At 47.0% G+C, this 89,965-nt stretch carries 86 protein-coding genes and 1 pseudogene; 47 read left to right on the top strand and 40 right to left on the bottom strand.

What is annotated here, in order from left to right; all coding sequences use genetic code 11:
- Positions 1-226: DUF4372 domain-containing protein (locus BM257_RS13055; RefSeq protein ID WP_143096864.1), on the bottom strand; the 226-nt coding region annotated here is incomplete at its 3' end.
- A 594-nt stretch (positions 227-820) separates the two neighbouring features.
- Between BM257_RS13055 and BM257_RS13060 the strand changes: the two genes are divergently transcribed.
- Positions 821-3,859 (top strand): SusC/RagA family TonB-linked outer membrane protein, encoded by a 3,039-nt coding sequence (locus BM257_RS13060; protein WP_369821330.1) that lies wholly within the window; start codon positions 821-823, stop codon positions 3,857-3,859.
- Positions 3,860-3,871: 12 nt separating this feature from the next.
- Complete coding sequence (locus BM257_RS13065; protein WP_092073579.1) at positions 3,872-5,842, top strand: RagB/SusD family nutrient uptake outer membrane protein; 1,971 nt, start codon at positions 3,872-3,874, stop codon at positions 5,840-5,842.
- 80 nt (positions 5,843-5,922) lie between these two features.
- Here the strand turns inward: BM257_RS13065 and BM257_RS13070 are convergent, their stop codons facing one another.
- From BM257_RS13070 to ruvB, 3 genes are read right to left on the bottom strand one after another with little or no spacing between them, the layout of a single operon-like run.
- Positions 5,923-6,888, bottom strand: a complete 966-nt coding sequence (locus tag BM257_RS13070) for a M28 family peptidase (RefSeq protein WP_255405841.1) — start codon at positions 6,886-6,888, stop codon at positions 5,923-5,925.
- A gap of 35 nt (positions 6,889-6,923) precedes the next feature.
- Positions 6,924-7,382 carry a pantetheine-phosphate adenylyltransferase gene (gene coaD / locus BM257_RS13075; RefSeq protein ID WP_092073585.1) on the bottom strand — a complete coding sequence of 153 codons (459 nt, stop codon included), beginning with the start codon at positions 7,380-7,382 and terminating at the stop codon, positions 6,924-6,926.
- A 31-nt stretch (positions 7,383-7,413) separates the two neighbouring features.
- Positions 7,414-8,448: a Holliday junction branch migration DNA helicase RuvB gene (gene ruvB / locus BM257_RS13080; RefSeq protein WP_092073754.1), complete on the bottom strand. Its 1,035-nt coding sequence runs from the start codon at positions 8,446-8,448 to the stop codon at positions 7,414-7,416.
- A gap of 111 nt (positions 8,449-8,559) precedes the next feature.
- Between ruvB and BM257_RS13085 the strand changes: the two genes are divergently transcribed.
- Positions 8,560-9,660, top strand: coding sequence for an SGNH/GDSL hydrolase family protein (locus tag BM257_RS13085; RefSeq protein WP_092073588.1), 1,101 nt, complete (start codon positions 8,560-8,562; stop codon positions 9,658-9,660).
- Here the strand turns inward: BM257_RS13085 and BM257_RS13090 are convergent.
- The 3 genes and pseudogenes from BM257_RS13090 to BM257_RS13100 all read right to left on the bottom strand — a co-directional run bounded on the left by BM257_RS13090 (position 9,657) and on the right by BM257_RS13100 (position 12,748).
- Positions 9,657-10,694, bottom strand: coding sequence for a threonine-phosphate decarboxylase (locus BM257_RS13090; RefSeq protein ID WP_092073591.1), 1,038 nt, complete (start codon positions 10,692-10,694; stop codon positions 9,657-9,659). The genes BM257_RS13085 and BM257_RS13090 overlap by 4 nt on opposite strands.
- A 5-nt stretch (positions 10,695-10,699) precedes the next feature.
- Positions 10,700-11,497 (bottom strand): annotated as a pseudogene (locus tag BM257_RS13095) (ABC transporter ATP-binding protein); the annotation flags it as partial.
- Positions 11,498-11,536: 39 nt separating this feature from the next.
- Positions 11,537-12,748, bottom strand: a complete 1,212-nt coding sequence (locus BM257_RS13100) for a M16 family metallopeptidase (protein ID WP_092073597.1) — start codon at positions 12,746-12,748, stop codon at positions 11,537-11,539.
- A gap of 87 nt (positions 12,749-12,835) precedes the next feature.
- Here BM257_RS13100 and BM257_RS13105 point away from each other — a divergent pair, with 87 nt between their 5' ends.
- Positions 12,836-13,798: a carbohydrate kinase family protein gene (locus BM257_RS13105; protein WP_092073600.1), complete on the top strand. Its 963-nt coding sequence runs from the start codon at positions 12,836-12,838 to the stop codon at positions 13,796-13,798.
- Positions 13,799-13,814: 16 nt separating this feature from the next.
- Entirely contained in the window at positions 13,815-15,011 is a 1,197-nt protein-coding gene (locus BM257_RS13110) for an FprA family A-type flavoprotein (protein WP_092073603.1), read from the top strand.
- Here the strand turns inward: BM257_RS13110 and BM257_RS13115 are convergent.
- Positions 14,989-15,795, bottom strand: coding sequence for a hypothetical protein (locus BM257_RS13115; RefSeq protein ID WP_143096865.1), 807 nt, complete (start codon positions 15,793-15,795; stop codon positions 14,989-14,991). The two genes, BM257_RS13110 and BM257_RS13115, sit on opposite strands and share 23 nt — an antisense overlap.
- 140 nt (positions 15,796-15,935) lie before the next feature.
- Between BM257_RS13115 and BM257_RS13120 the strand changes: the two genes are divergently transcribed.
- Positions 15,936-16,445: an RNA polymerase sigma factor gene (locus BM257_RS13120; protein ID WP_092073609.1), complete on the top strand. Its 510-nt coding sequence runs from the start codon at positions 15,936-15,938 to the stop codon at positions 16,443-16,445.
- Positions 16,446-16,459: 14 nt separating this feature from the next.
- On the top strand, positions 16,460-17,050 hold the full coding sequence (locus BM257_RS13125; RefSeq protein WP_143096866.1) for a hypothetical protein: 591 nt from the start codon (positions 16,460-16,462) through the stop codon (positions 17,048-17,050).
- A gap of 78 nt (positions 17,051-17,128) precedes the next feature.
- Here BM257_RS13125 and BM257_RS13130 read toward each other — a convergent pair whose 3' ends face one another.
- Positions 17,129-18,100 (bottom strand): bile acid:sodium symporter family protein, encoded by a 972-nt coding sequence (locus tag BM257_RS13130; protein ID WP_092073615.1) that lies wholly within the window; start codon positions 18,098-18,100, stop codon positions 17,129-17,131.
- Positions 18,101-18,116: 16 nt separating this feature from the next.
- Entirely contained in the window at positions 18,117-18,935 is an 819-nt protein-coding gene (gene murQ, locus BM257_RS13135; RefSeq protein ID WP_092073617.1) for an N-acetylmuramic acid 6-phosphate etherase, read from the bottom strand.
- A 139-nt stretch (positions 18,936-19,074) separates the two neighbouring features.
- Between murQ and BM257_RS13140 the strand changes: the two genes are divergently transcribed.
- Positions 19,075-20,004: a DMT family transporter gene (locus BM257_RS13140; protein ID WP_092073620.1), complete on the top strand. Its 930-nt coding sequence runs from the start codon at positions 19,075-19,077 to the stop codon at positions 20,002-20,004.
- 150 nt (positions 20,005-20,154) lie between these two features.
- Complete coding sequence (locus tag BM257_RS13145) at positions 20,155-22,194, top strand: sensor histidine kinase (protein ID WP_092073623.1); 2,040 nt, start codon at positions 20,155-20,157, stop codon at positions 22,192-22,194.
- Positions 22,195-22,222: 28 nt separating this feature from the next.
- Here the strand turns inward: BM257_RS13145 and BM257_RS13150 are convergent, their stop codons facing one another.
- Together BM257_RS13150 and BM257_RS13155 are read right to left on the bottom strand one after the other, a co-directional pair.
- Entirely contained in the window at positions 22,223-23,011 is a 789-nt protein-coding gene (locus BM257_RS13150; protein WP_092073626.1) for a Cof-type HAD-IIB family hydrolase, read from the bottom strand.
- 256 nt (positions 23,012-23,267) lie between these two features.
- Positions 23,268-23,759: a DUF1648 domain-containing protein gene (locus BM257_RS13155; protein ID WP_092073629.1), complete on the bottom strand. Its 492-nt coding sequence runs from the start codon at positions 23,757-23,759 to the stop codon at positions 23,268-23,270.
- Between the two features lie 105 nt (positions 23,760-23,864).
- On the opposite strand from BM257_RS13155, the gene msrA reads away from it, so the two are divergent.
- Entirely contained in the window at positions 23,865-24,374 is a 510-nt protein-coding gene (msrA, locus tag BM257_RS13160; RefSeq protein ID WP_092073632.1) for a peptide-methionine (S)-S-oxide reductase MsrA, read from the top strand.
- A gap of 143 nt (positions 24,375-24,517) precedes the next feature.
- Here msrA and BM257_RS13165 read toward each other — a convergent pair whose 3' ends face one another.
- The 7 genes from BM257_RS13165 to BM257_RS13190 form a co-directional block, all read right to left on the bottom strand.
- The gene (locus BM257_RS13165) at positions 24,518-25,276 is read right to left on the bottom strand and encodes a succinate dehydrogenase/fumarate reductase iron-sulfur subunit (protein ID WP_092073635.1); all 759 of its coding nucleotides are present in this window, start codon (positions 25,274-25,276) and stop codon (positions 24,518-24,520) included.
- Positions 25,277-25,282: 6 nt separating this feature from the next.
- On the bottom strand, positions 25,283-27,262 hold the full coding sequence (locus BM257_RS13170) for a fumarate reductase/succinate dehydrogenase flavoprotein subunit (RefSeq protein ID WP_092073638.1): 1,980 nt from the start codon (positions 27,260-27,262) through the stop codon (positions 25,283-25,285).
- Positions 27,263-27,292: 30 nt separating this feature from the next.
- Positions 27,293-27,982, bottom strand: a complete 690-nt coding sequence (locus tag BM257_RS13175; RefSeq protein ID WP_092073641.1) for a succinate dehydrogenase/fumarate reductase cytochrome b subunit — start codon at positions 27,980-27,982, stop codon at positions 27,293-27,295.
- A gap of 135 nt (positions 27,983-28,117) precedes the next feature.
- Positions 28,118-28,303, bottom strand: a complete 186-nt coding sequence (locus BM257_RS14630) for a hypothetical protein (RefSeq protein WP_143096867.1) — start codon at positions 28,301-28,303, stop codon at positions 28,118-28,120.
- Between the two features lie 46 nt (positions 28,304-28,349).
- Complete coding sequence (locus BM257_RS13180; RefSeq protein WP_092073643.1) at positions 28,350-29,387, bottom strand: glycoside hydrolase family 43 protein; 1,038 nt, start codon at positions 29,385-29,387, stop codon at positions 28,350-28,352.
- A gap of 27 nt (positions 29,388-29,414) precedes the next feature.
- Positions 29,415-30,614 carry an endo-1,4-beta-xylanase gene (locus tag BM257_RS13185; protein WP_092073645.1) on the bottom strand — a complete coding sequence of 400 codons (1,200 nt, stop codon included), beginning with the start codon at positions 30,612-30,614 and terminating at the stop codon, positions 29,415-29,417.
- Positions 30,615-30,645: 31 nt separating this feature from the next.
- Positions 30,646-32,142, bottom strand: a complete 1,497-nt coding sequence (locus tag BM257_RS13190; RefSeq protein WP_092073756.1) for an MFS transporter — start codon at positions 32,140-32,142, stop codon at positions 30,646-30,648.
- Positions 32,143-32,320: 178 nt separating this feature from the next.
- On the opposite strand from BM257_RS13190, the gene BM257_RS13195 reads away from it, so the two are divergent.
- Entirely contained in the window at positions 32,321-34,309 is a 1,989-nt protein-coding gene (locus tag BM257_RS13195) for a sialate O-acetylesterase (RefSeq protein ID WP_255405839.1), read from the top strand.
- Positions 34,310-34,361: 52 nt separating this feature from the next.
- On the opposite strand, the gene BM257_RS13200 is transcribed toward BM257_RS13195, so the two are convergent.
- The 3 genes from BM257_RS13200 to ychF all read right to left on the bottom strand — a co-directional run bounded on the left by BM257_RS13200 (position 34,362) and on the right by ychF (position 37,889).
- Entirely contained in the window at positions 34,362-35,786 is a 1,425-nt protein-coding gene (locus BM257_RS13200) for an MFS transporter (RefSeq protein ID WP_092073647.1), read from the bottom strand.
- Positions 35,787-35,943: 157 nt separating this feature from the next.
- Complete coding sequence (gene lgt, locus BM257_RS13205) at positions 35,944-36,771, bottom strand: prolipoprotein diacylglyceryl transferase (protein WP_092073649.1); 828 nt, start codon at positions 36,769-36,771, stop codon at positions 35,944-35,946.
- 17 nt (positions 36,772-36,788) lie between these two features.
- Positions 36,789-37,889: a redox-regulated ATPase YchF gene (ychF, locus tag BM257_RS13210; protein WP_092073651.1), complete on the bottom strand. Its 1,101-nt coding sequence runs from the start codon at positions 37,887-37,889 to the stop codon at positions 36,789-36,791.
- A 983-nt stretch (positions 37,890-38,872) separates the two neighbouring features.
- Here ychF and BM257_RS13215 point away from each other — a divergent pair.
- The 4 genes from BM257_RS13215 (at position 38,873) to BM257_RS13230 (ending at position 43,179) form a co-directional block, all read left to right on the top strand.
- Complete coding sequence (locus BM257_RS13215; protein WP_092073653.1) at positions 38,873-40,060, top strand: ATP-binding protein; 1,188 nt, start codon at positions 38,873-38,875, stop codon at positions 40,058-40,060.
- Positions 40,061-40,546: 486 nt separating this feature from the next.
- The gene (locus BM257_RS13220; protein ID WP_092073655.1) at positions 40,547-40,711 is read left to right on the top strand and encodes a helix-turn-helix domain-containing protein; all 165 of its coding nucleotides are present in this window, start codon (positions 40,547-40,549) and stop codon (positions 40,709-40,711) included.
- 14 nt (positions 40,712-40,725) lie between these two features.
- Positions 40,726-41,400: a hypothetical protein gene (locus BM257_RS13225; RefSeq protein ID WP_143096868.1), complete on the top strand. Its 675-nt coding sequence runs from the start codon at positions 40,726-40,728 to the stop codon at positions 41,398-41,400.
- Between the two features lie 162 nt (positions 41,401-41,562).
- Entirely contained in the window at positions 41,563-43,179 is a 1,617-nt protein-coding gene (locus BM257_RS13230) for a GIY-YIG nuclease family protein (protein WP_092073659.1), read from the top strand.
- A gap of 151 nt (positions 43,180-43,330) precedes the next feature.
- Here BM257_RS13230 and BM257_RS13235 read toward each other — a convergent pair whose 3' ends face one another.
- The 3 genes from BM257_RS13235 to BM257_RS13245 are packed head-to-tail and all read right to left on the bottom strand — an operon-like array spanning position 43,331 to position 45,018.
- On the bottom strand, positions 43,331-44,143 hold the full coding sequence (locus BM257_RS13235; protein ID WP_092073661.1) for an SDR family NAD(P)-dependent oxidoreductase: 813 nt from the start codon (positions 44,141-44,143) through the stop codon (positions 43,331-43,333).
- 30 nt (positions 44,144-44,173) lie between these two features.
- On the bottom strand, positions 44,174-44,659 hold the full coding sequence (locus tag BM257_RS13240) for a YjbQ family protein (protein ID WP_092073663.1): 486 nt from the start codon (positions 44,657-44,659) through the stop codon (positions 44,174-44,176).
- A 14-nt stretch (positions 44,660-44,673) separates the two neighbouring features.
- Entirely contained in the window at positions 44,674-45,018 is a 345-nt protein-coding gene (locus tag BM257_RS13245) for a winged helix-turn-helix transcriptional regulator (protein ID WP_092073665.1), read from the bottom strand.
- A gap of 220 nt (positions 45,019-45,238) precedes the next feature.
- Here BM257_RS13245 and BM257_RS13250 point away from each other — a divergent pair, with 220 nt between their 5' ends.
- Together BM257_RS13250 and BM257_RS13255 are read left to right on the top strand one after the other, a co-directional pair.
- The gene (locus BM257_RS13250; protein ID WP_092073667.1) at positions 45,239-45,694 is read left to right on the top strand and encodes a cupin domain-containing protein; all 456 of its coding nucleotides are present in this window, start codon (positions 45,239-45,241) and stop codon (positions 45,692-45,694) included.
- Positions 45,695-45,705: 11 nt separating this feature from the next.
- Complete coding sequence (locus tag BM257_RS13255; protein ID WP_092073760.1) at positions 45,706-46,155, top strand: pyridoxamine 5'-phosphate oxidase family protein; 450 nt, start codon at positions 45,706-45,708, stop codon at positions 46,153-46,155.
- A 51-nt stretch (positions 46,156-46,206) separates the two neighbouring features.
- Here BM257_RS13255 and BM257_RS13260 read toward each other — a convergent pair whose 3' ends face one another.
- Positions 46,207-46,641: a PPC domain-containing DNA-binding protein gene (locus BM257_RS13260; RefSeq protein WP_092073669.1), complete on the bottom strand. Its 435-nt coding sequence runs from the start codon at positions 46,639-46,641 to the stop codon at positions 46,207-46,209.
- An 88-nt stretch (positions 46,642-46,729) separates the two neighbouring features.
- Here BM257_RS13260 and BM257_RS13265 point away from each other — a divergent pair, with 88 nt between their 5' ends.
- Genes BM257_RS13265 through BM257_RS13280 form a run of 4 tightly spaced genes read left to right on the top strand, consistent with a single transcriptional unit; the run spans position 46,730 to position 47,982 of the window.
- Positions 46,730-46,939, top strand: coding sequence for a DUF4250 domain-containing protein (locus BM257_RS13265; protein ID WP_092073671.1), 210 nt, complete (start codon positions 46,730-46,732; stop codon positions 46,937-46,939).
- Positions 46,936-47,181 carry a hypothetical protein gene (locus BM257_RS13270; protein ID WP_092073673.1) on the top strand — a complete coding sequence of 82 codons (246 nt, stop codon included), beginning with the start codon at positions 46,936-46,938 and terminating at the stop codon, positions 47,179-47,181. Before BM257_RS13265 ends, BM257_RS13270 begins: the two co-directional genes overlap by 4 nt.
- Positions 47,182-47,186: 5 nt before the next feature.
- Positions 47,187-47,717 (top strand): hypothetical protein, encoded by a 531-nt coding sequence (locus BM257_RS13275; protein WP_092073762.1) that lies wholly within the window; start codon positions 47,187-47,189, stop codon positions 47,715-47,717.
- Position 47,718: 1 nt separating this feature from the next.
- Entirely contained in the window at positions 47,719-47,982 is a 264-nt protein-coding gene (locus BM257_RS13280; RefSeq protein WP_092073675.1) for a GlsB/YeaQ/YmgE family stress response membrane protein, read from the top strand.
- A 47-nt stretch (positions 47,983-48,029) separates the two neighbouring features.
- Here the strand turns inward: BM257_RS13280 and BM257_RS13285 are convergent, their stop codons facing one another.
- Positions 48,030-48,734 (bottom strand): porin family protein, encoded by a 705-nt coding sequence (locus tag BM257_RS13285; protein ID WP_177216129.1) that lies wholly within the window; start codon positions 48,732-48,734, stop codon positions 48,030-48,032.
- A 1,042-nt stretch (positions 48,735-49,776) separates the two neighbouring features.
- Here BM257_RS13285 and BM257_RS13290 point away from each other — a divergent pair.
- Genes BM257_RS13290 through BM257_RS13300 form a run of 3 tightly spaced genes read left to right on the top strand, consistent with a single transcriptional unit; the run spans position 49,777 to position 53,215 of the window.
- Positions 49,777-51,267, top strand: a complete 1,491-nt coding sequence (locus tag BM257_RS13290; protein ID WP_092073679.1) for a lipopolysaccharide biosynthesis protein — start codon at positions 49,777-49,779, stop codon at positions 51,265-51,267.
- Positions 51,268-51,273: 6 nt separating this feature from the next.
- Positions 51,274-52,296, top strand: a complete 1,023-nt coding sequence (locus tag BM257_RS13295; protein ID WP_092073681.1) for a hemolysin activation protein — start codon at positions 51,274-51,276, stop codon at positions 52,294-52,296.
- A 7-nt stretch (positions 52,297-52,303) separates the two neighbouring features.
- The gene (locus tag BM257_RS13300; protein ID WP_092073683.1) at positions 52,304-53,215 is read left to right on the top strand and encodes a glycosyltransferase family 2 protein; all 912 of its coding nucleotides are present in this window, start codon (positions 52,304-52,306) and stop codon (positions 53,213-53,215) included.
- Here BM257_RS13300 and BM257_RS13305 read toward each other — a convergent pair.
- Genes BM257_RS13305 through BM257_RS13350 form a run of 10 tightly spaced genes read right to left on the bottom strand, consistent with a single transcriptional unit; the run spans position 53,207 to position 63,092 of the window.
- The gene (locus tag BM257_RS13305) at positions 53,207-54,631 is read right to left on the bottom strand and encodes a DUF6080 domain-containing protein (RefSeq protein WP_092073685.1); all 1,425 of its coding nucleotides are present in this window, start codon (positions 54,629-54,631) and stop codon (positions 53,207-53,209) included. The genes BM257_RS13300 and BM257_RS13305 overlap by 9 nt on opposite strands.
- Complete coding sequence (locus BM257_RS13310) at positions 54,624-55,985, bottom strand: DUF6080 domain-containing protein (protein WP_092073687.1); 1,362 nt, start codon at positions 55,983-55,985, stop codon at positions 54,624-54,626. Before BM257_RS13310 ends, BM257_RS13305 begins: the two co-directional genes overlap by 8 nt.
- The gene (locus BM257_RS13315; protein WP_092073689.1) at positions 55,982-56,566 is read right to left on the bottom strand and encodes an HAD family hydrolase; all 585 of its coding nucleotides are present in this window, start codon (positions 56,564-56,566) and stop codon (positions 55,982-55,984) included. The genes BM257_RS13310 and BM257_RS13315 overlap by 4 nt, the downstream gene beginning before the upstream one ends.
- A complete protein-coding gene (locus BM257_RS13320; RefSeq protein ID WP_092073691.1) occupies positions 56,563-57,543 on the bottom strand; it encodes an acyltransferase family protein in 981 nt (326 codons plus the stop codon). Before BM257_RS13320 ends, BM257_RS13315 begins: the two co-directional genes overlap by 4 nt.
- On the bottom strand, positions 57,540-58,622 hold the full coding sequence (locus BM257_RS13325) for an acyltransferase family protein (RefSeq protein WP_092073693.1): 1,083 nt from the start codon (positions 58,620-58,622) through the stop codon (positions 57,540-57,542). The genes BM257_RS13320 and BM257_RS13325 overlap by 4 nt, the downstream gene beginning before the upstream one ends.
- Positions 58,623-58,639: 17 nt before the next feature.
- Positions 58,640-60,442, bottom strand: a complete 1,803-nt coding sequence (locus BM257_RS13330) for a phosphoethanolamine transferase (protein ID WP_369821328.1) — start codon at positions 60,440-60,442, stop codon at positions 58,640-58,642.
- Between the two features lie 4 nt (positions 60,443-60,446).
- Positions 60,447-61,001, bottom strand: coding sequence for a nicotinate (nicotinamide) nucleotide adenylyltransferase (gene nadD / locus BM257_RS13335; protein WP_092073697.1), 555 nt, complete (start codon positions 60,999-61,001; stop codon positions 60,447-60,449).
- Between the two features lie 20 nt (positions 61,002-61,021).
- Positions 61,022-61,579: a guanylate kinase gene (gene gmk, locus BM257_RS13340; protein ID WP_369821329.1), complete on the bottom strand. Its 558-nt coding sequence runs from the start codon at positions 61,577-61,579 to the stop codon at positions 61,022-61,024.
- Positions 61,580-61,601: 22 nt separating this feature from the next.
- Positions 61,602-62,474, bottom strand: coding sequence for a YicC/YloC family endoribonuclease (locus BM257_RS13345; RefSeq protein WP_092073701.1), 873 nt, complete (start codon positions 62,472-62,474; stop codon positions 61,602-61,604).
- Between the two features lie 15 nt (positions 62,475-62,489).
- Positions 62,490-63,092 carry a hypothetical protein gene (locus tag BM257_RS13350; RefSeq protein ID WP_092073703.1) on the bottom strand — a complete coding sequence of 201 codons (603 nt, stop codon included), beginning with the start codon at positions 63,090-63,092 and terminating at the stop codon, positions 62,490-62,492.
- 172 nt (positions 63,093-63,264) lie between these two features.
- Here BM257_RS13350 and tsaB point away from each other — a divergent pair, with 172 nt between their 5' ends.
- The 10 genes from tsaB (at position 63,265) to tsf (ending at position 72,260) form a co-directional block, all read left to right on the top strand.
- A complete protein-coding gene (gene tsaB, locus BM257_RS13355; RefSeq protein WP_092073705.1) occupies positions 63,265-63,957 on the top strand; it encodes a tRNA (adenosine(37)-N6)-threonylcarbamoyltransferase complex dimerization subunit type 1 TsaB in 693 nt (230 codons plus the stop codon).
- The gene (locus BM257_RS13360; protein ID WP_092073707.1) at positions 63,954-64,550 is read left to right on the top strand and encodes a DUF4290 domain-containing protein; all 597 of its coding nucleotides are present in this window, start codon (positions 63,954-63,956) and stop codon (positions 64,548-64,550) included. The genes tsaB and BM257_RS13360 overlap by 4 nt, the downstream gene beginning before the upstream one ends.
- Positions 64,551-65,867, top strand: coding sequence for a UDP-N-acetylglucosamine 1-carboxyvinyltransferase (gene murA, locus BM257_RS13365; protein WP_092073709.1), 1,317 nt, complete (start codon positions 64,551-64,553; stop codon positions 65,865-65,867).
- Complete coding sequence (gene rimM, locus BM257_RS13370) at positions 65,864-66,373, top strand: ribosome maturation factor RimM (RefSeq protein WP_092073711.1); 510 nt, start codon at positions 65,864-65,866, stop codon at positions 66,371-66,373. Before murA ends, rimM begins: the two co-directional genes overlap by 4 nt.
- On the top strand, positions 66,370-67,536 hold the full coding sequence (locus tag BM257_RS13375) for a 1-deoxy-D-xylulose-5-phosphate reductoisomerase (protein ID WP_092073713.1): 1,167 nt from the start codon (positions 66,370-66,372) through the stop codon (positions 67,534-67,536). Before rimM ends, BM257_RS13375 begins: the two co-directional genes overlap by 4 nt.
- A gap of 44 nt (positions 67,537-67,580) precedes the next feature.
- Positions 67,581-68,951, top strand: coding sequence for an RIP metalloprotease RseP (gene rseP, locus BM257_RS13380; protein ID WP_092073715.1), 1,371 nt, complete (start codon positions 67,581-67,583; stop codon positions 68,949-68,951).
- Between the two features lie 338 nt (positions 68,952-69,289).
- The gene (gene rplM, locus BM257_RS13385) at positions 69,290-69,757 is read left to right on the top strand and encodes a 50S ribosomal protein L13 (RefSeq protein WP_092073717.1); all 468 of its coding nucleotides are present in this window, start codon (positions 69,290-69,292) and stop codon (positions 69,755-69,757) included.
- A gap of 11 nt (positions 69,758-69,768) precedes the next feature.
- A complete protein-coding gene (gene rpsI, locus BM257_RS13390) occupies positions 69,769-70,155 on the top strand; it encodes a 30S ribosomal protein S9 (RefSeq protein WP_092073719.1) in 387 nt (128 codons plus the stop codon).
- A gap of 172 nt (positions 70,156-70,327) precedes the next feature.
- On the top strand, positions 70,328-71,194 hold the full coding sequence (rpsB, locus tag BM257_RS13395) for a 30S ribosomal protein S2 (RefSeq protein WP_092073721.1): 867 nt from the start codon (positions 70,328-70,330) through the stop codon (positions 71,192-71,194).
- Between the two features lie 70 nt (positions 71,195-71,264).
- Positions 71,265-72,260 (top strand): translation elongation factor Ts, encoded by a 996-nt coding sequence (tsf, locus tag BM257_RS13400; protein WP_092073723.1) that lies wholly within the window; start codon positions 71,265-71,267, stop codon positions 72,258-72,260.
- A gap of 55 nt (positions 72,261-72,315) precedes the next feature.
- Here the strand turns inward: tsf and BM257_RS13405 are convergent, their stop codons facing one another.
- A complete protein-coding gene (locus BM257_RS13405) occupies positions 72,316-73,305 on the bottom strand; it encodes a hypothetical protein (protein WP_092073725.1) in 990 nt (329 codons plus the stop codon).
- Between the two features lie 66 nt (positions 73,306-73,371).
- On the opposite strand from BM257_RS13405, the gene BM257_RS13410 reads away from it, so the two are divergent.
- From BM257_RS13410 to BM257_RS13455, 10 genes are all read left to right on the top strand, one after another.
- On the top strand, positions 73,372-73,989 hold the full coding sequence (locus BM257_RS13410; RefSeq protein ID WP_092073727.1) for a fumarylacetoacetate hydrolase family protein: 618 nt from the start codon (positions 73,372-73,374) through the stop codon (positions 73,987-73,989).
- Positions 73,990-77,517 (top strand): type IX secretion system sortase PorU, encoded by a 3,528-nt coding sequence (porU, locus tag BM257_RS13415; protein WP_092073729.1) that lies wholly within the window; start codon positions 73,990-73,992, stop codon positions 77,515-77,517.
- A gap of 21 nt (positions 77,518-77,538) precedes the next feature.
- Complete coding sequence (gene porV / locus BM257_RS13420) at positions 77,539-78,708, top strand: type IX secretion system outer membrane channel protein PorV (protein WP_092073731.1); 1,170 nt, start codon at positions 77,539-77,541, stop codon at positions 78,706-78,708.
- Positions 78,705-79,178: a 2-C-methyl-D-erythritol 2,4-cyclodiphosphate synthase gene (gene ispF, locus BM257_RS13425; protein ID WP_092073733.1), complete on the top strand. Its 474-nt coding sequence runs from the start codon at positions 78,705-78,707 to the stop codon at positions 79,176-79,178. The genes porV and ispF overlap by 4 nt, the downstream gene beginning before the upstream one ends.
- Positions 79,179-80,353: 1,175 nt before the next feature.
- On the top strand, positions 80,354-81,109 hold the full coding sequence (locus BM257_RS13430; protein ID WP_092073735.1) for an ankyrin repeat domain-containing protein: 756 nt from the start codon (positions 80,354-80,356) through the stop codon (positions 81,107-81,109).
- 469 nt (positions 81,110-81,578) lie between these two features.
- Positions 81,579-82,472: a hypothetical protein gene (locus BM257_RS13440; RefSeq protein ID WP_092073739.1), complete on the top strand. Its 894-nt coding sequence runs from the start codon at positions 81,579-81,581 to the stop codon at positions 82,470-82,472.
- A gap of 151 nt (positions 82,473-82,623) precedes the next feature.
- Positions 82,624-82,869 (top strand): hypothetical protein, encoded by a 246-nt coding sequence (locus BM257_RS14635; RefSeq protein WP_143096869.1) that lies wholly within the window; start codon positions 82,624-82,626, stop codon positions 82,867-82,869.
- Positions 82,869-83,498 (top strand): hypothetical protein, encoded by a 630-nt coding sequence (locus BM257_RS13445; protein ID WP_092073741.1) that lies wholly within the window; start codon positions 82,869-82,871, stop codon positions 83,496-83,498. Before BM257_RS14635 ends, BM257_RS13445 begins: the two co-directional genes overlap by 1 nt.
- 137 nt (positions 83,499-83,635) lie before the next feature.
- Complete coding sequence (locus BM257_RS13450) at positions 83,636-83,875, top strand: DUF4160 domain-containing protein (RefSeq protein ID WP_092073742.1); 240 nt, start codon at positions 83,636-83,638, stop codon at positions 83,873-83,875.
- 9 nt (positions 83,876-83,884) lie between these two features.
- The gene (locus BM257_RS13455) at positions 83,885-84,298 is read left to right on the top strand and encodes a DUF2442 domain-containing protein (protein ID WP_255405840.1); all 414 of its coding nucleotides are present in this window, start codon (positions 83,885-83,887) and stop codon (positions 84,296-84,298) included.
- A gap of 186 nt (positions 84,299-84,484) precedes the next feature.
- Here the strand turns inward: BM257_RS13455 and BM257_RS13460 are convergent, their stop codons facing one another.
- On the bottom strand, positions 84,485-85,111 hold the full coding sequence (locus BM257_RS13460) for an O-methyltransferase (protein ID WP_092073744.1): 627 nt from the start codon (positions 85,109-85,111) through the stop codon (positions 84,485-84,487).
- Positions 85,108-85,524: a type II 3-dehydroquinate dehydratase gene (aroQ, locus tag BM257_RS13465; RefSeq protein WP_092073746.1), complete on the bottom strand. Its 417-nt coding sequence runs from the start codon at positions 85,522-85,524 to the stop codon at positions 85,108-85,110. Before aroQ ends, BM257_RS13460 begins: the two co-directional genes overlap by 4 nt.
- Before the next feature lie 46 nt (positions 85,525-85,570).
- On the opposite strand from aroQ, the gene xerA reads away from it, so the two are divergent.
- The 3 genes from xerA to BM257_RS13480 all read left to right on the top strand — a co-directional run.
- On the top strand, positions 85,571-86,503 hold the full coding sequence (xerA, locus tag BM257_RS13470) for a site-specific tyrosine recombinase/integron integrase (protein WP_092073748.1): 933 nt from the start codon (positions 85,571-85,573) through the stop codon (positions 86,501-86,503).
- A 107-nt stretch (positions 86,504-86,610) separates the two neighbouring features.
- Positions 86,611-89,439, top strand: coding sequence for a M16 family metallopeptidase (locus tag BM257_RS13475; protein WP_092073750.1), 2,829 nt, complete (start codon positions 86,611-86,613; stop codon positions 89,437-89,439).
- A 116-nt stretch (positions 89,440-89,555) separates the two neighbouring features.
- Positions 89,556-89,965 (top strand): S-adenosylmethionine synthetase N-terminal domain-containing protein (locus BM257_RS13480; RefSeq protein ID WP_304443164.1); only part of this gene is annotated, 410 nt, incomplete at its 3' end.

Consider the following 89,965-nt stretch of genomic DNA (forward strand, 5'->3'; position numbering starts at 1 on the left):
CAAAGCCAAGGTGATAGGCCTTATTGGAATGCGCAGAAATAATACTGGTCAGATCACGAAGGCTGTCACGATTGCTCAGCTGCCCGAACATCATGACGAGCAACTGGTTCCAGCATGTGAAATGCTTCACGTATTTGTTCCCTTCGTATTTCATTACAATTCTATCAAAAATTCTCTGTGGCAAGAACTCTATGAGCTGAGCAAAGATATATTTTCCGGTGTTCATCGAATGACTGATTTGCTTTTGGATAGCAAAGATAGTCAATTCAAATCGTCACCGTCAATTTCTCGCTCTAAAACTCTATATTTAAATAACTTACAAACATCTCCGCTAATTTTTAGTGGACACTAGTGATTTTTGCTATATATATAATTCGTGTATTATAGAATCACTTAAATCACTCGATGTGGCTCAAACGCCGATAAATAAAGGCTTCAAACTAGGTGATTTAAGCCTCCAAACGAATTAATTAAAGGCTTTAAATAAAGAAGAAATACGGTGAAGAAAAAATCCTCAAAGATGTCAAGGGACAGGTAGGCGACATATACGAAAAAAACGGTGACGGTATTCCCTTCTCTTGGAGCCTCCGAGAGAGAGTTTCCGTTGAAATGGGGGATTTTTGAAAAAAAGAGGCAAAAAAATTTTGGGGATGAGACAAATATGAAAACATTTGAGAAAAATTTGAAAATCCGTTTCATAGAATCTCCCTATCTTTGCGCCATAGTTTGATTAAATGCTTACTAACAACTGTTTAATTTTTCAGCTATGTTAAAAAACAAATCTATCCTAACGATGGGAATCATGGCTCTGGTAGGGCTCATGAGTTCTCCACTGGTACAGGCAAGAAATGCGCGTGCGAGCATGTCTGTACAACAATCTAAGGAGATCACTGGTAATGTCAGTGACTCTGAAGGACCTCTGATTGGTGCTACTGTAATGGTGAAAGGCAGTAACACAGGTGCTGTTACCGATATCAACGGTAATTTCCATCTCTCTGTGAACGCGGGTGCCACCCTTGTCATCTCTTATGTAGGCTACATCACACAAGAGGTTCCCGCGCGCGACCATATTAATATAATATTAGAGCAGGAAGGACGTAACCTCAATGAAGTGGTGGTCATCGGCTACGGTACCCAGCGTAGGGAGGCTGTCACAGGCTCTGTTGCCAATATCAATGGTGACAAACTGAACCAGATAGCCGCCACCAATGCCGCACAGGCGCTGCAAGGACGTGTGGCTGGTGTGCTGATGACACAGACCTCCTCCCAGCCAGGTGCGGAGATGCAGATCCGTATCCGTGGACAGCGCTCGCTGAGTGCGTCGAACGACCCGCTGATCGTGCTGGACGGTATCCCCTTCATGGGACAGCTTTCAGATATTAACCCCACCGATATCAAGTCGATGGATATCCTGAAGGATGCCTCAGCCACCGCCATCTACGGCAGCCGTGGTGCCAACGGTGTCATCATCATCACCACCACCAAGGGTGCCATGGGCACACCCGCGAAGGTGAGCTATAACGGCTATGTCAGTTTCAAGACCGTCTTCAAGAGGTATCCGATGATGGACGGACCCACGTTCGCCAAGATGCGTAAGTATGCCGGTAAGTACCAGAACTCGCTGGAGGAGAGTGACGACACGAATACCGACTGGCAGGACCTGCTGTACCAGACGGGTGTGAGTCACAACCACGACATCACGGTGGCTGGCGGCACACAGGGTGGCAGCTACAGCTTCGGCGCCGGCTACTATCATGACGAGTCAGTGATCCCCGGACAGGGCTACGACCGTGTCAGCGTACGTGGTAACTTCGACCAGATGGTGGGCAAGTGGTTCCGCTTCGGAGTGACCACCAACAACAGCTACCGCATCACCAAGGGTAACAACTTCGGTGTCTTCAACGCCTTGAAGATGAGTCCACTGGCAAGTCCCTACGATGAGGAGGGTAACCTGAAGCGTGTCGTCCACATGCCTGAGGATGACACCCCCGTCATCACGAAGGACGTGATTCACAACCTGGAGGATGTGTGGATGAACGAGAACAAGGGTATCGGAACCTATAATACGGTATTCGCGGAGGTGAAGTGCCCCTGGGTGGAGGGACTGAGCTATCGCGTCAACGTCGGTCTCAACTACCGTTCCAGCAAGAACGGAGCCTTCACCGGCAAGGGAGTCAACAGTGCCAATGCCCAGGAGCCGAATACGGGCAGCACCACCGAGAACAGTACCCGTAACTGGGCTGTGGAGAACCTGATCACCTATGACCGTATCTTCGCGGAGAAGCACCACCTCAATGTCGTCGGGATGTACTCCGCAGAGCAGACAGTCTTCGAGCAGACGGGTGCCTCCGTCAAGAATATCCCCGCTGAGTATTTCCAGTACTATAACCTTGCGGCAGCGCTGGATGAGAAGAACCTCAGCAACTATAACTACTGGAAGAGCGGACTTATCTCCTGGATGGGACGTGTGATGTACTCCTACGATAATAAATACATGTTCTCCGCAGCCCTCCGCTCTGACGCCTCCTCCCGCCTTGCCAAAGGACACCAGTGGCATACCTATCCCGCCGTCAGCGCCGGTTGGAACATCGCCCGGGAGTCGTTCATGAGGAACCTCAAATGGATCGACAACCTCAAGTTACGCATCGGCTATGGTGAGACCTCCAACCAGAGTATCAACCCTTACTCGACGCTGGGAGGACTGGGAACACGTGACTATAACTTCGGGAGCACCTATATGACGGGTTATTACGTGAATGCACTTCCTAACCCGGAATTAGGATGGGAGTACAGCAAGACCTGGAACTTCGGTCTCGATTTCTCGCTCTTCAACGGCAGACTGTCGGGTACCATCGAATACTATACCCAGAAGACCAACGATATCCTGTTTGACGTGTCACTGCCCTCCACATCTGGTGTGAGCAGCTATGTCGGCAATATCGGAAAGACGGAGAACAAGGGTTTCGAGCTGACGCTGAACGGTATCATCATTGACAATAAGAACGGATGGAGCTGGGATGCCGGTATCAACCTCTACGCGAACCGCAACAAACTGGTTGAGCTCGCCTCCGGACAGAAGGAGGATATCGATAACCGCTGGTTCGTAGGACATCCTATTGATGTTATCTATGACTATAAGAATATCGGAATATGGCAGGAGGGAGACCCTTATCTGGATACCCTGGAGCCTGGTGGCAACGTAGGAATGATCAAGGTGGCGTATACCGGTGAGTATAACGCTGACGGCACTCCCGCACGCTCCATCAACGCTGACGACCGACAGGTGATGGAGATGGAGCCTGACCTCATCGGCGGCTTTAACACGACAGTCAGTTACAAGCATTTCGACCTCAACGTCATCGGCTCTTTCCAGATCGGCGGCAAACTAATCAGTACCATCCACTCCTCCGCTGGTTACCTGAATCAGCTGACGGGACGTTACAACAACCTGGATGTCGACTACTGGACAGAGGAGAACACGGGTGCCAAATACCCCAAACCTGGTGGCATCATCGACAATAACAACCCGAAATACGGTTCTACCCTGGGCTATTTCAACGCCGGCTACCTGAAGGTCCGCGCCATCACCCTGGGCTATAACTTCGAGCACCTGAAATTCGTGAAGGACCTCGGCATCAGTCGCCTGCGCCTCTATGCCACCATCCAGAACCCGTTCGTGCTCTTCTCTCCCTATAACAACGAGTGCGGCTTGGATCCGGAGACCAATACCCTCGCCAACAACGGCAGCTTCATCGCTGTCCCGATAGAAGGGTATAAAGGCAAGCACAGCCTGCCCGTGATCGGTTACAACACCCCGTCAACCCGTAACTTCCTGTTTGGCATCAACGTAACATTCTAAAGACATATCATCATGAAAACTATATTCCATAAAATATTCGCTATCAGTGCGGCTCTCTCCGCACTGCTGGTATGCTCCTCCTGCGGAGACATTCTTGACGAACAGCCGCGTACTCAGTTTGACCCTACCTTCTTCACCGAGGAGACAGGTATCGAGGGTGGCTTGACAGCACTCTATGCGCACCTGCGCTATATCTATGGCAACGGCTACTGGCTTAATATCTGCGAGACAGGTACCGACGAATATACCTACGCACAGTCTGCTGACGGTAACTTCAAGGACGCTGACCTCTCCGGAGCCGGCAAGCTCGACGCGTCGACCAGTCGCTCCGACGTGCTCTGGGGACAGGCTTTCGCGAATATCAACACTGCCAGCGGAGTCATCGAGAACGGAGAGAAGGCTGGTATCGACGGCAGTCTGCTGGCAGAGGCGTATTTCTTCCGTGCCTTCGACTATTTCCTGTTGGTGCAGACCTTCGGCGGTGTCCCCCTGGACTTAGGTGCCGGTGAGTTGAAGTTCAACACCTCACCTGTCCGCTATTCTGTACGTAACACCGTACCAGAGGTATATGCCGCTATCTTCAAAGACTTGGAGAAAGCTGTCGCTGACCTGCCGGAGAACCCGCGACTGAACGGTACTGTCACCAAGAACGTGGCACGACTCTTCCTCTCCAAAGCCTACCTGACCTATGGATGGTGGCTGGAGAACCCTAACAATATCCCCACCTATCCTGAGTGTTCCCGTAACAGCGGGGAGGCTGCCTCCTTCTTCCAGAAAGCCTACGACACAGCGATGCAGGCTATCAACAACCCGGGTCCCTACGGACTGCAACCTACTTTCTATGACGTGAACGTGGCTGCCAACGACCATAACAACAAGGAGGTGATGCTCGCCGCTGACCATGACGAGGACTCGAAATATGGTAATGGCGGTAACGGCTATGGCTGGGGTAACGGTAACTCTCCCGAGAACTTCGCATACTGGATGACGACCTGGAACTATACCAACCTCATCGCTGTCTATAACGGCAAGAAGGTGAACCCCATCCAGCGTGAGGCTGTACAGGCGCTGGGACGACCCTGGACTCGTATGGCTCCCATCGCGGACAACTTCCTGAAGGGGGGTGCGTGGGAGGATGCCGTCAAGGCTATCGACTCCCGTTATGACGCTACCTTCACACTGCGCTACCACACCAACCTCTCCCAGTCGGGAGCTGCCGAGAGGGTCAACGGAGCCAACGGCATGTTCGTAGGACCTGGTGAGATCTATTTCAGTTTCGTGGATGAGGAAACAGCAAAGGATATCGACTGGACACCTAACATGGCTACCATCGACGGAAAGGAGACAGAGGTGACGGGCGTAGGTGCCGGCAAACTGCCTGGTCGCGCCGACTTCGTAGTGGGTGTCAGCAATATCAGCCGCTATAAGTATCCTATCAACTGGAAGATCGGTATGGCTCGCTCTGACAATAACGGAGGACTGGGTAGTCCTAATGGCGGCAGCCCCCGTCCCTGGGTGGTCGCTAAGTTCTCCGAGCTCTACCTCATCGCAGCGGAAGCTGCCGTCAAGGGAGCAAGAGGTTCCTCATCTGATCGTGACCTCGTCAATGTGCTCCGTCAGCGTGCCGGTAAGCAGACCTGGTCACAGAATGACAATGTAGCTGTGGATATCGACAACAGTGCCGCAATGGTTGCCGCCACACCCGCTACCATCACCATCGACTATATCCTGGATGAGCGTATGCGTGAGTTCTGGGGTGAGGGCTACCGCTGGTTCGACCTCGTACGCACCCAGAAATGGGCTGAGAAAGCCGGCAGTTACCGGATAGCCGGAAGTGGTAATGCGGACCGCGACCTGCAGACGGTCACCCGCACCATCACTCCAGGACACTACCTGCGTCCTATCCCACAGGGACAGCTCGACGGTATGGAGATGACAGAGGAGGAGAAGACGGTGTATCAGAATCCCGCCTATCAGAAATAACTAATTATTTTTTGTTCATTTGTAGCGGAGTCCGCACTGGGATAGTGCGGCTCCGCTTTTTCTCGTTGAAATGTTTTTTTTTACTCGTTATACACCAATTGGACGAGGGTCTGTCCGACAGCTTGCAGGGTGTTCTTGTCGATATGCCGCATATCGTCACTGGCGGTATGCCAAGTAGGACCGAAAGAACTTTGGGGACAGTCGGGATAGAAATTGATGATATCGATACAGGGGATATTCGCCACCTCATTCACCGGGACGTGGTCGTCTGTCACACCGCTACCTTCCTTTGCGGGGAAGAAACTACCGTAACCAGCAGCGTTAGCAGCACGCCATACCTTTTCCACGATGGTACTTGCCTTCTGCATTGAGAATCCCTCTTGGTAGAATCGCGCACCTTGTCCTCCTACCATATCAAGGAGGATTCCGTAAGTATAGTGGCGAGTGGAAGGGTTAGCGCTCAACGTTTGTTCCTGGTATTTCTTTGCCCAGTACTGGGAACCTAATGCCCACGAGTCGGTACCGTCACCTGTCTCGTCCCATTGGGGGATGCCCCAGTCTTCCGCATCGAAACAGACGAAGTCGACGGCGACATTCAGGGAGTCATGTTGCTGGAACAGACGTGCCAGTTCCAGCATCACGGCAACACCACTGGCTCCGTCGTTTGCCGCCATCACAGGCTTACGCCAGTTGGTGGAGTCCGGATCGTTATCCGCCCAAGGACGACTGTCCCAATGGGCACAGATGAGGATAGCACCTCCCGCCCTCTCCTTCAGAGAAGGGGCTTTAGCTATGATATTCGTACTCTTGAGGATGGTACCGTCATAGCCTTTGAGGTCGGCTTTCTGGAGTTCCACCTGATAACCATACTGCTGGAATTTCTGCTGGATCCATGCGCCACACTGTTCATGCGCCTCACTGTTCATGGTGCGAGGACCAAAGGCACACTGGGCGGCACAGAACTGATAGGCAGAGTCCGCATTAAACTGGATAGTGACAACAGACTGGTCCTCTACGGACTGTTTCTTAGTGGTGCCACAAGCCATCAGACACATGACACTGATGATATAAATATATTTCCTCATGATAATCTTTTTCTCTTCGGCAGGAACTCAGAGACATCCCTTCCGAAATGCTGTAACTCACGGACCACCGAGCTGCTGACACTGGCATACTGAGGCTCGGCAAACAACAAGATGGTATCGATACCACTGATCTGGCGGTTGATGTCCGCCTGCTCTCTCTCATACTCAAAGTCCTTGACGGAGCGTACTCCTTTCACAATATATTGGGCACCCTCCTCTTTGGCGAAGTCGACAGCAAGACCATAGTACGGTTTCACTGCTATACGCGGCTCTTCGGCATAGAGCTCCTGTATCGCCTGCATCCGCTCGGTGGCTGGTACCATATCGGGTTTATGCACCTGGTCGCCCACCACACCAATCACAAGGCGGTCGAAGAGACCTAAGGCTCTGGTCACTATGGAGTCGTGACCTACAGTAAACGGGTCGAAACTTCCTACAAAAACTCCTGTCCTCATCAATTTTCTACTATCAATTTTCAACTATCAACTACTCAAAAAGACTCGGTTCCATGATATTCCCCGTATAAGGGTTACGTCCGAAATGGCGATAGGCAAGTTCCGTCACCATACGACCACGAGGTGTGCGCTTGATGAAACCCTCCATGATCAGGAAAGGCTCATAGACCTCCTCTACGGTGCCGGCATCCTCACCGATAGCCGTCGCGATAGTGGTGATTCCCACAGGACCACCCCGGAACTTGTCGATGATGGTCAGCAGGATACGGTTGTCTATCTCATCCAGTCCGAACTTGTCGATATTCAATGCCGTCAGGGCTATCTTCGTGATCTCCGTGTCAATACGACCAGAACCCTTCACCTGTGCGAAGTCACGGACACGACGTAAGAGCGCGTTAGCGATACGGGGCGTACCGCGGGAGCGACGAGAGATCTCCGCTGCCGCATCCTTGGTAATCGGTACACGCAGGATGCCTGCAGAACGCTCGATGATTCTCTGTAACGTCTCCGGCTCATAATACTGCAAGTGCATATTGATACCAAAACGGGCACGCAACGGGGCTGTCAGGAGTCCGCTACGGGTGGTGGCTCCCACCAACGTAAACGGGTTGAGGTCGATCTGTATGGAACGTGCTGACGGTCCCTTGTCGATCATGATATCGATACGATAGTCCTCCATAGCGGAATAGAGGTATTCCTCGACCACAGGAGACAGACGATGTATCTCGTCGATAAACAACACGTCATTCTTCTCCAAAGAAGTCAGGATGCCGGCAAGGTCACCCGGCTTGTCCAAGACAGGACCACTGGTGATCTTAAAACCCACACCCAGCTCGTTGGCGATGATGTTCGAGAGCGTCGTCTTACCCAGTCCAGGAGGACCATGCAGCAGGGTATGGTCGAGGGGCTCCCCGCGAAACTTAGCAGCCTCCACGAATACCTGCAGGTTCTCCACTACCTGTTGTTGTCCGCTGAAATCACTGAACGACAATGGGCGGAGCGCGTTCTCAAAGTCTTTCTCAGAAGAGGAGAACTGTTCCTGTCGGATGTCAAAATCTTCGTCGATCATTTATTTTTCGTCCTTTTGCATGCAAAGGTACGAAAAAAGTTCAAAGTTCAAAGTTCATAGTTCATAAATTTTTAGTAATTTTGCAGCAAAGAATCAAAACTATCCTTTATGAGACGTACTACACTACTAACACTCTTTGCCACACTGACCTTGATGGCAAGTGCTTCCACTACCCTTCCTGTCAAGGGTCAAATCATCAACCCTACGGATAAACATATCCAGTACATCGGACGTATCTGTTTCGACAATCCCATGCGTCCCCGTTTCACCTTCCCTGGCGTACAGATCAATGCCCGTTTCACAGGAACGTCGCTGAAGATGATGGCAAAACCGAAGAGCGGCTATTTTATGGCACAGATCGACGAGGCAGAGCCTTTCAAAGTAAGCTTTATGGCAGAGAAAGACTCTGTGGTGACCCTTGCCACCTCTCTGCCTAAGGGAGACCATACTGTCCGTCTGATGTATGTCATCGAGGGGTACGACCTGAAACCCTCTTTCTGGGGATTCGTTCTCGACAAGGACGGGAAGATGCTTGACGCTCCTGCTCTGCCGGAGCGCCGTATTGAGTTCGTCGGCAACTCCATCACCTGTGGCTACGGGGTGGAGAGTCACAACCCCAACGACCCCTTCGAATACGAGACGGAGAATCATTATATGACCTATGCCCAGCAGACTGTCCGCAACTTGGACGCTATGGCTCATGTGGTCGCCCGCAGCGGTATCGGTGTCTATCGTCATTATGGCGGTCCGAAGACGGGTACCCCAGAGAATGTGATGACCACCGAGTACGAGTATACTAACCTCTACGACCGTTCTGAGCGTTGGGACTTCTCACGCTACCAGCCCCAGGTGGTATGTATCAACCTTGGTACCAATGACCTCTCCACTAATAACTACGACGTGAAACTATTCAAGCAGGCATGGAAGAAGTTTGTCGGACAGGTACGCCAGCACAACCCGAAGGCGAAAATCGTGCTGCTCTGCGGCTCTATGCTCAACGGCAAGGAACTGGAAATTGCGAAGAAGACACTGAATGAGGTAGCTGAAGAGGCTCAGAAGACTGGTGACAAAGAGATCTACCGCTTTGACTTCACACCTCAGACGGGTGATATCTCCTATGGTGCCGACTGGCACCCCTCTTTCTGGCAACAACAGAAGATGGCTGGCGAGCTGACGGCTTTCCTCCGTTCCCTCATGCACTGGTTCTAAAGAGTATCCTCAGGAATCTCACTGATAAACTGACGAATGGCATCTACCAAGATGTCATTCTCTTCCGGGCGTTGTGTGGCGACACGGAAGAAATGGTCGGAGAGCCCCATAAAGTTAGCACAGTCACGGATCAGGATACCATGTTCCTGTACGAGATAGAACTTCAGTTTCGTACTCGTTGCCGGCTCTATATTACACAACATAAAGTTCGTCTTGGTGCTATAGACGCGGATACCTTCTATCTTCCGCAGATTAGTACGCAACCGTTCCGTCTCCTGCAGGTAATCCGTCAAGTCGGGTATCACGGGCTCATTCCGCCTCAGCAAGAACTTACCAGCCTCTATCGCCAAAGCACTCACGGACCATGGATGACTCTGGCTTCGCAATAATGCGATGGTATCGGGGTGCCCCGTGACATAACCGATACGCAGTCCTGGTATCGCAAAGCGCTTACTCAAGGAATGGAGGACCAGCAGGTTACGACACTTCATCACCTCCTTAGGCTCGATGAGCGACTCTTTCGTATAGTCCTCATACGACTGGTCGACGACAAAGGTATGACGAGGTGAGCGGCGTGCCAGATACTCGATAATCCCTTTCGTCATCACATTACCCGTAGGATTGTTGGGGTTACAAATCCAATACACCCTCTGGTTAGACAGTTCCTTCAGGTCATTCGAATGTTCATAGGAAATGATATGATGATTGATACGACAGGCATCGGCATACTCGCTGAAAGTCGGTTGAGGGATGACTGACAAGCTATGATGATACAGATGGGCGATGAGGTAGATCGCCTCCGTCGCTCCATTGGTCACCATTACCGCCTCTGGTGAGATATCCAACTGTTGGGCGATGATCCTCTCCAGAGAATGAGGTTGTGGCTCCGGATAGTTGTTAAGCACGTCGAAGTGGTCTGCCAGATACGCTTTCAGTGCTGTATGGTCAGCATGCTGAAAGATATTGGTACTGAAATTCATCCGCACCATTCCAGCCTCGTAGTGGTATATATCGTCTCCGTGTCCCTCTATCATTCTGTTACTCGTATGGTTAATGTCTGAACATTAAACTGAATTCCCTTATGTTCTATAAATCGGCTCAAGGCTCCGTTGTCAGCCAGTTGACGGGGTGTTCCCACACTCAACAGACCCGTTTCCATCAACCAGATACAGTCAGCTATCTGCAATGACAGTTCTACATCATGGGTAGAGAGGAATATCGTCTTCTGCTGCTCACGAGCCAAACGGTGTAGCAACTGCATGACCTCCACCTTACTGGGAAAGTCGAGGAAGGCTGTCGGCTCATCCAGGTAGATGATAGGGGTTTGCTGGGCTAATGCTTTGGCGATCATCACTTTCTGGCGTTCTCCATCACTCAGGGTATGCACATACCTCCCCCGCAGAGACTCAATACCTACCAATCCGATAGCCTCATCCACGATACACTTGTCGTCTTTCGATAATGTTCCCCAGAAGCCGGTATAAGGAGATCGTCCCATACCGACCAGTTCCTCGATCGTCATATTACGCACGTCTGGCTTCTCTGTCAAAACCACTCCGATAAGACGACTGAGTTGCTTGTCGGAGTATTCAGAGACCTCGGAGTACTCAGAGTGCTCGGAGTTCTCAGAGTTCCTTAGCAGAATCTCTCCTCCCAGTGGTGGCTGGAAAGCAGAGAGCGTACGTAACAGTGTGGATTTTCCAATACCATTCCGACCCAACAGACAAGTGAGTTCCCCACTCTTGATGGCAGCATTCAGATGCTCCGCTACCACCGTCGTATGTTGCTTTGTCTGATAGCCAATTGTCAGGTTAGTAAGTCTTACCGTCTCATTCATGCTGCAAATGTACTACAAAAATATGAATTGACAAAAGATTTACAGAATTAACATTTGTAGTTTTTCAGGGACAAAGAAGGTCTGAGCCGTTTGCAGCAACTGCTCAGAGGTGACAGCGTCGATTTGTTGTAACAAGGTGTCAATGTCACGTTCTTTGTCATAATGCAGAAAACTCTTGGCGAAGTCAAGGGCGAACTGCTCCCGATTATCACAGGCAATGGCGATCTGTCCTTTCAACTGTCGCTTGGCGGCATTCAACTGTCGTTCCGACAAAGGATGCTGCATCATACGGTCAAGTTCTCGATGAACAAGCCGCAGACAGCGTTTCACGTCTTGGTGGTCACAACCGAAATAGACAGACCATACTCCTGTGTCGCTATAATTTGCCATAGAACTCTCCACCATATATACCAATCCGTTTTTCTCTCTCATTGAGAGATTCAGACGGGCATTCATACCAGGACCTCCTAAGATATTGTTAAGCAGATAGAGGGGTATCCTTCGTGGATCATTAAAAGCAAATGTCTGTGTTCCCAACATGACATGGGCTTGATGGTGGTGCTCAGAAGGATTTTTTTTAGGAACTACGATAATAGGAGGAGGGACTGGAAAATCAGTAAGAGGCCTTACCATCTCCTTTCTCTTTAACAAGTCCACTAGTCTCTTAAAGTTGATATCACCATATGCGAAAAAGATAGCATTTTCAGGGCGGTAATAGCGATTGGTGAAACGCTGAGCATGTACAGAGGTAAAGGTCTTGACTTTCTCCCGAGTCCCTAAGATATTATGTCCCAGCGGATGTCCTTTGAAGAGCATGTTCTCAAACTCATCATAGATCAGTTCTGCCGGTGAGTCGTTATAACTCTCGATTTCATCGCAAATCACATCCACTTCATGCACCACCTCTTGTTTGGGATAAACACTATTGAAGACGATATCTGTCAGGAGGTCAACGGCACGTGGAAGATGCTCTTTGAGAATAGCGGCATAAAAGACGGTGTCCTCTTTATTGGTAAAGGCATTCAAATCACCTCCGACACTCTCTAAGCAGTTGAGGATCTGCAATGCCGAGCGTCGATGGGTCCCCTTGAAAGTGACATGCTCACAGAAATGGGCTACCCCCTCCTCACCTTCCTTTTCATGGCGTGAGCCTGCCTTGACACCAATACCACAATAGACTACTTGTGAGGTAGACGGCAGATGAATCACTCGCAGACCATTATCCAGTGTATGTATATTAAATTTCGTCATAATCGGATGCAAAGGTACAAAAAAGTTCATAGTTCATAGTTCATAGTTCATAATTATTTCATACCTTTGCATTCAAAATAACGTATTATGCGAAAAGTAATTGGTATCGGCGAGACCGTTCTTGACATTATCTTCCGTGACGAGCAGCCTATCAGTGCTGTCCCAGGGGGAAGTACCTTCAACGCTGTGGTGTCTTTAGGACGCTCTGGTGTCAAATGCAGTATGATCAGTGAAACAGGCAATGACCGTGTCGGACGTAATATCATCCACTTCCTGGAGGAGAACGGAGTAGACTCCTCCAACATCAACGTCTACCCGGAGTCAAAATCACCACTGTCCCTTGCCTTCCTCAACGAGAAAAACGATGCGGATTATATTTTCTATAAGGATCATCCCAATGACCGTATCGATTATATCTATCCTGACATACATCCCGATGATATTGTGCTTTTTGGCAGCTTCTTCGCTTTGAACCCGGTCATACGCCCACAGGTTTTTGCCTTCTTGAACTATGCCCGCCAACATGGTGCCATTCTCTATTATGACATCAATTTCCGTTCCTCACATCGCCATGAAGTGATGAAGACAACCCCCAACCTGTTGGAGAATCTGGAGCTTGCTGATATCGTGCGGGGATCGGAAGAGGATTTTGATGTCCTTTATAAGAAAAATGACCCTGATGTCATATACCGTTCCCAGATTTCTTTTTATACTAAAAAGTTTATTTATACCCGTGCTGCCGAACCAGTAGAGCTGAGGGCAGAGAAAGGTCTCAGCAAGCAGTATCCCGTCATCGCCACCAAGACCGTCAGTACTATTGGGGCTGGCGACAACTTCAACGCTGGTTTTATCTACGGACTGATCAAGAACGGTATTACCCGTCAGGAGATTGACAACGGACTGGCAGAGGCACAATGGGATAGTGTGATACAGAATGCCTTGGAGTTCTCCGCAGAATGTTGTGGAAGTATCAGCAACCATGTGTCTGTCGAGTTTGGCTTACAGAAGAAAAAGGAGCTGGAACAAGCATTATTGGCTATGGAAGAATAACTAAAAAAATACTACTATGCAAGAAATTACAAACAAAATCTATTATGTGGGTGTCAACGACCGTAACAAAACGCTGTTCGAGGGCTTGTGGCCGCTTCCCAATGGCGTAAGCTATAACTCGTATCTGATTGACGACGAGAAGGTGTGTCTGATTGATACGGTAGAAGTCGATTTTTTCACTCAGTTCATTGAGCATATCCAAGAGGTGATTGGCGACCGTCCTATTGACTATCTGGTCGTCAACCACATGGAACCAGACCATAGTGGCTCTATCGCCCTGATCAAGAAATACTATCCCAATATCCAGATTATCGGTAACAAGAAGACCTTCCAGATGATGGAGGGCTTCTATGGAATCGCCAAGGATACTGTGGAGGTAAAGAATGGTGATACTATCGAACTGGGCAGCCATACCCTGAACTTCGTGCTGACACCTATGGTACACTGGCCGGAGACGATGGTGACTCTCTGTGGCAGTGTCTTATTCTCTGGAGATGCCTTTGGATGTTTCGGAGCCTTGAATGGTGGGGTCATCGACGAGCAAATCAACTGTGACACCTTCTGGCTGGAGATGGTACGCTATTATTCCAATATCGTAGGTAAGTACGGCACTCCTGTACAGAATGCCCTCAAGAAATTAGCAGATGTGAAACTCGACTATATCTGTGCCACCCATGGTCCTGTATGGCACCAGTATATAAATAAGGTTGTGGCAGAGTATGACCGTATGTCAAAATATGAGACAGAACCTGGTCTTGTCATCTGCTATGGAACGATGTACGGCAATACCGAGCGTGCCGCAGAGGTTATTGCCCGCGCAGCCTCCGAGGCTGGTGTGAAGAATATCGTGATGTATAATGTCTCGAAGACCCACCACTCTTATATCATCCGTGACGTGTTCCGCTATAAGGGACTGATCGTGGGAGCGCCGACCTATAACACCGCCCTCTATCATGAGATGGATGTGCTACTCTCAGAACTTGCCGGCAAGGACATCAAGAACCACCTGTTGGGATGGTTCGGTTCTTACGGATGGGCGTCGAAGGCTGTGAGCGAGATTGCCCGCTGGAATGAGGAGAAACTGCACTATGAGGCTGTGGGCGAACCTGTGGAGATCAAGCAAAGCCTGACACCAGAGACCAAAGCTGCTTGTGAGTCTCTAGGTCAGGCGATGGCTGCTCGTCTCTTGTCTATTTGTTCAGATTCTGAATAAACTGCCACTCACTCTCATGGGACTTCACTTTGATAAGTGCCTGATGAGTGACGATGTACTCTGACACACCTACACGGTTGGCACCATGATGCCAGTCGTAGGTATAGCCTAATTGTGTCCAAGGCAGGGGACTGTCATCCTCATAGGCTGAGGCGACACTTAGGCGATACCACTCCCGGAAATTGGTCTCACCCACTTTGAAATTCTCGTCAGCGTATGCAGGGAATTCCAGACCAGCAGCGGTCGTCGTGATCTCAGGAGTGTGAGCGGGACGGAAGATGTAGTCAGGGTCAGCATAGAACTGCACCATGATGTTATAGTCGCAATCTGGGCTAAGACCATACATCTGAATCATACGCATGTGGGCTGCCACGCTGTCCAGACCTACAAAGGCATCTTTCTTACGCAGCCAGTCACCAGGAAGGCTTACCCATGAACCTAACTCACGGTCGATGCGATAAACACCTTCCTGTCCGAAGAAACGTGCTAAGCGGCTGGAATCAACCAGTGTCATTACCAATACCATATCCTTACCGTCAAAGGTAGCCCACTCCTCGTTGGGTGTGCCTTTCTTGATAGGCATCAGGTCATTAGAGATCTTAGAGGCATCCAGCTGTTTGGCATCAGCAATCGCTGCGGCAAGGTCTGCCTGCAACAAAGAATCATTCTCATACCATGCCGTAGTGTCTGCGGCAGACTCTGTCTCATTGGCAATAGTCTTCTTGTTCTGACAAGCAACAGAAGCCATTACTAATGCGACGATAGCAATCCATAATTTCTTCATACTTTATTGTTTTATAGGTTTATAAGTCGTTATTTGTTTCTATTTCGGCTACAAAAATATAAAAAAAGTCTGAAGTTCATGTAGTTTTTCCTAACTTTGTTGCGTCTAATGGGCAAAATGATTTGAAAACAGACAAGACAATGAATCAATTAGTAAACGACAAAGTCGCTTTGCATGACAAAGAACAACAGTTTGCGCAAACCGTTGCAGAACAAAAGAGCACCATCTACACCGTGTGCTACATGTTCTCACAAGATGCCGACGAGGTCAACGACCTGTTCCAAGAGGTACTAGTCAATCTTTGGAAGGGTTTCGAGAACTTCAAGCATCGCAGTGACATCAAGACGTGGGTTTATCGCGTCGCCCTCAATACCTGTATCTCTCTGGACAGGAAGAAGCGACGCAGTGCCACTGTCCGACTGACAATGGACATCAATCTCTTTGAGGACCGTGACGAAGATACGCGGCAAGTGGATATGCTCCATAAACGTATCTCCAAGTTACAACCCTTCGATCGTGCGATTGTCCTGCTTTGGCTTGAGAACCTCAGTTACGATGAAATCGGACAGATCGTCGGTATCACAGCCAAGAACGTCAGTGTCCGTCTGTTTAGAATCAGAGAGCAGTTAAAACAAATGTCTAACGATTAAAGAACTTACCCATTATGAATAACGAGAATTTTGATTTAGAGAATATGCGTCTTCAGATGGAGACCTTGAAGAAGAAACTGGATCAGCAGGAGATAGTCAACGACCGTATGATCCGTCACTCAATGAAAAAGACCGCACACACCATCAGTCGCAGATATTACTTTATCATGGCAGTCTGTTTGCTGATGATTCCCTACAGCTATTGGGCATTCGTGATGCTAAACGGTTTCTCTATTCCTTTTTGGATGTTCACCTGCTTCGTCATGCTGGTTTGCTTTGGAGGAACCTATTATAACAACAGGAACCTGAGTGATTCGAACATGATGACCAATAATCTCGTGGATGTCCGTCGTCGTATGGCACGTGCCAAGAAGTTCGATGCCTACTGGCTTCTCATCGGCATCCCCCTCGCTATCGTCTTTCTTGGCTGGTTTATGTACGAGTCTTATCAGCTTCATCCAGATGCATTTTTCAACGGGCTTTTCTGGGCAGGATGTATCGGCGGCGTTATTGGAGCCATCTGGGGATTCTCTCTGCATTTCAAGACCCAGCGCCAGTATCAGGAAATCATCGACCAGATAGAGGATATCACTCAAGAAAACTGAATTAGTTATTTATTCCCGACACTCCAACTCGTCTTCCATTTCCAGCAACAGACTGCTATGGAAGACGAGTTCTCGTCATTAAAGTTTTTTCTCTTGTCTCGTATCTGCCTTTAAGAAAAGACCTGCCAGAATCGTTCCACTGATACTATGCCAAGCACAACTGATGGCGCAAGGCAAGACGGCAAGAGGCTGGGCAGCGAAGAAATTACCAGCAAGAACGGTGGCTAACCCAGCGTTCTGCATACCGACCTCTATGGAGATGGTACGTTTCTTGGCTTTTGAGAAACCAGCCAGACAACCTGAGAGATACCCAAGCAGATAACCTAACGAGTTATGACAGAACACGACAGCAAAAGTCCAGAGGAAAAGCCATAGTCCTCGATTTACCAAGTCGTCATGAACAGTAGAGATGACACCTCCCACAATACATGCCAGACAGATCACGCTCAGTCCTGGCATCAGACTCTGGATGGTTGGGAAATACTTGCTCTTGGAATAGGTATAATTCAAAAAACAGCCCATTCCAACGGGAATAATCGTTACTATTAGGATATTGAGGAACATACCAATCGCATCGATTTCGATAATCTCTCCTGCTGTGATTTCCATTAACAGAGGGGTCATCACCGGAGCCAGGAGGGTGGAGGCACACGTCATGCCCACAGAGAAGGCGACATCACCATGACAGAGGTAGGACATGATATTACTCGACACACCACCAGGACAACACCCCACAAGCATAATACCTAAGGCAAGGGCAGGCTCGAGATGAAAGACACGCACCAACAGATAAGCTACACACGGCATGATAAAGAACTGGGCACAGGCACCTATCAGGATATCAAAAGGCCGACGGGTCAGGATGCGGAAATCATTCGTCGTCAATGTCAGTCCCATTGTCAACATGATAATACCCAGTATCACGGTCTGAGTGGTACCCCGGACCCATGAGAACAATTCCGGAAGAAAGAATGTACATACCGCAATAGCAATGATAAACAAAGAAGCATTGCCGGCAAGCCAACGACTTATACGTATAAAAGATAGCATTTCCTATATTCTTAAGTTATTTCTTATTATTTTTTCCTTTCAACACCCGGTCCACACTGCCTGCCTCCAAGAGACACTTCTCTGCCTCCTCATAGGGGATACCCAGTGATTCTTGTATCATCCGCGTACCACGATCCACCAATTTGGCATTAGACAGCCGCATCTTCACCATCCGGTTGCCTTTGACACGCCCTAAGCGAATCATGAGAGAAGTGGAAATCATGTTCAGAACCATTTTCTGTGCCGTACCACTTTTCATCCTGCTGGAACCTGTGATAAACTCAGGACCTACGATCGTCTCTATAGGATAATCCGACACTTCAGCCAAAGGGGTTTGGGGATTACTGGTGATACAACCAGTCAACAGTCCGTGTTTCCTGGACTCACTGACAGCCCCCACCACATAAGGAGTCGTACCAGATGCCGCGATACCTATGACAGTATCATCAACAGATACTTGATGCGTCAACAGATCACGCCAGCCCTGTTCCGGGGAATCCTCTGCCTTCTCCACTGCATGACGCAAAGCCACGTCACCACCAGCAATAAGACCTTGGACCCATGTGTCAGGAACTCCAAAAGTGGGAGGCAGTTCACTGGCATCCAGCACACCAAGTCGCCCACTGGTCCCCGCACCAATATAAAAGAGTCTTCCCCCTTTCTTCATCCTTGGCTCTATGGCAGCCACCAGTGCCTCTATCTGTGGTATTGCCTTCTGCACAGCATCCGCCACCATAGCATCCTCATCATTGATATGGTGCAACAACTCGCCTATGGTCATCTGCTCCAGATGATCATAATGTGACGGTTGCTCTGTGATGGATACCTTTCTCATGGCTGCATTGGTAATTTGCGTGCAAAGGTACATTATTTCTTTTAATTTTTGAATCTTTGCTGGTAAATAATCTCAATAATATCCCTAAAAGTTGTAACTTTGCAGGCAAATTCACAAAAACAAAGGAAAGACATAAACGATGGCTTACATTGGTGAACTGATATCTATTGGTGTGGCATTCTCATGGACGGCTACAGCATTATTAAGCGAGTTTGGTTCCAAGCGACTGGGCAACCTGACATTGAACGTGCTGCGTATGGGACTGGCACTGCTTTTCTCACTCGTGCTTTTCGGGATGGTGACAGGGAGCATGCTGCCACCTGGTGCATCCACAGAGGCGGCAGGGTGGATGCTATTGTCAGGACTGGTAGGATATGTCATCGGTGATTTCTGTCTGTTTCAGTGTTATATCATTATTGGTTCCCGCTACGGACAATTATTTATGACGCTAGCCCCATTGTCGGCTGCCTTGATGGCTTGGGTGACACTCGGTCAGCAAATGACGGGAAAAAGTGTCATAGCGATGCTGGTGACTCTTTGGGGTATTGGCATCTCCGTGCTCGGACGTGGTGACCATCATAAAATCTCATTGAAACTGCCTGTTAACGGCGTACTCTATGCCATCGGTGCTGCCGTGTGTCAAGGCGTCGGTTTGGTATTGAGCAAGATAGGCATGGACCATTATGAGGTGTCGATGATGGCAGAGGCTGATATTCCAGAGTGGCTGATACCCTTCAGTGCCAATTTCTACCGTTGTATCGCTGGCATCATCGGGTTTTCACTCTTGCTGTTTTATCGTGATGGGATGGCACCTTTGCGAGAGGCAGTACGAGATAAAAAGGGACTTTCCGTCGCTACAGCAACGACCATCTTCGGTCCCTTCGTGGGAGTCGGCTTCTCGCTGATGGCTGTACAATACACGGCTGCCGGTATCGCCTCCACACTGATGGCGATGACTCCTATCATTATCATCTTGCCGTCTTATTGGCTTTTCCATGAGAAGATCACATGGCGTTCCGTGATAGGTGCCGTGATATCCGTTCTGGGAGTCAGTCTGTTCTTTCTATGATGCTCTTTCACGCAGACGACTTCCAAAATTTACAAAAAATGTTTTATAATTCACAAAAACTTATTCATACAGTATCTAACTATTGTAAATGTGGTAGTTAATTTGTATTTTTGCAACATCCCTTCGCTATCCCATTAAAAATTAGATATCATGACAAGAATAAGAATAGATAGTATTAGTCTGAAAAGGATTGTTTTATCAATGGCTCTGCTGGCGGTAAGCGTCACTCTTACCGCTAAGCAGAAGTCATCGGCTATGGGAAAGGAGATGCCGTCAGAACAGGAACAGGTTTTGGCACAACGGGTCTATGAGACACAAATAAGCGGCAAAGACTCAGATTTCTATGAGGCGCATAAGAAATTCATGGAATATCTGGAGAACCAAAAGGAATGGGAGAAATATTATCGTACATGGATGACCCGTATAATCTATGAGGTGAACAACCGGCGCTTCCATCGTGCCTTTATCGAGATTGACCATCTCACGGATGACATCAAGCAACGTCATCTGGAGCAATACCTCTACTTCTCAAACATGGGAATGGGTTTTTTCTATAATGGTCGCAACCAACCAGAGATGGGTGAGAAATACTTCCGTCGTGCCTTGCAGAACATTGATGTCGAGAAGCAACCTGTGGCAGCATTCAATTCCTACCTCTCGCTGGCACAGTCGCTTAGTTTCAAGCGTCCCGCTGAGGCAATGGCATGTCTCGACAGTCTGCCACAGCAGATGTTGCAGAACCCGATGTATGAGAGCGGTGTATTAGGTTATCGTTGTATCATTGCCAACAAACTGGATGACCAAAAGGCATTCAACAAGTATTTTGCCAAGTATGACAGTATCCGTCAGCATCTGCCAGACCAGTTTAATGCCGCCAACCTCCAACAAGTGATGGTATGCCGTTGTCTCATGCAGAAAGACTACCAGCGCGCCCTTGCCTGGTGTGACTCCATCAACGTTCCGCTGACTGCTACAGAGCTGCGTATTGATGTCTATGAGCATATGGGAGACTACCAGCGAGCCTTTCTTGCCACGGAAATAAAGGACAGCCTTACCCAAATTGATGAGCGCGAAGCTTTGGAGTTACACATGATGGATATGGCACATGACATTGACCATCTTCAGGCTGAGCAGAAAAAGGCAGAGATACGACGCATCCAATTGTGGGTTGTCGGCACGATGGCACTGATCATCATTGCCTTGCTCGTATGGATGCTTGTCTATCGTCATCAGAAAAACCTACGATTGAAGGAGCAGTTCTTCCAATTACAGAAGGCACGCAGTGAAACGGAAGCAGGACATGTCATTCGTCGAGCCTTTGTGAGTACGATACAGGAAAAAATGGAGCCACACATCAATGTACTGAAAGGTTATGCACGCATCTTCAACAACCCGGAATTCCTCCTGAAACCTGAGGAGCGTCCCAAGCGATACAATGACATCCTCATCGCTGCTAAGAGCATAGAGGCACTGATAGATCCTGTACTCGATTCCTACGCTCATGGAGCGACAGGTCTCTCTGAGGAAGAGAAGCAGATCTGTATTGACTCACTCCTCTCACCATTGCATACACTGATTAATACCACAGAGGTTATTATCGATGGTCACGGACAGATACCACATGAGGAATATATGCAATTACGTGGTGAAGTGTCCAAGAAAGCCTACCACGTATCCGTCTCCACTCGACAACTCCTCCTCTTCAGTCTCCATAGTGACGATATTCCAATTCCTAAGCAGGACAGAATAGGATTAAATGAAATGGCTCGCTCCGTCTTGAACAGCTATGACCTACAACCTTCTGCTATTGACAAAAACCGCAAGATAGCGATAGCGTTCAAGACTGAAGTGGCAGATGACGTGATCGTCTCTACCAACTCGCTGATACAGGAACTGCTGAACTGTCTCCTTGACAATGCCGACAAGTATGCGACGGGAGGTACCATACAGATGAGTTGCCATGCTGATGCCGACGGAACCTACGCCATCTCCGTCAGCAATGAAGGTCCTACCATCGCCGCCGCTGATGCGGAGCGTATCTTCGAGCCCTTCGTCCGTCTGTCTGCAGAGGAGCATAGTCTTGGCATCGGTCTGTCGCTGGCACGCTGCCTTGCTATCTCCATGGGATATCAAATATCTCTCGACCAAGGATACACCGAGGGTGCACGTTTTGTAGTCAAAGGTATCTGAAAGAATGTTTTAAAGGACAGATTGCCGACTAGACAATACCATAGTGACGGAGGGCATGGAGGATGCCGTCGTCATCGACAGAGGTAGTGACGTAGTCGGCTTGTTGCTTGAGGGTGTCGATGGCATTTCCCATCGCAATGCCGATGCCCGCCTGGAGTATCATGGAGGTGTCGTTGCCTCCGTCACCAAACGCGATCGTCTGACTGATATCAAGACCATCATGACGGGCAATGGCCTCAATACCCTTTCCCTTATCTGCTCCGTTTGCCGTGATATCGGTAAACTCAGGATGCCAGCGACCAGAGATACATTGTGGCAGACGAGCCATCAGTTGCTGCTCATAATCAGCAGGGAAGAAGGGTGTCATCTGTAGGATGTCCTGCTTCAGTACCTCTTCCAAAGGGGAAGCCTTGTCCAAGTTCTTGACGGCAAGCATCTGCTGGAAGATGCGCTCCACATCACCTGTGGGGTCAAGGACGGCAACGTCTTTCTTACCAACAACGATCAAGCTATATCCCTTTGCTTTCGAGTCCTCGATGATCGTCATCACGTCGCTCTTGGGGATAGGCTGGCAGGTGACGAACTCGTCACCTACGAAACACAAAGCACCATTCGTCGTGATATATCCGTCAATGAGGTGTTCGATGGCACCAAGGTTCGTAATGATGATAGGTGGTCGTCCTGTAGCGATATACACATGATGTCCGTTAGCCTTCGCCTGTGTCAAGGCAAGGATGGTGGATGGTGGTATCTCGTGTGTCTTGAAACTGACCAGTGTACCGTCAATGTCGAAGAAGAGGGCGTATCTTTTGCTCATATAGGATGACTATTCATATTTGCTGCAAAGATACAACATTTTCCGCAAATAGTAGCATGTTCGCATCATATTCGTAGGCAGGAGGTGCCGCCTTCGCATAACACCCCTATAAGATGCTTTTTATTCCGATATCTCCTATCTCAGTAAATTCACTGAATTTGGTGAGTAAATTCACTGAATTTACTGAGTAAACACACTGAATTTACTTTCATAGAAGATACTTCTTTATATTCGTTGTCACTTTATCATATATCTATTACATAGGTCTTTTCTTTGCTTTATAAGCAAGAATAGAAAATACTATGATTTCCAAGAGGAGAAGGACGATCACAACTAAGACAGGAATCACTGATGGAGATTCCATACCCAACAAGGTATAGACAATAGCAAGAGATAATAATAGTAAGGTAATACCAGCCACCCTAACACTTCTAATAGCAAGTTCTTCTTGTCGGGTGTTGGTAATCTTGAAAGGCATATTGATATAGCGTGGATAATACGCTATCACCATACAGATAATAGCAGCAACCGTAATAATAATACATGGGACTAATATTCCAATGGGGGAGCCATAAGCATTCGGTCTTCCTGACCCGTCAAAATGGGTTGGCACGGTGTCTGGTGCACGACAAATCATCCAAATAATCAGTCCCCACACCACCATCATCACAATAGCGAAAACTATCTCAAAAAGAGTAGACTCTGTCGTGCGATGTAACTTAACATCTTTAATATCAAATCTCTCCATACTTATATTTTTTCCATCCTGTTTGCAAATATAGTAATTATTCCTGAATTGACGAATATGGTTAATGGAAAATTAGTATCTTTGCAGCATCATAAAAGCAACAGCATGAAAGAGATTTATTTAGCAGGAGGGTGCTTCTGGGGTACAGAGCATTACTTCAAACAGATTCAGGGAGTCGTCAATACGGAGGTGGGGTTCGCCAACGGGGAGACGGAGAATCCGACTTACAAGGAGGTATATACAGACCAGACGGGCTATGCGGAGACGGTACTTATCACGTATGACGAACAGGTCGTCGGTCTGGAGTTCCTGCTTAACATGTTCTTCAAGGCGATTGACCCCGTGAGCCTCAACAAACAAGGACATGACGAGGGCACCCGCTATCGCACGGGTGTCTACTATGTCACAGAAGACCAGCTCCCTATTATTAATAAGGTGTTCGCGGAGCAACAGGCATTACTGGATCAGCCTATCGCTGTTGAGAAACTCCCTTTGAGGAATTTCTATACAGCCGAGGAGTACCATCAGGACTATCTCGACAAGAATCCCGACGGCTATTGTCATCTGCCCACAGCTCTCTTCGAGTATGCAAGGAAGGTCTCGCCAACTATCTGAGGAAGATCATATAGTAATATACAAAAAATATAGCGCCACAGTCATCAACTGCGGCGCTATTATTATAATAAGGTGTAAACCTTTTGCCTTCGGCGAACTTTGCTACGTTCAGCAAAGCTCAAGCAAGCATGGCTTTGCGTTCACTAATCGCAAACTTTTGCCTTGATCATCTCGCGGTTGAGACGAGCGATGTTGGCGATGGTCTCGTTCTTCGGACATACAGCCTCGCAGGCACGAGTGTTGGTGCAGTTACCGAAGCCCAGCTCATCCATCTTGGCAATCATGTTCTTCACACGACGAGCAGCCTCTACACGACCCTGTGGGAGCAGAGCGAGTTGAGAAACCTTAGATGATACGAAGAGCATAGCAGAGCCGTTCTTACAAGCTGCCACGCAAGCACCACAACCGATGCAAGAAGCGCAGTCCATTGCCTCGTCAGCATCCTCCTTGGGAATCAGGATGGCGTTGGCATCCTGAGCCTGACCGGTGCGGATAGTGGTATAGCCACCAGCCTGGATGATCTTATCGAAGGCACCACGGTCAACCATACAGTCCTTGATAACGGGGAAGGCTGCTGAGCGCCAAGGCTCTACGGTAATCACGTCACCATCGTTGAAACGACGCATGTAGAGCTGACAGGTGGTAGCACCACGCTCTGTCTTACCATGAGGTGTACCGTTGATGTAGAGTGAACACATACCGCAGATACCCTCGCGGCAGTCGTGGTCGAATACGAAGGGCTCCTTGCCCTCGTTGATGAGCTCCTCGTTCAAGATGTCGAGCATCTCAAGGAAGGAGGTATCATCTGGGATATCGTGCATCTCGTGAGTATCGAAATGTCCCTGGTCCTTGGGGCCGTTCTGGCGCCAGAACTTTATTGTAAATGAAATATTTTTTGCCATAATTCCTTAGTTCTTATAGTTACGTGTCTGTACCTTGATTGCCTCGTACTCCAGCGGCTCCTTGATGAGCTCGGGCTCGTTGCCCTTGCCTTTGTACTCCCAGCAGCCTACGTAGAAGTAGTTCTCGTCGTCACGCTTAGCCTCGCCTTCCTCGGTCTGGTACTCCTCACGGAAGTGACCACCGCAGGACTCATTACGAGAGAGTGCGTCGAAAGCAACGAGCTGACCCATGGTGAAGAAGTCACGCAGGTGGATAGCCTTGTCGAGCTCTACATTCAGACCCTCCTTCGTTCCAGGAACGAAAAGGTTGGTGTCAAACTCCTTCTCGAGCTCATGCATCTTCTTCAGACCCGTCTTCAGGCCCTCAGCGGTGCGGCCCATACCAACATACTCCCACATGATATGACCGAGCTCCTTATGGATAGAGTCAACAGAACGCTTACCCTTGATATTCATGAGACGGTCGATCTCAGCAGATACACCCTTCTCAGCCTCGTCGAACTCAGGACGGTCTGTTGGGATCTTCGGCCATACAGCCTGGTCAGCCAGATAATTCTGGATGGTGTAAGGTAATACGAAGTAACCATCAGCAAGACCCTGCATCAGTGCGGAAGCACCCAGACGGTTAGCACCGTGGTCAGAGAAGTTACACTCACCGATAGCGAACAGACCAGGAATAGAAGTCTGCAGCTCATAGTCTACCCAGATACCACCCATCGTGTAGTGGATAGCGGGATAGATCATCATAGGCTTATAGTACTTCACACCGTTGATCTCGTTGGCAACATCGCCAGGGAACACGTCGGTGATCTCCTCGTACATCTCGAAGAGGTTACCATAACGCTGCATGATGATATCGATACCCAGACGGTTGATAGACTCAGAGAAGTCGAGGAACACAGCAAGACCGGTATTGTTCACGCCGAAGCCCTTGTCGCAACGCTCCTTGGCGGCACGAGAGGCAACGTCACGAGGAACGAGGTTACCGAAGGCGGGATAGCGACGCTCCAGATAGTAGTCACGGTCCTCCTCAGGAATCTCCCAACCCTGCTTGGTACCAGCCTGCAGAGCCTTGGCATCCTCAATTTTCTTGGGAACCCAAATACGTCCGTCGTTACGCAGTGACTCTGACATCAGTGTCAACTTCGACTGTTTGTCACCATGAACGGGGATACAGGTGGGGTGAATCTGAACGTATGAGGGATTTGCGAAGTAAGCACCCTTACGATAGCACTGAACGGCAGCGGTGCAGTTACATCCCATCGCATTGGTAGAGAGGAAATAGGTGTTTCCATATCCACCAGTGGCGATGACAACAGCATTGGCACTGAAACGCTCCAGCTCACCAGTAGTGAGGTTCTTGGCGATAATACCACGAGCACGACCGTCAACGATGACGACATCCTCCATCTCATAACGAGTATAGAGCTTCACCTTTCCTGCCTTTACCTGACAAGAGAGTGAAGAGTAAGCACCCAGCAGCAGCTGCTGACCTGTCTGACCCTTGGCATAGAACGTACGGCTTACCTGAGCACCACCGAATGAACGGTTGGCAAGCATACCACCATACTCACGGGCAAAGGGAACACCCTGAGCCACACACTGGTCGATGATATTATTAGAAACCTCGGCAAGACGATAGACATTAGCCTCACGGGCACGATAGTCACCACCCTTTACCGTATCATAGAACAGACGATAGACAGAGTCACCATCGTTCTGATAACACTTAGCGGCATTGATACCACCCTGGGCAGCGATAGAGTGTGCACGACGGGGAGAGTCCTGAATGCACAGGTTGATCACATTGAAGCCCATCTCACCAAGTGAGGCAGCTGCAGAAGCACCAGCCAAGCCAGTACCGACGACGATAACGTCAAGCTTCAGTTTGTTCTTGGGGTTTACCAAACGCTGATGAGCCTTATATTCCTTCCATTTCTCAGGTACTGGACCTGCGGGAATCTTAGAATCAATTACTTTTGCCATAATTCTTTCAGATTTAAAAGTTAACAATTATCAACTGGCATAGCAGCAAAGGCTCGGAGCACACTTAAAGGCAAAAGCCAGCACTACAACCAAGAAGCCAAGCATCAGCAGCGTCACGTAAATGAAACCGATGACACGCCAGCGGTTGAACCAGATCTTACCACTGACACCCAATGTCTGCATGGCAGACCAGAAACCGTGAGTCAGGTGGAACCAGATGGCAACCAACCAGATGACATACAGGACTGCGAAGACAGGATTTCCGAAGGTGTCGATGATAAAGGCGAAACCGTCAGAGGGCAGATGACCAGCGGTAAAGCCCATAATCTCGGCAAACATCATGTTATACCAGAAATTAAACAAATGGAGGAACAGACCCAGCAGGATGATAATACCCAAGACGAGCATGTTCTGCGATGCCCACTCTACCTTTGCGGGTTTGTCTGTCACAGCATAACGCTCCTGTCCACGTGCAGTACGGTTCTGCGCTGTCAGGATGAATGCAAAAACGATGTGAATCACAGCAAGGGCAGCCAGACCCAGTGTAGCCACAATAGCATACCAGTTGGCACCCAGCAGTTCACAAATCATGTTGTAAGCCTTGCCCGAGAACAGTGCGACAATGTTCATGGCACAGTGGAATGTCAAGAACAGAATCAGCGCAATACCCGTTACGGACATTACAACCTTACGACCAATTGATGAATTGATTAACCACATAAAAATTATAGTATTAAATTAATATTAATTACTTAATTATAAGTATGTACACGCACGTTTAGGCTACAAAAGTACTACAAAATAATGAAATCCGCAAACGTTTTCGTTAGAAAATAGTCTATTTATACAAATTCTTTAATAAACTATTCCAACACATACTTTTAATTGTTGGAGTACCATCTTGCGAGCCAGCGTATACACCAAAGAAGACATCGTCTGTTCTGTCACCAATTGGTGACTACATAACAGGCGCAGGAAGAGGTCCCGGACAATGTCCTGAGCCTCATTCCTGTCCCGAATGTGCAACGTGAGAAATTTCACAATTTCATCACGGTGCCTTTGATAATAGTTAGTTATAATATCTTAGTTATTCATTAACTACTTTTTGGATGGTTCCATCCTCATTGTAGAATAAACGCTGTACCTTCAGACTACGCAAATGGGTAATGTCCTTGGACGGAACACAGTCGTGATAGAACAAATACCACTGTCCTTTATATTCCACAATACTGTGATGGGTCGTCCAGCCTACAACAGGATCAAGTATCACACCTTGATAGGTGAATGGTCCATAGGGACTGTCACTCATCGCATAGCAAAGGAAATGACTATCACCTGTTGAATAAGAGAAATAGTACTTTCCATTATATTTGTGCATCCATGAAGCCTCGAAGAAACGATGAGGATCACCAGCCTTCATCGGCTCTCCATTCTTATCGAGGACGACAACGCTGCGTGGAGCCTCAGCAAACTGCTTCACGTCATCACTCATACGAACGACGCAGCTGTTGATGGCAGGAGCGTCCGCTGTAGTGAACAGCTCACCCTTATGATCGGGGGAGGCACCTAAGTCAATGAGACCGTTCTCGTCACCATATTTACCGAAGACTGGAGCCAAACCGTTAGGCAGTGGATGCCACCACTGCAACTGTCCACCCCAGAGACCGCCAAAGTAACAATATATCTGACCGTCATCGTCCTTGAACACACAAGGGTCGATAGAGAAAGAGCCACGGATAGGCTGTGCCTCTGGGATGAAAGGTCCCTCAGGCTTATCAGCGACGGCAACACCTAAACGGAACACACCGTCGTATGCCTTCGCAGAGAATATGAGGAAGTACTTTCCGTCCTTCTCGACGACATCATTGTCCCACATCTGCTTCTCTGCCCAGGGCACATCCTTCACATCAAGAATGACACCATGGTCAGTCGCTTCATCATTCTCCACATCATTCCACGATAATACGTGATAGTCCTTCATTTGGAAATGTCCTCCGTCATCATCGAAGCACTCTCCTGCGTCCCAGTCATGACTGGGATATACATACAATCTGCCGTTAAACACATTGGCTGAAGGGTCAGCCATGTAATCACTCGGAAACAAATAACGAGGTAATTTTGCCATAGTCAGTAGTTGTAAAAATGATTAATACTATTTTTTGTTCTTTTTTATTTCTTTCTGCTGGGGCTTCACCAGATTAATCAGAGCCTGCACGAAAGGCTTCTGCTTGTTCTGACGGTCAAATAAAGTAGCATAGTCGGTACGTCCCGGAATAGGGAAGTCATTACGCCATGAGTTCCCGTCGTTCAGACACCAGAAATTCACACGCAGGATATCCTTATGATGACCTATCAACATCTTATAGAAACTCACCCAGAACTGCTCAATCTCTGATTCCTTTTCTTTCGTCAGTCCATTCTTATAAGGATCCATCTCCGGGCGGTAGGCAAAAATGTCACTGACATTCGCACCGGAGAACCCGTAGGGATTAGGCAAAACCGATAAGTCAAGCTCTGAGAAGAAGGTAGGAACACCCAATGCGGCTATCGTCTCTATGGAGTGCTCATACTCTTTGATAACACGATCATCAACATTATCCTCCAAGATAATATGTCCTTGCATACCTATTGCTGTAACAGGCAGTCCCTGTTGAATCAGCGGGCGGAAGAAGTCCGTGACCCCTTTTACCTTCGTCGGCTTGTTCATGGAGAAATCGTTATAGAACAACTGTATAGAAGGGTCTGCCTCATGAGCATATTGAAAGGCAAGGGGGATATAGTCCGTTCCTAATATCTGATAGAAAAGGCTTTTCCGAGGAGAGCCGTCATCCTCAAAGGCTTCATTGACAACATCCCATGCGTCAATACGTCCCTTGAAATGACTCACAACGGTATAAATATGTTCGCGCATCCGTTTTTTCAGAACATCCGCAGACACCAGATTCCCCTTTTCATCATAATGGAACCAGGGAGCGCACTGAGAATGCCAGATAAGACAATGCCCCATCACCTTCAAGCCGGAAGCCTTTGCCTTGTCAACAAACTGGTCTGCCAAAGTAAAATCATAGACACCCTCCTGGGGGTGAATCACCTCACTCTTCATACAATTCTCGGCTACCACCCAGTTGAAGTTCTTGGTGATAACCGCCCAGTCAGCAGCCTGCTCGCCACGAACCTCCCATTGGTTAACACTAACACCTGTATACCAATAATCACGATAAGCTTCCCACAGAGTGTTTCCAGCAGGATTGAGGCAGCATTGCCCATCCGCACTTCGCAGTGCAGACTGGGCATATGCTACTTCAGAGATAATCACTGAAAACAATACAACTACTAACCTAATAATCTTCATTTTTAAACGTCTTATGTCTGCTGATAAAAAACTATTTGACAATCATCTTCTGCCGACGGGCCGCAAGCACCGACTGCATTTTTTTGTTATACGATTTAGAAATCGGATAAAATAGCAATGCTATGATTCCGATGCCAAAGAGGATAGCCGGAATGATGGAGCTAACGAGACGTATGCCTTCTATGGCTGTAGGCGACTGCACATCATTCTGCCCGGATACATATCCAAAACACGAGAGAACCGCTCCTGCCAAGGCACCTCCTATGCCAAGCCCTGCCAAGAGGGCAAAAGACATACCTGAGAAGCAGAATCCTGTGGCACGACGGTGATTTATATATTCTACATGATCGGCAACATCACCTATCATTGCCCACAACAATGGTATAGTGGGAGCATACACTAACGACTTCAAAAGACAAAGTCCGAAAATAAAACTGATGTCCACTGGTGATGGCATATAAAACATAGCAGTAAACAAGGCTGTTAGAAACAGACATACTATAAATGTATGTTTCTTGCCATATTTGTTTGCTAAGAATTGTGACAGCAAAATGATTCCCAGGAACTGCACCAACGCCCCTAACATGTTAAACAAGGAGAAACCTATAGAATAGGCATCTGATGGTTGGTGGGCTATCAGGTCAAAACTATCTAAAACAGAATACCAAAACCCTGTTGCCTCCCCTTCCGCGTCAGTCAACCCTAGGGTTCCTATAAAATCATACAAAGATTTCTGATCAACATTATATTGGAAATAATAGTTCATGGATGTTCCCCACAAAGAGATGGTGATGAAAATAAACAATACCAAGACAAACAAGGAGCACCAAGGCTGGTCCGATACCGTTCTTCTGATATCCTCTCTCAAATTAACCTTTTGAGCAGGTGGGGGCTGGATGCGCTCACGAGTCGAGAAGAACGTGATCAGCAGGAAAGCAAAAGCGACAAGAGCAAACAAGGATATCGTCATGCTCCATCCCTGCTGGACATTTCCCTCCGCTCCCCCAAACTTACTCACCAAAGGAAGAGTCAACCCTTGAACAACGAACTGAGCAAGACACACGGCGGTGAAACGAATCGCATTAAGACTGGTCCGCTCTCTGATCTCTCCAGTAATGACACCTCCTAAGGAAGAATAAGGTATACTATTACTCGCATACATTATTATTAATAATATATAGGACACGGTAGCGTACATCGCCACCATTCCCTTTTCCTGTATCCCCGGGTTATAAAAAGCCAGGACATAAAAGACACAGAAAGGCAAGGAGGTCCATAAAACCCAAGGACGATATTTGCCCCAGCGAGTATTCGTACGATCACATATAATACCTATTACGGGAGCTACAAACGCACCCGACAGACAAGCGAACAGGAAGACAGAGCCAGCCACGGCACCCTCCAAACCAAAAACATCGGTATAGAATTTCAGTTGGAAGATGACCATCATCTGAAAAACCAGATTGGCAGAGACATCCCCCAATGAATATCCGAGCTTTTCGCCAAAAGATACCTTCTGTGACTTCATTTCTGTTATTAATAGGATTTGAGTTTTCTGCTGCAAAATTAGTGTTTTTTTTTGAAACAGATTTTCAAATTTGTTACAGAAAGGTATCATTTTTGTCTCATCCTCGTATTAAAATCAACTTTTTTTGCACTTTTCCTCCTATTTTTTATATTTTTGCAGAAAAGAAACAAAGATTTGAATGATGAAAAAGAAACTTGGATTTACTATTCTATTAACATGCCTGTTCTTGGGAGTGCTGACATCAAACGCAAAAGTCCAGCTACCCTCGTTCTTTCAATCAGGTATGGTGATTCAACGTGGCAAACAAGTACCCGTATGGGGAAAAGCAGATGGAGGAGAGAGAGTCACCATCCGCATCAACAAGTTCAAAACCGTCGTTATCGCCGATTCCAACGGGAACTTCCGAGCCAATTTACCAGCCATGAAAGCAGGAGGACCTTACACGTTAATGATTGGAGATGTCGTATTAACCAATGTTTTAGTAGGTGATGTATGGCTCTGCTCCGGACAGTCTAATATTGACGTAACCATTGAGCGTGTCTATCCACAATATACAACAGAAATAGACCAATTCTCTAATGATAAGATCCGGCTGTTCCGCATCCAGAACGAAACAAATACCCATGGTGTACAAGAGGACATCCGTGCTACCTCCATCAATTGGAAGCCGCTCACCAAAGAGAACGCATGGACTTTCTCCGCCGTCGGCACCTTCCTCGGCAAACGGATGTTTGAGCAAACAGGTGTCCCACAAGGTATCATCGTCAATAGCTGGGGAGGCACACCTATCGAGGCTTGGATTAGTGCGGACTCCCTCCAGCAAGCTTATCCGGACCTTTTGAAGAAGACCCAGTTATACCAGAATGACGAGTATGTCAAGGCTCAGGCACGCGCCAACCAGTTGGCAGACCAGCGTTGGACTGAACTACTGAACGAGAAAGACCCTGGTATCCAACAACATTTCACAGCACTTGACTATGATGACTCCACATGGGAGACCGTCAACCAGTTCTCGATGGAATGGGCAAAAAAGAAAGGGAGAGGTATTATTGGAAGTATCTGGCTCCGCCAGCACGTCCAGATAGACAAGGCACATGCCGGACAACCCGCACGTCTCTTATTGGGAACCCTTTTTGATCAGGATGTCACCTATCTTAACGGGAAAGAGATCGGACACACCTACTATCAGTATCCTCCCCGTCGCTATGACATCCCGGCAGGGATGCTCCGTGAGGGTGATAATGTGATCACTATCCGTTTTATCAATAAATACGGAATTCCCCATTTCATCCCGGAAAAACCTTATATGCTTACCTTCGGAGCCGACCGTTTCTCACAGAATCCGATGCCGGAAGACGTGATCCCTCTCAGTGAGAGCTGGAAGCATCATGCTGGCGTGGATATGCCATCCTGTCCCAGTGGCGATGTGTCCTTACAGAATTTACCCACCACCCTTTATAATGCTGTTGTCTACCCATTAGCACCCTATGCCATCAGTGGTGTCGTGTGGTACCAAGGTGAGTCAAACACAGGGAATCCCGCCCCTTATGCAGACCTGCTTCGAAAGATGATTGGTAACTGGCGTACGCTATGGAAGAACCCCACCTTGCCCTTCTGTGTCGTTCAGCTTGCCAACCACGACGGACGGCAGCAGACGGGAAACCCCTCTCCACTTATCCCCCAAACGACTCCCGTCAATAGTGGTTGGGCACAACTACGTGAGGCACAACGACAGGTTGCTGTCAACGACCCGTATACCGAGTTAGCCGTTGCCATTGACCTCGGTGAACCTGTCGATATCCATCCGTTGCGTAAGAAAGAGGTGGCAGAGCGTATCGGACTATGCATGGACCAACTGGTCTGGGGCAAGAAAACAGCACTCTCTCCCCAACCAGTTAATGCGAAGTTAAAGGACCATGAGGTGATCGTCACTTTCGACCAGCCACTTCAGGAAGGTGAACAAGCTGAGTTCGAGGTGGCGGGAGCAGACAAGAAGTTCGTCAACGTCAAGGAAGCTACCGCTTCAGGTCGTCAGGTGTCGTTGAAATCGCCGATTTCAGACCCCGTCTTCGTACGCTATGCTTGGAAAGACAATCCTGTCAATGCCCATCTGTATTCCAAGAAAGACCTGCCAGCCTCACCCTTTGAAGTCAAGGTAACCAAATAAAGAAGAGGCTGCTCCTAACGGGCAGCCTCTTCTCTTTTATCGTCAACCAAATTTATTTATTACGTTCCTCAATCTTCTTGTTGATGTTATCGATGACCTCATCCGTCAACTCATACTTGGAGATGATGAACATAGCAAGGAGGAGCAGGATTGCCGGTATGATGCAGACAAGCCAGCGGATACCCTCCTGAGCCAGCGGTGTCTGGAGCTCCAGGTCATTCATGAAATAAGCACCGGCAGCATTACCTACAGACATCATGGCAAAAGCGGTAATGAAGAACAATGCAATGACGCGGAGAGGACGGTTACGCATGAACTCCATCCACAAGTCGCTGACCTTCACATTAGCCGACTCCGACTGGTCCATCACCACACGCTCCTTGGTCTGGCTGAAGCAGAAGATCAGCAGTGCCAATCCGATGAGCGAGTAAATCAGCATCGTCGTAAACCATGCACCAGAATCTTTCGGAAGAGTTGTCGCTTCCTCAGCGGGGACATAGCTGCACATAGCCAGCACCAGTCCGGGGACGACGCCACCCAGAGCCATACCAGCCTTGAAGAAGATACCTGTAAGGGCATTCACAATACCTGCGATACGACGACCTGTGGTGTACTCCGCATAGGAAATGACCTCTGGGATGAGCGCCCACATATAACCTGTGGCGACAATGACACCCGTTGACTTGATAAACTGTGCGATATAAACCAAGGTGATATTCTCCTTCACAGTACCCATCTTACTGATGATATAGAGCATTGCCATACCGAGGATGGCAACCGTCAGGAAGATGTAGAACATATTCTTCTTACCCACCTTCTTCTTGATGGCAGGAACAAGAGGCATGAAGATGAACGAGGGCAGAGAGCCGAGACCCATGAACAGAGCCATCTCTATGGGTAATGTCTCTGAAGAGGCGAAGATAGCCACAAGGATAGGTACACCGGCAGATACTGCCAAGCCACCGACATTAGCCATAAACATACGAACAGAGGTCAGTATCGTGATCTCATCCGTATCACGGGTCAACGAAGAGTTCAGGGCTCCATAAGGTACATTAATCAAGGTATAGAGCATGGACATGCCCACATAAGTGATATAGGCATAAATCAGGGAAGGAGCAAAACCGTCCCAGAAACAGAGTATGGCAAGGATTGTCAACGGGATACCACCCATGACGAGATAGCTACGATACTTTCCCCAGGCAGGATTATGCTTGTCCACAAAGGTTCCTACAAGGGGATCCCATAACACGTCGACAAGTCGTACCACCAGGAACATCGTTCCTGCCAGCCCTGCTGATCTGGCGGCGTCACCACCCAGCACATACACATCGGTGTAGAAGAATAGTAGATACATGCAGATGGTCTGATAAATCAGATTCTGCGCCAAGTCACCTGCACCAAAACCGATGCGCTGGACCCATGAGAGCTTATAGAAGCCTTTCGTCTCTTGCTCTTTTTCTAAAACTGTTGCCATTTTGTTATTGGTTTAATTAATCTGTGTCTATTAGAATTCAGCTGCAAAGATAATACTTTCTATTTGAATTCCTGTTTCAAATTTGTAACAAAAAACTACTGCTTTTGTTTCATGCTGAGAGATGACCCCCATGTTTAACCTTTATAAACACTTCGTCTTAACGTCGTTGCCCCTTTCGGAACATACACACGACTCCCAGGAGAATGAAGGGAATAGACAAGATTTGTCCCATGTCAAGAGGTAGCGAGGCCTCGAAAGCCTCTTGTATCTCCTTGGTATATTCTATGAAGAAACGGAAGGTAAAGATATAGGTGAGACAGAAACCGAAATACCACCCCGTGCCGATCTTCTCCGGCTTTCTCTTATGCAACCACCACATCAGGAAGAACAAGATAGCATAAGCTATTGCCTCATACAGCTGACCCGGGTGACGTGGCATCATGTCCACACGCTCAAAGATAAATGCCCAAGGCACATCCGTCACCTTTCCGATAATCTCAGAGTTCATCAGGTTGCCCAGACGGATGAAACAAGCCATTGAGCCAGTGGCAATAGCGATGTTGTCGAGAACGGTCCAGATACCCAACTTGGTCTTCCGGACATAGAGCCATAAGGCTATTATCAGTCCCAGCGTGCCCCCATGACTTGCCAGTCCCTCGTAGCCTATGAATTTCCATCCGCCGTCAGCGAGGAAACGAATCGGCAGGAACATCTCGACGATACCCTTCCCGCTGGTAAGGAAATAATCCGGCTCATAGAAGATGCAGTGTCCCAGCCGGGCTCCAATCAGGATACCCAGAAAACAATAAAGGAAGAGCGGTTCAAAAAGTTCCTCCTTGATTTTCTGTTCGCGATAAAGACGCTGCACCAACAGGTATGCGACGGCAAAGCCTATCAGCCAGCATAGTCCATACCAGCGGAACGGACCTATCCCTACACTCGGATTCCAGTGGATATAATATAATATAGTGCCTACAGTTCCCATAATACCTATAGTCCCTATCACACATTAAACCTGAAGTGCATGATGTCACCATCCTGAACGACATACTCTTTACCCTCTATGCCCATCTTTCCTGCCTCACGGACGGCAGCCTCCGAGCCATACTGGATATAGTCGTCGTATTTGATGACCTCCGCACGGATAAATCCTTTCTCAAAGTCGGTATGGATCACACCGGCACACTGAGGAGCCTTCCATCCCTTGTGGTAGGTCCATGCCTTCACCTCCATCTCACCGGCAGTGATGAAGGTCTCGAGATTCAGTAGAGAGTATGCCTTCTTGATAAGACGGTTGACACCACTCTCCTCCAGACCTAGCTCCTCCAGGAACATCTGTTTGTCCTCATAGCTCTCCAGCTCGGCGATATCCTCCTCCGTCTTGGCAGCGATAATCATCGCCTCGGCACCCTCCTCCTTGGCAAGTGCCTCGACTTTCTGTGTGAAGGCGTTACCTTCCTTCGCGTCAGCCTCACTGACATTACATACATAAAGGACAGGCTTCGCCGTCAACAGGAAGAGATTGCGGGCACAGTCTTGTTCCTCCTTACTCTCGAACTCCACGATACGGGCATTCTTTCCCTGGTCGAGCACTTCCTTATATGCTTTCAGCACGGTGACCTCCACCTTTGCCTCCTTGTTACCGGCGGCGGCAGCCTTCTCCGTCTTGGCAAGACGACTCTCAATAGTCTCCAAGTCTTTCAGTTGAAGCTCTGTGTCGATAATCTCCTTATCACGGATAGGGTCTATAGTACCGTCCACATGGGTGATATTGTCATCCTCAAAACAACGCAGCACATGGATGATGGCATCCGTCTCACGGATATTTCCTAAGAACTTGTTACCCAGGCCCTCCCCTTTGGAGGCACCCTTTACCAGTCCTGCGATATCCACGATCTCACAGGTTGCCGGAACGATACGTCCCGGATGAACGATCTCCGCCAGTTTGGTGAGTCGCTCATCAGGAACGGTGATGACACCCACGTTCGGCTCTATCGTACAAAATGGAAAGTTGGCTGCCTGTGCCTTGGCACTCGACAAACAATTAAACAGAGTAGACTTACCCACGTTGGGCAGTCCCACAATACCACATTTTAATGACATCTTTTCAAATAAACGTTTATATTCGCCTGCAAAATTATTAATAATTCACCGAATAGCCAAATTTATTTCAAATCTACTTGTTATTTAGTCGCAATAATCCGACAATACTTGTGAATATTGGTCCCATCAAACGTTAGGAGCATCAACCAACCGGCAATACTATTCATCGTTACATCCTCAGAAATAAATCTGCGCAAGAGTTTCATGAGGCGAGGATGCGTGTAATAATAGCAAGATGTACGATCGAGCTTCCTCAAAGTTGGTCTGATCTTTTCTGACAAGTCGGTAAAACTTACATCCTTTATGATGCAAAAATACGAAAAAGAAAGAGAAGAAACAAATACTTAATGCAAAAAAATTAGAATTGAGATCTTTTTTTCGTATATGTCGCCCACCTGTCCCTTGACATCTTTGAGGATTTTTTCTTCACCGTATTTCTTCTTTATTTAAAGCCTTTAATTAATTCGTTTGGAGGCTTAAATCACCTCGTTTGAAGCCTTTATTTATCGGCGTTTGAACCACATCGAGTGATTTAAGTGATTCTATAATACACGAATTATATATATAGCAAAAATAATTATGGGGATAATTAATTTAGTAATATATAGATTTACAGAAAATACAATCACTAAAATCACTTTTTTATTAAAACAGCGATGCAAATCGCTCATTATCAACAAGTTTAGACGTTTCTGCATTTGTCGTTTTAGATGACCTCATAAATTAAAATCGGGACGATTCTTGCTCTGCTCACAAAGGGATCCCCCTGTGAGCACAGATCATGAGGATTCATATGTCACTTACCCGTCCTATGACATATTCTGCAACTATGTGGAACCATATATCTTAAAAAAATCCATTGAAAGACTTGCACCTTTCAGAAATAATCTTTATCTTTGCACTCAAGATTTGAACATTTCGTAAGCAAGATTTGAACATTTCGTAAGCAAGATTTGAACATTTCGTAAGCAAGATTTGAGTATATGAAATACAGAAGACCCCAATATTCAGAGGTGCTTGAACGGATGAATGAGCCACGTAAATTCATCCAGGTTTTGGCAGGTCCTCGTCAGGTAGGTAAGTCGACGCTAATAGACCAAGTGTTGGCAGAATGTCATTTGCCACATTATTTATATAATGCAGACGGAATTGACGAAAATGATACAGACTGGATTCGTCGGATATGGGAAAGTGTCCGTATTCAGATGGATACTAAAAAACAGAAAGATGCAGTACTTGTCATTGATGAGATTCATAAGATCAAGCGATGGAGTGAAATCGTAAAACGAGAGTGGGATGCTGACACGCACAATCATCGTCCACTTAAGCTCTTCCTTCTAGGTTCATCACGTCTGATGCTTCGCAAAGGACTGACAGAATCATTGGCTGGTCGTTTTGAATTGATACGATTAGGACATTGGACATTACAAGAGATGGGTGATGCTTTCGGATGGAATCTCGATGAGTGGATTTATTATGGAGGATATCCTGGCAGTGCAGGACTTATAAAGGAAATGCGCCGATGGCGAAAATATATCAAAGAGTCGCTGGTGGCTCCTGCTGTTGAAAAGGACGTCATACTGACGTCTAATATATATAGGCCGGCACTTATGAAACAACTTTTTGAGTTGGGTTGTTCCTACTCAGCAGAGTTACTCTCTCTCACCAAGGCATTAGGACAACTTCAGGATGCAGGCAATGTAACCACATTGTCATCCTATCTGGAAATTCTCAATCAGAGCAATCTTTTAGCAGGACTTCAAAAATATGCCAATGACGAGGCACGTCGCTATCAATCTGTACCGAAATATCAGGTATATAACAATGCTTTGCTTACTGCTTATAAAGGCACATCCTACGAAAAAGACCGCATAGATCCGCAGATATGGGGACGTTGGGTCGAGTCTGCCGTTGGAGCCTATCTGCTTGGAGAAGCCGAAGAGGAAGGTTACAAAGTCTATTATTGGCGAGAGCGATCTGATGAAGTTGACTTTGTCATTGTCCGTCAGGGAGAAACCATTGCATTAGAGGTAAAGAGTGGGCGTCGTGGGATGAATAGTGGTTTACCCAAGTTCTGTGCTAACTTTCATCCTAAGCGAGCCCTTGTCATTGGTACCGATGGCATTCCCTTCGAAGACTTCTTCCGTATGCGGATAGAAGATTTGTTTTAAGTGACAATGGTACCTGTCCCTAGTGTTCCCTCGTCACATTAAAAGATTAAACATTGAATTGCGGGAGTGAAACAGGTACCTGTCCCTGCGTTCCTTTGTTTCAAGGTATTCTAACGACACTTTCGAGGAGTAAGTAGCCTTCTTACATTCTTGCACCTACAGCTGCAAGGTCGTTCAGCCATAGGTGCAAGGTCGTTCAGCCATAGGTGCAAGATGGTGTAGCCCTAACTGAAACCCTACAATTGAAATGACGGAGGTGTTCGGAGGTGTTGACCAAACACCTCCTCCCTCTAAATCCCTTTGTTCATCGGCTTTCAGCGCATGTTGACGGAGGTGAGGGGGTGTTTTTGCGTAATTTCTTTTGAAAAACTTGCAACTATCATTTCTTATTTGTATCTTTGTATTCAAAATAACCAATAACGCAATGAGTAACAAAGAACCTGGCAACGTTTACATACTAACCAACCCTGCTTTCGCGAGGATTGGGTGAAGATTGGTACGTCGGAGAATACAGTTTCCAAATGGTGCACTAAATCTTCTCAGCCAGACATCGTAATCCTCGCAAAGATTTCTAAAATATTAAATGTTGGTGTGGAGGATTTATTCAATAAGAAGTTAATGGAATCTATATTAATCCAGTTACAATTATAATTAAACATGTTATTATGAAGCGTCTATTGTCAATAATGCTATTAGCAATAAGTTGGGTTTATGTGAACGCCCAAGTAGATGGATTCTTTACTTGTCCTGAGTACAAAGCTGATATTCAGGAGTACAACAAGACAACCAAAGGCAGCAATAAGAAGCGTTGTCAAATGCTGATGAAATTAAACCACATGAATGACGATGGAGAAATTCAATATCAGTATGTTTTTCATGCTAAAGATACTTTAAATAGAGCGCAACTCATGGAAACTGTTAAACGATGGGCAAAGACGAATTATAAAAACTATGAGAAGTCTACCATCAGCGAAACAGATAGTACGGCAGATTACACTGGTTATTTTCTGAACGTTGGGCAAGTCACTGGTGCCTTTAAGGCTGTCTTTATTAATGCTATCTCATATGTCCGTGTCGAGGTGAAAGCTGATAGAATAAGAATAACAGCCACTGTCAGACATTACGTTTTGGCACAAGGAGGCGTTTCTGGTGCCAAGACAGCCCTGACATTGCCAAGAGATGTTTATCCATATACAGATTCATCAAACCAAAGCACCTATGCGCAAGCATATATAAACTGTAACCTCAACCTAATAACAACAGTCGGAAGTATCTTATTGTACCTTAATAAGAATTACCCATCCTTTTCGGCTAAAGAAAAGAAGGATGATGATTGGTAATTGTCGTTAATCGGTTAATAAATAATCACAATTAAGAGACTTATAAAAAGTTAATGTTTGAAAAAGTTAAAAGGGCATATATCTCTAGTTGCGATTTCTACATTATAAAGAAAGTGTAATATTCTGATTTGTCTTTTTAATGATTCTTTTTATATTAATGGAATGAGTACGAAAGTTATACATCCAGTAGGTTACTGGTCTTTAGAAAAACTGATAGAAGAAGGCAAGAAGTACCATACTAAAGGAGAGTTTAAGAAACTGTCCCCATCAGCTTATGCCAAAGCTTGCCGTACAGGTTTGATAAAATCCATGGATTGGTTCAACAATGGAAGAAAGAAGAAACGTGGACCATACAAAGAACACAAATATACAAAAAAGTATGTCGCTGCTATAATCAAAGAACACTGCTGTATTACAGTAACTGATCTGAGAAAAACCAATGAGTATGCTTATAAACAAGCTAGAGATAATAATTGGCTAAAAGAGCTAGGGCTGAGAGAGAACAAACATGAAGATGGCTATTGGACTGAAAATAGAGTATGGGATGTTGCACATCAATATACTAACAAGAATGAATTCAGTAAGCATGAACCTGTAGCATATAAATGGGCTAGTCAATATGGGTTGTTAGAGAAGATGACCTGGATGAAAAGCCCTACGTATGATGAAAGACGTGAGAACCATGACTCTGAAGTTTATGCATATGTTGACGAGCAGAATAAGGTGGTATATGTAGGCCTTGCTGTAGATATACAAAACAGAAAGAGATCCCACAAATATCAAAAAAATAGTGCTGTCAAAAAGTATTTTGGAAAAAACATTCCTGAACCTCTGATTTTAAAAACGCAACTTACTATAGATGAAAGCACCTATTGGGAAGATTACTTTAAACAAAAGTATATTTGTAAAGGATATAAAATACTTAATGTTGCCCCAACTGGTCTAGGGACAGGGTCAATAGGCGGTATTCCTAAATGGACATCTAAAGAAGCTGTATTTGAAGAATCTCATAAATATCAGAGTAGAAGCGAATTCAAGATGAAATCTGGAGGAGCTTATAATCATGCTTTATCTAATGGATGGTTAGACGAAATGACTTGGTTAGAAAAACCATTACCAAAAATCAAGTGGACACGAGAAAAAGTGTTTGAAGAAAGTCATAAGTATCAGTATAAGGGCGATTTTTGTAATGGCTCACCTCGTGCATACGAAGTTGCAATGAATAATGGTTGGCTAGAAGAAATGACATGGATTAAAGAGAGACGTAAACCTAGTAATTATTGGACTCGCGAAAGAGTATTTGAAGAAAGCCACAAATACACTAACAAAAAAGATTTTGAAGCCAATGCCAATACGGCATTTCAAAAAGCTATGCAAAATGGATGGCTAAAACAGATGCCGTGGCTAATGCCATTGCCATTAGGACCAGTCTCAGTTTGGACACATGAAAAGATTATTGACGAATCTAGGAAATACACTTCAAAAACAGAATTCGCAGAGAAAAGTCCAACGGCATATCGTCATGCCTGTGAAGACAAATCAATATTTCAAGAGATGCCTTGGATAGTTGAAAAAAAGAAGCCTGATGGTTGGTGGAATGATAAAGCAAGAGTTATGGAAGAAGGACATAAATACACTTCAAGAACAGCCTTTGCAAAGGGATCGTATTCGGCATGGAAGTCGGCAAAGAAGAATGGATGGCTAGACGAAATGACATGGATGGAAAACAATCGACATAGAGATTCCAAGGGATTGACACTTGACATAAACGATGTCTGAAATCAGAAGTCTGAAGTAAGATACTTTTTTACTTAAAACGTGCATCTGGGAGGACACTATGAAAACAATTTCGAAGATAATAATGAACAAATCAATTCTCGAGCAGGGCTCGCCTACCCGTAGCCTTTCAAGATTATGAATCTCGGAAGATTCATAAGGCATGTCCACCAGATACTTTAATGACTTGACCCGTTAGCATTCTCGCCTGCTCACTTGCCAGAAACAGAATTGTTTCTGCAATATCTTCCGGCTGAATCAGTTTACCCATAGGAATGACTGGAAGAACAGACTGTTCCAAATCGGTGTCAATCCAACCCGTCTGAGTCGGACCTGGTGCAACACAATTGACGGTAATGCCGTACTTTGCCACCTCCAAGGCTATGCTGCGGGTAAGTGCTTCAATAGTAGCCTTACTTGCTCCGTAAGCTATCTGCCCGGCAAAAACCTGTGATGCATCGGTTGAAATATTGATGATGCGTCCATAATCACCGCGATGGGTAATCATCTCCCTTGTCATCAGGATGCTTCCGCGGACATTGACCGCAAATGTGTTATCAATCACATTCTGAGTAATTTTCTCGATGGTGTCGATGCCGTCCATGTCACCATCGGCAGCATTGTTGACCAGAATATCGACCCTTCCGTATCGTTCAAGGACTTTCGAATAGATTTCCTTTACGGCAGCTTCATAGGAAATGTCGCTTTCCAGAATCATATAGTCGGCATTCATTTGCTTTAGCCTGCTCTCAACACGATCAGCATTGCCTGAGTTTGCCTCGAAATATCTGTCCGTGCCGTTCTTGTCAGTCTTCGATTGGTCGAACTGCCTGTAGATCCTCTTGTATATCAACACAACTTTTGCCCCTTCACGAGCAAAAGCAAATGCTATTGTTGCCCCTATCCCCTGTGGGTTATTTGCTCCTGTAATCAGAGCTACTTTATCATTAAGTCCGTAGTTAACCATATAATTACCTTCTTTTGTTTTATCGGATTATTATTCTCCAATAATTGTTACAACCAAGTCTCTTGGGCCGCCATAATTTCTGTACTCACAAAAGTAGATGCCTTGCCAAGTGCCGAGATTCAGACGACCATCGGTGATGGGGATGGTAATGCTGACACCGCTTAATGTCGATTTAGCGTGTGCAGGCATGTCGTCGGCACCTTCCAACGTATGTTCATACTCAGGACGGTTTTGACTTTGTCGAATTCCTCCTCGCTCGGAAGAGTTGATGCAAGCATCACTCTCCTCTCTCTCGTTCGTCATTTCAGGAACCAATCTATTAAAGATAGTCTCCATATCTACACGCACATCAGGATCACAGTTCTCGTTGATGCTCAGTCCGCAACTGGTGTGCTTCGTGAAGATGTTCACGATGCCCGTCTTCGGCAGCTTCGGCAACTGGCTCACTATCTCGCTCGTCACCAAGTGGAAGCCACGACGTTTCGGCTGCAGGGTTATTTCTATTTGCTGTACCATATCAGATTCTTACATTAATCTGTCACAACATCCTTGAAATGCTGCTGTCCCCAGGCTATTAGATCCGTAAGCACCGGCATGAGTGAACGGCCTGTATCAGTCAGGGAATACTCTACGCGGGGAGGAACCTCTGGATAGACCTCACGATGAACAAGGTGACTCTGCTCCAGATTCTTCAGCGTCTGCGAAAGCATCTTCTGGGAACAGTCTGTCATCAGGCGACGCATCTCATTAAAACGGAGGATGCCAGTCTCGCTGACGTGGAGCTGATAGAGCACCAACATTGACCACTTGTCGCCAAAGCGACTCACTACATTGCGTATCGGACAAGCCAGATACTCTGCTTTTATATCTGCCATAATTATAGAATTTTCGACAAAGGTAGCAAAAAGTTACTAACTAACGGCATTATACTATGTTAATCTGAGTTAAAGTGCATTTTGCGGAACTGCGATAACATCCCAATTCCTACTTTTTGGTAACTATCCCACCAAAAAGTGCCTTCTTGTGGGAATGAAAAATTCGCCGTACCTTTGCACCGTCAAAACGAAATAATAACATTTTAAACGTATAAGAATTATGAAACAGATTGAGACAACAAAGAGTGGTAAGAATTACAAAGTGATTAACGTTGGTAAGTTCAGCGACCTGATGGACTATGAGCTTCCTCTTGGCCCGGACTTCACGCTTCATGGTAAGGTGTTTGCTGGTCAGGCCGTAGGCGCAACAGGTAGTGATCTGTCGTTCCAGACGCTCGTTCCTGGTCAGGACAGCGGTTTCCTGCATACCCATAAGACCCACGAGGAGCTTTACATCATTTTGAAGGGTGAGGGTATGTATCAGGTGGATGGTGAGCAGATTCCTGTCAGCGAGGGCAGTATTGTCCGCGTAGATTCTGCTGGCAAGCGTGCGCTGAAGAACACAGGCAGCGAGAACCTGACAATGATGTGCATCCAGTACAAAGCTAATGCTTTTACAGAGGCTGACAGTCCAATGGAGGATGGTGTGATACTACAGGAAGAACTGAAGTGGTAAATCCTAAAGATATGCTCAACAAAGCACTACATTTTCTGAGCGAACACTGCGAGATTGCCTTGGCCACGTGTCAGGGCAATCTTCCTAAAATGCGCATCTTCCAGATTATGCGTCAGGAGGGCAATATGCTCTACTTCGCAACATCAGCCAAGAAAGCCGTATGGCAGGAATTGCAGGAGAATCCCAACGTGGAGATACTGGCATACGCAGATAACGTGTCTGTCCGCTGTTCAGGTATGGTGAACTTTTATGTAGATGATGACACAAAGCGTTGGATATTCGATCACAATGACGTTCTCTCACGTCTCTACAAGAGCTACGACCAGTTGGAATACTTCTGTCTGCCCATTGCAGAACTTGACTACTTCGATCTATCACCAACACCTCCCATCAATCAGCATTTCGACCTGATGGCAGGCGAAGTCGATAATGGTTTTGTGGGAGAAAGATTCAGTAAATAATTAATTCTATGAGGAATCTCAATATGGGTTCCTCGTTTTGTTTATGTAACCTTAAAAGTTCCAGAATCCAGTACCAGTCTCAGGATCAAACTTCCTACCGATAGCACCGCCGACAGTTGGACGCAGTTCAATTTCGGCAGTGTAGAGAACGGTTGTGGCTTTCAGATGTCCTCCCGCCATTCCATGCTGACCGTTCTTCTTGAATGAGAACAAGGCATGAGTATGATGGAAGAGTTTGCCGTCATCGTTTCTTACGACATTGCCGTTGAGTGATACCAATTCCAGCATCCCCTCTAACTGTTCAGTCTCAAAACTGCCAGTTTCGGGGATGAACACCTGCAGCTCTGCACTCTGACAGCCGCCGATTCCAGAGAAAACGGCTGAAGGTATGGATTCTTTCTCGCATATTGAGAGGAGGTTACCTATAATCTCATCACCTCGATCCATACGGATATAGTAGTTATCACCAATCTTTCTGTATTCCATCTTAATTATTTGTAAAGTTGGATGCAAAGATACGAATAATAAAGTAAAAATGAGTACCTTTGTCCTCCGATTTAATAAGAATTGTGATATGGACTACCTGCCGAAAGATCCTGCGATACTGGTTTCGAGCGTGAATATGCTCCTGAGAGACGAGGAGTTTGACACGCTGGAATCACTGTGCTATAACTTCGGAACGGAGACAAAAGATATAAAGGATTACCTATACGGCCACGGATTCGTGTACAGCGAGAAGCAACGACAGTTCCGCCCGATAGGATATGATACAGTAACAAAATGATAACAAAGGATAGTATCGAGACCGCCTACAGTTTTCTGCATCAGAAGCAGCGAATCTATGTTCATTCCACACTTGACTGGCAGAAGGATGACATAGAGTTGGCCATTTCCGACTATGCCAATGACATGAGCCAGGAACTGTATGATGCCTTCAGTGGTGGTAGGGCTGACTTTCTCCGTGACCACAAGCGGTTTCAGGAGGACATCACCAAGGCTGTTGAGATACTTGAAAAGATGCTATAATGATTATGGAGAATTTTGAAGAGCAATTGAGAAAAGACCTGCATCAGTTCCTACTGAGCATGAAGGAGGTGGATAATAGGATGCCGGAGTGCCCTGATGTGGAGGAAAAATGGGAGGAGATAGCCAAGGCTTACATCCCAGACGGCATCCGCGAGTTTCAGGACTTCCCATCAGCCTCCCTTGGTTGGATGATGTATATCGGCATGGCCGTCGCCAAGTTCTGGGATGCTGAATGGGATATTTACTCGAAGATAGAAGACCTCTACGCCTACATGCGTGACAAGCGAGGTTACGACGCGATGGACGAATACATCCGCGAAGAAGTACTGCAGTTGCAATGTGTGGATTTCACCGTTCTTGAGAAGGTAGTGGGCGAATGTGCTTCACGGCTTTATAATGCCCTGATGCACCAGCGATTTGAACCAGGCACGAAAGAAGCCTTCAACGGCTTCGTTGCCTGCCTGCACCAGCTCTATCTCTTTGGAGCAGCCATGCAGTTGAAGCGGATGGGTTATCACATGACGAAAATGAATTGATATGTTAGAACACATTGCAGATTTTACAGCTTGGCCAATACTGACAGGCATCTTGGTAGGTTATATAGCCAACCGCATTATGAGTGGTGAGGGCAAAGGATGCTGCATGAACCTTATCATCGGCATTGTTGGCAGCTATGTTGGTACTTTCATCAGTCATCTGTTGAACATCGAACTTTTGGGAAAAGGCTATCTCACCAATTTAGTATTCTGTGTAGTTGGTGCCGTAACATTTTTGTGGATTTGGAAAAAATTTTTTGATTAATTATACTCACAAGGGGTGTCCCCCTGTGAGCATGAGTGCTGTGTTTCTTAGAGGGCGAACTTGTAACCTACTGTCAGTGTGAATACGCTGTTCTTGCTGTCCTTGACGCCAACAAAACTTTCTTTGTTCACCTTAGTGAGGCCAATCTGGTAACGTGCGTCTATAGTAATAGGCACCTTGAACTGGTAAGAAACACCTACAGGAATAGAGAAATCAAACTTCTTGTACTGGTCTTTCATATCGATAGTACCGTAAAGGTCCACCTTTCTATTAACGCCATCTCCTAATACGTCATAATTAGTTTCTCCATGTGCATAGAATGTAGAGGAAACAAGGAACCCGAACTGAACACCTGCCTTAACAGCAAAACCCTTGAAGATGTAGTAGTTTGCCACAATAGGAATCTTGATGTAGCCCAGAATATCGCTCTGGTTTTTGATCTTGATTTTCGCTCCTCCATCAAAATAATCAATGTCTTCCCATCCACAGCCCTGAGTAGTGTAGTTCACACCTGCAGCAACGCTGAATTTCTCAGCAAACTGATATTCAGCCTCACCACCGATAATACAACCTACTCTCATCTTCTTTTTCAGTTCTACACCATCATCAAGGTCAAACGAACCTGCGTTTGTAACTGATGATATAACACCACCAACGTATGGCTGCAATGACCATGTACCTTTCTCAAACTGTGCGCTAGCACTTACTGTAGCCATAAAGGCGGCTACTGCCATCATCATAATCTTTTTCATAATATTGCCGAAATTTAAAGTTATTGTTATAAGATATTGCAAAGATAAATAAAATTTTTCAATATGCAAAAAGAGTAGGTTAAAAAGAACTGACAAGACTGACAAGGGACTGGCACCTGATTCTTTCGCCTTCATCGAGTCAATGATTAAGCCAATGGAATAAACAAATCTCCGCCCCAGACAAAGAGCAGACTGTCTAGGGCGGAGTTTTTATATAATAAGAGTTATCAATTAATAACGATGAGGCTATTTCCCTCTATGTCGTACTTTACAGGATGAGCGAAGGATATATAAATAGGGATTTAACAGTTTAACAGTTAACAGTTGGTATTATACAAAATACTCAACCAATGGCAGGGATAAAGTGTGACAGTTGTGACAGATGACAGTTAGTGAAAGTCAATGTTCTTAGGAAATCTCAAATCTCAGTTAACAATGGGCTATATCAAAATATCAAATATCAGTTTATTAAAATTAAAAAAATGTGATATCAAATTTATTATATATATAATATATATATTATATATATAATAATATATATACATAAAATATGCGGTTTTTGCATGTTTACTTTCACTAAACTGATATTTGATATTTGATATAGACGCTGAAAACTGAAAAATCATCTTCGGTCAATCTCAAAACAAGTAACTGAGATTTGAGATTTGAGATTGATTTTCGCTAACTGTTAACTGTTAAACTGTTAAAAACCAACCCAAAAATTACTGTCACAACTGTCACTGTCACGCTAAAGTATGGGGCAATTTGATTCCGATGCCTTCTATCCCTTGTCGCAGTATCTGCCATCACTTGTACTAAAGGCTGGTATGCCTGATACTAAAGGCTGTTATACCCCTATGGGAGATACTGGAATACATCTTAACAGATACTAGAGAAGGGGGAAGGGTTAAGGGTTCACGGGTAAGGGTTATGGGTTATGGGTCATGACCTTCGTGACCACTTGCAAATTTTTTCGATGCAAAAGTTTGGTGAATTGATAAATAGTCCATACCTTTGCCCCGTAAATAGAGCGCATGAGGCGATGACAATGGAGACGCTGAAGGAACGGACGGCACGGGGACTCTTCTGGGGAGTCCTGAACAGTGGTGCGACGCAGGTGCTGAATGTCGTGATCGGCATTCTGCTGGGACGTATGATAGCCCCGGCGGAGTGGGCGCCTATCGGTATGATCGCCATCTTCTCCGCCATAGCAGGAAACCTGCAGTCGAGTGGGTTCTCCACAGCCATCGTGAACATGAAGGAGCCGACGGACAACGACTACAATGCCGTGTTCTGGTTTAATATCCTTGCCAGCATCTGTCTCTATCTGGTGTTATTCGCCATTGCCCCCTGGATCGCCCTGTTCTTCGAGCAGCCCTGTCTGACATCCCTGTCACGTTTTATCTTCCTCGCTTTCCTCCTCTCGTCGTTTGGTATCTCGACGAACGCCTATATGACGAAGCACATGATGAATCGGGAGATCACCATCGTCAACAGTTGTGCGCTGGTGTGCTCAGGTATTGTCGCCGTCACCCTCGCCTTCAACGGGTTCTCCTACTGGAGTCTGGCATGGCAGCAGGTGGTGAACGCCCTGATACTCGTCATCGGACGTTTCTTCTTCGTCCCCTGGAGACCCTCGTTGTCGATAGACTTCACCCCGATACGCCGTACCTGGAGGTTTGCCATGAATATCCTTGTCACGATGGTGATCAACACCCTCAACAACAACATCCTGACCTTTATCTTCGGAAAGTTGTTCGCGAGGACCCCACAGGTGGTCGGTAACTTCTTCCAGGCATTCAAATGGAACACAATGGCGTACCAGTTGGTCAGTGGCAGTATTGAGCAGGTGGCGCAACCGGTACTGGTGGAGGTGAGAGGCGAGCGGTCAGCGGCAAGTGATGAGCACAATATCAACGAGCAAGAGACACGAGTATTCCGTAAGATGCTGCGCTTCACAGCCTTCCTCGCTTTCCCCGCTATGTTCGGGCTCTCCTTGGTGGCACATGAGTTCATTGTCTCGACCATCGGTCCCAAGTGGGAGGCATGTGTGCCCATCCTGCGTATCCTTTGTGTTGGAGGAGCCTTCATGCCCTTCTACTCCCTCTATAAGAACCTGATCATCAGTCAGGGGCGCAGTGATATCAACATGTGGTTGAATATCTCGCAGGTCATCTTGCAGATGGTCCTCATCTTCCTCACCTACCAGCAAGGAATCCTCGTGGTGGTGGGAGTCTTTACCCTGCTGAACATCGTATGGCTGTTCGTATGGCAGGGATATGCCAATAAGTTGATAGGCGTGCGTCTGTGGGATGTCTGCAAGGACACCGTCCCCTTTGCCCTGATCAGTGCCGCCCTCATGGTAGGAATATGGTTCCTTACGACGGGTATCACGAGTCATCTGCTGTTGCTCCTGCTGCGTGTCACCATTGCCGTCCTCGCCTATGCCATCGTCATGAAGTTGCTGAAGGTGAAGATGATGGACGACTGTCTACAATTCATAAAATGTAAAAATGCAAAAATGCAAAAATAAAGTGTGATGAGATACCCTGCAGAAAATGATGTCGCCGTGCTGTTGATATTCTTCACCCGGCAAGAGACGCTGAAGCGAACCTTCGAGGCGATCAGGAAGGCACGCCCCTCCCGTCTGTATCTTTACCAGGACGGACCCCGTAACGAGGTGGAGGCACAGAAGATAGAAGCCGCCAAGCAGATTGTCGCCGACGAGGAGATCGACTGGGAGTGTGAGGTGCGGCGTAACTACCATACGGAGAACAGTGGTGCGTGGGCTTCCAACTACCAGGCGCAGCGATGGGCGTTCTCCCTGCATGACAAGTGTATCGTCATCGAGGACGACTCCACCCCTGCCGTGTCGTTCATCCGTTTCTGCACGGAGATGCTCAACCGCTATGAGCACGACGAGCGTGTCACCATGATAGCAGGCTATAACCACGAGGAACGGACAGACGCTCCCTACGACTACCTGTTCACCTCCGTCTTCTCCATCTGGGGATGGGCATCATGGGGTAGGGTCGTCAACCAGTGGGACGACCGTTATCAGGTGGTGGACAGTGATTTCGACATGCGTCAGTTGGAGGCACTCGTCAAGGCACATGGTGACAGGGAGGAGATGGTCAAGAAGCTCCGTAAGCACAAGGAGTCAGGTGACCCCATCTACGAGACCGTCTATTGGTCCTATAACATGCTGCACTCCGGACTGACCATCGTACCCACCCGTAATATGATACAGAACACCGCCGTGTCAGAGGAGTCGGCACATTTCCAGAGTGCGATGAAGACACTGCCCGGGCGCATGCAGCGGTTGCTGACGATGCCCAGTTATGAGATGGAGTTCCCTTTGCGTCATCCGAAATATGTCATCGAGAATGTGGAATATAAACAACGTGTCTACCGCATCATGGCATGGGGACACCCCTGGGTGAAGATAGGACGCAGCATCGAGGAGCTGTTGCGCAACCTGCGCTACGGTAATTTCAAGGCTGTCTGGAAAGCCCTCGTTTTCAGGGTGAAGAAGAATACCGGACACATCAACTATCAATAGAAAGACTATGGAGATATCAATCATTATACCAGTATATAACAAGACCGCCTATATCGAGAAATGTCTGGCGAGCATCTTCTCACAGAAATTCCCCTCCTTCGAGGTGATCGCCGTCGACGACGGCAGTACCGACGCCTCCGGGAAGATCTGTGACAAATGGGCTGCCGACGAGCCACGCATGAAGGTGTTCCACACCCCCAATGGTGGTGTGACAGCCGCACGACGCTGTGGGGTGAGGCATGCTGAGGGGAGATATATCATGTTCGTGGATGCCGACGACCTGTTGACAGACGGTGCCCTGTCCATGATGCATCGGGCCATCACACAGTCTGGAGCCGACGAGGTCATCGGTCCGTATATCGACCAATATGGTGTCCTCCATGACTCTGGTTTCCGGGAGTGGACCATCTGCGAGCCACTCGTCCGTGACCTGCTCGCCACCAGGAACTCCTTCTGTGTGCTGTGGGGTATCATCTTCAAAAAAGAACTCCTTGACGGGTGTCTGGGAGCTCCCAGGGAGATCGTGGAGCGTGAGGACTCGCTCATGCAGATCAAATGTCTCATGAAAGGACCGAAGGTCTATTTCATCGACAAGCCTGCCTACCTGCATTATGAGGATATCCCCAACAACAGGATAGAGGACCTGCACATGATACGGATCTATGACGAGGAGCTGCGACAGACGCTACAGCCCCAGTGGAAGCGCTATCGCTCCGCTTTCATAGGACATCAAATCAAGATTTATGAGAAATTCATCGACAACAGACAGTTTCATGTCCTCAAGGAGTACTATCGTCCCCTGCGCAGACAGTTAGACAGTTCGATACCCCTTGCCGACCGGGTGGCACTCTTGTTACCCCCGCGTCTCAGCTATTTCCTCGTGCATTACTATAAAAAATGGCGGAAACGCTCATCCTAGCAGGTAACCCACCAACAGGACACCATTGTAGAGCCACAGGAAGACGGTGAGGAGAAGTAAGAGGTAAAAGGTAAGATGTCTGAGGTGAGGAGACTTGAGTAAGAAAGCGATGCCGACGGGCAGTACGAAAGCCCAGTGGGACGCCATGATATACACCTCGTTCAGTCCAAAGCCCAATACCAGATGGATGATCATATCGAAGGCGAAACCAGCCATCGCCATCCACATGAAACGACTCTTACGACCCAGCCATAAGCCTGTAAGCCATAACAAGACGATCACGCCCTCCACGGCATAGCATATCCACCAGCGATAACGCACGATCATAGGACGGCTCCCCATGGTGTCCTCCAGCAGATGGTCCTGATGTAGCATCAACGACTCCCCGAACAGGTTCTCCACCATCGAGTCCCAACGTGGGCTCGTCACATCCGTCCATCGCAGAAAGACATTCTTACTCTGGATGGGCATCCCCTTGTGCATACTCTCCCAACGTGCCTTCGCCTCCTTACGGAGCCGCTGTTGGTATTGCTTTTCGAAGACTCGTTGCTTCTCCTCGGGATTCATGATGGAGGTGGTGTCCATAAACTCCTGGTACGCTTGTTCTCTTGCCACCCTTGCCTTCTCCTGTTGTGCGATCCGTTGTGCCTTCTCCTTCGGGACAATATAGGTGTGGTTCTCCCAGACGGCAAACAGCCACAGCAGTGCGGCAGGTAGGATGACAGCCAATAGCAGGTATTTCGGACGGAAGAAACGCTTGCCGTTGACAAAGAGGGCATCGATGAGCATTTTCACACCATTGCTCAACGTGACACCTGCTGTGACCACAAACAATACGAGGGTCTGCAGGATGGTCATCTCCCTGCCTTCCCGCATCCATCTGCCTGCGATATAAAGTGTCAGCAACAGCAGGAACATCGATAGGGTGAAATGATCGGCGACAATACTCGCCACCATGATATGGGCAAAACCATAGAAGAAGGCTGTGAGGAGGATGGCGTCATCCCGTCTCACACCTATGATATCCTTGAAGATACGATACAGGAAGACCACTGAATAGCTATTGCACACCAACAAGAGCGCTGCCAGGAGAAACTGTACGAGGTTATAGCCTGTCAGTGCAATGAGTCCGTTATTCAACAGGAACAAGGGATAGACCATCCAGGTGAGCAAGGGGTGACGGAACACCTGGTAGGTCACGTCCCAATGCGTCACGACGGCATAGGTGATAGGGTCGTAGCCTGACATGTGGAAATGACTGTAGAAGACACCACCGTTATCAATAGACTCTTGTAAGAAAGAGTCACTGAAACAATAGATGCAGCAAGCATGCAGGAAAACACTGACGAGGACGAAGGCAAGGACCAGCCAACGCTCCTCCTTCTGTATACGGAAGATACTCCACATATTACTCATACCAGAAAGCTATTGATACCGGGGGCTGTTGCATCCAGTCGACAATCAGTCCCAGGTTATGGATAAACAAATAAACGGTCAGCAGGATGATGACCACCCTCAGCGTGTCTGCCACTCGCTTCTGGCTTTTAGCCAACAGACAGGCGACAGCGATGGGGAAGACATACACCCAGTGTGCCGACATGATGTAAATCTCGTTAATGGCAAAGCCTAAGCCAAGATGCATCAGGGCATCGGGCAGGATACCTAACAGACACATCCATAACAGGCGCTCACGCCTTCCGTACCAGATGCCGGCAAGTAGCAGGATGACGAGCAAACCCTCTATGACATAATTGATGACAGCACGATAAGACAATAATACGGGACGATAACTTGTCAGTACGTCGTCCAGCACATACTCCTCATGTAATATCAGGGACTCCCCGAAGACATTCTCCTTCAACGTCTCCCATCGGGAAGTGGTGTAGTCTGTCCATTTCAGCAGACTGCCCTTGCCTAACGGTTTTCCTTTATGGATGACCCATGGCGCATGCTTGTAACGCTCATGGTCCCTCCGTGCCTTCTGTATCATCTCCGCCTTGTGCTCCTGGAAATATCGCTGCGCCTCCTGTTCCTTGGGATAGACATAGATACGCTCCTCCAAGACTCCCAAGCCGATGACGAACAGCCAACAGCCACTTATCACCAGCAGGTAACGCCAACGGAAGAAGCCCCTGCCCCGTGCTATCAGCTCCGCGGCACATACCTTCGCACCATTCGTCAAGGTCACCCCGGCAGTGACCAGCAGCAACAAGGCAGATTTCCATGTGCTCAACAGCCGTCCTTCCTGGTAGGACTTACCCACCAGATAGAGGGACCATAGTATCAAGAACAAGGAGATACCGAAATGATCGGTGGCTATATAGGTCACCAACACATAGGCAAGGCTGAAGAAGAACATCACCAATAGGACGGCGTCCCACTTGCTGACACCCACCAGCTCCCGAAGTATACGGTAGAGGATGACGGTGGTACAGAAGGCAAAGAACAGGATGATCACCGCAGCGATATACAAGGTGCCGTTGACACCGAACAGGGATATCAGCAACTGGTTCAGTCCGTAGGGCAGTCCCATCAGATAAGGCAGCAGTGGATGACGCAGCACGTCATATTTCATCCCCCATTCCGTCAGGACGGAATAGGTGGTGGCGTCAAAGCCTGACACGTGGTAGTTGTAGGACAATAGTTTTCCGTAGTCGTCACAGACCACTGAGAACAGGGCGTCATACTTCATGATGAGCATCCCGTTCAGGATGACCAATAGCAACAGGACGACCAGTCCTAATATCCATTCCTCTCGTCTCAGTCTCATTGCCGGAAAGGTTTAAAATGACACTCGTCAGCGAAGGCAAGCAACTCACGGTCGCCCTTGCTGTCACCATAGGCGGTGAGATGATAGTCCTCCCGATGCGGATACTGCTCCATGATACGGTTCACCTTCTCCTGTCCGTAGCAGTTTTTCGTCTGGAAACGACCCGTCAGTCGTCCGTTCTCCACCTCTATCTGTGTCCCTATCACTTTCACACCAGGGAAGAAAGGTTGTACCCAGTTGTCGATGGACGCACTGACAATCACCACCTCCGCACCAGCAGCCTGCGCCTCCTCTAACGTCCTCACCCCCTCAGGACGCAACAGATGACGATGGGTGTCAGCAAAGCGCCGGCATAGCATATTGAAACGTTCCAACGTCATACCCTTGAAGAAATAGGAGAACACCTTCTGCTTCGCCTGGTAGTTGGGATAAAGCCTCAGCTTCATCATCACGATGAGGGGCAGGCGATACAGGAAACCTGCTACGAAGGCAGCCAGTCCCTTGGCGTCAAGGATGAACATCAGCAGGGTGTCCCGACTGGTCAGTGTCCCGTCAAAGTCAAAAGCTACTATCCGTTTCATGGCATCACACGTTTGATGAGTTGATGCAACAGCCACGCAAGGGGTACTGCTGCCGCCAGTGTCAATAGGAAGGTGGGCCAGTAGCCCAGATGATAGGGGGAGATATACACCATCACGAAATGGTGATGGATGAGGTAAAGCTCCAGACTGATCGTCCCCAAAAACGAACAAATGCTGTTCAACCATATAGGAGTGTACAGGAAAAGCTTGGCGAGGAGGAGCAGCAGGGAGATGGTCAGCGGGATATAAATCATCCGCTCCGCAAACAGCGGAAAGCGTCCGTGACGCACCTGTTCCAGATAGATACACGCACTTGCCGTTGCCAGGAAGGTCAGTATGAGCAACCCCCACGCACCTTTCTCCATCTTCTTCTCTGTTCTCACCCATTCCCCACAGTTGATACCGAGGAAGAAGATCGGCATACGACTCCAGAAGATCTCAATATGTCCTACTGCCTGATGGATGGGGATGACCCACTGCACACAGATACACCATACCAGCATCAAGACCGGAAGCCAACGCCATGAGGGACTCTTCTGTATCAGCCACATATAAGGTGGTGCCCATACATAGAGCATCATGATGGCTGGGATATACCAGAATGTCAACTCGTCGTGTAACCAGAAATCCCAGTTGATGGTGATGTCGCCTATCAGATCGATGACGCTCCCTGTCTGCCCGTTGAAACGAGGAATGTAATACAGGGACGACATGATGAGCCACGCTGGAAAGATTCGTAACAGGCGACGCTTATAGAACTGTTTGAAGGAGGGGGTCTTTACCCATGAGAACCAGAGTCCGAGACCACTGAGGAACAAAAACATGTCGACACCGATATTCCCACAGCGACGTAAACCGAAGAAGGCATCATTGCGGGGCAGCTCCACATGGAAGAGTACGATGAAGAGGATGGCGGCACCCATCAGCTCTCCACGATAGCGGCTCAGGTCTTTCCATGTAATCTCGTTTAAACTCATAGTTTAGGACTTGGTATTTGGTCTATTATTTTCTTCACTGCCCATGAGAGGGCGATGGTAGCGATGACATATAGTATCAGTCCATCGTAGATATCCTGTCGCCAGGCTACAGTGATAAAGATTTTGCGGGCAACGGGATGTGCCACAAACATAGCGGCAGAGATACTACCGAACCAGACACAGAGGCGCAGTAGTTGCTGGGGCATCGTCTTCACGAGAGCGATCGTCCCTATGATAATCAACAAGGGTATCCAGAGCCACGACTGGAAATGGAAGCACATCACGAAGACAAGGAGTGATGTCAAAAGCGTCACGCAAGCCCAAAGCCAACGTGACATAGAGAAATGGATTTTGTCTATAGAACGTCCTACGAGGATTCCTGCTCCAAAAGGTAACATGCCTCCGATGAAGTTATAACGCAACCGGTTCAGGGTGTCTCCATCCGGATCGCAGCATACCTGTAACAACCAACAAACAATGACCATAGCGATAACCACCCAGTTTTTCTGTCGATAAAGCAACAGTCGATAGACGATATACAGTTCGATCATCAGTCCGAAGAACCAATAGATACCTGGCCAGATAATCTTATCAGGCTCTGGTAGTACATTGATGTACATCAGCAACTGTGCTATGACATGATCCCAATGGTACTGGAAACGTCCGGGTGTCATCATATCCACGATGATGAAGATGGTGAAGCCCACTATCAGCATCCGCAACAATTTCAGATAATGGTAACGTATGAAATCTCCCACTCTCCATAACGTTTGCACCCCCTCTCCTTTTGGAGAGGGTTGGGGAGAGACTTCATATTTCATCACCAGTCCGAAACCACTGAGGAAGAGGAAGACAGGTACACCGTAATGTCCGAAATACGATAACAGATGGACGGGCAGTAGTTCGTCAGGATGTGTGATGACCTGCCAGAGTCCCTCATTATGGGAAGTGAAGAACTGATACTCGTTCTCCTGGACGATCTTCCCAATAAAATGGCAATAGTTATGCAACATGATGGCAAGGATGGCGATGCCACGCATTGCCGTACACTCGTCCCGTGTCAAAAACTCGTTCTTCATTTTTAATCTTTAATCTTTCATTTCGGTCGCAGACCGTTATAGTCCACACTGTTCTTCAATAGTCGGGGACGTTTCTCATTATATGAACTGTTCAGTACGTCATAGTCTTTCCGATAGTCCTTGGAATAGATCCCACCCAGATACATCAGTGTATGGGGCAACAGGTCCGTCATATAAGGACGGTGGCGATAACGTCTGACAGCCTCCCATTCACGGGGATGTGTCTGGCGGTACTCCTCTGATGCCCAAATCCAGAACGGGATCTCGAACTCCTCACGAGCAAGACGGTAGTCGATGGTTGCCGAGTGGTTGCGTCCAAAGTAATCTAACGTGTTAAAACACTCCTCACCATGATCTGGCATATAAATGACAATAGCATTCCGCTGTTCGAAACGACGGATGATCTCATCGACAATAGAGTCGTTATAGCGTGTCGCATTATCATAGTCGGCATTGATCTGCAGACGCTTCTCAGCCAGTTTCTTATCGGGATAGTCGGCAGCGGAGAACATCCTTCTGGTCTTCACAGGGAAACGTCCCCGATAGTCCACATGTTGTCCCATCAAATGGAAGATGGTCAACTGGTGGTCGTGATGTTCCTTCAGGGCATCGTAGTCTTGCAGTACTCCCTCGTCAAAACGATGTAGACGGGTATTACGGGTGTCGAACAACTGTTCACTCAACGAAGGATGGTTCAAGAAGAAACCACCACTGAAGTCATAGACAGCCTCCCCCGCCTTAGGCAGAAACTGATTCGTAAGGAATGTCACATGATACCCTGCCTTACGGAATATCTCCGGGAACATCGGCTGGTCGGTCCAGTCGTCTTGATCACCAACGGCATGAAGGGAGAAGACATACTTAAAAACAAAGCTTGTCAGGTTCCAGGGTGCCACCACATCTGTGAAAGCAATCAGCGTACTATCCTGCATACGTTGTAACTGACGAGGGGTTGTGGGTTTGTCATAGCCATACAACTGGGAACGGTGTTTGTTGAAGCTCTCCCCGATAATCAATACGATCTGTGGACTACGGAAGTCACAACTGTCCACCTGTACCTTCTCCGTTGCTGCCATCAACTGGGTTATCTGATGGGAGGCAAGACGATTAGCATATAAGCTGAACACCATTCGGTGAATGGGGAGGTAGAGATCGGCACATCCTTTGGTCGTCAGCTCATGTTCCACTTCTCCCAGGTTCGACTTTGTCATTAAACGGTGGATAGCTTGTTTGTTGGGAAGACACTGGGTTGTGCAGTAGATGAAAAGTCCCAAGACAATGACTCCCAGTCCTGCCTGCAAATAGGGTATCGCTTGTTGGGGGATACAGTGTTCCGTCGATGGATGGTACTTCTTCCACCAAACACTGAAGATCGCCCATAGGATATGTAAACCAGCGATCAGGAAGATCCACCCCGTCTTGGAAGTCAGCAGGTCCCATCCCACATACGAGTTCAGGAACTCACTTGCCTCTTGTCCTGTCGTCTCGAAGAAGAGCATGAGCATCGTGGGGGTCAGTGTTGACTCGAAATGTACATAACAGAACATGTCTATCAGGGCAACGACATAGAGGATAATGGCAAATAAGAGGCGGATCCATTTGCGTATCCTCTGTGGCATCAAGGTAAGGAAGACACAAGTCAGGTATAGGTCGAAGAATAACTCAACGGCTGATAATTCATAAGGTTTCGCTCCTCGCAGATGCAGTCGGATCTCTGTCTGTGTACAGAGGTAACCCAGTACGAACATGAATACAAAGAATGCCGCATTCATACGTATGGGCTTCCATAGCCACCCTAATATCTGCAATACCTTTTTCAACTCTTCAATCCTTCATTTCTCCATACAGTCTTTTCACATCCTCTACGATCGCAGCAGGTACTAAGCCCTCAATAGACAGTCCCCGTCTCACTTTCTCCCTAATCTCCGTACTTGACACGGGTAACAATGCCGCTTGTATCGTTCCACCTTGTCCGTCACGAGGATAGACCACCACCTTATAACATCGGAGGATATCTTTCCAATGGTACCATCGTGTAAAACGTTCCCAGTTGTCACCACCTATCAGTAAAGTGAACTCATAGTCGGGATAGTCTTGGCGGAGCCGTTGTAGCGTGGTCCATGTATAAGATGGTTTGGGGAGATGAAACTCATAGTCGCAAGCCTCTATACCTTCCTCATCAGCTAATGCCTTCTTGGCAAGTGCATAACGCGAGGCATCATCCAACAGGTCTGTCGCTTCCCGCTTCAAAGGGTTTTGTGGTGACACCATCAGCCAGACCTCATCTAACTCCGTCTGTCGGAGAATCTCCCTTGCCAGTGCGATATGTCCGCAATGGATGGGATTGAACGAGCCACCGAAGATGCCAACTTTAACCATTAAAAAACCATCATAAAAGATTAAAAAAGGAAATCCCGAACGATACGTAAAGTCTCTTCCTTTGCCTTTTCCAAGTCGTCATTGACGACCACATGATCAAACTGAGGAGCGAAAGTCAACTCATATTCCGCTTTGGCAAGTCGTTGCTCTATAGCCTCTGGGGTGTCTGTACCACGATGCTCTAACCTTTTGCGCAGCTCTGCCACAGAGGGAGGCTGGATGAAAAGACTTAAAGCCTGGTCACCATAGTGTTTCTTGATATTCACACCACCTTTCACATCCACGTCGAATACAACATTCTGTCCTGCTTCACGCTGACGCTCCACCTGTGCCTTCAACGTACCATAGAAGCGATTCTTATAGACCTCCTCATATTCCAGGAATTCCTTGTTGGCAATCTTCTCCTTGAACGCTTCAGGAGTCAGGAAGAAATACTCGACACCATCCTTCTCCTCCCCACGAGGGGCACGAGAGGTACAGGAGATGGAGAAATAAAGTCTCAACTCCGGATGCTCCTTCATCAACCAGTTGACAATGGTCGACTTACCACTGCCAGAGGGAGCACTTACTATCAACATCTTTCCTTTCATTCCTTCAATCCTACAAAGCATTCAGCACCTGCTCTTTGATTTGTTCGAGCTCATCTTTCATCTTTACCACAATATTCTGCATCTCTGCCTGATTCGATTTCGAGCCGGTGGTGTTAATCTCACGACCCATCTCCTGGGCAATGAAACCGAGCTTTTTACCCTGTCCTGGCTTATCTGCCATCGTCTCACGGAAATACTTCAGGTGGTTGGTGAGACGCTGTTTCTCCTCACTGATATCCAATTTCTCAATGTAATATATGAGCTCCTGCTCCAAGCGGTTCTTGTCATACTCTGCCTCTGGGATCTGCTTCAGACCATCCACGATACGGGCACGTATCTTCTCTACACGGCTCTTCTCGTAAGGCTCGATACTTGCCAGCAGACGCTCGATATTGTCGATCTTCTCTCCAAATTTCTTCTCAAGGGCGGCACCTTCCTGAGTACGGAAGTCTACCAGGTGTTGCACAGCCTCTTCTACACCAGCACGAGCAACAGTCCACTCCTCTTCATCCAACACCTCAACCTCTGTCTTTGTGAGCACATCGGGCATACGGGTCAGTGTCTGCATCCAGTCCACACCTGTTAGCGCATGACTCTCCGCAAAACTCTTCAACTGCTGATAGTAGCTTTCCATCAGTGCTGTATTCACAGGAGCTGCCTCTGTAGCGGCATCCTTCTCAATCCAGACACTCATCTCCACCTTTCCACGAATGACCTTCTCGGCAATTAACTGTCTGATTTCCATCTCTTTCTCGCGATAGAGTGGGGCAATACGGGTGGTTAAGTCTAACTGCTTGGAATTGAGCGACTTGATTTCCACATTGATTTTCTTTCCCTTATAGACAACGACAGCCTTGCCGTAGCCCGTCATAGATTGTATCATATTATCACGTTTATATTATTTGTTGAACTTGTGTCCGTTCCACTTCAATGTCTTTTTCGTCTTTGTTCCATTGTCATTCCACTTGGTGACAGTGATGTCCTTGCCAGTACGCGGCAGTGCATAGATGGTATTGTTATAACTTACTTCAAAACCAGGAGTCTCACACATAGTCATCTTCTTTGTGGCATTATTATAGCGGAGGAAAACGAGCTCGTCATACTGTCCCAGGCTGGGCTTGCCATTCGAGAAGCTCCAACGGTTATAGGCAAAAAGCTTGTGCTTCTTGTCAGCCTCGTTCCAATAGCACATCTCTATCCTGCTTAAGTGTTCCTCGTATCTGAACTCATAGACCATAAAGCCGTTCCTCTTGTCAACGGTCAGTGTCACATTCTTATCTTGTGACTCACCTTGACGATAACGTTCCAAAGCATCTTTGATTCCTGCTGTCGCTTCCTGGTCGCACTCTTCTTCATCATCATCGCCAGTGACGAGGAATGCCCATGCAAGGTCGACGATGTCGGGGGATGTACCAAGAAACCCTACCTCAATACTTTTTTGTGCACTCGCTGTGATTGTCATAGCTGAGAAAGCCACCCACATAAATAATTTTTTCATCATAGCTTCTTTTGGTGATTGTTATTTTGACTTTAGACGCAAAGGTACGGGTTTTATTTTAATTTTCCAACCTTTTCTGTAAAAAACACACTCAACAAAAGAATTTCATTCCTTTTGTTCTCGTTTAATCGATTTTTTTGTACCTTTGCACCTTATAAAATACAAAATAGAAAGAATGGCTTGCATTTTACATATAGAGACCAGTACATCCGTATGCTCTGTGGCGGTATCGGAAGACAGCCATTGTATCTATCATGAGGAGGAACATAGTGGTCCGAATCATGCGGAGCGGCTGGGGTCGATGGTCGATCAGGCTTTGTCATTTACGGACAGTCATGCGATTCCTTTCGATGCTGTCGCCGTGAGCTGTGGTCCCGGTTCCTATACAGGACTGCGCATCGGTGTGTCTATGGCGAAAGGAGTTTGTTATGGTCGTAACCTACAACTGATCGGGGTACCCACCCTCGAACTGCTATGTGTGCCCGTCTTGCTGGGACATGAGGAGATAGAAGATAATGCTTTGCTCTGTCCGATGCTTGACGCACGACGGATGGAGGTGTATGCCGCTCTCTATGACCGCGCCTTGAGAGAGGCTCGTCCTGTGAGTGCCGACGTGGTGACGGCAGATACCTACAAAGAGTGGCTGGATGAACGCCCTGTGTATTTCTTCGGCAATGGTGCCAAGAAATGTATGGAGACCATCAACCACCCCAATGCTCACTATATCGATGGCATAGAGCCTATCGCCAAGTGGATGCAGCCGCTCGCTGAGAAGCGGTTGCTAAATGGTCAGATAGAGGATGTCGCCTATTTCGTGCCATTCTACCTGAAAGATTTCGTAGCCCTGAAACCAAAGAAATTATTATGAACATAGAAGGATTAGACTACAACACGCAACGAGAGAAGTTGCTGATGCCTGAGTACGGACGTGAGATTCAGAAGATGGTCGACCATGCCGTCAGTCTTCCCACCAAGGAAGAGCGACAGCGTTGCGCAGAGACCATCGTTCAACTGATGGAGAGTAAGAACCCACAAATACAGGACAGCGAGAATGCCGAGCAAGCACTCTGGGATCATCTCTACCTGATGAGTCGCAAGCAATTGGACATCGACTGGCCCTTCGACGTGAGCGAGGCTGAGAAAATCCTATTGAAGCCAGCACCGTTGACGCATCCTACCGGTGGTGCCCGTATGCGTCATTACGGTAGACTGATAGAAGAGTTGTTTGAGAAGCTGAAGTCCATGCCTGAAGGAGAGGAGCGTGATGAGTTGGTGCGTCTGACAGCTAACCAGATGAAGCGTGACCTCGCAGCGTGGGGACATGGTTCCATGGATGACGAGAAAGTTGCTGACGACCTTGCCCGCTTTACAGATGGAAAAATACAGCTCGACTTGTCGAGCTTCCGTTTTGAGAGCATGACAGCAACCGGTAACGGGAAAAACAATAAGAAGAAGAAATAAATGGCATCATTCAAGATAGAAGGCGGACACCTGCTGAGTGGTACCATTACGCCACAAGGTGCTAAGAATGAAGCGTTACAGGTCATCTGCGCCACCTTGCTTACTAATGAGCAAATTACTATCCATAATATTCCAGACATCCGTGATGTCAATAACCTCATCCAACTGCTGAAGGATATTGGTGTAACGGTGGAGCATCCGTCAGCCAACACTTTCACATTTCAGGCTGATGCCCTCGACTTAGATTATTTGCAGAGTGACGAGTTCGTGAACAAGTGTGCGCAGTTGCGTGGCTCTGTCATGATGATCGGTCCATTACTGGGACGCATGGGAAAAGCGATTGTTGCCAAACCTGGTGGTGATAAGATCGGACGTCGTCGACTGGACACTCATTTCCTCGGCTTTGAGAAACTGGGTGCCAAGTTCCGTCATGTGCCTGATCGTAACGTCTACGAAATCAAAGCATCCTCCAAGCAAGGGAAGTTGTGCGGTTCTTATATGCTACTCGACGAGGCTTCCGTGACAGGTACGGCGAATATCGTCATGGCGGCAGTCCTCGCTCAAGGTACGACAACGATTTATAACGCGGCTTGTGAACCGTATGTACAACAGCTCTGCCACATGCTCAATGGCATGGGTGCCCATATCAGTGGCATTGGCAGCAACCTCCTAACCATCGAGGGAGTGGAGACCCTTCGTGGTACGGCGCACAGACTATTGCCCGACATGATTGAGGTAGGCTCTTTTATTGGTATGGCGGCAATGGTGGGTGATGGGGTACGTATTAAAGACGTATCATTGAAAGACCTCGGTATTATTCCCGATGCCTTCCGCCGACTGGGCGTAAAGGTGGAGACAGAAGGTGACGACCTATATATCCCCCGACAGAAACATTATGTGGTGGACTCGTTCATCGATGGTACCATCATGACACTTGCTGATGCGCCTTGGCCTGGACTGACCCCAGACCTGCTTAGTGTACTCATCGTTGTAGCTACACAGGCTCGCGGCTCCGTGCTATTCCACCAGAAAATGTTTGAAAGCCGTTTGTTCTTCGTCGACCGCCTTATTGATATGGGTGCACAGATCATCCTTTGTGACCCCCATCGTGCCGTCGTCGTAGGGCATGACCGCAAACTGACACTCCGCGCCAGTAGGATGTCGAGTCCTGATATCCGTGCGGGTATCGCTCTGTTGATTGCTGCCATGAGTGCTAACGGTACCAGTACAATTAGTAATATCGAACAGATAGATCGTGGTTACGAGCATATCGAGGACCGACTGAATGCTTTAGGAGCAAAAATAGAGAGATTATGATCAGACCAGAGGAGGTATATAGGATAGGAAGACTCGGTAAGGCGCATGGTGTCAAGGGAGAGGTGTCGTTCCAGTTTGAGGATGACATCTTCGACCGCATGGATGCCGATTATCTTGTTTTGGACATGGACGGCATTCTCGTGCCTTTCTTCATGGAAGAATACCGTTTCCGCTCTGACTCCCTCGCCCTTGTGAAGTTTTGTGATGTAAACTCACAGGAGCGTGCCTCGGAACTGACAGGTTGTGATGTGTTTTTTCCTCGCGCCTTGGTAGAAGAGGATGATGACCAACTCTCGCTTGCTTCTCTTGTAGGCTTTGACATCGTTGAAGCAGACAATAACAAGAAGGTGGGTGTTATCACCGCTATCGATGACAGCACCGCTAATGTACTGTTTGAGTTGGAAGACGGGCGACTCATCCCTGCCACAGACAACCTCATCACGGAGATCAATACCAAGGAAAGAACGATAAAAATGGAAATCCCTGAGGGATTATTAGAATTATGAAGAAAAGACAAATAGCCATTCTCGGCTCTACAGGGTCGATAGGCACACAGGCTTTACAAGTCATAGAAGAACATAGTGACCTCTATGAAGTATATTGTCTGACGGCAAATAACAAGGTTGAGCTGCTTGCTGAACAGGCACACCGATTTAAGCCTGCTGCCATTGTCATCGCCAACGAGGCTCGCTATGACGAACTGAAACGACTGATGGATGACCTGCCTGAAGTGAAGGTATATGCCGGACAAAAGGCTCTCGACGAGATTGTGGAGGCTGGTCCTATCGATATGGTGTTGACTGCTATGGTGGGATTTGCAGGACTCTCGCCTACGATTCATGCCATCAAGGCACGCAAGGCAATCGCCCTTGCCAACAAAGAGACCTTGGTGGTGGCTGGTGAGCTGATACAAGACCTTGCCACACAATATCATGCACCAATCCTGCCTGTGGATAGTGAGCACTCTGCCATCTTCCAGAGTCTGGTGGGTGAGGACCATAATCCCATCGAAAAGATCCTGCTCACGGCAAGTGGCGGTCCTTTCCGTAACATGACTTTAGAGCAGATTGCTAAAGTCACCAAAGACGATGCTTTACGCCATCCGACATGGGACATGGGAGCGAAGATTACCATTGACTCCGCCTCGATGATGAACAAAGGATTTGAGGTGATAGAGGCAAAATGGCTCTTTGGCGTGAAGGCATCACAGATACAAGTACTGGTTCACCCGCAGAGTATCGTACATAGTGCCGTACAGTTTCAGGATGGTGCCGTCAAGGCACAACTTGGTGTGCCCGATATGCGACTGCCTATCCAATATGCTTTTTCTTATCCCAAGCGTCTCACTCTTACAGGGGAACGTCTTGACCTCTTCGCTGCCCAGAAGCTGGAGTTCTTCGAACCTGATTTGAAGAAGTTCCGCTGTCTTGCCCTTGCTTTCGAGGCTATTCAGCGAGGTGGTAATATGCCATGTATCGTCAATGCTGCCAATGAGATTGTGAATCGTGGTTTCTTGGAAGACAAGTGTAGCTTCCTTCAGATGAGTGACATCATCTCCGAGACCATGGTAAAATGTACTTATGACGCCAATCCGACTTACGATACGTATGTTGCTACCGATGCGGAGGCACGGAGAATCGCTACGGAGTTGATGAGTAATTCAAAATAACGTTATATCGACATTTCGACATATCGAATTAAAATTTATTAATAATGGAAGTATTTTTAATCAGAGTATTACAATTTATTCTTGCCATCTCCTTATTGGTATTACTGCATGAGGGAGGGCATTTCTTCTTCGCCAAGCTCTTTGGAGTGAGGGTGGAGAAGTTTTATATCTTTTTCGACTGGAAGTTCAGTCTGTTTAAGTTTAAACCCAAGAACAGCGATACGGAATATGGGGTGGGCTGGTTACCTTTAGGTGGCTATTGTAAGATAGCAGGTATGATTGACGAGAGTTTTGATACCGAACAGATGAAAAAGCCCGCACAGCCGTGGGAGTTCCGCACCAAGCCTGCATGGCAGCGATTGCTTATTATGATAGGCGGTGTGTTGGTGAATTTCCTGCTTGCCCTGTTTATCTACTCCATGATTCTCTTCTACTGGGGCGATACTTATATCCCCGTCAAGGATATGACGCTGGGTATGAAGTTCAACCAAGAGGCGAAGTCTTATGGCTTCAAGGATGGTGACATTCTCATTGGAACGGAGACGAAGGCTTTCAAGGACTTTAGTGCTGACCTCTATCGTGATATCTCTGAGGCAAAGCGTGTGGATATTATCCGCAATGGTAAGAAGATGAGTATCAACCTGCCTGGTGAGCTGAACCTGTTAGGTATGCTGAAGGCTGACCCAGCCTTCGTTCGTCCCTTGATTCCTGCCAAGGTTGACAGTGTGGTACCTGGTACTCCTGCGGAGAAGATTGGTATCAAGGCAGGCGACCATATCCTTGCGTTAAACGGCAGTCCTGTGGATAGTTATAACGAGTTCATCGACCTCCTTGGTCGTAGACAGGATTTATTGGACACTGCTGCTTCTCCCGCTGACAGTTTGAAGGCACGTACTGTTACCATTGTCTTTGGTCATGAAAGTAAGAAAGATACTGCCAGCGTCATCCTTACCCCAGACTTGAAACTAGGTTTTGTAGTCAGTACGATCGCCGGGCTCTATAAACCCGTCACAAAGGAATATGGTTTCTTGGAGAGTATCCCTGCTGGTATCAAATATGGATGTGATGTCCTTGGCAGCTATGTTGGTGACATGAAATACGTGTTTACGGCAGACGGGGCGAAGTCTCTTGGTGGTTTCGGAGCCATCGGCAGCCTCTTTCCTCCTATGTGGGACTGGTATATGTTCTGGAAGATGACCGCATTCCTCAGCATCATACTCGCCTTTATGAACATCCTTCCCATCCCAGCCCTTGACGGTGGTCACGTACTTTTCCTGCTCTATGAGATGATCACTCGTCGTAAACCCTCGGAGGAGTTCATGATTCGTGCAGAGTATGTGGGCTTTGGCATCCTCATCCTTTTAATGGTGTTTGCCAATTTGAACGACATTCTCCGCTGGTTGGGATATCTATAAAATCTATAGTTACTATAGTCTCTATATATAATAATAAGGTATAAGCAACTGGATAAGTTAAATAATATTAAATCTTTAACTTATCCAGTTCTTCGTTTCCCTGATTCAAGAGAAAAACCGTACCTTTGCAGTCCGATTATTGGGGAGAGGCTTAGAATCCCCGTGGACCTTGTGTAAATAGTAGTGTCTTTGGCCGGGCATTGCGGTTTGTGAATCATGGTTCAGCCGAAAGGCACAGACGTTAGACTGCTGCGGAGCGTTAGACTCTCTGCCGTAGTGTTGTTTGTGTGTAAGAGAAATAGAATAATTGTTTTTTAGTAGTAAAATTTAAAAGTAAAATGGACACTTTAAGTTACAAGACCATTTCCGTATCAAAGGAAGCTGCCCGTGAGCAGAAGGAATGGGTGGTTATCGATGCTACCGATCAGGTAGTAGGCCGCCTCGCTTCTAAGGTTGCGAAACTGATTCGCGGAAAGTACAAGCCCAACTTCACTCCTAACCAGGATTGTGGAGACAACGTAATTATCATCAATGCTGCCAAAGTGAAATTCACTGGCAAAAAAGAGACAGACAAGGTATATACCCGTTATACTGGTTATCCTGGTGGTCAGCGTTTCAGCACTCCTGCTGAACTCCGTAAGACTCCTTATGGTGTTGAGCGTTTCCTGAAACACGCTGTCAAAGGCATGCTGCCAAAAGGTCCTCTTGGACGCAGTCTGCTGAACAACCTTTATATTTACGAGGGAACAGAGCACAAGCACGAGGCTCAGAAGCCAAAAGCAATTGATATTAACCAGTATAAATAATAAGATAGAAGATGGAAGTAATTAATGCAATCGGTCGTCGTAAGAGCTCTGTAGCTCGCGTTTACCTGAGCGAAGGCACAGGCAAGATTACGATCAACAAGAAGGATTTAACAGAGTATTTCCCTTCAGCTATTCTGCAGTACGTGGTTAAGCAGCCGCTGAACCTGCTCGAGGTGGCTGAGAAATATGATATCAAGGCAAACTTGGACGGTGGTGGTTTTACTGGTCAGAGCCAAGCTCTCCGCCTCGCCATTGCTCGTGCATTGGTAAAGGTAAATGCTGAGGATAAAAAAGCCTTGAAGGTACAAGGTTTCCTCACCCGCGATTCTCGTGAGGTTGAGCGTAAGAAGCCAGGTCAGCCAAAGGCTCGTCGTCGCTTCCAGTTCAGTAAGCGTTAATACTGGACTACGTTTAGTATCTAAACAGCTAAGACCTATAGGAACTATAGTGGCTATAGTGACTATAATTACTCAGCTGCTGATTCTAACAAGTAATCGCTTTAGCGCTTTTACCAAGCGCAGCGACTAAAAGAATTAAAAAGAAAGTAAACAATTAAAAAAGAAAAGCAAAATGTCTAGAACAAATTTTGATCAGTTATTACAGGCTGGCTGTCATTTCGGTCACCTGAAGCGTAAGTGGAACCCTGCTATGGCACAGTACATCTATACTGAGCGTAACGGTATCCATATCATTGATCTACACAAGACTGTAGTTAAAATTGACGAGGCTGCAGATGCCTTGAAGCAGATTGCCAAGAGTGGTAAGAAAATTCTGTTCGTCGCTACTAAAAAACAGACGAAGGACATCATCGCTGATAAAGCTACCAGTGTGAACATGCCTTACGTTATTGAGCGTTGGCCGGGTGGTATGTTAACCAACTTCCCGACTATCCGCAAGGCCGTAAAGAAAATGGCGAACATCGATAAGCTGATGCAGGACGGTACTTTCAGCAACCTCTCTAAGCGTGAGTTGCTGCAGATTACCCGCCAGCGTGCTAAGTTGGAGAAGAACCTCGGTTCTATCGCTGACCTGACACGTCTGCCTTCTGCCCTCTTCGTAGTTGACGTACTGAAGGAGCAGATTGCCGTTCGCGAGGCAAACCGTCTGGGTATCCCTGTATTCGGTATCGTAGACACTAACTCTGATCCTAACAATATCGACTTCATCATTCCTGCTAATGATGATGCCAAGGATAGTGTAGAGATTATTCTCACTGCTTGCTGCAATGCCATCAATGAGGGTCTTGAGGAGCGTAAGGTTGAGAAAGCTGACGAGAAGGCTGCTGATGCTCAGGCTGATGCTGAGGCAGAAGAGGTAAAGCCAAAGCGTGCTGCTCGTAAGCCCCGTAAGGCTGCCGACGCACCTGCAGAGGCTCCTGTAGAGGAGGCACCTGTTGCTGAAGAGGCTGCACCTGCTGTAGAAGAGGCCGCAGAGTAATTATCGGAATATCGACATATCGAAATCCCGACATATCGAATTAACAGAATAACGAAAAAGAAAAAAGATTATGGCTATTTCAATAGACGATATCAAGAAGCTTCGCACCATGACCGGCGCTGGTCTTGCTGATGTAAAGAAAGCATTGACTGAGGCTGAGGGCGACTTCGACAAGGCAAAGGAACTGCTCCGCGAGCGTGGACTTGCCATCGCTGCTAAGCGTAGCGACCGTGAGACATCTAATGGTTGTGTTCTCGTAAAGGCTGCTGACGGCTTTGCCGCTATGATTGCCTTGAAGTGTGAGACCGACTTCGTTGCTAATGGTGCAGACTTCATTGCCCTGACTCAAAGCATCCTCGACGCTGCCATCGCTAACAAGTGCAAGGACATCGAGGCTGTAAAGGCTCTGACGATTAACGGTCAGACTGCCCAGGAGGCTGTTACTCAGCGCTCTGGTATCACAGGTGAGAAGATGGAGTTGGATGGCTACCTCGTACTTGAGGGTGAGAACATCGAGGTTTATAACCACATGGGTAAGAATACTCTGTGTACGATGGTACAGCTGAACAAGCCTGCTGCAGAGATTGGTCACAAGATCGCAATGCAGGTAGCTGCCATGAAGCCCGTTGCACTCGATGCAGACAAAGTTGACCAGAAGATTTTGGATGAGGAGTACAAGACCGCTGTTGAGAAGACAAAGCTTGAGCAGGTCGAGAAGTACGTAGAAGTTGTCCTGAAGAAAGCTGGCATCAATCCTAACTTGGTTGACTCAGAGGATCACATCGAGAGCAACATCAAGAAGGGTTGGCTGACAGAGGAGCAAGCAAAGGAGGCTCGTGAGCTGAAGGAGAAGGCTGCTGCTGAGAAGGCTGCAACCCTGAATCCTAACATGATTGAGAATATCGCCAAGGGTCGCGTCCAGAAGTTCTTGAAGGAGAACTGCCTCGTTGATCAGGAATTCCAGTTCGGTGACGGCGACAAGGCTACCGTATCACAGTGGCTTGCCCAGCAGGACAAGGAGTTGAAGATTGTCGACTTCAAGCGTTTCACACTCGTTGCAGAGTAATGATTTACTTGATATAAAAACGCTGGCTCGAAAGAGTCAGCGTTTTTTGTTTTCTTTATTCGTCCCAGTACCGTATCTTTCTCGTTTGTATTACGTTTGTTGTCTGGCTCTGTGCTCCTTTCTCCCAATAAACGATATTCAAGGCATTGCGAGTCCAGTTGCCCATGTCGTCATGGTCCTCGTATTTGTTGCGCATGTTGATGGACATCACACATTCATTTGTCTCGTCAAACACCTTTTGATCGAGATTTAATATCTCGTCTTTCTCATTATAGACATACTCATGGATATAGGTGATATTGGCAGCTTTGTTGGTCAACGTACGCTTCACCAGACGGTTTTGTGCGTCATACTCATAGTTGATAATACTCATTCCCTGTCGTTCCAACATCTTTCCCTGTATCAGATAGCCGTATGCGTCATACTTCCGCTCGGTGATGTCCGGATTCTCCATCTTCCCGTTTCTTGCAAAACGCTCCAGCGGATTCTCCGCTACAGCATTCTCTGTAGTCACCTCCTGCACATGTCCTTTCAGTCCGAAGATAATGGCATCCTTGTAGAAAGGTGTGGAAGGCATATAAAAGAAATTCAGGTCAGAAGAGCCGTTGCCATTGTTGTTCTCGGACACTTTGATGTCACCATATTCCCCCATGAAATATTCTGCTCCGCCACGAGCGATATACTCTCCATACTCTTTCTCCAGTTTGTTTAGGAAATAGGTATGATTACGTGTCAGCATGTCTTTGGTGCGATAGGGACCAATGGTGACATACACCGACTGTACGAAACGATTAGGCAACTGCACGTTAACCATTACCTTGGCACGAATACCATAATAATCACCACGGAAATACAGGTCCTCCCCGTCGTCGGAATTGCCCCATTCCGTGAACCCCTTTTCCTTCAAGGCAACGACGAAGGAGTCCACAGGACCTTCCAGCGGGATACCCATGAAATCCATACAACGGGTATCACGTCGTGACTGTGCCTGAACGCTCGTCATTCCAGCGAGTATCAGCAATAGGATGAGTAACTTTTTCATCATTGTGCTGCAAAGATAATGCATTTTAAGGAAAAATTTCTATCTTTGCAGCATAAAATCATCAAAGACATGAAGATATTCGCTGTAGGCATGAACTACATCCAACACAATAAAGAGCTGGATGGAGCGTTATATAAACCAGAGAAGCCCGTGATTTTCACGAAAGCCGACTCAGCGCTGCTGAAGGACCACAAGCCCTTCTTCATCCCTGACTGGAGTGAACAGGTGGACTATGAGACAGAAATGGTGGTACGTATCTGCCGCTTGGGGAAGAGTATTCCTGAGCGTTTTGCCCATCGCTATTACGATGCGGTGACCGTAGGTATCGACTTCACAGCACGTGACCTCCAGCGGGAAGCACGCAGTCAGGGACATCCCTGGGAGATCTGCAAAGGCTTCGACGGTTCTGCCGTCATCGGTGAGTGGGTGGATATCAACAAGTTCCGAGACATACAGGCGATCCATTTTCATCTCGATATCAACGGCAAGACGGTACAGGAAGGTTGTTCGAGTGACATGCTCTACAAGGTCGATGAGCTGATCGCCTATATCTCACAGTTCTTTACCTTAAAGACGGGTGACTTACTCTATACAGGAACACCAGTAGGTGTTGGTCCTGTCCATATTGACGACCATCTGGAAGGTTGGTTGGAAGAGCGTAAGGTCTTAGAATTTAATTGCAAGTAAATGAGGAGAGCGATACTAAGTCTATTATTGTTATGTTCCTGTCTAACGATAGGAGCACAACGGTTTTACAATCTGACAGCGCCGCAAGTCAGAGTTGACTCTGTATTACCCGTTGTTTCTTATGCCATCCCCCTTTACGACAACTATGCGGACTCTACCTATACTGTCAGTATTGAATATCCGGAGTTCATTCCCATGAGCGATGCTGACATCCAGCATTATCAGCAGATCACCCAGGAAGAGCTGCCCAAACTGCCTAAAATCAGTCAACAAATCGCTGTTTCCCGTAAGAAAGCATCATTAGAGGTGTCTTTTGTCCCTTTAGTATATCGCAATAAGAAATACCAGAAACTTGTCAGTTTCATGCTGAAGGTAAAACCGAAAGCCGTTAAGAAAACAACTTCCAGAAGAGCGGCAGACGGCAAACGTTATGCCGACCATTCCGTATTACTGGAAGGAGAATGGGTCAAGATACGGATACCGAAAACAGGTATTTACCAACTCAGTAACGACCTTCTTCAGAAAGCAGGTTTCACAAATAGAGAAAAGGTGAGAGTCTATGGCTATGGAGGTGCTATGCAACCAGAGCTTCTGACGGCTGATTACCTGAAGGAGACCGATGATCTCCAAGAGATTCCTACGTGTAATGTAGGAGGTCGCCGGCTATTTCATGCCGTCGGTCCTGTCACCTGGAACGAACGACACCAGCGAATCCGCAACCCCTATTCTGACTACGGCTATTATTTCCTCACAGAAAGTGACGGAGAACCGCAAACCATCAGTCAGGAAGCCTTCCTTGCGGCATATTATCCTTTAGAAGATGACCACAACACCCTCTATGAAGTGGATGACTATGCTTGGTTCAAGGGAGGGCGTAACCTCTATGATGCCACTGTCCTGAGAGGAGGAAGCTCTCGTGATTATTCCCTCAAAGCCTCTGGTAATGGTGCAAAAGGTGCGGTGACAGTTGTCGTCACCGCAGACCAGGCGACCTCTGTGTCCGTCAGTGTGAACGGTACCGCAGTGGGGACTGTCACTATTCCTTCGCGTGGCAATTATGACGAGATGCGGATAGGAAGTAAGACCTTCGCAGTCGACAACCTACAGGCTAGCAATCAGGTCAGGATACAACCAGCTAATGGTAATGCGACAGTTCGCCTCGACTACATCTCTTTGTTTGATGAGTCACCGGCAACAGCTCCCGATCTGTCATCCGGCAGTTTCCCCGTACCAGAATATGTAGGGATGATCGCCAATCAAGACCATCATGCCGACGAGGCGGCAGACATGGTTATTATCATCCCGTCGAGTGGGAAGATGGCTCAGCAGGCAAGTCGTCTGAAGACAATCCATGAGGAGCGGGACGGTCTGCGTGTCCGTGTCGTTTTTGCCGACGAGCTCTATAACGAGTTCAGTAGTGGTACCCCAGACGCCAACGCTTATCGCCGTTATATGAAAATGCTCTACGACCGTGCTTCCTCCGAAGAGGACATGCCACGTTACCTCCTGTTGATGGGTGATGCGGCATGGGATAACCGCATGTTGTCGACAGCATGGACGAAGGAGGTCCCTGATGACTTCCTGCTCTGCTATGAGAGTGAGAATTCCTATAGTCATACCGACTGCTATGTGAGCGATGACTATTTCTGTTTGCTTGATGATATGGAGGGCGGTAACATGCTGAGGAGCGACAAGCCAGACATTGCTGTTGGACGTTTCCCTGTACGTACGGCAGACCAGGCAGCGACGATGGTTGACAAGGTGGAGCAATACCTCAGTAACGAGCAGGCAGGAGCCTGGCAGAATACGGTTTGTGTGTTAGGTGACGATGGTAATGAGAACCAGCACATGAAAGACGCCCAGGCGGTAGCCACCCTCGTCGAACAGTTACAACCTGCCTTGCAGGTAAAACGGGTCATGTGGGATGCCTATCCACGTACCAGTACGGCAACGGGCAACCGCTACCCTGATATCACCCGCCTGCTGAAGCAGCAGATGAACAGCGGTGCCCTCATCATGAACTACTCTGGTCATGGGGCGCCTGCCAGTTTCTCCCACGAATACGTATTGACCCTTCAGGATTTTGAGGAAGCAGTCTCCAAGCGTCTTCCCCTGTGGGTAACCGCCTCCTGTGACATCATGCCATTTGACGGACAAGAAGATAATATCGGTGAGACTGCCGTCTTGAGTACGAAGGGAGGAGCCGTTGCGTTCTTCGGCACCACCCGCACCGTTTACCAGTCATACAATCGTATGATGAACCTTGCCTTCACAAACCATTTGCTGAATGGTGGTCACAATCGTGTGGCTATCGGTGAAGCAGTACGTCGGGCAAAGAATCAACTGATACAGACAGGTAGCGACCAGACTGCCAATAAGTTACAATATGCGCTCCTTGGCGACCCTGCACTGAGACTCGCCATCCCCACCAGTCCTGTGATCATCGAGACTATCAACGGACAGGAGATCGCCGATCTTTCCACACCTTTGAAAATCGGAGCAGGTTCCACGGTGGAAGTAGCAGGATATGTCGCTGATATAGACGGACACGTCAACGAGACCTTCTCTGGTGAGATGACAGCCATCGTCCGTGATGCTGCTGAGGAAGTTGTATGTCGTCGTAATGACCCTTCTGAGGCAGAGACCGCTTTCGTCTATACCGATCGTAACAAGATACTCTTCCAAGGCACCGACAGTGTCAGCAGAGGACATTTCAAATTCTCCTTTGCTGTCCCCAAGGATATCAGCTACTCTGACGGGACAGGACTGATCACCATCTATGCCGTCAACAAGGAAAGAGATGAGGAAGCCAACGGATATACCGACAAGGTCGTCTTCAACGGGAGAGGTAGTGGGGAACAAGATACTGATGGACCATCTGTCTTCTGTTATCTCAACAGCAGCTCATTTGTGGATGGCGGCACAGTGAACGCCACTCCTTATTTCATCGCTGAGATCAACGACCCCGACGGTATTAACACAACAGGTAACGGCATCGGTCACGACCTCCAGTTGATTATTGATGGCGAACTGGCTCGCACATACAACCTCAACGACTATTTCCAATATGACTTTGGAAGTTTCACCCAGGGAACGGTAGGCTTCAGCATCCCAGAGCTTAGCGAGGGGCCACATCGCTTACAGTTCCGTGTCTGGGATGTCCTCAACAACTCTACCACCAGTACGTTGAATTTCAAGGTGTCGAAGGACGCGGCACCCACCTTCTTTGATGTGGAGTGTACCCATAACCCTGCCACCACCTCAACGGATATACGTATTATCCACGACCGTGTGGGTAGCAACCTTGATGTCATCCTCGACATCTTCGATATGGCGGGACACCACCTCTGGCAGCACCAGGAGCATGGTACAGCCTATGACAACAGCTATGTCATCAACTGGGATCTCTGTGTTGATGGCGGCCGCCGATTGCATACCGGTGTCTACCTCTATCGTGTCCGTATCAGCAGCGACGGCTCCAGCCAGACCTCTAAAGCCAAGAAAATCATCATTATAAGCAATAAATAAAAACGTCCTGCGTTTAGTAAAATGATGAAAGCAAATAAGATTTATACAACCATTGTCTTCCTGCTGTTCACCATCACAGTGAAAGCACAGGACACCAAGAGCCAGTTCAACCCCATTGAACATGCTGTGGTGTCGCAGACTATTGCCCCTGATGCCCGTGCTGCCGGTATGGGTGATGTGGGAGCCGCTACAGACCCTGATGTCAACTCACAATATTGGAATCCAGCCAAATATCCTTTCTGCATCAGTCGTGCCGGTATCTCCCTGAACTACACCCCTTGGCTCCGCCAATTGGTTAATGATATCAGTCTTGCCTATGTGGCAGGATACTATCGCATCGGTGACTATTCCGCCATCTCCGGCTCCCTGCGTTATTTCTCTCTTGGTGAAGTAATGACCTCTATGGAGGAGAACGCGATGACCGTCAAACCTTATGAGATGTCTATAGATGTCGCCTACTCTCTGATGCTGAGTGAGAAATTCTCCCTTGCCGCTGCTATCCGCTGGCTGTACAGTGACCTCCGCTACGACTATAGCGAGGACTCCTCTCCTGCCTCCGCCTTTGCGGCTGACCTGGCGCTCTACTATAACAACTACATCAATATCGGACAGCGTGAGTGCCAGTTGGGACTTGGAATGAATATATCCAATGTGGGTAGTAAGATTACTTATTTTGGTGACGACCGTTCTAACTTCCTCCCAGCCAACCTTCGTATCGGTGCCTCCTTGATGGTGCCCATCAACGAGTACAACCGCTTTACTATTGCCGCTGATGCCAACAAGCTCCTCGTCCCCACCGTCCCCAAGCAGAACGAGGGTGAGTCGAAGGAAGACTATGAGCAACGTGTCATTGAGGAATACAATGACGTCGGCTCTATCGCTGGTATCTTCAAGAGCTTTGGTGACGCACCAGGTGGTTTCAAGGAAGAGTTGCAGGAAATCCAGTGGAGCGTGGGTGCCGAGTATACGTACCACGACCAGTTTACCCTTCGTGCTGGTTATCATCACCAGAGCGAGAACAAGGGTAACCTCAAATACTTCACTGTCGGTGGTGGCTTCCGTATGAGTGTCTTCTCTCTGGATGTCGGTTATGTCATCGCTACCGCAAAGAGTAATCCTCTTGACCAGACCCTTCGTTTCACCCTTGCCTTCGATATGGACGGCATCAAAGACTTGTTCAGAAGACGATGATACGGGTGGGAATGGGATATGATGTCCACCAGCTCGTCGCAGGTCGTGACCTATGGATGGGGGGTATCAAGTTAGAGCATGAACTAGGTCTCCTCGGACATAGTGATGCCGATGTCCTTATTCATGCCATCTGTGACGCTATCCTCGGAGCTGCTAATATGCGGGATATAGGCTACCACTTCCCAGATACCGCCGCAGAGACAGAGGGTATGGACAGCAAGGTTATCCTCAAGAAGACCATCGAGCTAATCGCCACGAAAGGATATCACTTGGTGAATATCGACGCGACGATCTGTGCCGAGCGTCCAAAGATGAATCCTCATATCCCTGCCATGCAACAATGTATGGCTGCTGTCATTGGCTGCGATGTGGATGCGATTTCCATCAAAGCGACGACCACCGAGAAACTCGGTTTCACAGGCAGACAAGAAGGCATCTCCGCCTATGCTGTTGCTCTGATAGAGAAGTAACTATAGTCTGTCATCAGAATTATGAATTTCTGAAAAACATATAACCATATAACATGATCCCCTTCAAACGCCCTTGTACAAAGGGATTGAAGCATGTTATATGTTGTCAGAACATCTAACATACCGTAAAGCCCCTGTTTATCGGCATTTGAGCCACATCATGTTATAAGGTTATATGTTTTTCGAAAATTCATATAAATCAGGTACCGACTGAAGCCCACTTTGTTACCGACTAACTGTTGTTTTGTTACCGACTAAAGCCCACTTTCATACCGATTAAGGGCTTTATTCGACCCGATTAAAGCCCTCATTTGCTAATCACCCTACCCCATGAACCCTTAACCCTGAACCCTTCGCCCTGCCCCCTTCCCCTATGAAGGCGGCACCTTCAAGGGTCGAAGGTGCCGCCTTCGACCCGAGGAAGCGGCACCTTCGCAGGCAGGAGGTGCCGCCTTCGTAAAACACCCCTGTTAGATGCTTTTTATTCCGATATCTCCTATCTCAGTAAATTCACTGAATTTGGTGAGTAAATTCACTGAATTTACTGAGATAGGAGATATTGTTGTCACCGTTGCCGCTATGTTGTTACCCACAATCCCTTGACAATCAAATACTTTTGCAAGGCGGCAACGGTGACAAGGGTTTTAAAAATTACGTGTAGGGAATGGTGGTACTCTCAATATCAAAGAGATACCCCTAACCTCCAACTAAAAATCCCGCAAACCTCGATAAACAAAGGGCGCAAGACCAGTTGGAGGTTATCTGAACCTCCAACTAACGTCCAACCCACCTCCCACTATGTTAGAGGTTAGTGAGAGCTTAGTTGGAGGTTAGAGCAACCTCCAACTGCCCGCAAACGCCATGTACATCGGCGTTTCAGAAGAAATCAGTTGGAGGTTAGGGGTTTGTCGAAAATCCGACGAAAATCCGGGACGGTTCTCCCTGATCCACTTTTCTGTCTAAACATTTTGTAGAAAGAGATAATAATACTACCTTTGCAACATAATTAATAACTTACGACAATGAAAACAAAACTGAGTATCTTATTTTGGATCACTCAGAACCGTCCCCAAATTTTTATATTTGCCTGGGAAGAATATTGTGAACACCGCTTTAAGATTTTATAACCATCAAATTGACACTGTAATAAAGAAAATTGAGGAGGAACAAAAGAAATGAGGAAGTATATTTTGGTTATATTTGTTACACAGATGATGGTTGCCTGTATTGGAAATGAGAAAGACTATCTGGGGTATGATATAGAACTATGGAAAGATACTGAGGTATGGGATTTTGCAAAATGTATCTCAAAGGGGAAATTTGAGAGAGCGGAGAAAATGCTCAAAGATTATAGTATTGATATTGACTTTAAGGACCCGAAATTTGGAGAAACATTACTTTTTTGGGCAGTATTTAATGATAATTTAGATGCTGTTAAGTTCTTAGTGGATCATGGTGCAAACCCAAATGCCCATAATACCTGTAATGGAACATCTCCGATGGTATTGGCCGCTAGCGGATTTAATTCAATAGAAATTTTGAAGTATTTACTTGAGCATGGTGGTAACCCTAATGACTATGTTAAAGAAAATGAAATACTGTCGTATGGGCGTATATTAGAAACCCCTTTAACAAAAGCAGCATTTATCAGTTTAGAAAAAACAAAAATGATAGTTAAGGCAGGGGGGGATCTGAATTTTTCAGTAAAACCAGGACGAACTGCGTTTTTTAAAGCAGCAATTAGTACTCGTATAGAGATTTTGGATTATTTGTTATTTAATTATAAGCTAGATTATAAAAAGACTTTTACTGTTACAATAAAGGGGGATACCTTGTATTTAAAAGAGATAATGAAAAATAATCCAATTTTACATCCCAATGATAGTATTATATTCATGCGTATTAATGAATACTTAGATTCACAATATTAGGGAAATCTAGTACTAAAAATAGATTAGGAATTGATATTTCTCTGCACGAACTGCAGTATCGAAAAAAGAGTGAAAATGGTTCTGTGGATTGTTGAGAATCGTTCCATCAAGTTTACTCTTGACTGCATGCTTCTGACTGTGCTGCGTTTCATTCATAAATTCTGCTTGTCGGGAGCGTCTGACACAGGGACAGGTACTGTCATGAAACAGTAGGCTCAAAATAGTTTGGAGGACTTTTATGTATAATACATTTGCAATATTGGATAAAATGATGTATCTTTGCATCAGTCAAAGTAAAATGTCAACTATTATGCCTAGAAAGTCAAGAACGCCAAGCGGTACAGGAATCTACCATGTAATGATGCGAGGAAAATCCGGGACGGTTCTCCCTGATCCACTTTTCTGTCTAAACATTTTGTAAAATGAAATAAGAGACGTATCTTTGCAACATAACTAATAACTTACGACAATGAGAACAAAACTGAGTATCTTATTTTGGATCATTCAGAACCGTCCCCAAATTTTTTTGGGGGAAAAAGCGATAAAAATAGTAAAGGTGCTTACATTCCTATTACCGCTATTCGCATCTTGTAAGCAATCGTGTTTTAATGTTCTTACTCATAATGATGTCGGATATTGGTCAGATAGCTGGAAACCAAAAGATCATCATGGCTCTATTATGGAGTTTTCAAAGAAGGACTCAACACTGAAGTACTTAGGTGATACTTGGGCATACGATGATTGGTCACCTGCACTATGGGGGCTAAAATTCAAAATATCTAATGATACATTATTTACTTATGTAAATAGGAATGGAAATGTAAAAATATACGATACCCTTATGGTCGTGTCTTATTCAAATAATATTTTCAATGCCAAAACAAACGACTCATATAATGTTAAATGGCATAGAATATCGACGAGATATGCAAGGAGAATGATGGATAGTCGGGTGAAGTTGTTTTCTTTACTAAAAAGAAATGACCATGACAGGAAGGTAACAGATATTGTTGGTGTCGTGTGGAAACTATACGGTTATGGTGATGTCTCTACAGGAATAGTCAGAAAGTCGAAATCTCTAAAAAACGACTGGATGAGTGTAATAAAGTTCTGGGAAAACGGCACTATGTCAGGCCAATCAACATACAGTAAATTAGGCGGGGCATACACCATCTCTGGATCAAATATAGAAATCATGGACTTTGACAACGGTATTGGACGAGAGGATTATGATGGCAAAGAGTTCTGTAATGTCCTGCCGCAATGCAATAAGTTTAAGATAACGAATAATTGGTTACAGTTGTTCTATAATGATGGCAAGAACTATCTTATTTTCAAAGTGGCGAAAAACTTTAAATATTAAAACGAGATTCAAATGAAGACAGGTGAAACTTAGGAACAGTTCTCAATGATTCACTTTCTTGTGTAAACATTTTGTAGAAAGAGATAATAATACTACCTTTGCAACATAATTAATAACTTACGACAATGAGAACAAAACAGAGTATCTTATTTTGGATCATTCAGAACCGTCCCCAAATTTTTTTAATGTATTAGGTTCTAATTGTGCTGTTACTGTCCAAACTGCTCTCTCAGCAGCGGGTAAAAATCCAGGAACCCCAAAAGATGTATCTTTTTCTCCTTATTCCAATAATGCAGTTTCTTTAGCTGATTATTTAATAAGGGCCAAAGTTCCCAATCATATCTATCGACAAATAAAGACAACTAATCGTGGAAAAGTAATTAAACCTAGAAAATAATGAAAAAAATTATATTTCTTTCCCTTATGTTATTTGGTCTTTTATGGCTAATGTACAATAATGTAAATCACTATATGACTATACTTATATCATATTGGGCTGTAATATTCGGTATAGTTATAACAATACTTTATTTGTTTATTTCCAAGAGATGGAAGAAGAGTTTCATTCTTTTGTTTATCGTTGTATTCTTATCTGTTTTCTTTTACCTATTGGGAGTGCAGACACCTCCAATGTTTAGAGAGGTTTTGGATTGTCATAGTGATTATGTTTCTGATTCAAAAAAATCGAATGCTTTTATATGTGAATATTCATTGATATACAATAGTAAATACAATATTAAGATAAATGACGCTTTTGTGGAGTATCGTCGTGAGTATAAGAATTATTATAGTCGTGAATATAATATTGATAAGAATAGTTCTTGGTTTATTGCAAACATTGAAGACCTATCGGGCTTAGGACAAAAGGGATATGGCGAAAAATGGGAAATAGAAAGAATGAATAGTAGTCGTATCGTCTTGCCTGTTATTATAAAAGATACTATAATATTATATTTAAATGATAAAAAGAACAAGGAATGTGCAGATTCCTTAATATTTAGGCGAATCACCGGGACAGGTATTTGATTCCTATGTAAGAAGGAAGAATTTATACTAAATAAGCATAAAAGTTCATTTTCTTGCTGAATTATTTGGCAGAACCATTTGTGGTATCATAAATAATTCCTATCTTTGTAGCGGAGAAATAATAAAACGAAAGTTATATGCCAGAAGTATTTAGATTTTTTGGGTTCTCGTTCTTTTTCTACAGCAAAGAACACGAGCCGCCACATATCCACGTAGAGGGTAATGGCGGAGTAGCCAAGTTCGAATGGAATGGTACAGGGTTCATCCTCACAGAGAAAGAGGGTATCAAAACGGGCGACTTCCGCAAGGTCAAAGCTGTGATTGATGAGAATGCCGATATTATTATCAAACGTTGGAACGAACATTTTAATAAATAATGGGAGGATATGCCTATGAAGATTAAAGAGATTTGGTTCGATGCCGAACACATTTATGGTCGCGATGAGGAAGGTCGTGAGTACAGCCAGTCGCTGCTGTGGTATCCTAAGTTGCGTACAGCTACCAGCGAAGAAAGAGCCGCATATTCTTTCGGGTTTGATGGCATCCACTGGCGTGGACTCGATGAAGACATTAGTTTCGAGAGTTTTGCTTACGACGATGCAGAACCTTCACCACTACAGCATTTCTTTCTCACTCACAAAGAGATTAATGTTGCAGAGTTTGCCCGTTCAATAGGAATGAACGCTACATTGCTTCGCAACTACATTAATGGTTTCAAGAAACCTTCAGTCGAGCGCACTAACGCTATCCTTGCTCATATCCACAAGTTGGGCAAAGAAATGACGGCTGCGTGTTTCTGAGTAGGGAACACACTTTTGATTCCGAAAAACGAGGTTCTTGCTCTGGCAAGCGACTTCGTCGATGACTGAATGATCCACTTTCCTATCCAATCATTTTGTAGAAAGAGACAAAGGTTGTGCGGATTTTTAATGTTTTTAACTCAAAATCAAAGGGGTGAACAAATCGTTCACCCCTAACAACATTTCTTACTTCTTCCTGATAAGAGTAAGACCATCGCGAAGGGGGAGGATGACCTGTTCCACACGAGGGTCTTGCTGGATGTAGTCGTTGAAAGCGACGATCTCATGAGTCTGTTGGTCTTTCTGGTAAGAAGGGTCTACCACATGACCGTCCCATAAGGTGTTGTCAGCAAGGATAAAGCCCCCTGGACGGAGAACGGAGAGTGTCATCTCGTACGTCTCCCGATAGGTACGCTTGTCACCATCGATAAAGGCGAGGTCAAACTCGATGCCGAGTTTGGGAGCCTCAGTGATGGCATCGCCGATGATAAACGTAATCTTATCGCTGACAGGGGAGTGCTCTATCCAAGGGCGGGTGAAGTCCTCCTGCTCGTCATTGATCTCGAAAGTATAGAGGTGTCCGTCGGCATCCAGACCCTCAGCCATACACAAAGCACTATAGCCGCTGAAAGTCCCTACCTCTAAGATAAAATGTGGACGGATCATCTGCACGAGCATCTTCAGCAACCGACCTTGCAGATGTCCTGATGCCATCCTGCCATGCAGCATGTGGATGTTGGTGGCTCTCCAGAGCTTGTAAAGATAATCGGGCTCTGGCTCAATATGACTTTCTATGTACTCGTCGATGGTCATCCCCTCAGTGCCTCGATGGCTAGACGATAGGAGTCGAGACCGAAACCACAGATGACACCCTTGCAGGCTGCGGATATCATAGAGTGATGGCGGAACTCCTCACGTTGGTGGACATTGGAGATATGTACCTCAATGACGGGTGCCTTCAACGAGCGGATGCAGTCGTGCAACGCCACAGAGGTATGGGTATAGGCTCCTGCGTTCAGCACGATGCCGTCATAGGTAAAGCCTACCTCCTGCATCTTGTTGATGAGCTCGCCCTCCACATTGCTCTGGAAATACTCGATATCTATATCTGGATATCTCGTCTGCAACTGGGGCAGATACTGTTCGAACGACGAGGACCCGTAGATACCTGGCTCACGAGTACCCAACAGGTTAAGGTTGGGACCATTGACTATCAATATTTTCATATTTCGGAAATATTTTGTACTTTTGCGGACAAAAGTACAAAATAAAATGGAAACAGGCAAGAAATCGCAGACAAATCTTGTGAGGAGCTATCAGCGATACCTGAAACTGCAACGTGGTTTTTCACCTAACACGCTGGACGCTTATCGTCGTGACCTCCAGAAACTACTCTCCTATCTGGAAAGGGAAGGGAAGGATGTGTGGGAGATACAGTTGGATGACTTACAGCATTTTGCGGCTACCTTGCATGAAATAGGTATTCATCCTCGTTCCCAGTGCAGGATTCTGAGTGGGGTACGGTCTTTCTTCCGTTATATGGAACTGGACGGCTGGAGGGAGGATGACCCCTCGGAACTGTTGGAGAGTCCTGTCTTGGGAGAACACTTGCCAGAGGTACTCTCCCCAGAGGAGGTCGATATATTGGAGAACTCCATTGATCTCTCGAAATGGGAAGGACAACGAAACAAAGCCATCATAGAGGTGTTGTTCTCTTGTGGGTTACGAGTCAGCGAACTCGTAAATCTGAAACTCTCCGACCTGTATCTCGACGAGCAGTATATACGGATATTCGGCAAAGGGTCAAAAGAGCGGTTGGTTCCTATCTCGCCCAAGGCTATCCGTGAGTTGAATGACTGGTTTGTGGATCGTAACCTCATGAACATCAAGGCTGGTGAGGAGGATTATGTGTTCTTGAACCGGCGTGGTGCCCATCTGACTCGTACCATGATCCTTATCATGATCAAACGACAGGCTGAGGTGGCTGGTATCACCAAGACCATCTCTCCTCATACACTCCGTCATTCCTTTGCCACCGCTCTGTTGGAGGGAGGTGCAGACCTTCGTGCCATACAGGCAATGCTGGGTCATGAGTCCATCGGTACTACCGAGATCTATACCCATATCGACATGTCGACCCTCCGACAAGAAATCTTGGAGCATCACCCAAGGAACATGAAAAAAATCGAAAACACGGAAGAATGATAAAAAACATTAATATTATTGTTTTTTTTCAGATAACCTGTAGTTTTTGTTTACCTTTGTGCGTCTAAAAGATGAAAGTTACTAACATTTAACTATTATATAAAACGATGAGACTTAGAAAATTGTTTGTTGTCGCACTGATAGTCATCGGTTCCGCAACGATGGTGGCTCAGGAAATGCAGATGCCGCCTATTCCCATTGATCCAGCCGTGCGTATCGGTAAACTGGATAATGGACTGACTTATTACATTCGTCACAACAAGTATCCCGAGCATGTGGCAAATTTCTACATTGCCCAGCGCGTAGGCTCTATCAACGAGGATGAGTCCCAGCGTGGACTTGCCCACTTCCTGGAGCACATGGCGTTCAACGGCTCTGAGCACTTCAAGGGGAATGGTATTATCGAGTTCACCCGTTCTTTGGGTGTGGAGTTCGGCAGTGACCTGAACGCCTACACGAGTATCGACCAGACCGTCTATCGTGTCTGCGACGTACCCACCAAGCGTGCTACCGCCCTCGACTCTTGTCTGCTCATCCTGAAAGACTGGTCGAACGGTCTTTCTCTGGAGCCAGAGGAGATTGACAAGGAGCGTGACGTGGTGCATAACGAGTGGCGTCTGGGTGAGGGTCCTTCACAGCGTATGATACAACGTGCTCTGCCGAAGGTCTATCCCGGTTCTAAGTATGGTGTGCGTCTGCCTATCGGACTGATGTCTGTTATCGACAGTTTCAAGCCGCAGACCCTGCGTGCTTACTATCAGAAGTGGTATCGTCCTGACAACCAGGCGATCATTGTTGTTGGTGATGTGGATGTAGACCATATGGAGGCAAAAATCAAGGAGCTTTTCGCTGGTATTAAGGTTGATCCTAATGCACCGAAAGTTGTTGCGGAGGCTGTTCCCGACAATAAGGAGGCTATCTATGTCTATGAGAAAGACAAGGAGATGCAGATGGCTAATGTCTTCGTTATGATGAAGCATGAAGCTACCAAGCCAGAGGAGAAATCCAGTATGGCATATCTCATTCAGGACTATTTGGTCAACGTCATCTCACAGATGATCAACCAGCGCTTGTCTGAGATGACACAGGATGCTGCTTGTCCTTTCTTCCAGGGCTTTGCAGATGACAGCAATTACCTGCTCTCAAGAACTAAGGACTGTTTCGAGCTGATTGGTGTTCCCAAGGAAGGTAAGGAGATGGAGACCTTGCAGGTGCTCTATCGTGAGGCAAGACGTGTCCGTGAGTTCGGTTTCACCGCTACAGAGTATGAGCGTGCCAAGGCTGACTATCTGAGTGGTCTGGAGAAACGCTACACCAATCGTGATAAGCGTAAGAACGCTGAGTTCGGTAATGCCTATCGTGACCATTATCTGGACAACGAGCCAATTCCTCCATTGGATATGCTCTATCAGACGATGCAGATGATAGTTCCCAACATTCCTGTACAGGCAGTCAACCAGGTGTTGCCTGACCTGATTACTCCTACCGACAGCAACCTCGTCGTCATGATTATGGCTCAGGACAAGGAGGGTAAGGTTCATCCTACCGAGAAGGATATGGCTGCTGCCGTAGCTGCCGCACGTGCGGAGAAGATAGAGGCATATGTGGACAATGTGAAAGACGAGCCGTTGGTGGATGTTGCTACCATCAAAGCTGGTAAGATTGTCAAGGAGACAGAGAACAAGACGTTCGGTTATAAGGAACTGACTCTTTCTAACGGTGCCACCGTCATCCTGAAAAAGACAGACTTCAAGGACGATGAGGTACAGATGCAGGCATTCGCCAAGGGAGGAAAGTCACTCTATGGCGCTGCCGACTATACCAACCTGAAGGTGTTTGACCAGGTGATTGGTATCAGTGGACTGGGTAATTTCTCTAGTAACGAGTTGCAGAAGGCACTCGCTGGCAAGGAGTGTAATGCTGATGCCACTATGGGTAATACCCGCCAGTATGTGACAGCTCACTCTACACCCAAGGACTTAGAGACGATGATGCAGATGCAGTATCTGTATTTCACAGGTATCAACAAGGACGATAAGCAGTTCCAGAACCTGATGACGCAGCTGGATATGGCTCTGAAGAACAAGAGCTTGTCACCAGACGCGGTCTTCTCTGACTCTCTGGCTACTACCATGTATGCGTACAATCCTCGTTTCACCCAGCTTGACGTGAAGGACTTGAAGGATATCAACTACGACCGTATCCTGCAAATAGCAAAGGAGCGTTTCCAGAACGCAGGACAGTTTACCTTCATTTTCTGTGGTAATTTCGACGAGCAGACTATCCGTCCGCTGATAGAGCAGTATATCGCATCCCTGCCTGCTACCAAGGAAAAGGAAGAGGAATTCAACGAGATCCTGACCCTTGCCAAAGGTGAGGTGGTTAATCAGTTTAAGGTGAAGACGGAGTCTCCTAAGGCTACAGCTTTTGAGATATGGTATGCTGATGTACCTTATACCTTGGAGAATATCGTGAAGATTGACGCTGTGGGACAGGTGCTCTCTATGATTTACCTGAAGACCATCCGTGAGGACGAGAGTGCCGCTTACTCTTGTGGTGCTTCTGGTCAGTTTAATCTTTCTACTCACCAGCCCAAGGCGATGTTACGGGCATATTGTCCGATGAACCCAGATAAATCGGAACTTGCTGTCCGACTGTTGCACGAGGGTATCGCTAATATGGCGAAGAGCGTGGATGCAGACCAGCTTACTAAGGTGAAAGAGTATATGCTCAAACAGATTGACGTGGATGCCAAGAAAAACGGCTATTGGGTAAATACCATCACTACCTTTAAGGATTATGGACTGGATGTCTACACTGACTATAAGAAGACTGTTGAGTCGTTGACAGTTGAAAATGTGCGTGACTTCCTGAACAACGTTATCCTGAAGAGTGGAAATCATGTGGAGATTATCATGACCCCGGAGACAAAATAACCCATCTCACTTCATAACAAAAACGGCTTGTCTCGTAAAAGATGCAAGCCGTTTTATTTTGTCATGTCCCGAAAACTCCGTACCTTTGCACCCGGAAAATATAATAAAGAAAAGATATGTCATATTTATTCTCTTCAGAATCCGTATCAGAGGGGCATCCTGACAAGGTTGCCGACCAGATTAGTGACGCTATTCTCGACCAGTTTCTCGCTTATGACGACCATGCCCGAGTCGCCTGTGAGTCGTTTGTGACGACAGGACAAGTGGTGATTATGGGTGAGGTACGCAGCGAGGTGTATATCGATCTACAGACCATCGCCCGCAATACGATCAAAAAAATCGGCTATACGAAGGCTGAATACCAGTTTGACGGGAACTCCTGTGGTATCCTGACGGCTATTCATGAACAGAGTGAGGACATCAATCGTGGTGTAGACCGTGAGGATGACGAGAATCAGGGAGCTGGCGACCAAGGTATGATGTTTGGCTATGCCACTAACGAGACAGAGAGCCTGATGCCTGTATC

This window comes from Prevotella sp. tf2-5 (assembly GCF_900115435.1).
In the GTDB taxonomy this organism is placed as follows: Bacteria; Bacteroidota; Bacteroidia; order Bacteroidales; family Bacteroidaceae; genus Prevotella.

What these genes read in the sequence shown, in the direction of transcription:
- BM257_RS13060 (WP_369821330.1), top strand. Translation starts at nt 821, where the DNA reads ATGAGTTCTCCACTGGTACAGGCAAGAAATGCGCGTGCGAGCATGTCT.
- BM257_RS13065 (WP_092073579.1), top strand. Translation starts at nt 3,872, where the DNA reads ATGAAAACTATATTCCATAAAATATTCGCTATCAGTGCGGCTCTCTCC.
- BM257_RS13070 (WP_255405841.1), bottom strand. Translation starts at nt 6,888, where the DNA reads ATGGCTTGTGGCACCACTAAGAAACAGTCCGTAGAGGACCAGTCTGTT.
- coaD (WP_092073585.1), bottom strand. Translation starts at nt 7,382, where the DNA reads ATGAGGACAGGAGTTTTTGTAGGAAGTTTCGACCCGTTTACTGTAGGT.
- BM257_RS13085 (WP_092073588.1), top strand. Translation starts at nt 8,560, where the DNA reads ATGAGACGTACTACACTACTAACACTCTTTGCCACACTGACCTTGATG.
- BM257_RS13090 (WP_092073591.1), bottom strand. Translation starts at nt 10,694, where the DNA reads ATGATAGAGGGACACGGAGACGATATATACCACTACGAGGCTGGAATG.
- BM257_RS13100 (WP_092073597.1), bottom strand. Translation starts at nt 12,748, where the DNA reads ATGACGAAATTTAATATACATACACTGGATAATGGTCTGCGAGTGATT.
- BM257_RS13105 (WP_092073600.1), top strand. Translation starts at nt 12,836, where the DNA reads ATGCGAAAAGTAATTGGTATCGGCGAGACCGTTCTTGACATTATCTTC.
- BM257_RS13110 (WP_092073603.1), top strand. Translation starts at nt 13,815, where the DNA reads ATGCAAGAAATTACAAACAAAATCTATTATGTGGGTGTCAACGACCGT.
- BM257_RS13115 (WP_143096865.1), bottom strand. Translation starts at nt 15,795, where the DNA reads ATGAAGAAATTATGGATTGCTATCGTCGCATTAGTAATGGCTTCTGTT.
- BM257_RS13120 (WP_092073609.1), top strand. Translation starts at nt 15,936, where the DNA reads ATGAATCAATTAGTAAACGACAAAGTCGCTTTGCATGACAAAGAACAA.
- BM257_RS13125 (WP_143096866.1), top strand. Translation starts at nt 16,460, where the DNA reads ATGAATAACGAGAATTTTGATTTAGAGAATATGCGTCTTCAGATGGAG.
- BM257_RS13130 (WP_092073615.1), bottom strand. Translation starts at nt 18,100, where the DNA reads ATGCTATCTTTTATACGTATAAGTCGTTGGCTTGCCGGCAATGCTTCT.
- murQ (WP_092073617.1), bottom strand. Translation starts at nt 18,935, where the DNA reads ATGAGAAAGGTATCCATCACAGAGCAACCGTCACATTATGATCATCTG.
- BM257_RS13140 (WP_092073620.1), top strand. Translation starts at nt 19,075, where the DNA reads ATGGCTTACATTGGTGAACTGATATCTATTGGTGTGGCATTCTCATGG.
- BM257_RS13145 (WP_092073623.1), top strand. Translation starts at nt 20,155, where the DNA reads ATGACAAGAATAAGAATAGATAGTATTAGTCTGAAAAGGATTGTTTTA.
- BM257_RS13150 (WP_092073626.1), bottom strand. Translation starts at nt 23,011, where the DNA reads ATGAGCAAAAGATACGCCCTCTTCTTCGACATTGACGGTACACTGGTC.
- BM257_RS13155 (WP_092073629.1), bottom strand. Translation starts at nt 23,759, where the DNA reads ATGGAGAGATTTGATATTAAAGATGTTAAGTTACATCGCACGACAGAG.
- msrA (WP_092073632.1), top strand. Translation starts at nt 23,865, where the DNA reads ATGAAAGAGATTTATTTAGCAGGAGGGTGCTTCTGGGGTACAGAGCAT.
- BM257_RS13165 (WP_092073635.1), bottom strand. Translation starts at nt 25,276, where the DNA reads ATGGCAAAAAATATTTCATTTACAATAAAGTTCTGGCGCCAGAACGGC.
- BM257_RS13170 (WP_092073638.1), bottom strand. Translation starts at nt 27,262, where the DNA reads ATGGCAAAAGTAATTGATTCTAAGATTCCCGCAGGTCCAGTACCTGAG.
- BM257_RS13175 (WP_092073641.1), bottom strand. Translation starts at nt 27,982, where the DNA reads ATGTGGTTAATCAATTCATCAATTGGTCGTAAGGTTGTAATGTCCGTA.
- BM257_RS13180 (WP_092073643.1), bottom strand. Translation starts at nt 29,387, where the DNA reads ATGGCAAAATTACCTCGTTATTTGTTTCCGAGTGATTACATGGCTGAC.
- BM257_RS13185 (WP_092073645.1), bottom strand. Translation starts at nt 30,614, where the DNA reads ATGAAGATTATTAGGTTAGTAGTTGTATTGTTTTCAGTGATTATCTCT.
- BM257_RS13190 (WP_092073756.1), bottom strand. Translation starts at nt 32,142, where the DNA reads ATGAAGTCACAGAAGGTATCTTTTGGCGAAAAGCTCGGATATTCATTG.
- BM257_RS13195 (WP_255405839.1), top strand. Translation starts at nt 32,321, where the DNA reads ATGATGAAAAAGAAACTTGGATTTACTATTCTATTAACATGCCTGTTC.
- BM257_RS13200 (WP_092073647.1), bottom strand. Translation starts at nt 35,786, where the DNA reads ATGGCAACAGTTTTAGAAAAAGAGCAAGAGACGAAAGGCTTCTATAAG.
- lgt (WP_092073649.1), bottom strand. Translation starts at nt 36,771, where the DNA reads ATGGGAACTGTAGGCACTATATTATATTATATCCACTGGAATCCGAGT.
- ychF (WP_092073651.1), bottom strand. Translation starts at nt 37,889, where the DNA reads ATGTCATTAAAATGTGGTATTGTGGGACTGCCCAACGTGGGTAAGTCT.
- BM257_RS13215 (WP_092073653.1), top strand. Translation starts at nt 38,873, where the DNA reads ATGAAATACAGAAGACCCCAATATTCAGAGGTGCTTGAACGGATGAAT.
- BM257_RS13225 (WP_143096868.1), top strand. Translation starts at nt 40,726, where the DNA reads ATGAAGCGTCTATTGTCAATAATGCTATTAGCAATAAGTTGGGTTTAT.
- BM257_RS13230 (WP_092073659.1), top strand. Translation starts at nt 41,563, where the DNA reads ATGAGTACGAAAGTTATACATCCAGTAGGTTACTGGTCTTTAGAAAAA.
- BM257_RS13235 (WP_092073661.1), bottom strand. Translation starts at nt 44,143, where the DNA reads ATGGTTAACTACGGACTTAATGATAAAGTAGCTCTGATTACAGGAGCA.
- BM257_RS13240 (WP_092073663.1), bottom strand. Translation starts at nt 44,659, where the DNA reads ATGGTACAGCAAATAGAAATAACCCTGCAGCCGAAACGTCGTGGCTTC.
- BM257_RS13245 (WP_092073665.1), bottom strand. Translation starts at nt 45,018, where the DNA reads ATGGCAGATATAAAAGCAGAGTATCTGGCTTGTCCGATACGCAATGTA.
- BM257_RS13250 (WP_092073667.1), top strand. Translation starts at nt 45,239, where the DNA reads ATGAAACAGATTGAGACAACAAAGAGTGGTAAGAATTACAAAGTGATT.
- BM257_RS13255 (WP_092073760.1), top strand. Translation starts at nt 45,706, where the DNA reads ATGCTCAACAAAGCACTACATTTTCTGAGCGAACACTGCGAGATTGCC.
- BM257_RS13260 (WP_092073669.1), bottom strand. Translation starts at nt 46,641, where the DNA reads ATGGAATACAGAAAGATTGGTGATAACTACTATATCCGTATGGATCGA.
- BM257_RS13265 (WP_092073671.1), top strand. Translation starts at nt 46,730, where the DNA reads ATGGACTACCTGCCGAAAGATCCTGCGATACTGGTTTCGAGCGTGAAT.
- BM257_RS13270 (WP_092073673.1), top strand. Translation starts at nt 46,936, where the DNA reads ATGATAACAAAGGATAGTATCGAGACCGCCTACAGTTTTCTGCATCAG.
- BM257_RS13275 (WP_092073762.1), top strand. Translation starts at nt 47,187, where the DNA reads ATGGAGAATTTTGAAGAGCAATTGAGAAAAGACCTGCATCAGTTCCTA.
- BM257_RS13280 (WP_092073675.1), top strand. Translation starts at nt 47,719, where the DNA reads ATGTTAGAACACATTGCAGATTTTACAGCTTGGCCAATACTGACAGGC.
- BM257_RS13285 (WP_177216129.1), bottom strand. Translation starts at nt 48,734, where the DNA reads ATGAAAAAGATTATGATGATGGCAGTAGCCGCCTTTATGGCTACAGTA.
- BM257_RS13290 (WP_092073679.1), top strand. Translation starts at nt 49,777, where the DNA reads ATGACAATGGAGACGCTGAAGGAACGGACGGCACGGGGACTCTTCTGG.
- BM257_RS13295 (WP_092073681.1), top strand. Translation starts at nt 51,274, where the DNA reads ATGAGATACCCTGCAGAAAATGATGTCGCCGTGCTGTTGATATTCTTC.
- BM257_RS13300 (WP_092073683.1), top strand. Translation starts at nt 52,304, where the DNA reads ATGGAGATATCAATCATTATACCAGTATATAACAAGACCGCCTATATC.
- BM257_RS13305 (WP_092073685.1), bottom strand. Translation starts at nt 54,631, where the DNA reads ATGAGTAATATGTGGAGTATCTTCCGTATACAGAAGGAGGAGCGTTGG.
- BM257_RS13310 (WP_092073687.1), bottom strand. Translation starts at nt 55,985, where the DNA reads ATGAGACTGAGACGAGAGGAATGGATATTAGGACTGGTCGTCCTGTTG.
- BM257_RS13315 (WP_092073689.1), bottom strand. Translation starts at nt 56,566, where the DNA reads ATGAAACGGATAGTAGCTTTTGACTTTGACGGGACACTGACCAGTCGG.
- BM257_RS13320 (WP_092073691.1), bottom strand. Translation starts at nt 57,543, where the DNA reads ATGAGTTTAAACGAGATTACATGGAAAGACCTGAGCCGCTATCGTGGA.
- BM257_RS13325 (WP_092073693.1), bottom strand. Translation starts at nt 58,622, where the DNA reads ATGAAGAACGAGTTTTTGACACGGGACGAGTGTACGGCAATGCGTGGC.
- nadD (WP_092073697.1), bottom strand. Translation starts at nt 61,001, where the DNA reads ATGGTTAAAGTTGGCATCTTCGGTGGCTCGTTCAATCCCATCCATTGC.
- gmk (WP_369821329.1), bottom strand. Translation starts at nt 61,579, where the DNA reads ATGTTGATAGTAAGTGCTCCCTCTGGCAGTGGTAAGTCGACCATTGTC.
- BM257_RS13345 (WP_092073701.1), bottom strand. Translation starts at nt 62,474, where the DNA reads ATGATACAATCTATGACGGGCTACGGCAAGGCTGTCGTTGTCTATAAG.
- BM257_RS13350 (WP_092073703.1), bottom strand. Translation starts at nt 63,092, where the DNA reads ATGATGAAAAAATTATTTATGTGGGTGGCTTTCTCAGCTATGACAATC.
- tsaB (WP_092073705.1), top strand. Translation starts at nt 63,265, where the DNA reads ATGGCTTGCATTTTACATATAGAGACCAGTACATCCGTATGCTCTGTG.
- BM257_RS13360 (WP_092073707.1), top strand. Translation starts at nt 63,954, where the DNA reads ATGAACATAGAAGGATTAGACTACAACACGCAACGAGAGAAGTTGCTG.
- murA (WP_092073709.1), top strand. Translation starts at nt 64,551, where the DNA reads ATGGCATCATTCAAGATAGAAGGCGGACACCTGCTGAGTGGTACCATT.
- rimM (WP_092073711.1), top strand. Translation starts at nt 65,864, where the DNA reads ATGATCAGACCAGAGGAGGTATATAGGATAGGAAGACTCGGTAAGGCG.
- BM257_RS13375 (WP_092073713.1), top strand. Translation starts at nt 66,370, where the DNA reads ATGAAGAAAAGACAAATAGCCATTCTCGGCTCTACAGGGTCGATAGGC.
- rseP (WP_092073715.1), top strand. Translation starts at nt 67,581, where the DNA reads ATGGAAGTATTTTTAATCAGAGTATTACAATTTATTCTTGCCATCTCC.
- rplM (WP_092073717.1), top strand. Translation starts at nt 69,290, where the DNA reads ATGGACACTTTAAGTTACAAGACCATTTCCGTATCAAAGGAAGCTGCC.
- rpsI (WP_092073719.1), top strand. Translation starts at nt 69,769, where the DNA reads ATGGAAGTAATTAATGCAATCGGTCGTCGTAAGAGCTCTGTAGCTCGC.
- rpsB (WP_092073721.1), top strand. Translation starts at nt 70,328, where the DNA reads ATGTCTAGAACAAATTTTGATCAGTTATTACAGGCTGGCTGTCATTTC.
- tsf (WP_092073723.1), top strand. Translation starts at nt 71,265, where the DNA reads ATGGCTATTTCAATAGACGATATCAAGAAGCTTCGCACCATGACCGGC.
- BM257_RS13405 (WP_092073725.1), bottom strand. Translation starts at nt 73,305, where the DNA reads ATGATGAAAAAGTTACTCATCCTATTGCTGATACTCGCTGGAATGACG.
- BM257_RS13410 (WP_092073727.1), top strand. Translation starts at nt 73,372, where the DNA reads ATGAAGATATTCGCTGTAGGCATGAACTACATCCAACACAATAAAGAG.
- porU (WP_092073729.1), top strand. Translation starts at nt 73,990, where the DNA reads ATGAGGAGAGCGATACTAAGTCTATTATTGTTATGTTCCTGTCTAACG.
- porV (WP_092073731.1), top strand. Translation starts at nt 77,539, where the DNA reads ATGATGAAAGCAAATAAGATTTATACAACCATTGTCTTCCTGCTGTTC.
- ispF (WP_092073733.1), top strand. Translation starts at nt 78,705, where the DNA reads ATGATACGGGTGGGAATGGGATATGATGTCCACCAGCTCGTCGCAGGT.
- BM257_RS13430 (WP_092073735.1), top strand. Translation starts at nt 80,354, where the DNA reads ATGAGGAAGTATATTTTGGTTATATTTGTTACACAGATGATGGTTGCC.
- BM257_RS13440 (WP_092073739.1), top strand. Translation starts at nt 81,579, where the DNA reads ATGAGAACAAAACTGAGTATCTTATTTTGGATCATTCAGAACCGTCCC.
- BM257_RS13445 (WP_092073741.1), top strand. Translation starts at nt 82,869, where the DNA reads ATGAAAAAAATTATATTTCTTTCCCTTATGTTATTTGGTCTTTTATGG.
- BM257_RS13450 (WP_092073742.1), top strand. Translation starts at nt 83,636, where the DNA reads ATGCCAGAAGTATTTAGATTTTTTGGGTTCTCGTTCTTTTTCTACAGC.
- BM257_RS13455 (WP_255405840.1), top strand. Translation starts at nt 83,885, where the DNA reads ATGCCTATGAAGATTAAAGAGATTTGGTTCGATGCCGAACACATTTAT.
- BM257_RS13460 (WP_092073744.1), bottom strand. Translation starts at nt 85,111, where the DNA reads ATGACCATCGACGAGTACATAGAAAGTCATATTGAGCCAGAGCCCGAT.
- aroQ (WP_092073746.1), bottom strand. Translation starts at nt 85,524, where the DNA reads ATGAAAATATTGATAGTCAATGGTCCCAACCTTAACCTGTTGGGTACT.
- xerA (WP_092073748.1), top strand. Translation starts at nt 85,571, where the DNA reads ATGGAAACAGGCAAGAAATCGCAGACAAATCTTGTGAGGAGCTATCAG.
- BM257_RS13475 (WP_092073750.1), top strand. Translation starts at nt 86,611, where the DNA reads ATGAGACTTAGAAAATTGTTTGTTGTCGCACTGATAGTCATCGGTTCC.